This is a genomic window from Xanthomonas sp. F1, from assembly GCF_014199855.1.
Genome location: NZ_JACHOK010000002.1, coordinates 503,796 through 619,138, shown reverse-complemented (window position 1 = coordinate 619,138; position 115,343 = coordinate 503,796). Strand labels below are relative to the sequence as shown.

Annotated in this window: 88 protein-coding genes and 1 pseudogene (2 of these 89 cut by a window edge); 34 read left to right on the top strand and 55 right to left on the bottom strand. The window is 68.4% G+C overall.

Features of this window, described 5'->3' with window-relative positions; all coding sequences use genetic code 11:
- From GGR71_RS07290 to GGR71_RS07270, 5 genes are all read right to left on the bottom strand, one after another.
- Positions 1–464, bottom strand: partial view of a hypothetical protein gene (locus GGR71_RS07290; protein ID WP_160961612.1) — the 5' portion only. Its footprint begins 193 nt before the window's first position; 464 of the gene's 657 nt are visible here — the first part of the coding sequence; it begins with the start codon at positions 462–464; its stop codon lies beyond the left edge, outside the window.
- A 10-nt stretch (positions 465–474) separates the two neighbouring features.
- Positions 475–972 carry an RNA polymerase sigma factor gene (locus tag GGR71_RS07285; protein WP_160961614.1) on the bottom strand — a complete coding sequence of 166 codons (498 nt, stop codon included), beginning with the start codon at positions 970–972 and terminating at the stop codon, positions 475–477.
- Between the two features lie 111 nt (positions 973–1,083).
- Positions 1,084–2,328, bottom strand: a complete 1,245-nt coding sequence (locus GGR71_RS07280; RefSeq protein WP_048489397.1) for a DUF819 family protein — start codon at positions 2,326–2,328, stop codon at positions 1,084–1,086.
- Between the two features lie 340 nt (positions 2,329–2,668).
- A complete protein-coding gene (locus GGR71_RS07275; protein WP_160961617.1) occupies positions 2,669–4,738 on the bottom strand; it encodes a S9 family peptidase in 2,070 nt (689 codons plus the stop codon).
- Between the two features lie 472 nt (positions 4,739–5,210).
- On the bottom strand, positions 5,211–7,169 hold the full coding sequence (locus GGR71_RS07270; protein WP_160961619.1) for an OPT family oligopeptide transporter: 1,959 nt from the start codon (positions 7,167–7,169) through the stop codon (positions 5,211–5,213).
- Between the two features lie 558 nt (positions 7,170–7,727).
- On the opposite strand from GGR71_RS07270, the gene GGR71_RS07265 reads away from it, so the two are divergent.
- Positions 7,728–9,494: an oligopeptide:H+ symporter gene (locus tag GGR71_RS07265; RefSeq protein ID WP_160962747.1), complete on the top strand. Its 1,767-nt coding sequence runs from the start codon at positions 7,728–7,730 to the stop codon at positions 9,492–9,494.
- Positions 9,495–9,664: 170 nt separating this feature from the next.
- Here the strand turns inward: GGR71_RS07265 and GGR71_RS07260 are convergent, their stop codons facing one another.
- Positions 9,665–11,647 (bottom strand): alpha/beta hydrolase family protein, encoded by a 1,983-nt coding sequence (locus GGR71_RS07260; RefSeq protein WP_184451773.1) that lies wholly within the window; start codon positions 11,645–11,647, stop codon positions 9,665–9,667.
- A 208-nt stretch (positions 11,648–11,855) separates the two neighbouring features.
- Positions 11,856–12,863 carry a LacI family DNA-binding transcriptional regulator gene (locus tag GGR71_RS07255; protein ID WP_160962745.1) on the bottom strand — a complete coding sequence of 336 codons (1,008 nt, stop codon included), beginning with the start codon at positions 12,861–12,863 and terminating at the stop codon, positions 11,856–11,858.
- 94 nt (positions 12,864–12,957) lie between these two features.
- On the opposite strand from GGR71_RS07255, the gene GGR71_RS07250 reads away from it, so the two are divergent.
- The 5 genes from GGR71_RS07250 to GGR71_RS07230 are packed head-to-tail and all read left to right on the top strand — an operon-like array spanning position 12,958 to position 17,580.
- Positions 12,958–14,010 (top strand): sugar phosphate isomerase/epimerase family protein, encoded by a 1,053-nt coding sequence (locus GGR71_RS07250; RefSeq protein WP_160962743.1) that lies wholly within the window; start codon positions 12,958–12,960, stop codon positions 14,008–14,010.
- Between the two features lie 27 nt (positions 14,011–14,037).
- Positions 14,038–15,255, top strand: coding sequence for a nucleoside permease (locus tag GGR71_RS07245; protein ID WP_160962741.1), 1,218 nt, complete (start codon positions 14,038–14,040; stop codon positions 15,253–15,255).
- A gap of 11 nt (positions 15,256–15,266) precedes the next feature.
- Positions 15,267–16,391 carry a Gfo/Idh/MocA family protein gene (locus tag GGR71_RS07240; protein WP_160962739.1) on the top strand — a complete coding sequence of 375 codons (1,125 nt, stop codon included), beginning with the start codon at positions 15,267–15,269 and terminating at the stop codon, positions 16,389–16,391.
- Between the two features lie 19 nt (positions 16,392–16,410).
- Complete coding sequence (locus tag GGR71_RS07235) at positions 16,411–17,265, top strand: sugar phosphate isomerase/epimerase family protein (protein ID WP_160962737.1); 855 nt, start codon at positions 16,411–16,413, stop codon at positions 17,263–17,265.
- 36 nt (positions 17,266–17,301) lie between these two features.
- Positions 17,302–17,580: a c-type cytochrome gene (locus GGR71_RS07230; protein WP_160962755.1), complete on the top strand. Its 279-nt coding sequence runs from the start codon at positions 17,302–17,304 to the stop codon at positions 17,578–17,580.
- A 6-nt stretch (positions 17,581–17,586) separates the two neighbouring features.
- Here GGR71_RS07230 and GGR71_RS21015 read toward each other — a convergent pair whose 3' ends face one another.
- From GGR71_RS21015 to GGR71_RS07220, 3 genes are all read right to left on the bottom strand, one after another.
- Positions 17,587–17,898 (bottom strand): MipA/OmpV family protein, encoded by a 312-nt coding sequence (locus GGR71_RS21015; protein WP_369334226.1) that lies wholly within the window; start codon positions 17,896–17,898, stop codon positions 17,587–17,589.
- A complete protein-coding gene (locus tag GGR71_RS07225) occupies positions 17,825–18,244 on the bottom strand; it encodes a hypothetical protein (RefSeq protein ID WP_160962735.1) in 420 nt (139 codons plus the stop codon). Before GGR71_RS07225 ends, GGR71_RS21015 begins: the two co-directional genes overlap by 74 nt.
- 216 nt (positions 18,245–18,460) lie before the next feature.
- On the bottom strand, positions 18,461–19,123 hold the full coding sequence (locus GGR71_RS07220) for a DUF3313 domain-containing protein (RefSeq protein ID WP_160962733.1): 663 nt from the start codon (positions 19,121–19,123) through the stop codon (positions 18,461–18,463).
- Between the two features lie 215 nt (positions 19,124–19,338).
- Here GGR71_RS07220 and GGR71_RS07215 point away from each other — a divergent pair, with 215 nt between their 5' ends.
- Positions 19,339–19,965, top strand: coding sequence for a TetR/AcrR family transcriptional regulator (locus tag GGR71_RS07215; RefSeq protein ID WP_160962731.1), 627 nt, complete (start codon positions 19,339–19,341; stop codon positions 19,963–19,965).
- A gap of 22 nt (positions 19,966–19,987) precedes the next feature.
- On the opposite strand, the pseudogene GGR71_RS21010 reads toward GGR71_RS07215, so the two are convergent.
- From GGR71_RS21010 to GGR71_RS07190, 6 genes and pseudogenes are all read right to left on the bottom strand, one after another.
- Positions 19,988–20,139: pseudogene (locus tag GGR71_RS21010) on the bottom strand (substrate-binding domain-containing protein); the annotation flags it as partial.
- Positions 20,140–20,216: 77 nt separating this feature from the next.
- The gene (locus GGR71_RS07210) at positions 20,217–20,960 is read right to left on the bottom strand and encodes a 3-keto-disaccharide hydrolase (RefSeq protein ID WP_184451771.1); all 744 of its coding nucleotides are present in this window, start codon (positions 20,958–20,960) and stop codon (positions 20,217–20,219) included.
- Positions 20,961–21,003: 43 nt separating this feature from the next.
- Positions 21,004–21,576: a gluconate 2-dehydrogenase subunit 3 family protein gene (locus tag GGR71_RS07205; RefSeq protein WP_160962729.1), complete on the bottom strand. Its 573-nt coding sequence runs from the start codon at positions 21,574–21,576 to the stop codon at positions 21,004–21,006.
- Positions 21,576–23,261: a GMC oxidoreductase gene (locus GGR71_RS07200; RefSeq protein ID WP_160962727.1), complete on the bottom strand. Its 1,686-nt coding sequence runs from the start codon at positions 23,259–23,261 to the stop codon at positions 21,576–21,578. The genes GGR71_RS07205 and GGR71_RS07200 overlap by 1 nt, the downstream gene beginning before the upstream one ends.
- 30 nt (positions 23,262–23,291) lie before the next feature.
- Entirely contained in the window at positions 23,292–24,188 is an 897-nt protein-coding gene (locus tag GGR71_RS07195) for a hydroxypyruvate isomerase family protein (protein ID WP_160962725.1), read from the bottom strand.
- Positions 24,189–25,147: 959 nt separating this feature from the next.
- Positions 25,148–25,672 (bottom strand): single-stranded DNA-binding protein, encoded by a 525-nt coding sequence (locus tag GGR71_RS07190; protein ID WP_010341990.1) that lies wholly within the window; start codon positions 25,670–25,672, stop codon positions 25,148–25,150.
- Positions 25,673–25,953: 281 nt separating this feature from the next.
- Here GGR71_RS07190 and GGR71_RS07185 point away from each other — a divergent pair, with 281 nt between their 5' ends.
- Positions 25,954–26,952: a polyprenyl synthetase family protein gene (locus GGR71_RS07185; protein ID WP_160962723.1), complete on the top strand. Its 999-nt coding sequence runs from the start codon at positions 25,954–25,956 to the stop codon at positions 26,950–26,952.
- 13 nt (positions 26,953–26,965) lie between these two features.
- Positions 26,966–27,229, top strand: coding sequence for a helix-hairpin-helix domain-containing protein (locus GGR71_RS07180; RefSeq protein WP_160962721.1), 264 nt, complete (start codon positions 26,966–26,968; stop codon positions 27,227–27,229).
- Between the two features lie 456 nt (positions 27,230–27,685).
- Here GGR71_RS07180 and GGR71_RS07175 read toward each other — a convergent pair whose 3' ends face one another.
- From GGR71_RS07175 to GGR71_RS07155, 5 genes are all read right to left on the bottom strand, one after another.
- The gene (locus tag GGR71_RS07175) at positions 27,686–28,474 is read right to left on the bottom strand and encodes a dienelactone hydrolase family protein (protein WP_237474544.1); all 789 of its coding nucleotides are present in this window, start codon (positions 28,472–28,474) and stop codon (positions 27,686–27,688) included.
- A 263-nt stretch (positions 28,475–28,737) separates the two neighbouring features.
- A complete protein-coding gene (murD, locus tag GGR71_RS07170) occupies positions 28,738–30,168 on the bottom strand; it encodes a UDP-N-acetylmuramoyl-L-alanine--D-glutamate ligase (protein WP_160962717.1) in 1,431 nt (476 codons plus the stop codon).
- A complete protein-coding gene (gene murL / locus GGR71_RS07165) occupies positions 30,149–31,504 on the bottom strand; it encodes a UDP-N-acetyl-alpha-D-muramoyl-L-alanyl-L-glutamate epimerase (protein WP_160962715.1) in 1,356 nt (451 codons plus the stop codon). The genes murD and murL overlap by 20 nt, the downstream gene beginning before the upstream one ends.
- Entirely contained in the window at positions 31,501–31,953 is a 453-nt protein-coding gene (locus GGR71_RS07160; RefSeq protein ID WP_160962713.1) for a hypothetical protein, read from the bottom strand. Before GGR71_RS07160 ends, murL begins: the two co-directional genes overlap by 4 nt.
- Positions 31,937–34,546, bottom strand: a complete 2,610-nt coding sequence (locus GGR71_RS07155) for a bifunctional aspartate kinase/diaminopimelate decarboxylase (protein ID WP_160962711.1) — start codon at positions 34,544–34,546, stop codon at positions 31,937–31,939. Before GGR71_RS07155 ends, GGR71_RS07160 begins: the two co-directional genes overlap by 17 nt.
- Before the next feature lie 80 nt (positions 34,547–34,626).
- Here GGR71_RS07155 and GGR71_RS07150 point away from each other — a divergent pair, with 80 nt between their 5' ends.
- Positions 34,627–35,103 (top strand): PhzF family phenazine biosynthesis protein, encoded by a 477-nt coding sequence (locus GGR71_RS07150; RefSeq protein ID WP_343160847.1) that lies wholly within the window; start codon positions 34,627–34,629, stop codon positions 35,101–35,103.
- A 38-nt stretch (positions 35,104–35,141) separates the two neighbouring features.
- A complete protein-coding gene (locus GGR71_RS07145) occupies positions 35,142–36,020 on the top strand; it encodes a PhzF family phenazine biosynthesis protein (RefSeq protein WP_160962709.1) in 879 nt (292 codons plus the stop codon).
- A 78-nt stretch (positions 36,021–36,098) separates the two neighbouring features.
- Here the strand turns inward: GGR71_RS07145 and GGR71_RS07140 are convergent, their stop codons facing one another.
- Both GGR71_RS07140 and GGR71_RS07135 read right to left on the bottom strand, forming a co-directional pair.
- Positions 36,099–36,704: a glycine zipper 2TM domain-containing protein gene (locus GGR71_RS07140; RefSeq protein ID WP_160962706.1), complete on the bottom strand. Its 606-nt coding sequence runs from the start codon at positions 36,702–36,704 to the stop codon at positions 36,099–36,101.
- A 203-nt stretch (positions 36,705–36,907) separates the two neighbouring features.
- The gene (locus GGR71_RS07135; RefSeq protein WP_160962704.1) at positions 36,908–37,339 is read right to left on the bottom strand and encodes an OsmC family protein; all 432 of its coding nucleotides are present in this window, start codon (positions 37,337–37,339) and stop codon (positions 36,908–36,910) included.
- 267 nt (positions 37,340–37,606) lie between these two features.
- Here GGR71_RS07135 and GGR71_RS07130 point away from each other — a divergent pair, with 267 nt between their 5' ends.
- The 5 genes from GGR71_RS07130 (at position 37,607) to GGR71_RS07110 (ending at position 40,505) form a co-directional block, all read left to right on the top strand.
- Complete coding sequence (locus tag GGR71_RS07130) at positions 37,607–38,005, top strand: HU family DNA-binding protein (protein ID WP_026143706.1); 399 nt, start codon at positions 37,607–37,609, stop codon at positions 38,003–38,005.
- A 143-nt stretch (positions 38,006–38,148) separates the two neighbouring features.
- Complete coding sequence (locus GGR71_RS07125; protein ID WP_160962702.1) at positions 38,149–38,853, top strand: tellurite resistance TerB family protein; 705 nt, start codon at positions 38,149–38,151, stop codon at positions 38,851–38,853.
- Between the two features lie 4 nt (positions 38,854–38,857).
- Positions 38,858–39,424 (top strand): peptidoglycan DD-metalloendopeptidase family protein, encoded by a 567-nt coding sequence (locus tag GGR71_RS07120; RefSeq protein ID WP_160962700.1) that lies wholly within the window; start codon positions 38,858–38,860, stop codon positions 39,422–39,424.
- A gap of 94 nt (positions 39,425–39,518) precedes the next feature.
- Positions 39,519–39,818, top strand: a complete 300-nt coding sequence (locus GGR71_RS07115; RefSeq protein WP_160962698.1) for a DUF3861 family protein — start codon at positions 39,519–39,521, stop codon at positions 39,816–39,818.
- Between the two features lie 90 nt (positions 39,819–39,908).
- A complete protein-coding gene (locus tag GGR71_RS07110) occupies positions 39,909–40,505 on the top strand; it encodes a DUF1439 domain-containing protein (protein ID WP_160962696.1) in 597 nt (198 codons plus the stop codon).
- A 135-nt stretch (positions 40,506–40,640) separates the two neighbouring features.
- On the opposite strand, the gene GGR71_RS07105 is transcribed toward GGR71_RS07110, so the two are convergent.
- Together GGR71_RS07105 and GGR71_RS07100 are read right to left on the bottom strand one after the other, a co-directional pair.
- Entirely contained in the window at positions 40,641–41,186 is a 546-nt protein-coding gene (locus GGR71_RS07105) for a type 1 glutamine amidotransferase domain-containing protein (RefSeq protein ID WP_160962694.1), read from the bottom strand.
- Between the two features lie 96 nt (positions 41,187–41,282).
- Positions 41,283–41,750 (bottom strand): SET domain-containing protein, encoded by a 468-nt coding sequence (locus tag GGR71_RS07100; RefSeq protein ID WP_160962692.1) that lies wholly within the window; start codon positions 41,748–41,750, stop codon positions 41,283–41,285.
- A 196-nt stretch (positions 41,751–41,946) separates the two neighbouring features.
- On the opposite strand from GGR71_RS07100, the gene GGR71_RS07095 reads away from it, so the two are divergent.
- From GGR71_RS07095 to upp, 9 genes are all read left to right on the top strand, one after another.
- Positions 41,947–42,405 (top strand): SUF system Fe-S cluster assembly regulator, encoded by a 459-nt coding sequence (locus tag GGR71_RS07095; RefSeq protein WP_017913833.1) that lies wholly within the window; start codon positions 41,947–41,949, stop codon positions 42,403–42,405.
- 15 nt (positions 42,406–42,420) lie between these two features.
- Entirely contained in the window at positions 42,421–43,863 is a 1,443-nt protein-coding gene (sufB, locus tag GGR71_RS07090; protein ID WP_160962690.1) for a Fe-S cluster assembly protein SufB, read from the top strand.
- Positions 43,864–44,027: 164 nt separating this feature from the next.
- Positions 44,028–44,795, top strand: a complete 768-nt coding sequence (sufC, locus tag GGR71_RS07085) for a Fe-S cluster assembly ATPase SufC (RefSeq protein WP_048489551.1) — start codon at positions 44,028–44,030, stop codon at positions 44,793–44,795.
- Positions 44,792–46,054: a Fe-S cluster assembly protein SufD gene (sufD, locus tag GGR71_RS07080; RefSeq protein WP_160962688.1), complete on the top strand. Its 1,263-nt coding sequence runs from the start codon at positions 44,792–44,794 to the stop codon at positions 46,052–46,054. Before sufC ends, sufD begins: the two co-directional genes overlap by 4 nt.
- A complete protein-coding gene (locus GGR71_RS07075) occupies positions 46,051–47,301 on the top strand; it encodes a cysteine desulfurase (protein ID WP_160962686.1) in 1,251 nt (416 codons plus the stop codon). Before sufD ends, GGR71_RS07075 begins: the two co-directional genes overlap by 4 nt.
- Positions 47,302–47,446: 145 nt before the next feature.
- The gene (locus GGR71_RS07070) at positions 47,447–47,983 is read left to right on the top strand and encodes a GNAT family N-acetyltransferase (RefSeq protein WP_160962684.1); all 537 of its coding nucleotides are present in this window, start codon (positions 47,447–47,449) and stop codon (positions 47,981–47,983) included.
- Complete coding sequence (locus GGR71_RS07065) at positions 47,980–48,312, top strand: non-heme iron oxygenase ferredoxin subunit (RefSeq protein ID WP_160962682.1); 333 nt, start codon at positions 47,980–47,982, stop codon at positions 48,310–48,312. Before GGR71_RS07070 ends, GGR71_RS07065 begins: the two co-directional genes overlap by 4 nt.
- Positions 48,313–48,817: 505 nt before the next feature.
- Entirely contained in the window at positions 48,818–51,001 is a 2,184-nt protein-coding gene (locus tag GGR71_RS07060; protein ID WP_160962680.1) for a methyl-accepting chemotaxis protein, read from the top strand.
- A 124-nt stretch (positions 51,002–51,125) separates the two neighbouring features.
- On the top strand, positions 51,126–51,758 hold the full coding sequence (gene upp / locus GGR71_RS07055; protein ID WP_048489430.1) for a uracil phosphoribosyltransferase: 633 nt from the start codon (positions 51,126–51,128) through the stop codon (positions 51,756–51,758).
- A 242-nt stretch (positions 51,759–52,000) separates the two neighbouring features.
- Here the strand turns inward: upp and GGR71_RS07050 are convergent, their stop codons facing one another.
- The gene (locus GGR71_RS07050) at positions 52,001–53,731 is read right to left on the bottom strand and encodes a glycoside hydrolase family 9 protein (RefSeq protein WP_237474528.1); all 1,731 of its coding nucleotides are present in this window, start codon (positions 53,729–53,731) and stop codon (positions 52,001–52,003) included.
- A 189-nt stretch (positions 53,732–53,920) separates the two neighbouring features.
- On the opposite strand from GGR71_RS07050, the gene GGR71_RS07045 reads away from it, so the two are divergent.
- The 5 genes from GGR71_RS07045 to GGR71_RS07025 are packed head-to-tail and all read left to right on the top strand — an operon-like array spanning position 53,921 to position 61,885.
- Complete coding sequence (locus GGR71_RS07045) at positions 53,921–55,420, top strand: efflux transporter outer membrane subunit (protein ID WP_221237688.1); 1,500 nt, start codon at positions 53,921–53,923, stop codon at positions 55,418–55,420.
- Between the two features lie 3 nt (positions 55,421–55,423).
- On the top strand, positions 55,424–56,626 hold the full coding sequence (locus GGR71_RS07040) for an efflux RND transporter periplasmic adaptor subunit (protein WP_160962676.1): 1,203 nt from the start codon (positions 55,424–55,426) through the stop codon (positions 56,624–56,626).
- Complete coding sequence (locus GGR71_RS07035) at positions 56,623–59,775, top strand: efflux RND transporter permease subunit (protein ID WP_160962674.1); 3,153 nt, start codon at positions 56,623–56,625, stop codon at positions 59,773–59,775. The genes GGR71_RS07040 and GGR71_RS07035 overlap by 4 nt, the downstream gene beginning before the upstream one ends.
- Positions 59,772–60,455, top strand: coding sequence for a heavy metal response regulator transcription factor (locus tag GGR71_RS07030; RefSeq protein WP_048489433.1), 684 nt, complete (start codon positions 59,772–59,774; stop codon positions 60,453–60,455). The genes GGR71_RS07035 and GGR71_RS07030 overlap by 4 nt, the downstream gene beginning before the upstream one ends.
- Positions 60,452–61,885: a heavy metal sensor histidine kinase gene (locus GGR71_RS07025; RefSeq protein WP_160962672.1), complete on the top strand. Its 1,434-nt coding sequence runs from the start codon at positions 60,452–60,454 to the stop codon at positions 61,883–61,885. The genes GGR71_RS07030 and GGR71_RS07025 overlap by 4 nt, the downstream gene beginning before the upstream one ends.
- A 215-nt stretch (positions 61,886–62,100) precedes the next feature.
- Here GGR71_RS07025 and GGR71_RS07020 read toward each other — a convergent pair whose 3' ends face one another.
- Genes GGR71_RS07020 through GGR71_RS07010 form a run of 3 tightly spaced genes read right to left on the bottom strand, consistent with a single transcriptional unit; the run spans position 62,101 to position 65,076 of the window.
- Entirely contained in the window at positions 62,101–62,994 is an 894-nt protein-coding gene (locus GGR71_RS07020; RefSeq protein WP_160962670.1) for an MBL fold metallo-hydrolase, read from the bottom strand.
- A gap of 43 nt (positions 62,995–63,037) precedes the next feature.
- The gene (ggt, locus tag GGR71_RS07015; protein WP_160962668.1) at positions 63,038–64,795 is read right to left on the bottom strand and encodes a gamma-glutamyltransferase; all 1,758 of its coding nucleotides are present in this window, start codon (positions 64,793–64,795) and stop codon (positions 63,038–63,040) included.
- Positions 64,792–65,076: a YfhL family 4Fe-4S dicluster ferredoxin gene (locus GGR71_RS07010; RefSeq protein WP_017908325.1), complete on the bottom strand. Its 285-nt coding sequence runs from the start codon at positions 65,074–65,076 to the stop codon at positions 64,792–64,794. Before GGR71_RS07010 ends, ggt begins: the two co-directional genes overlap by 4 nt.
- A gap of 347 nt (positions 65,077–65,423) precedes the next feature.
- On the opposite strand from GGR71_RS07010, the gene GGR71_RS07005 reads away from it, so the two are divergent.
- Positions 65,424–66,368, top strand: a complete 945-nt coding sequence (locus GGR71_RS07005) for an NmrA family NAD(P)-binding protein (protein WP_184451768.1) — start codon at positions 65,424–65,426, stop codon at positions 66,366–66,368.
- On the opposite strand, the gene GGR71_RS07000 is transcribed toward GGR71_RS07005, so the two are convergent.
- From GGR71_RS07000 to rsmD, 4 genes are all read right to left on the bottom strand, one after another.
- On the bottom strand, positions 66,365–66,862 hold the full coding sequence (locus tag GGR71_RS07000; RefSeq protein WP_160962666.1) for an AAA family ATPase: 498 nt from the start codon (positions 66,860–66,862) through the stop codon (positions 66,365–66,367). The two genes, GGR71_RS07005 and GGR71_RS07000, sit on opposite strands and share 4 nt — an antisense overlap.
- Positions 66,863–66,991: 129 nt before the next feature.
- Positions 66,992–67,486: a hypothetical protein gene (locus GGR71_RS06995; protein WP_160962664.1), complete on the bottom strand. Its 495-nt coding sequence runs from the start codon at positions 67,484–67,486 to the stop codon at positions 66,992–66,994.
- A 40-nt stretch (positions 67,487–67,526) separates the two neighbouring features.
- Entirely contained in the window at positions 67,527–68,033 is a 507-nt protein-coding gene (gene coaD, locus GGR71_RS06990) for a pantetheine-phosphate adenylyltransferase (RefSeq protein WP_160962662.1), read from the bottom strand.
- Positions 68,030–68,635 (bottom strand): 16S rRNA (guanine(966)-N(2))-methyltransferase RsmD, encoded by a 606-nt coding sequence (gene rsmD / locus GGR71_RS06985; RefSeq protein WP_160962660.1) that lies wholly within the window; start codon positions 68,633–68,635, stop codon positions 68,030–68,032. Before rsmD ends, coaD begins: the two co-directional genes overlap by 4 nt.
- A 222-nt stretch (positions 68,636–68,857) precedes the next feature.
- On the opposite strand from rsmD, the gene htpG reads away from it, so the two are divergent.
- Positions 68,858–70,762 carry a molecular chaperone HtpG gene (gene htpG, locus GGR71_RS06980; protein WP_160962658.1) on the top strand — a complete coding sequence of 635 codons (1,905 nt, stop codon included), beginning with the start codon at positions 68,858–68,860 and terminating at the stop codon, positions 70,760–70,762.
- 429 nt (positions 70,763–71,191) lie between these two features.
- Here the strand turns inward: htpG and GGR71_RS06975 are convergent, their stop codons facing one another.
- The 4 genes from GGR71_RS06975 to GGR71_RS06960 form a co-directional block, all read right to left on the bottom strand.
- Positions 71,192–71,707, bottom strand: a complete 516-nt coding sequence (locus tag GGR71_RS06975) for a hypothetical protein (RefSeq protein WP_160962656.1) — start codon at positions 71,705–71,707, stop codon at positions 71,192–71,194.
- A gap of 510 nt (positions 71,708–72,217) precedes the next feature.
- Positions 72,218–72,712 (bottom strand): hypothetical protein, encoded by a 495-nt coding sequence (locus GGR71_RS06970; protein ID WP_160962654.1) that lies wholly within the window; start codon positions 72,710–72,712, stop codon positions 72,218–72,220.
- Positions 72,709–73,641, bottom strand: coding sequence for an RHS repeat domain-containing protein (locus GGR71_RS06965; protein WP_160962652.1), 933 nt, complete (start codon positions 73,639–73,641; stop codon positions 72,709–72,711). The genes GGR71_RS06970 and GGR71_RS06965 overlap by 4 nt, the downstream gene beginning before the upstream one ends.
- Positions 73,642–73,670: 29 nt before the next feature.
- Positions 73,671–78,902, bottom strand: a complete 5,232-nt coding sequence (locus GGR71_RS06960; protein ID WP_160962650.1) for an RHS repeat protein — start codon at positions 78,900–78,902, stop codon at positions 73,671–73,673.
- Positions 78,903–79,277: 375 nt separating this feature from the next.
- On the opposite strand from GGR71_RS06960, the gene GGR71_RS06955 reads away from it, so the two are divergent.
- Positions 79,278–80,300, top strand: a complete 1,023-nt coding sequence (locus GGR71_RS06955) for an Ldh family oxidoreductase (RefSeq protein ID WP_184451766.1) — start codon at positions 79,278–79,280, stop codon at positions 80,298–80,300.
- A 319-nt stretch (positions 80,301–80,619) separates the two neighbouring features.
- Here GGR71_RS06955 and GGR71_RS06950 read toward each other — a convergent pair whose 3' ends face one another.
- The 18 genes from GGR71_RS06950 to GGR71_RS06865 form a co-directional block, all read right to left on the bottom strand.
- On the bottom strand, positions 80,620–83,493 hold the full coding sequence (locus GGR71_RS06950; protein ID WP_160963896.1) for a TonB-dependent receptor: 2,874 nt from the start codon (positions 83,491–83,493) through the stop codon (positions 80,620–80,622).
- A 489-nt stretch (positions 83,494–83,982) separates the two neighbouring features.
- Positions 83,983–86,397: a glycoside hydrolase family 127 protein gene (locus GGR71_RS06945; RefSeq protein WP_160963898.1), complete on the bottom strand. Its 2,415-nt coding sequence runs from the start codon at positions 86,395–86,397 to the stop codon at positions 83,983–83,985.
- 252 nt (positions 86,398–86,649) lie between these two features.
- Positions 86,650–88,248 (bottom strand): family 43 glycosylhydrolase, encoded by a 1,599-nt coding sequence (locus GGR71_RS06940; protein WP_160963900.1) that lies wholly within the window; start codon positions 88,246–88,248, stop codon positions 86,650–86,652.
- Positions 88,245–92,474: an Ig-like domain-containing protein gene (locus GGR71_RS06935; RefSeq protein WP_160963910.1), complete on the bottom strand. Its 4,230-nt coding sequence runs from the start codon at positions 92,472–92,474 to the stop codon at positions 88,245–88,247. The genes GGR71_RS06940 and GGR71_RS06935 overlap by 4 nt, the downstream gene beginning before the upstream one ends.
- A 119-nt stretch (positions 92,475–92,593) precedes the next feature.
- Positions 92,594–95,425, bottom strand: coding sequence for a TonB-dependent receptor (locus GGR71_RS06930; protein ID WP_160963902.1), 2,832 nt, complete (start codon positions 95,423–95,425; stop codon positions 92,594–92,596).
- Between the two features lie 333 nt (positions 95,426–95,758).
- On the bottom strand, positions 95,759–98,125 hold the full coding sequence (locus tag GGR71_RS06925) for a glucosidase family protein (protein ID WP_160963904.1): 2,367 nt from the start codon (positions 98,123–98,125) through the stop codon (positions 95,759–95,761).
- Between the two features lie 150 nt (positions 98,126–98,275).
- Positions 98,276–98,584: a flagellar basal body protein gene (locus tag GGR71_RS06920; RefSeq protein ID WP_160963906.1), complete on the bottom strand. Its 309-nt coding sequence runs from the start codon at positions 98,582–98,584 to the stop codon at positions 98,276–98,278.
- A gap of 521 nt (positions 98,585–99,105) precedes the next feature.
- A complete protein-coding gene (locus tag GGR71_RS06915; RefSeq protein ID WP_160963056.1) occupies positions 99,106–101,418 on the bottom strand; it encodes a S9 family peptidase in 2,313 nt (770 codons plus the stop codon).
- Between the two features lie 141 nt (positions 101,419–101,559).
- Entirely contained in the window at positions 101,560–103,131 is a 1,572-nt protein-coding gene (locus tag GGR71_RS06910) for an APC family permease (RefSeq protein ID WP_160963054.1), read from the bottom strand.
- Positions 103,132–103,522: 391 nt separating this feature from the next.
- Positions 103,523–105,364, bottom strand: coding sequence for a DUF885 domain-containing protein (locus tag GGR71_RS06905; RefSeq protein WP_160963052.1), 1,842 nt, complete (start codon positions 105,362–105,364; stop codon positions 103,523–103,525).
- Positions 105,361–107,193, bottom strand: a complete 1,833-nt coding sequence (locus GGR71_RS06900) for a DUF885 family protein (protein ID WP_184451762.1) — start codon at positions 107,191–107,193, stop codon at positions 105,361–105,363. The genes GGR71_RS06905 and GGR71_RS06900 overlap by 4 nt, the downstream gene beginning before the upstream one ends.
- Before the next feature lie 82 nt (positions 107,194–107,275).
- The gene (locus GGR71_RS06895; protein ID WP_160963048.1) at positions 107,276–108,484 is read right to left on the bottom strand and encodes a M24 family metallopeptidase; all 1,209 of its coding nucleotides are present in this window, start codon (positions 108,482–108,484) and stop codon (positions 107,276–107,278) included.
- Positions 108,481–110,070: an aldehyde dehydrogenase family protein gene (locus GGR71_RS06890; protein ID WP_160963046.1), complete on the bottom strand. Its 1,590-nt coding sequence runs from the start codon at positions 110,068–110,070 to the stop codon at positions 108,481–108,483. The genes GGR71_RS06895 and GGR71_RS06890 overlap by 4 nt, the downstream gene beginning before the upstream one ends.
- A gap of 1 nt (position 110,071) precedes the next feature.
- Positions 110,072–110,977, bottom strand: a complete 906-nt coding sequence (locus GGR71_RS06885) for a dihydrodipicolinate synthase family protein (RefSeq protein ID WP_048489456.1) — start codon at positions 110,975–110,977, stop codon at positions 110,072–110,074.
- Positions 110,974–112,344, bottom strand: a complete 1,371-nt coding sequence (locus tag GGR71_RS06880; protein WP_160963044.1) for an NAD(P)/FAD-dependent oxidoreductase — start codon at positions 112,342–112,344, stop codon at positions 110,974–110,976. The genes GGR71_RS06885 and GGR71_RS06880 overlap by 4 nt, the downstream gene beginning before the upstream one ends.
- Positions 112,337–112,585: a (2Fe-2S)-binding protein gene (locus GGR71_RS06875; protein ID WP_184451759.1), complete on the bottom strand. Its 249-nt coding sequence runs from the start codon at positions 112,583–112,585 to the stop codon at positions 112,337–112,339. The genes GGR71_RS06880 and GGR71_RS06875 overlap by 8 nt, the downstream gene beginning before the upstream one ends.
- Entirely contained in the window at positions 112,582–113,682 is a 1,101-nt protein-coding gene (locus GGR71_RS06870) for an NAD(P)/FAD-dependent oxidoreductase (RefSeq protein WP_160963042.1), read from the bottom strand. Before GGR71_RS06870 ends, GGR71_RS06875 begins: the two co-directional genes overlap by 4 nt.
- Entirely contained in the window at positions 113,679–114,620 is a 942-nt protein-coding gene (locus GGR71_RS06865; RefSeq protein ID WP_184451757.1) for a 4-hydroxyproline epimerase, read from the bottom strand. Before GGR71_RS06865 ends, GGR71_RS06870 begins: the two co-directional genes overlap by 4 nt.
- A 172-nt stretch (positions 114,621–114,792) precedes the next feature.
- Here GGR71_RS06865 and GGR71_RS06860 point away from each other — a divergent pair, with 172 nt between their 5' ends.
- Positions 114,793–115,343, top strand: the 5' portion of a protein-coding gene (locus tag GGR71_RS06860) for an AraC family transcriptional regulator (protein ID WP_017911046.1). Its footprint extends 157 nt past the window's final position; only the first 551 of its 708 coding nucleotides appear in the window; it begins with the start codon at positions 114,793–114,795; its stop codon lies beyond the right edge, outside the window.

Here is a 115,343-nt window from a genome sequence, read left to right as displayed (position 1 = left end):
AGCACCCACACATCCACGCCCGCCGCGTACAGCAGCAAGCCCAGTGCCGGCACCCACATGACGCCGCCGCACGCGAACAGGATGCGATCGCTGCGCAGCCGCGCGCGGCGCAAGCGCACGATCGCCTGCTGGCTGTCGGCGATCGGGCCGGCGTAGTCGATCGCACCGATGCGCCGCAGCTGTACGGCCGCGGTCACTAGCAGCGCCAGGCCGTAGCCGTGCAAGGCGAGGCCGTAGGCGACCAGATGCCAACTCCCCCAATGGTCGGTCCAGGCCGCCCCGCCCCACAGACTGAACAGCAGGCCGACCGCCAACTGCAGCCACTGCGCGCCGGCGAGCAGGCGCACGCGCCGGCCGATGCCGTGCAGCCCGCGCGCGCGCTGCAACGCATCGCTCCGCGTCGCCTGCCGTTCCAGTTGCCGGCCGTAGTCGATCCAGGCCGTCTTGAGTTCATCGAGTTCCATTGCCGTCTCCTCAGTGGCCGCCGGTGGTGCGGCGCAGTTGATCCTTGATGCGGCCCAGGCGGGTCGCCACGTTGCCTTCGCTCGTGCCCAGCACCTCGGCGCATTCGCGCTGGCTGCATCCGTCCAACTGCAGCAACAGCAGCGCGCGATTGACGGGGGACAACAGGCGGATCGCCTGCTGCAGCAGCGCCACGCGCTGGCGCGCTTCGATATCGACGTCCTGAGCCCCCATCGCGTCCGGTGCGTACTCGGCTGCCACCTCACGATCGCGATGGCGGCTGCGCCGCTGGTGCGAGATCGCCACGTTCAGCGCGACGCGGTACATCCAGGTGGAAAACGGCCGCGCCGGATCGTAGGACGGCCACGCTCGCCACAGCGCGGCAGCGATCTCCTGGGCCAGATCCTCGCGGTCGTGGTAGCCCAGGCCATAGCTGGCGGCAATCTTGTAGACGATGCCGCGATGCGCGCGCAGCAGGTCAGTGAAGTCGGAGGCGGCGCGGGGCGACATAGCGGTGCCGATAGGAAGGTTGTCGAGGTGATACGCGCCAGCGGGCAAAACCTCACACTTGCCGCAGTCGCCGCCGCAGCAAGCGGCGGCTGACCATCGCACCGCCGCGGCTCAGCCGGCGCCGGCCATCGCGCGCAGCACGATGCCCACCACATAGGCCAGATAGGTACCGGTGGCATAGCCCATCGTGCCCAGCAGCACGCCGACCGGCGCCAGCGCCGGATGGAACGCGGCAGCCACCACCGGTGCCGAGGCCGGGCCACCGACGTTGCTCTGCGAGCCGATCGCAAAGTAGAAGAACGGCACCCGCAGCAGCTTGCCCAGCGCCAGCAACAGCAGGACGTGCACGATCAGCCAGATCAGGCCGAGCGCGAAGATCCAGGGCCGGTCGAACAGCGCCAGCAGATCCATCTGCATGCCGATGCAGGCGATCAGGAAGTACAGCAAGAGCGTGCCGATACGCGAGGCGCCAGCGCCCTCGAGGGTGCGCGCGCGGGTGAAACTGAGCAGCAGGCCGAAGGTGGTCGCCAGCACCACCACCCACACGAACGGCGAGCCCAGGCTGAACTGCTTGGCCCAACTGACGTTGGCGTCGAACCAGGCCGCCGCCGGCGTGGCGATCGCATGCGCCAGGCCCACCGCGCCGAAGGCGATGCCGACGATCAGCATCAGGTCGGTCAGGCTGGCCACGCGTTCGTGCTGGGCCTGGAAGTGGGCGATGCGCTGCTTGAGGTCGTCGATGCCGCGGGTGTCGGCGCCGCTGCGCGCGTCGATGGCCGGCGCACGCTGCGCCAGGAAGATCAGCAGCGCCATCCACACGTAACCGACGCCGACGTCGACCACCGCGAACTGGCCGAAGGTGGTGGCATCGACCTGGAACACTTCGCGCATCGCCAGCATGTTGGCGCCGCCGCCGATCCAGCTGCCGGCCAGCGCCGCCATGCCGGCCCAGGTATCGCCGGCCACGGTGACCGGATGCAGCCACTTCATGATCTGGAACGCCACCACTGCGCCGAGCATGATGCTGAAGGAGGCACCTAAATACATCGCCACCAGCTTCGGCCCCAGCCGCAGGATGCCCTTGAGATCGACGGTGAGGGTAAGCAGCACCAGCGCCGCCGGCAGCAGCACGTCGCGCGCGACCGGGTTGTAGAGTTTGTTGTGCTGCCCGTCGATCAGGCCGACGGTGTTGTAGATGCCCGGAATCAGGTAGCACAGCAGCAGCGCCGGCACGATGCCGTAGAAGCGCTTCCAGACTCCCGACGGCCGCGCCGCGGTCCAGAACACCGCGCCGAGGGTGGCGGCGATCAGGCCGAAGATGACGATGTCGTTGGTGATCAGGGGCGTGGAGGGCATCAGGCGGTGCGGCCGGGATTGGGGATTGGGGAATAGGGATTCGCGGTTGGAGGTTGAAGGTTGGAGGTGGAGTTGGAACAAAGATCGAAACAGCGCAGCAGCATGCGGCGACTTCGCAGGACGGCTGCAAGCACCTCGCTTTTTGTGGGAGGGGCTTCAGCCCCGACGCCTTACCGATGAAGCGTCGGGGCTGAAGCCCCTCCCACAAGGGCGATCGGATTACCGGGATCGCGGGAAAATCCCGAATCCCGAATCCCGAATCCCGAATCCGCAATCCGAATCCCGGGACCTGGGCCGTGTTCCCAGAAGGGGCCCGGGAAACCCCAGCCCCCAGGCCCCTTCACTCCCCGATATGCTGCTTCAGCCAGCCGTTGACCGTGTCGTGCCACAGGATGCTGTTCTGCGGCTTCAGCACCCAGTGGTTCTCGTCCGGGAAGTACAGGAACTTGGACTCGATGCCCTTGCGCTGCAGCGCGCCGAACGCGGCCAGGCCCTGCTCCATCGGGATGCGGAAATCCTGCTGGCCATGGATCACCAGCATCGGCACCTTCCACTTGTCCACGTGCAGGATCGGGTTGAACTTCTCGTAGCCGGCCGGGTTCTGCCACGGCGTGCCGCCGTTCTCCCACTCGCTGAACCACAGTTCCTCGGTGGCGTAGCCCATCATGCGGTTGTCGAACACGCCGTCGTGGTCGACCAGGCACTTCCACGGCTTGTTCCAGTTGCCGGCCATCCAGTAGACCATGTAGCCGCCGTAGCTGGCGCCGAGCGCGCAGGCCTTGTCGCCGTTGAGGAAGCCGTACTGCTTCTGCGCTGCGTCCCAGCCCTTCTGCAGGTCTTCCAGCGGGCGGTCGCCCCAATGCTGGCTGATCGCATCGGTGAAGGCCTGGCCGTAGCCGGTGGAACCGTGGAAGTCGATCATCACCACCGCGTAGCCCTGCCCTGCATAGGTCTGCGGATTCCAGCGGTAGCTCCAGCCATTGCCGAAGCTGCCCTGCGGGCCGCCGTGGATCAGGAACGCGACCGGATAGGTCTTGCCTTCCTGGTAGTTGTACGGCTTGACCACGTAGCCGTGCACGGTGTCGTTGTTCCAGCCCTTGAACGAGAACTGCGCGTAGTCGCCGAACTTCACGTCCGGCAGCATCTCGCCGGCGCTGGGGGTGATGGCGCGCGGCTGCTGGCCGTCGGCATCGGCGACCATGATCTGGTCGCCGCTTTTGAGGCTGTTGCGGGTGAAGGCCAGGGTGTTGCCGGCCAGCACCGGTGAGCCCACGCTGCCGTCAGCGGCCACCGTGCGGACCTTGCCGTCGGCCACGTCGACCGCGAACAGCGGATGCTGGCCCATGTCGTCGGCGGTGGTATAGACGGTCTTGCCGTCGGCCGACAGCACGATCTCGCCAGCGGAACGGTCCCACTGCGGGGCGATCTCACGGGTCTTGCCGCTGGCCACGTCCATCGCCATCAGGCCGAAGCGGTCGGCCTCGAAACCGGGGCGCCTCATCGCGCGGTAGAACAGGGTCTTGCCGTCGGCGGAGAACACCGGGCCGGCGTCCCAGGCCGGGTTGGACGCGGTCAGGTTGACCGGCGCGGCGTTGCCGGCGGCATCCAGCCGGTACAGGTCGAAGTTGGTCGACCACGGCTCTTCGCGGCCGGCCACGCGCACGCTGGCGACCAGCGACTGCCCGTCCGGCGCCCAGGTGTAGTCCTCGCTGCCGCCGAACGGCTTGGAAGGAATGTCGCCGGCCAGGGTCACGCTGACCGCCGAGGCGCCGGCGACCGGCTTGGCCTTGGCGCCGGCCGGCAGCGGCGCGACGAACAGGCTGTTGCGGCGGCCGTCGTTCCAGGTATCCCAGTGGCGCACGAACAACTGGTCGAACACCACGCCGGTGGCCTTGGACTGCTTCTTGGCGTCCAGGCGCTTCTGCGTGCAGGCCAGGTCCGAGCCGCAGTCCTGGAACACGCCGGCGCTGAAGGCCACGCGGTCGCCCTGCGGGGCGATGCGGTAGCTGTCCACGTCCAGCGCGAAATCGGTGAGCTGGCGCGGCGCGCCGCCGGCCAGCGGCAGCGCGTACAGCTGCTGGTGGCCGGACTTGGCGCTGAGGAAGTACACGGTCTTGCCGTCGGCCGACAGCTCCGGCGAATTGACGTTCCAGCCTTCCGGCGTCAGCCGCTTGGGCGGCGCCGCATCGCGGGTGCGCAGGTCGCGCAGCCACAGGCTGGTGCTGGACTTCTCCAGCGCCTTGTCCATCTGCCGCTTGGCGAAGACCACCGTGCCGCCATCGGGCGTCAGCAGCGGCGAGGACACCCGGTCCAGCGCGACCATGTCGCGGACTTCGAAACCGCGGGTGGCGGCCAGCGCGGGCAGCGCGGTCAGCAGGGCCAGGGGCAGCAAGGCGTAGCGCAGGGTCATCGGGCGTCTCCGGAACACGGCAAAACGTCGATGGTAGGGGCCGCGGCGGGCGTGGCGCAAAGGACTGAAGTCATGGAGGGGCTGGGATTGGGGAATCGGGATTGGGGATTGGGAAGAGCGAGGTGCTGCCTCGGCTGTGATTACGAAGACCCGCACTGACCCGGTTTCGGATAGCAAGCGGACCGTGGCTATACCGAGGCCGGATGAGCGTGGTGGATCGGGAGTGGCCGCGATGCACTGATACGGCGAAGCGCAGCAGGCCGGTGCCGAGGCTGGCCTTGGTAGTGAGGCGGGCCGGGGAGGCGCACGCGGCCGGGGCAAGATTCGGTCTTTGCGACACACGCGGCGCGGAGCAGCCAGCGAGAAGCTGGTGGGATTGGCACGTGCGGCGTGCGGGCCCGGCCGGCAAACGCGAAGCCCGGCGCGGGACCGGGCTTCGATGATGTTGCGTTGCGGGAGGCCGTTGCGCCGGTTACGCGTGCGGCGCGGCCGCGGCTTCGCCCTTGCGGCCGGTGCGGTACAGCAGCCAGCCGACGAAGGCTAGCAGGGCCAGGCCGTACCACTGGTTGAGGTGGAACGCGTCCGGCAGCGCCAGCACATCGGCGCGGCCCGAGGCCACGATCGGCACCGCGATGGCGATGCCCATCAGCGCCTCGCCAGTGATCAGGCCCGCGGCGAACAGCGTGCCCGGACGGTGCACGCGGTCGCGGCCCTCTTCGTCGTCGGCGCGGATCTTGTGGAAGCGCTCGACCAGATGGGTCAGCAGGCCGCCGAGGAAGATCGGCACCATCAGCTCCAGCGGCAGGTAGATGCCGATCGCCGCGGCCAGCACCGGCACGCGGAAGCGCTTGCCGGTCTTCTTCAGCCACTCGTCCAGGGCGATGATCGCCGCGCCGACGCCGGCGCCGATGCCGATCATGGTCCACGGCAGTTCGCCGCCGAACAGGCCCTTGGCCACCGACGCCATCAGCGTGGCCTGCGGCGCGGCCAGCGCATTGGGATGCTGCGGCGTGGCCGCACCGATGCCGTAGGCCTGGGCCAGCAGATTCAGCACCGGCGCCATGATCAGCGCGCACGAGAACGCACCGATCGCCAGCATCAGCTGCTGCTTCCACGGCGTGGCGCCGACCAGATAGCCGGCCTTCAGATCCTGCAGGTTGTCGCCGCCCACTGCGGCGGCGCAGCACACCACCGCGCCGATCATGATCGCGGCGACCGCGCCGATCGGCGAGTCGCGCCCGAGCAGCAGCACCAGCACCGCCGAGGCGAACAGGATGGTGGAGATGGTGATGCCGGAAACCGGGTTGTTCGACGAGCCGATCAGGCCGGCCAGGTAGCCGGACACCGACACGAACAGGAAGCCGGCGACGATCATGATAAGGGTCATCGGCACACTGACGTGCCACTGGCCGACGATGGCCTGATACAGGCCCAGCAGCGGCAGCGTGCACAGCAGCAGCGCCACCAGCATCCACTTCATCGGCAGGTCGCGGTCGGTCTCGGCCACCGCGGCGCCGCCGGTGCTCTTGCGCGCCGCGGCGAAGCCGCTCTTGACGCCCGACAGCAACGACTTGCGCAGCGAGAACAGCGTCCAGACGCCGCCGATCAGCATCGCCCCCACGCCGAGGTAGCGCACCTTGGCCGCCCAGATGCCGAACGCGGCCTCGGCCGCCGGCGCATTGGCCAGGCTCTGCGCCAGTGCCGGGTCGGAGCCCATGAAGAACTGCTGGTACAGCGGGATGGCCAGATGCCAGGACAGGATCGACCCGGACAGCACCACGATGCCCACGTTGAGCCCGACGATGTAGCCCACGCCCAGCAGCGCCGGCGACAGGTTGGTACCGACGTAGCCGACCATCTTGCTGCTGCCGATGTACGCGGCCTGCGCCCAGGTATCCGGGATCACCTTCAAGCCACTGGCCGCGCCGAGCTTGACCAGCCCGCCGATCGCCGCCGACAGGCCCAGGATCTTCAGCCCCGGTCCGGGATTTTCGCCGGCCTTGAGCACTTCCGCAGCGGCCTTGCCTTCCGGGAACGGCAGCGGATCCTCGACGATCATCGAACGCCGCAGCGGCACCGAGAACAGCACCCCGAGCAGGCCGCCCATGCCGGCGATGCCGAGCACCCACCAGTACTTGAAATCCGGCCAGTAGCCCATGATCACCAGCGCCGGGATGGTGAAGATCACCCCCGCCGCGATCGAGGAACCGGCCGAGGCGCCGGTCTGCACGATGTTGTTCTCGAGGATGGAGCCGCCGCCGAGCAGGCGCAGCACCCCCATCGACACCACTGCCGCCGGGATTGCGGTGGCGATGGTCAGGCCGGCGAACAGGCCGAGGTAGGCATTGGCGGCGGACAGCACCACGGCCAGCACGATCGCCAGCACCACGGCACGGAACGTGAGCTGGCGCGGCGCGGCAGCGTTGTTCATGGTTACCCCTGAAACGACAAAAACGCTTTGCACGCTAGCGTCTGGGGCGGGGCAAGTCCAGCCTCCCGGCGCCCAGCTTGTGGCACATGCCTGGGGGCGGGGATTGGGGATTGGGGATTGGGGATTGGGGATTCGCAAAGGCAGCGGCAGCTGGTAGCCCCTTTCCCACCGGGAGAGGGGTTGGGGTGAGGGTACGGCCGCGCGCAGTGCACTCAGCCACTCCTGGCGCGACCCGACCCTCATCCGCCCCTGCGGGGCACCTTCTCCCGGCGGGAGAAGGAACGACAGCAGCCCCTCTCCCATCGGGAGAGGGGTTGGGGTGAGGGTCCGGCCGCACGCAGTGCACTCAGCCACTCCTGGCGCGCGCCGACCCTCATCCGCCCCTGCGGGGCACCTTCTCCCGGCGGGAGAAGGAACGGCAGCAGCCCCTCTCCCACCGGGAGAGGGGTTGGGGTGAGGGTACGGCCCCGCGCCGAACCGCCCATGCCGCGCGCCGCCATTCGAGCGAGCGCTGGCGCCCCTATACTCCGCCGCTGCCTCCCTGCGCCGAGAGTCGCCGTGTCCGTGTCCTCCCTGCCGCTGCGCGACGCGCGCGACGATTTCCTCGGCCATCCCAAGGGCGTCTACGTCTGCTTCTTCACCGAGATGTGGGAGCGCTTCTCCTTCTACGGCATGAAGGCGCTGCTGTTGCTGTACCTGACCAAGTACCACCTGTTCGGCGACGACGCCGGGCTCGACCTGCTCGGCGCCTACGGTGGCCTGGTGTACTGCGTGCCGGTGCTCGGCGGCCTGCTCGCCGATCGCTGGCTGGGCATGCGCAAGGCGGTGGTGTTCGGCGGCCTGCTGCTGGTGCTCGGCCACATCGGCATGGCCTTCGAGGGTCACGCCGCCACCCGGGTCAACGGCGAGGTAGTGCGCGACACCGCATCCCTGGGCGTGACCTACCTGTCGCTGGCGCTGATCATCATGGGCGTGGGCTTCCTCAAGCCCAACATCTCCACCATCGTCGGCAAGCTGTACCCGGCCGACGACCCGCGCCGCGACGCCGGCTTCTCGCTGTTCTACGCCGGCATCAACCTCGGCGCCCTGTTCGCCTCGCTGGTCTGCGGCTTCCTCGGCGAGGCCTACGGCTGGCGCTACGGCTTCGGGGCGGCCGGCATCGGCATGCTGCTCGGCCTGGGCATGTTCCTGTGGGGCCAGAAGTACCTGCACGGCCACGCCGAACCGGCGCAGCCGGCGCTGCTGCGCGAGCGCGTGCTGGGCGTGCCGCGCGAATGGGCGATCTACCTGTGCGCCGTGCTGGGCGTGCTGCCGGTGGCCGCCTTGATGTGGGCCGCCGCCAACGGCGCCTTCAGCCTGGGTGGGGAAATCTCCCTGGCGCTGTTGTTGATGCTGCTGGTGCTTGGCGCGGTACTGCTGTGGTTCGCCTGGTTCACCGGCACCCAGTGCACCCCGGTGCAGCGCCAGCAGATGATCGCGCTGATGGTGCTGATCGCGATGGCGCTGGTGTACTTCACCCTGTACGAGCAGACCTACGGCTCGTGGGTCACCTTCACCGACCGGCTGATGACCAAGGACATCGTGCCGTCGCTGGTGATCCGCGGTGGCACGCCCCTGCCCTGGTCGATCGCCTCGCTGCTGCTGGCGCCGCTGGGTTTCGTGCTGGCGGCGGCGCTGTCCGACCGCCGTCCCGGCTCGTCGGCGCCGCGGTTGCTGTTCGTTGGGGTCAGCGCCCTGATGCTGCTGTTCCTGATCCGCGACTGCCTGGTGCTGCCGCAGACCGCCGGCTCGCTGACCTACCTGGGCGCGCTGTTCCTGGTGCTGCTGGCGCCGCTGTTCGCCGCGCTGTGGGCGTGGCTGGCGCGGCGCGGACGCGAGCCATCCAAGCCCGCCAAGTCGGCAATGGGGCTGCTGCTGGCCGGCCTGTCCTTCGTGCCGCTGGCGCTGGCCGCGCAACAGGTCGGCGCCACCGGCCAGATGGCGAGCGTGTGGTGGCTGGTGCTGGCCTACTTCGTGCTGGAAGCCGGCGAGATGTGCCTGTCGCCGGTCGGCCTGTCGGCGGTGACCCAGCTCGCGGTGCCGCGCGTGGTCAGCCTGATGATGGGCACCTGGTTCCTGGCCACCGCGTTCTCCGAAGCGCTGGCGGCGCTGTTCGGCAAGCTCGCCGCGATCGAGGTGCCGGACGGCCAGACCCTCAACGTCGCCGACGCCGCGGCCAAGTACGCGCACCTGTTCTGGCTGTTGCTGTGGATCGGCGTGGGTTGCGCGGTGCTGGCCTTCCTCGCCGCCCCGCTGCTGCGGCGGATGATGCACGGGGTGCGCTGAGCGGGTGGCCACTGCGGTCGCATGATTGCGACCGCGATGCGACAGCAACGGGCGTCGGGCCAGGCCAGCGACCAACCGAGGCAAGTGCGGTCCAGGCTTGCCCCGGACCGCACTGATGGTGTGCAACCGCGATGCGCGCCGTGCAGGCACGCATCGCCAGGCGAAACCACTTACGGCTTCGCTGCCGCCGGCGCCGCCTGCGCACCGCCCAGCGACTTGCTCAGGAACGCCAGCAGCCGGGTGTAGAACTCGCGGCGATGTTCTTCGGTGTAGAAGCCATGGCCCTCGGTCGGGACGTACAGCGTCTCCACCGGCACACCCGCTTTCTTCAGCGCGGCTTCCATCTTCTTGGAATGCTGGATGGGCGCGCGCTCGTCCTCGCCACCAGCCGCCAGGAATACCGGCACCTTGATCTTGTCGGCTAGATTGACCGGCGACACCGCAGCCAGCTCGCTGGGTGAACCAACCCATTCGCGCAAATAAGTCTTGCCCGAATCGCGCTGTTGCGTATCGCCTTTGACGTACAGCATCGGTAGATCGTAAACACCGACATAGCCGGCGGCGCAGCGATACAGCGTCGGCTCCTTGGCCACGCCCATCAACGACGCATAGGCGCCATAGCTGGCACCGAACATGCAGATGCGCTGCGGATCGGCGATCCCCTGGGCGATCGCCCAGCGTGTGGCATCGGTGACATCGTCCTGCATCGCGCCGCCCCACTGCCCCCCACCCGCCTGGGTGAAGGCGCGGCCGTAGTTGGCGGAACCACGGTAGTTGATCTGTAGCACGGCGTAGCCAGCGCTCGCCAGGATCTGCGCACTTTCGTCGAACAAGCCGCTATCGAAGATACCAATCGGCCCACCATGCGGCATCACCACCATCGGCACCTTGCCGGATGCAGCGGCAGCCGGCAAGGTCACGAAACCGTGCAGTGCGAGACCGTCGCGCGCCTGCAACGCGACAGGCCTTACTTCGGCCAGTTTGGACGGCTGCAGCGCGGCACGACGAGCGAAAGCGAAGCCCGCTTTCTTCGCCTCGGTATCGAACAGGTAGAACTCACCAGGATTGCGTCCTGACGTCACCTGCACAAGGTTGAGACGACCGTCGCGGGTGCTCGAGGTGACATAAACAGACTGTCCAGGAAACGCGGCTTCCAGCGAACGCTGGGTCTTCGCCTCGGGCGAAGCCGAATCGAAGAACAGCGTGTGCGGCTTGTCACCGAGTACCACGATCCCGATCGGAACATGGGTGCCATGGCGATAGAGCGTGTCGTACGGATCAGCCATTGGATCGCGTGCCACCACCTTGCGCTCGCCGCTGGCGGCATTCCAGGCCTCGATGGCATCGGTGCCACTAGCCTGCTCAACGCGCAGATAGGCGACCTCTCCATCTTCCGAGAAACCGAGAGGCTCCTCGACGTGATGACTTACGGTCTCGTCGTTGAGCAAACGCCAGTCGCCGCCATCCGCGCTGCGGTAGAAAAGCTTGCTGGCTCTATCCGCATCGGCGCCCAAAGCGAAGCGCACCTTGCCCTGCTCATCGGCAAAGAACTTGGCGCCACGCACCTTCGGCGAACCCACCAGTGGGCGCCGACGGCCGCTATACACATCAAGAACTTCGGTACGGCTGTACGGATCCTGGGTGACGCTGAACGGGTATACCCGGATCACGACATTGCGATCGTCGCCAGGCAACGGACCAACCCAATCCGCGGCGACCTTTTCCACCTTCTTGGTCTGGATCAACGTGCCCGGCCCATTGCCAGTCACTCGCTGCCCCACTAGCAATTCAGCCGCACTGCCATCGGCATTGATCGCAAACAACTCGCCAGTCGGTCGGGGCTCGTCCATCGCACCGATCTTGACGTCCATGCTGAACAGCACACGCGTATCGTTGACCCATTCGAAGTCGGCGACATGGGTGTTCTTCTCCATCGAAAAACTGCCGACGATCTTGTTGTCGGCGCGACGCATCACCGCCAACGCGGTGCGATCCGCCAACGGCACGGTGGCCGCGAAATACTCACCCGTCGGCGATAGCTTGACCTCTCCGAACTCTTCCTTCTTCAGATACGGCGCCAGATCCACCTGCGCCCATGCATTCCCCGCTCCCAGCAGACACAACAACGCGACTGCGCGCAGTCCCCTCTTCATTCCTTGTTCCCCTGTTCCTGTTGGCGTGACGTACGTGTGAAGTCTAATCCAGGCGCTTGCCTCGATGGAGTACCGGAGGCTGGGCCCCGACCTCCGGCGACGTCGGGGCTGGAAACCCAAAAGGGCGTGCAGCCCGGAGACCGCACGTCAGTCATCTGCCGCGGAAACGGCAGCGCGCACCGATCGAGTGCATCGCCCCTGCCGTCACCTACCCCCTCGGCGCACCGGTCGACCCGCGCACCATCAAGCTGAAATCCAGCGTCTGCTGCGGCGGTACGTCGCCCCGTTCGATGATGGCGAGCAGCAGGTTGACCGCGCGGACACCGATGTCGCGCATGGGCTGCCTGATCGTCGTCAACGGAGGCGTGAGGTAACTGGACGACGCCAGGTCGTCGAAACCGACGATGGACAGATCGTGCGGCACGCGGATACCCAGGTCGCGGCAGGCCGCCAGGGCCCCCAGTGCCATCTGATCGCTGAAACAGAAGATCGCGGTCGGCGCGGGTGTACGGCCCAATAGCGCCATCGCCGCCGCATGGCCGGATTCCACGGAGAAGTCGCCCGGTACCACCGTCAGGCTGCGCAGGCAGCGGCGCGCCTTGGCAGAGGCGCGCACGCCTTCCAGTCGTTGCTGATGCAGGGGATTGTCGGGCGGGCCGCCCACCACCGCGATCCGCGCGTGTCCCAGTCCATACAGGTGTTCCATCACCGCCTGCGCCGCGGCCGCGTTGTCGATGTGCACGCTGGGGATGCCCAGCGCCGGGTCGAACTCGCAGCCATTGACCACCGGCGCGGCGGCGCCTTGCTGCTTGACGATCTCACGCGCCGTCGGCGGAAGGCGGTGCCCCAGCACGATCAGGCCATCCGCCTCGTTGCGTGGGAGCATCTGCGCATAGCGCTCCTCGCGGTCGGGCTGGTGCTGGGTATCGCCCAGCAGCACGGCATAACCGACCGCCTGCGCGGCATCCTCCGCGCCCTGCAGGATCTGCGCAAAGAAGGGATTGGCGATGTCCGGGACGGTGACCAGGAGCTTGCCGCTGCGCTGGGTCTTGAGCGTCCTGGCCACCGTGTTGGGGACATAGCCCAGCGCGGCGGCGGCCTGCTCGATGCGCGCGCGCGTGGCGGGCAGGACTTTTTCCGGCCTGGAGAGCGCCCGCGACACCGTGCCCGCGGTGACGCCGACGTGCTTTGCGATGTCGTAGATGGTTGTCGCCATGAACTGAACTCGTGTTCTGCTGTGCAGTGCACAACGGGTCTTGCGGGAGGCCCATGCTAGGATGATTCAATCGATTGCATGAGGGCGAATCACGTTGAAGACGCTCAAGGGTCCGGCGCTGTTCCTGGCACAGTTCATCGCCGACACACCTCCCTTCAATCGCTTGGACACGCTGGCCGAATGGGCCGCGGGCCTGGGCTATTCTGGCCTACAAGTCCCGACCAGCGCGCCCCACCTGTTCGATCTGGCCCAGGCCGCGCACAGCCAGGCGTACTGCGACGACCTCGCCGGCATGCTGGCCGGGTACGGCCTGCAGATCACCGAGCTGTCCACCCACCTGCAGGGACAGCTGGTCGCCGTGCACCCCGCCTACGACAGTCTGTTCGACGGATTCGCACCGCCGGACACGCGCGGCAACCCCGCCGCCCGCCAGGCTTGGGCGGTGGAGCAGTTGCGGCTGGCCGCCAAGGCCAGCCAGCGCCTGGGGCTGACGGCGCATGCCACGTTTTCCGGCGCGCTGGCCTGGCCTTACTTTTATCCCTGGCCGCAACGCCCGCCCGGCCTGGTGGAGGAAGCCTTCGCCGAACTCGGCCGGCGCTGGCGCCCCCTCCTGGATGCCTTCGACGCCTGCGGCGTGGACCTGTGCTTCGAGATCCACCCGGGCGAGGACCTGCACGACGGCGCGACCTTCGAGCGCTTCCTCGACGTGGTCGACCAGCACCCGCGCGCCAAGATCCTGTACGACCCCAGCCACCTGCTGCTGCAGCAGATGGACTACCTGGGTTTCATCGATCGCTACCACGCGCGCATCGGCATCTTCCACGTCAAGGACGCGGAGTATCGCGCCAGCGCGCGCAGCGGCGTCTATGGCGGCTACCAGGACTGGATCGATCGTCCGGGGCGGTTCCGTTCGCTCGGCGATGGCCAGATCGATTTCAAGGCGATCTTCTCCAAGTTCGCGCAATACGATTTCCCAGGCTGGGCCGTGCTGGAGTGGGAGTGTTGCCTGAAGCATCCGGAAGACGGGGCAAGGGAGGGTGCCGCGTTCATCCGCGACCACATCATCCGCGTGACCGAACGCGCCTTCGACGACTTCGCCGGTAGCGGCGCCGATCCGGAATCGCTGCGACGCATGCTGGGAACCTGAGTCATTACCGCCCTGGGAGGGGACGCCATGACGCACACCATGTCGCGCTTGGGCGCGATGATGTTTCTGCAGTTCTTCATCTGGGGGGCATGGTTCGTGACCCTGGGCACGTACCTGGTGCAGGGGCCGCTGCACGCCAGCGCGAGCCAGGTGGCGACGGCGTTTCTCAGCCAGTCCATCGGCGCCATCGTCGCACCGTTCCTGGTCGGCCTGATCGCCGATCGCTACTTCGCGGCGCAGCGCATCCTCGGGGTACTGCATCTCGCTGGCGCGGTGCTGATGTGGCTGGCGTCCACGGCGACCAGCTTCGGCGTGTTCTTCGCCTGCGTGATGGGCTATATGCTGCTGTTCATGCCGACGCTGGCACTGGCCAACAGCGTGGCGATGCGGCACATGCAGTCGCCGGAGAAGCAGTTTCCGCCGGTGCGGGTCGCCGGCAGCGTCGGCTGGATCGTGGCCGGCGTGCTGATCGGCTGGCTGGGCTGGGAACAGGCGCATCGACTCGAGCTGACGTTCCGGATGGCGGCGCTGGCGTCGCTGGCGCTGGGCCTGTATGCCTTCACCCTGCCGCACACGCCGCCCCTGGCGCAACAGCGCGACGCCGGGCTGGGGCAGATCCTGGGGCTGGACGCGCTGCGGCTGCTGAAGTCGCGCTCCTATCTGGTGTTCTTCCTGGCCTCCATCGCCATCTGCATCCCGCTGGCGTTCTACTACAACTTCACCAACCCCTACCTCAACGACCTGGGTGTGCGCGGCGCGGCCGGCCTGCAATCGCTGGGCCAGGTCTCCGAAGTCCTGCTGATGCTGGCGATGCCGTTCCTGTTCGTGCGGCTGGGGGTCAAGACCATGCTGGCGGTGGGCATGGCGGCGTGGGTGGTGCGCTATGCGATGTTCGCCTTCGGCGATGCGGGCGGCGGCTTCTCCCTGCTGGTGATCGGCATCGTGCTGCACGGCATCTGCTACGACTTCTTCTTCGTCACCGGCCAGATCTACACTGATGCGCACGCCGGCCCGGCCGCGCGCAGCAGCGCACAGGGCTTCATCACCCTGGCCACGTACGGCGTGGGCATGCTGATCGGCACGTTCCTGTCCGGCGCGGTGGTGGAGCACTACACCACCGCGGCGGGCCCGGATTGGCGGCAGATCTGGCTGTTCCCGGCGGGCGTCGCGCTGGTCGTGCTGGTCGCCTTCCTGGTGCTGTTCCGCGACCGGCCTGTCGTCGCGGCCGCACCTTCCGCGTCGTGAGGATCCCACCGATGCCCAAGCTTGGAATCGCCATCGTCGGCACCGGCATGATCGGCGCCGTGCACCGCCGCGCGGCCCTGCTGGCCGGTGCCGCGGTCCGCGGCGTCGCCGCCTCTTCCCCGCAGCGCGCACGCGAGATGGCGCAGGCGTGGGATGTGCCGCGCGCCTATCGCGATATCGAGGAGGTGGTCGCCGATCCGCAGGTGCAGGTCGTGCACGTCTGCACGCCCAACCATCTGCACCGCGCCATGGCGCAGGCGGCGCTGGACGCCGGCAAGCACGTGATCTGCGAGAAGCCGCTGGCGACCACGCTGGAGGATGCCCAGGCATTGGCGGCCCTGGCCCGCGCGACCGGACTGGTCGCCACGGTGCCGTTCGTCTACCGCTACCACCCGGTGGTCCGCGAGGCGCGCGCCCGCATCGCCCAGGGCGAGCTGGGGCCGCTGCGCCTGATCCACGGCAGCTACCTGCAGGACTGGCTGCTGGACCCTGCCAGCAACAACTGGCGTGTGGACCCGGCACTGGGCGGCGCGTCGCGCGTGTTCGCCGACATCGGCTCGCACTGGTGCGACCTGGTGGAATGGGTGAGCGGCGAGCGCTTCACCGAGGTCAGCGCGGCGTTCGCGACGGTGATCGCCGAACGCGGCACCCAAACCGGGCAGAGCTTCACCACGCCGGCGGCGGGCGGCGCGATGCAGGCGGTCGCGAGCGAAGACGTGGCCATGGCGATGCTCAGAACCGGCGCCGGCACGCTGGCCTCATTGACGGTCAGCCAGGTCTCGGCGGGGCGCCGCAATCGCCTCTGGTTCGAAATCGACGGCGCCAGGGCCAGCGTGGCGTTCGACCAGGAGGACGCCGAACGGCTATGGATCGGCCGGCCCGACCAGCGCGAAGAAATCTTCGTGCGCGGGCCGGGCGCCGGCAGCGCCGAACAACGCCGGCTGGCGACGCTGCCGGCCGGGCACGCGCAGGGCTACGGCGATTGCTTCGAGGCGTTCGTCGCCGACACTTACCGCGCCATCGACGGCGAGCGGCCGGAAGGCCTGCCGACCTTCGATGACGGGCTGCGCTCGGCGCTGATCGTCGATCGCGTCATCGCATCGGCCAGGACACGCGGCTGGACATCCATCGATTGAATCCCGGAAGGACTTCCTGATGAACACATCGACACGCAGAACCACAACCCTCGCACTGCTGCTCCTCGTGGCCCTGCCCGCCTTCGCACGCGACGCTGCCGGCCCGCAGGCCCCCATCGCGGTGCAGATGTACACGCTGCGCAACGCCGGCTCGCTCGAGCAACAGTTGAAGATCGTCCATGACGCCGGCGTGGGCGCGGTGGAAACGGTGGGCACGCAGAACGTCGGCGCGGCGGAACTCAAGCAGTTGCTGGACAAGTATTCGATCAAGGCGGTCTCCTCGCACGTGCAACTGGCCGACCTGCGCAAGGACCTGGACGGCGTGGTGGCGTTCAACCGGTCGATCGGCAACACGGTGCTGGTGGTGCCTTACCTGGACCAGAAGGAACGGCCGACCGATGCCGCAGGCTGGACCGCACTGGGCCAGGAACTGGGCCAGATCGCGAAGCGGGTGCGCGCCAAGGGCATGCGTCTGGCGTATCACAACCACGACTTCGAACTGGTCGATTTCGATGGCAAGACCGGCCTGGAACTGCTGTTTGCCGCGGCCGGCCCCGATCTCAAGACCGAACTGGACCTGGCCTGGGTGGCGCGCGCGGGCTACGACCCGGCGACGATGCTGGGCAAGTTCAAGGGCCGCATGTTCGCGGTCCACGCCAAGGACAATGCACCGAAAGGCCAGGCCGAAGACGAAGGGGGCTTTGCCGCCGTCGGCCAGGGCGTGCTGGACTGGAGTGCGATCCTGCCGGCCGCGGCGGCGAGCGGCGTGCAGTGGTACATCATCGAGCACGACCAACCGCGCGATCCGGCCACCGTGGTGCGAACCGGGGCGGACTACCTGCGCAAGCACCTGCCCGCTGCCGCACCGCGTTAGTCCGCAAAGGAGTTCCGCTTGAACACGATCCTGACGATGGCCGTCGTGCTGCTGGGGGCGACGCTTGCGCCAACGGCCTGGTCCAAGGACGACCCGACGGCCGGCGCGCGGCTCTACGCGAACCACTGTACGGCCTGCCATGGCGCGAATCGCGCGGGCGTCCCGCCCACGTTCCCCGCGCTGACCGACGTGGGCAAGCGCCTGCAGCCGGCGCAGATCAAGGAAAAGATCCGCAACGGCGGCGGGTTGATGCCGCCCTTTTCGCAGCTGTCCCAACAGGAGATCGACGACCTCGCCAGCTTCCTGGTGCGCTAGGGCGTGTCATCCAGTCCCGAGCATGCCGCGTTGGGCGCGGCATACTGAAGGGATTGATAAGCCCCCCCAGGAGACCGGCACCGACTGACGTTGCACGACGCGGTAGGCCGCACGCAGACCAGCCTCCACGTTGACGGTGGGATCGGCGCGGTACGGCAGGCGCTGTGCACGCGCCTCCTGCGGGCGCACCCGGTAGTAGTCATCGACGTCACGGCGGTCCAGCCAGGCCGCGCAATGCGCGGAGTCAGCTCGAACAGGCCGAGGTCGAAAACGCGCTCGACGGACGCGCCGATTCGCTGCCCGCGGCGGTGGACACATCGTGCATCCACTGCAGCGCCGTGTCGGCGATGCCGGTGCGCCACTTGCCCGAGCCGCCTAGCCACAGGCGATCTTTTCGCGTGGTCAGCGAGAACGCTACCGGCCCCAGCGGCGGCAGGTTCAGACCGAGCGACGGCCCGGACACGCTCCACCACTTGCTTTCGTAGACCAGCAACGGCCGCGTGACGCGCTCCGGATCGACGCCGCGATAGGGCTTCTGGATGCTCGGTGCGGCCATGCCCAGCCCCAAGCGCGACCCGCTCGGCGGCGCATCGGCGGCGGCGCTCGTGTCCGCCCATGCGACGTAGACTGGCCACACCAGCAGCGCGACCAGCGCGATCGCCAAGACCACGCAACGCCAGAACAGCGTCGCTCGCGGCGTACGCCGCCGCGGGAGATCGGGGAGATCGAAAAGCGCCTGCAGTCCAGGACGAAGAGTGTGCGGCAGATGTGGTGGAGCGGATCGACGTGGGCGCATGGAAGCGTGTCCTGATCGCATGTGGGCGGAACGGAAACCGAGGTGAATGCCGGCGGGCCGTGCACCGTTGTGGCGAAGGCACCGTCAGTCGAGGCGTGCGACCAGATCCTGCGCACCCTTCTTGATCCCCGCCTTCGATGCGCCGAGACCGCCGATGGTGGCCTTGACGTTCAATGCGTTCGGATACTGCTTGGATACATAGGCGCTGAGCAGGTGATCGGTGGTGGCGTCGTAGATCTCCACCGCATAGCTGACCGAACCGGACAAGGCGCCTTCCTTGCCGCGGATTGACTGCACCACGTTGTACGGGCCGCCGGCGAGGTCGAACTTGGTCACAGTGCCCGCGAACTGTGTCGTCTTCTTCGCACCGGTCAGTGTCACCGCCACGCGCAACGAGCCCGGTCGTGGCCGGTTGACCACCGAGAAGCGCGCCTGCAGCGCCTGGCTGAAGGTGGCGCGCATGAATTGCGCCAGTTCGATCTTGTCCTGCTCGGAAACCTTCTCGTCGAACTGGTTGTCAGGCCCGCGATAGATCGCCACCGGCTCGACCACCACGCTGTCGTAGTCGCGCCAGTTGGCGCCGGCGGAATAGTCGTAGGGAACGCGTCCGGAGCGGTCGCTGGGATTGGGCCGCAATTGCTGCGAGGAAGCGATTCCCGAATAGGCGACAGGCTGGGTGGTGGCGCAACCGGCCACGCCCAGGCAAGCCAGCGCCGCCAAGGGAAACAGCAGGTAAGAACGTTTCATAGGAGCACCTTTCATGAAGTCGATGAGGCAGTCCGCAACACATTGGCGGCTGCATGCGCGCACCCGTGCGGTATCGCGGTAAGCGATGGCGGCCGGCCGAAACGGGCTGGACACCGCATGCCGCTAAATTAAACCGTACTGTACGGTTTATTATTAGAGGCGATTTTTCCCGCTGTCAAGAAAAATGTACAGTTGGGTTCACTTTAGGAGGCGCAATGAAGGTTCGAACCGAGGCCCGACGCGAGGCCATCGTCGAGGCGGCGACGAAACTGTTCCAGGAACTGGGCTACGAACGCGCTTCGATGAACGAGCTTGCGAAACGACTGGGCGGCTCCAAGGCCACCTTGTACGGCTATTTCGCGTCCAAGGAGGAACTATTCACTGCCGTGATCCGCGCCGCGGCGACCGCACATTTGTCCGACGCGATCTGGCGCCTGCAATCGCCCCAGGCTGGCGAAACCGACCTGCATTCGATGCTGATGCAGTTCGGCGAATGCATGCTGCAGGTGGTGAGCAACGATGCGGTCGCCATCGCGGTCTACCGCATGGTGGTAGCCGAGGCCGGCCGCTCCGATGTCGGACAGCTGTTCTACCAGGCCGGTCCCAGCGAATCGGTGGTGGCGGTGGCCGCAGTGCTGGAAGCGGCAATGGCGCGCGGCGAACTGCGCGCCAGCGACCCGATCATCGCTGCCCTGCACTTCCTGGCACTGCTGACCGCCGAAGTGGACGTACGCATCTACCAGCGCGATCCGCCGCCGCTGGCGCCAGCGCTGGTGCGCACTATGGTGCTACGCGCGGTCGAGCAGTTCCTGCTCGGCGCCGCGCCGCGACAGGCGACCTGAAAAGACGCACGCGCAGCCGGCAAGGCGGCGTGAGGCAACTGGACGACGCCAGGTCGTCGAAGCCGACGATGAACAGGTGGTCCGGCACGCGGATGTCCAAGTTCCGGCAGGCCGCGAGGCCCCCAGCGCCATCTGATCGCTGAAGCAGAAGTTCGCGGTCGTCGCGCCATTCCCGAGTGCGTCGCGTTGGGCGCGGCATAATGAGGGATTGATGACACGCCCCGGTGACCAGCACCGACGGCGCGCCGGCGCTACAGCTCGCGCACCCAGATGTTGCGGTAGCTGACCTTGGAATCGTGCTCCTGCAGGAAGATCGGCGCGCAGGCATGCGGCGCATACGACGGCGCGCCGATGTACTCGGTCTTGCCCGACAGCACGGTGTCGTTCTGCACCAGGACGCCGTTGTGCAGGACGGTGATGCGGGCGGGTGAGGTGAGTCCGCCGCCCTGCGAGAAACGGGGCGCCGTCCAGATGATGTCGTACATCTGCCATTGGCCTGGCGCACGCGAGGCATTCACCAGCGGAATGGCCTGCTTGTAGATCGCGCCGGCCTGGCCATTGGCATAGGTCGGGTTGTCGTAGCTGTCGAGCACCTGCAACTCATACAGCTCCTGCAGGAAGATGCCGCTGTTCCCCCGCTGCTGGCCGTCGAAGCCACGGGTCGCGGTGGGCGTGCGCCACTCGACATGCAACTGGATGTCGCAGAAGCGCTGCTTGGTGCGGATGCCCTTGCTGCCCGGCACCACGGTCAGCGCGCCGTCGGCGACGCGCCAGGGCACGCGTCCGCCCTGCTCCGACTCCCAGGCCGACAGATCCTTGCCATCGAACAGCACGATCGCGTCCGAGGGCGCGCCGCCCGGGGGCGTGGCCACGGTCGCGGGCACGGGCTTCCACACTTCGGTCTTGGCAGGATCGCGTGCGGGATCGCCGTCGGCCTGCGCGACCGCAGGCGCCGCGGCCAGCAGGCAGGCCGCCATCAGCAGGGATCTGGTCATCGTGTTTCCTGGGAAAGGAGGAAGGGCGAAGCGTGACGGTCCATCAGCTGGTCGCCCAGGCGGGCGTACCGGGAACGTAGGGAATGTCTTCGTAGCGGCCCGGCACGGCGACGTAGCGCAGCACCTCGTTGGCGCCGACCTCGGAGGTGAAGAAGCCGAAGATGGTCAGCTGCTTGATCATCGTAAAGGGATGCGGCATCGCGTCCGCCGCTTCGGCGGTGCCGGTGTCGGTCACGTCGATGGCCTTTGCCCTGGCCTCCGCATCCAGGGCGCGCAGCAGCTCGGTGCGCGCCTGTGGCGCGAGCGACACGAACCGACCGCCGGCACGTTTGTCGATCTCGGCCAGGCCGGCGCGGAACGCCGCCTGCTGCCGGGGGGTGTAGCAGTCGGTGACGAATTTCGCCATGAACGCGCCGGCACCGGCGTCCTTCGCCCCCGGCGTCTTGGTTCGCGGCAGGATGGTCTCGGCGATCTCGTCCAGCGTGCCGATATCGGCAGCGGTGAAGAGGGCCTTCGCCGCCGCGGCCGGCGCCTGTGCATGGGCGAGCGCGGGCAGCCCGACCATCGCCGCGCCCGTGGCGGCGAAGATCATCTTCAGCAGTTCGCGACGTTCCATCACAGGTTCCCCGCTTTCAGTTCGCGCACGGCATGATCGGCGGCACGTGCGGTCAGCGCCATGTAGGTCAGCGAGGGATTCACGCAGGCGCTGGAGGTCATGCAGGCGCCATCGGTCACGTAGACGTTCGGCGCGTCCCACACCTGGTTGTACTGGTTGAGCACGGAGTTCTTGCGGTCCCGGCCCATGCGCGCGGTGCCCATCTCGTGGATGCCCTTGCCCGGCGCATAGTCGGCATCGTGCATTGTCACGTCCTTGACGCCGGCCGCCTCCAGCATCTCGGCGGCATCGGCGGCCATGTCCTTGCGCATGGCCTTTTCGTTTTCGCGCATGGCGACGTCCATCGCCAGCACCGGCAGCCCCCATTTGTCCTTGCGCTGCGGGTCCAGGCGAATCGTGTTGTCGTGGTGCGGCAACATCTCGCCGAAGCCGGTCATGCCGATGCGCCAGTCGCCCGGCACGGTCAGCGCCTCCTTCAGGTCGGCGCCGATGTTCAGTTCGGCGATCTCGCGCGACCAGCCGGTGCGGCTCGCACCACCCTGGTAGCCGAAGCCGCGCAGGTAGCTGCGCTTGTCCGTGGCGACATTGCGGAACCGGGGAATGTAGAAGCCGCAGGGACGGCGGCCGAAGTAGTACTTGTCGTCGTAGCCCTCCACCCGGCCGGAAGCACCTGCGCCGAAATGATGGTCCATCACGTTGTGCCCCAGCTCGCCGGACGACGACCCCAGGCCACCGTCCCAGACGTCGGTGGCCGAGTTCATCAGCAGCCAGGTCGAATTGAACGAGGACGCGTTGAGGAAGATGACATTGGCCGTGTATTGGTAGGTCTGCCCGCTCTCGGCGTCGATGATCTCCACCCCGCGCGCACGCTTGCGGTCCTTGTCGTAGAGCACCTCCTTGACGATCGAGAACGGCCGCAAGGTCAGGTTGCCCGTCTTCATGGCCGCCGGCAGCGTTGCCGCCTGGGTCGAGAAGTAGGCGCCGAAGGGACAGCCCAGGATGCACTTGTTGCGATACTGGCAGTTGACGCGGCCCTGCTCGACCTTGGGCTGGGTGATGTTCGCAGTGCGCGAGTGGATCAGGTGCCTGGTGCCGCCAAAGGCCTTCTTGATCCGCGCGGCGACGTCCTTCTCGACGATGTTCAACGGGATCGGCGGCAGGAACTCGCCATCCGGCAACACGTCCAGTCCCTCGCGCGTGCCGGCGATGCCGGCGAACTTCTCCACGTGGTCGTACCAGGGCGCGATGTCGGCGTAGCGGATCGGCCAATCGGTGGCGATGCCGTCCTTGAGGTTCGCCTCGAAATCCAGGTCCGACAGGCGATAGCTCTGCCGTCCCCACATCAGCGAGCGACCTCCCACGTGATAGCCGCGAAACCAGTCGAACCGCTTGATCTCGGTGTAGGGCGATTCCTGTTCGTTGGCCCACATCCCCTGCAGGTTCTCGACCAGGGCGTAGTCGCGCATCAGCACAGGATATGCGGCCTTCATCGCCTGGGTCGGGCGGTTGCGGTGCGGGAAATCCCACGCCTCCTTCATCGCGTTGACGTAGTCCTTGACGTGCTCGATGTTGCGTCCGCGTTCCAGCATCAGGACCTTGAGTCCCTTCTCGGTCAGCTCCTTCGCCGCCCAACCGCCACTGATGCCCGAGCCAACGACGATGGCGTCGTAATGATTGTCTGCCATGGGTTCTACTTCACCTGGGTGGATAGCGTTTCAGACGTCGCAGAGGCGGATTGCCTCGCGCAGCGAGCCGACGGGATCCGGCGCCGTAGGAACGAATTCCTGCGCCAGATAGCCATCGAAACCGGTATCGCGAATCGCGCGACAGATCGCGGGATAGTGGAGCTCCTGCGCGTCCCCGATCTCGTGCCGGCCCGGGACGCCGGCGGTGTGGTAATGCTTGAAGCACGCGTGATGCTTGCCGATGGTGGCGATGATGTCGCCCTCCATGATCTGCATGTGGTAGATGTCGTACAGCAGGCCGAAATGGTCCGAGCCGATCCGCCGGCACAGCTCGACGCCCCAGGCGGAGTGGTCGCACAGGTAGTCGGGGTGATCGACCTTGGAGTTCAGCAGCTCCATCACCAGCACGACACCGCGCCTCTCGGCATGCCCGAGGATGCGCTTGAGTCCGGCTTCGGCGTGGGCCATGCCGTCCTGGGGATCCATGCCATTGCGATTGCCGGAAAAACAGATGAGGTTGCGATAGCCGGCATCGGCCACCAGGTCGATGTGCCGCGTGTAGCGCTCAACGAGTTCATCGTGGAACTGGCTGTCGGCGAAGCCCTTGTCCAGGCCGAGTTCCGCGCCGTTGCACATCGCGCTGTACACGCCATGCGCCTTCAGCGTGGGCCAATCCGCGGGGCCAACCAGATCGATGGCGGCGAACCCCATGCCCTTCACCACTTGGCAAAGCTGTGCGGTCGACAGCTGCGGAAACGTCCAGCGGGCGACGGACTGCTTCAGGTTGCCCCTGAGCGGCGTGGCGGCAGCACGCGCTGGCAGCACTGCCGCTGCCCCAAGGCCAAGGCTCCCGGCGACCGCCAGGCGCAGCGCGTCGCGCCGCGTGAACCCCGAGGCCGGCGCCGGTTCGATCGAATGGATAGACATCCACCTTCCGGCCTCCCAACCGGTGTCAAACGCTGACGAATCGCCGCGATTCAATCGATTGAACCATACGGGAGGAAATCGCGTTTGTGCAAGACGCAGTGCACGAAAGCTCATGCTGCAGGGCACAACGTTGTCGCGCCGATGGCCGCATGCCGATGGTGAAATGCCGGGAGAGGCATGGAGAGAGACAAGCCGATGTACAGCGAAAACAGGCTTGCAGCAGCGTGAACATGTCCATGCAGAGGAAGCATGGCGAGAAGCAGATGAAACAGTGGCTTGGCCTTGGAGCCAGGGCACTGGACTGCCTGCACGGTGGCTGGGATGGCGGGTTCGGATGGAAGTTCCAGTGCATCCCCGCCACGCTGCCACACGCATTCATGTGACGCGGATATTGGTGTGGAGGCGAGTGCAGCCAATGTGCTTTTTCGTAGGAGCGGCTTTTAGCCGCGACAGGCTTTCCCAGGAAAGCCGTCGCGGCTAAAAGCCGCTCCTACGGCACTTGATCCGTTCCGGTCGCGCCGGCCTGCCGGGAGCGACGACAAGGATTCGGCAAGAAAAGCCGCGCACCAAGGCATTGCGCGAGGCGGCCGCGTGGAACCACGCTTGGCAATCAATCTGATTTCGCGAAGGCGAAAACAGCACAGCACCCACCGCATGCACGCTCGCTTCGGCCGAAATTCTCCAAGCCTGGAGAAAGAGGATGTTCCATGCCCCCAATCGACCGAGCGCGCCTGGCTTCGCGTCGCCGTTGTTGGGGACAGAGCAAAAGCGCGCCGAAGCTTGGCCTCGCCTCTCAGTCGATCGATCGCCTGGCACGCGTGGCCGCGCCATCGCCCATCCTCTCCAGGCAGAAGATCGATGCCGGGCCAGCAGCAAAGAACACACCTCGTGCAAAACAAAAAGCCCCAGCAAGCACGGCGGCTGACTGGGGCTGAGTGACATCAGGCAATGACTGAAAATCAGAACGGAATATCGTCGTCCGCGAAGTCGTCCATCGGTGCGGACTGCTGCGGTGCCGGCTGCTGCCGACGCGGCGCGTAATCCTGCCCGCCACCACCGCCACCGCCGCCCATGCCGGAGCGTTCCTGGCGCGGCGGCGCCGAGCGCTGCGGACGGTCGCCGCCGCCCATGCCGCCACCGCCGCCCTCGCCGCGGCCGCCGAGCATCTGCATCTCGTCGGCGACGATGTCGGTGGAGTACTTCTCCACGCCGTCCTGGCCGGTGTACTTGTCGTACCGGATCGAGCCTTCGACGTAGACCGAGCTACCCTTGCGCAGGTACTCGCCGGCGATCTCACCCAGCTTTCCGAAGAACACGACGCGATGCCACTCGGTGCGTTCCTGCTGGTTGCCGTCGCGGTCCTTGCGCACGCTGGTGGTGGCCAGGCTGATGCGGGTGATGGCCATGCCGGCCTGGGTGTACTTGGTGTCGGGATCGTTGCCGAGGTTGCCGACGAGGATGACTTTGTTGATGCCGCGGGCCATGAGCTGCTTCCGTCTGGGGTCTCCGCGGCCGGGAGCACGCGGAGCGGTAAAGAAGATTTCGGGGGAGCAATCCTAACATCGCCGGGCTGGGCCGGCCTGCGCCAGGCGCCCGCGGGCGCCCCGGAAAACGCCGCATCGGCCTGTCGGATTCCTACCGGCACGCGCCCCGCCGGGCGTTGCAAACCCAGGCGCGGCAAGCCTTCAGGCCCCGGCCGCGCCCCACGGCGGGACGGATGTGGCCGCGCAGCCTATACTTCGCGCACGTTTCCAGTCCTGTCCGCATGAGCATCGCCGAATCCCCCAGCTCCGCCCTGGGCCTGCCCCAGATCCAGATGCTCGCCGCGCCGGACATGGCCGAGGTGGACGCCCTGATCCGCCGCCGCCTGGCCTCGGACGTCGTGCTGATCAACCAGATCGCCGACCACATCGTCTCCGCCGGCGGCAAGCGCCTGCGCCCGATGCTGGTGGTGCTGGCCGGCCGCGCCTGCGGCGCCGGCGGGCCGATGCAGCACCAGTTGGCGGCGATCATCGAATTCATCCACACCTCGACCCTGCTGCACGACGACGTGGTGGACGAGTCGGACCTGCGCCGAGGCCGCAGCACTGCCAACGCGCTGTGGGGCAACGCGCCCAGCGTGCTGGTCGGCGACTTCCTGTATTCGCGCAGTTTCCAGCTGATGGTGGAACTGGACAGCATGGCGGTGATGCGCCTGCTCGCCGACACCACCAACCGCATCGCCGAGGGCGAGGTGCTGCAACTGCTGCATGTGCACAACCCGGACACCGACGAAGCTGCCTACCTGCGCGTGATCGAGCGCAAGACGGCGGTACTGTTCGCCGCCGGCACCCGCCTGGGCGCGCTGGCCTCCGGTGCCAGCGAGGCGGTGCAGGAGCACCTGTACGACTACGGCATGCAGCTGGGCTATGCGTTCCAGATCGCCGACGACGTGCTCGACTACACCGCCGACGCCACCGACCTGGGCAAGAACCTGGGCGACGACCTGGCCGAGGGCAAGGCCACGCTGCCGCTGATCCACGCGATGGCGCATGCCGACGAGGCCACCCGCGCGCGCCTGCGCCAGATCGTCGAACAGGGCGATGCCAGCGCGATGCCCGAGGTGCTGGCCGCGATCGAAGCCAGCGGTGGCATCGACTACAGCCGCCGCCGCGCCGCCGACTACGCCGCCGCCGCCGAGCGCGCCCTGGACGGCCTGCCGGAGAACGAGGCGGTGGCCGCGCTGCGCGGCCTGGCGCGCTACGCGGTCGAGCGCAGGCACTGATCGCCGCTCGCGCATGACCACATTCACCGCCGAGGAGCGCGCCGTGCTGCTGGCGGTGAAGGGCGTCGGCCCGACCGTGGTCGCACGGCTGGAGCAACTGGGCGTGCATACCCTGGAGGCGTTGTCCGCCTGCGACGCGCAGCACCTCACCGAGCAGGCCGCCGCGCTGCTCGGCTCCACCTGCTGGCGCAACAGCCCGCAGGCGCGCGCGGCGATGAATGGTGCCGTCGCCGCTGCGCAGGCGCACTTGCTCAAGCCATCCTCCAAGACACCGTAAGGGTTCATTACGCCCGTTAGGCCGCTTATCCGGCGCGCTACCGCGCGCCGGAGGGATTGGGGAATCGGGATTGGGAATTCGTTAAAGCCGGTTGGCTGATGCCTGACGCGTTACCGGCTCACGCTGCATAGTCAGCAGCGCACACGCTTTAGGTCTGGTTACGCAGCGGAATTGGCAAAGCGCGATCCACCGCCTTTGCCAATCCACAATCCCGCCGAGCGCGCAGCGCGAGGCACCTCCCAAATCCCGGCGCGCTGTGTGCGCCGGAGAGATTGGGGAATCGGGAATGGGGATTCGTTAAAGCCGGTTGGCTGGCGCCTGACGCGTTACCGGCTCACGCTGCAAAGTCAGCGCCGCACACGCTTTAGGTCCGGTTACGCAGCGAAATTGGCAAAGCGCGATCCACCGCCTTTGCCAATCCCCAATCCCGCCGAGCGCGCAGCGCGAGGCACCTCCCTACTCCTGGCCGAAGCGCTCCTCGAAGAAGTCCTCGAGCATCCGGTAGGCGCGCTTGGCCGCACGCGGGTTGTACTGGCAGCCCGGCGGGCTGTTGGCGTCGGCTTCGGCGAAGCAGTGCACCGCGCCGCTGAAGTTGACGAACTGCCAGTCGGCGCCAGCGCCGTTCATCTCCTGCTCGAAGGCGGCGATGTCGTCGCGGCTCACGCTCTTGTCGTCGGCGCCATTGAGCACCAGCACCGGCGCCTTGGCGCTGCCCGCGGCCGCCGGCGCCGCCGTGGCCAGGCCGCCATGCAGGCTGACCACGCCGGCCAGCGGCGCACCGGCACGGACCAGCTCCAGCACCGTGGTGCCGCCGAAGCAGAAGCCGACCGCGCCGATCCGGGCCGGATCCAGCGGCGCCTTGCCGGCCTGCCCCTTCACCGCCGCCACCGCCGCCAACGCCCGTGCGCGCAGCGTGGCCGGATCCTTCTTCAGCGCACCGGCGAACTGCCCGGCCTCGGTATCGTTGGCCGGTCGCTTGCCCTTGCCGTAGACGTCGGCCACCAGCACCACGTAATCGTCTCCGGCCAGGCGCTTGGCCTTCTCCACCGCGGAGCCGTTGACGCCGCGCCAGTTCGGCACCATCACCAGGCCGGGGCGCTTGTCGTGCTCGGCATCGTCGTAGACCAGCACGCCGCTGAAGGTGTCCTTGCCGACCTGCCATTCCACCGGCTTGGCCTGCATCGCCGCCCAGGCCTGCAGCGGCAGTGCCAAGGCCAGCGCGAGCAGACCGGTCCACCGCATCATCGAACGTGTGCGCATCGTCCTTCTCCCGTGGGAACCAGGCGGCAGTCTAGAGCGTGACATGCACGCCGAGGTGAGGGCGACGGCGGCCCACGATGGCTCTGGGACAAGGCGCACAGCGCCGTCGTGTGGCGGCCCGGCGGCCGCTTCCGGTCATGCTCTTTCCGCAGCTGGCATGTCAGCCCAGAGCCACGCATCGCAACGTGCGGTAGTCGCACCGACAGCGCGACGCCAGCGCACTGCGTGCGCCGACGCCGCGCCGCCACTCAGGCGATGCCCAGCCCCGGGATGGCGCTGATCGCGTCCGGGTCGAACCCGGTCAGCGCGGCGAAATGGCGGCCGCGCGCCACGTAGTCGCGGTAGGCGCCGAAGCTGGGCGCGCCGGGCGACAGCAGCACCACGCCGCCCTGCTCGTCCAGCGCCACGCGCGCCAGCGCCACCGCTTCCGCCAGGTCGGCCGCCGCATGCAGGCCGAAGCCGGCGCCGGCGGCCAGCGGCGTCAGCAAGGCATGGATGCGTGGGCCGTTGGCCCCCATCGTGACGATCTCCAGCGGTGCGCCACCATCGCGCATGTGGTCGGCGAAGTCCTGCCAGTCCAGGCCGCGGTCGTGGCCGCCGACCAGCAGCGCGATGCGCCGCCCGCGGAAACACTCCAGCGCCGCCAGGCTGGCATGCGGCGTGGTGCTGATCGAGTCGTTCACATAGGTCACGCCGCCACGCGTGCCCAGGGTCTGCAGCCGGTTCGGCAACGGCCGGAAGCGATCGGCCGCCGGCGCCAGCGCCGCCGCGTCCAGCCCCAGCGCCTCGATCGCGGCCAGCACCGCGCACAGGTTGCCGCGGTTGTGCCGGCCCGGCAGCGGCGCCTGCGCGCTGTCGTACACCGCGGTGTCGCCGCGATAGACCACCTCGCCGCGCATGTGCCAGCCGTCCTCGCGGTTGAACCAGCGCACGTCACTGTCGGGCAGTTGCAGCGCCGCCAGTTGCGGATCGGCGGCATTGAGCAGGGCGATGCGCGGCCGCGCATGGGTGACCAGCTCGAGCTTGTCGGCGATGTAGCGCGCCTGGCTGCCGTGCCAGTCCAGATGCTCGGGAAACAGGTTCAGCACCAGCGCCAGCTGCGGCCGCGCGCCGCTGCGGGCGACATCGCCGGTCTGGTAGCTCGACAGTTCGATCGCCCAGTATTGCGGCGACGGCATCGGCGCCAGCACTTCCAGCAGCGGCACGCCGATGTTGCCGACCAGGCCGGTGCGGTGGCCGCCGGCGCGCAGCAGGTGCGCCAGCAGCGCGGTGGTGGTGCTCTTGCCCTTGGTCCCGGTGACGCAGACGCTGCCGGGCACCACGCCATCCGCGCCGGCGTGTTCGGCGAACCACAGCGCGGTGCCGCCGACGAAGCGCGTGCCGCTCGCTGCCGCGGCCTGCGCCTCGGGCCGGTACGGGCTGATCCCGGGCGACTTGATCACGACATCGAACGCGGCCAGGCGCTCGGCGCTGGCCTCGGTCTCCATTTTCAGGTGGGGATCGTGCAACGCAGCGATCTCGGCCGCCTCATCAGCCGAACAGAACACCGTCAGCGGCGACGCGCCTCTCGGGTCCCGGGTCCCGGGCCCCGGGTCCCGCAAAGCGGCATAGGCCGCGCGGCCTTCCCGCCCCCACCCCCACAGCGCGACGCGCTGCGACTCAAGCTGCGAAATTCGCACGCACGCGTTCCCACAGGTCGGCCGGGATGCGGTGTTGCGCGTCCAGTTCCAGCAGCGGCTCCACGCGCAGGTCGGCGGGATCGAGCTGCGGCTGGATCTCGTGGATGAAGCGCGCCACCAGCGCGTCCTCCTTCCACTCCGCACGCGCCGCCAGCGCCGCCATCGCCGCACGCGACTCGCGGCCCTCGCCCACGCACTCGAACGGCTTGTGGTCCTGGAACTCCAGCAGCGCGTCGAAGCCGCCGGCCTGGCCGGCATCGTCGAGCAGGTTACGGCCGAAGATCCGCACCAGGCGCGTCTTCGGCATGAACGGCGCCAGCGCCAGGAACACGAAATGGCACTTCGGGCAGACCCCGCACCAGCGGTGCGCCGGGCGCTCGCCGAGGATGTGGAAGTTGCGGTTGCAGCTGGAGAAATGCGCGTCGTAGTGGTCGGTCTTGGCGAACTGCCGCGCCACCGCCAGCTCCGACAGCGGGCGCAGCAGCGAGTAATAGCGCAGGTCCGCGGCCACGTAGCGCTGCACCTGGGCGCCGAACGCCTGCTCGAAGGCCCAGCCCTTGGACCACTGGTGGTTGACCTCGCCGGTGCCGGCGATCTGGCTGCCGTAACTGGCCGAGTGCTCGTTGGAGAACACCACCTGGCCGGCGTCGTGAAGCACCGCGGCGAACACCAGGATCGCCGAGTTCACCGCGGTCACCGGGATGTGGCCGTTCCACGCGCCCTGCCGGTTCAGCTCGAACAGTTCCGGCGCCAGCGTGCGGCCGATGTTCAAGGTCGGCAACCCGGTGCGCTCGGCGCAGGCGCGGATCAACTGCGATCCGCCGATCCAGGTCACCGTCTGCGCCACGCCGGCCGCGCGCAGGGCCTCGATGCTGACCAGCGAATCCTTGCCGCCGCCGATCGCCACCAGGGCCTGGTCGCGCAATCCCAGCGCCGCGGCATCGGCCACGACCGCGTCCGCGGCCGGGAAGCGGATGCGCCCACGCAGGTCCAGGCCGTTGCGATAGGCGAACTCGCCCAGGCCATGCAGGTACACGCTGTCCAGCAGCGCAGCGGTCTCGGCATCGATGGCGTAGTCGTCGATGACGATGCGCGGCGGCACCGCCGCCTTGTAGTAGCTGACGCCAGCGATCAGGTGCAGCAGGCGCAGGGCGCGCTGTGCCGCCTGCGCCCGCGCCGGATCGAGCACGAACGGCGCGCCGGGCACGGTGATGGTCTCCACCAGCTCCGGGCCGTCGTCGAACGCATAGACCAGGCGCGCCACGCCGCTGTCGGCATCGAAGCCGCAGCGCACGAAGCGAAAGGTGGCGATCTGCTGTTTGTCGAAAGCGGTCATGGATGTCCTGCAAGCACACGCGTGTGCCGCAGATAGCGGCGACACAGAAGAAATTCGATCATCGAAAACGGCAAGGCGGCCCACAGCAGCGGCAGGCAGCCGAACACGAAGGCCATCAGCAGCAACTGCCATGGCAATCCGGTCGGCACCGACGCGGCGGAGGCCAGGACGGCCACCAGCACATACAGCGCCAGCGCCGGCACGTAGGCCAGCCCGGTCAGCAGCAGGGCGCGCAGGGCCAGCGCGCCGGCGCTGGCAGCAGGCCTGCGGCGCGTCCAGCGCAATGCCAACCACGCGCCGGCGGCAGCGGCGGCCAGGGCCGGCAACGCCCACTTCAGGCTATCGGTCCACGGCAGCGAGGTGCCGGACTGATCCACCGCGGTGGCAGCCGCCATCGCCAACGCGCCGGCCGCGGCACTGCCCGCGACGAACTCAGTCCGCGCGCGCATCGATCGCCTCCTCGCGGGGCAACTCGCGCTGGTTGTAGGTGCTGGCCATGCTGTAACCATAGGCGCCGGCGTCGGCGATCAGCATCACGTCGTCGGGCGTGGTACCCGCCGGCAGGCGCCGACGCTTGCCGAACACGTCGCTGGACTCGCAGATCGGCCCGACCACGTCGAACACGGTTTCGGCCGGCTGCTCGAGCCGGCTCAGGTTCGCCACGTCGTGCCAGGCGTCGTACAGCGCCGGGCGGATCAGCGTGTTCATGCCGGCATCCAGGCCGACCCGGCGGATGCCGTCCTTCTCGATCACCTGGGTGGCGCGGGCCAGCAGCACACCGCACTCGGCCACCAGATAGCGGCCCGGTTCGATCGCCAGGCGGAACGCCGGATGCACGGCCTTGGCCTCGGCCAGGCCCTGCGCGAAGGTATCCAGGTCGAACGGTTCGTCGTCGGCGCTGTACGGGATCGGCAGGCCGCCGCCGATGTCGATGACCTCGACACTGCCGATGCGCCGGGCGAAGCCGGCCAGCTCGTCGCACATGCGCCGCCAGTGCTGCGCCGTCTCCACGCCGCTGCCCAGGTGCGCATGCAGGCCGACGATGCGGATGTCCAGCGCGCGCGCGGCCTCGACGAACTCGTCGACACGGGTCGCCGACAGGCCGAACTTGGAGGCCTTGCCGCCGGTGTTGACCTTCTCGTGGTGGCCGTCGCCATGGCCCAGGTCGATGCGCAGCCACAGGCTGCGGCCGCGGAACAGCTCCGGCCAGCGCTGCAGCGCCTCGACGTTGTCCACGGTCACGGTCACGCCCAGCGCGAACGCGGCTTCGTACTCGGCCCGGGGCGCGAAGCTGGGGGTGAACAGCACCCGCCGCGGCGACAGCTCCGGCACGATCTCGAACACCCGGCGCAGTTCGCCGTGCGAGACGCACTCCAGGCCGAAGCCCTCCTCGACCAAGGTCTGCAGGATCGCCGGATGCGCGTTGGCCTTGATCGCGTAGTAGCGCTGGTCCACCGCGGCGATCGCCTTGAGCGCACGCGCGCGTTCGCGCAGGGTCGGCAGGTGGTAGAGGTAGCGTGGCGTGCCGGCCTCGGCCAGGCGCAGCAGATGCGCGCGCTCGCCCTGCCACCACGGCACCGGCCGCGGCCGCACAGTGCCGGCGATCTCGCGCCAGCGCGGGCCGAACACCTCGGTCTCCTCCACCGGCATCGCGCCGCTGTCGATCAGCTCGGCGTGCAGGATCGGCAGCAGCCCGTCGGCATCGGTCTCGTCGATGACGAAGGTCAGGTTCAGGTCGTTGGACGACTGCGAGATCATGTGCACGCGCTCCTTGCCGAACGTGGCCCACACGTCCGAGAGCTTGTGCAGCAGCGAACGCATGCCGCGCCCGACCAGGGTGATCGCCGCGCACGGCACGATGATCTTGACCCGGCAGATCTCCGCCAGGTCGGCCGACAGCGCCGCCAGCACGTCGGTGTTGACCAGGTTCTCGCTCGGGTCCAGCGACACAGTGACGTTGGTCTCGGCCGAACCGATCAGGTCCACCGACAGCCCGTGCTTCTTGAACAGCGCGAACACGTCGGCCAGGAAGCCGACCTGCTGCCACATGCCGATGCCTTCCATCGACACCAGCACGATGCCGTTGCGGCGGCTGATCGCCTTGACCCCGGGCACGGTGCGGGCGTTGCCGTCGATGCTGGTGCCGGGCAGCTCCGGGCGCTCGGTGTCCAGGATCGCCATCGGCACGCCGCCGTCGCGGCACGGCTTGATCGAGCGCGGGTGCAGCACCTTGGCACCGGTGGTGGCGATTTCCTGCGCCTCGTAGTAGTCCAGGCGGGTCAGCAGGCGCGCGTCCGGCACCTCGCGCGGATTGGCGCTGAACATGCCCGGCACGTCGGTCCAGATCTCCACCCGGCTGGCGCCGAGCAGCGCGCCGAAGTACGCCGCCGAGGTATCCGAGCCGCCGCGGCCGAGAATGGCGGTGCCGCCGTCCTCGTGTCGGGCGATGAAGCCCTGGGTGATCAGCATGCGCGTGGGTTGGGCGACGAAGCGCGCGCGCCACTGTGGATCGGACTGCCACTGGCACGACACCGACAGGCGCCGCGACCAGGCGCTCTGGTTCGGCTGCGGCGGCAGCGCGTCCAGCCATTGCCGCGCGTCCATCCAGCCCATGTCCAGGCCGTTGGCGCGCAGATAGGCCGCGCCCAGGGTCGAGGACAGCAGTTCGCCCTGCCCCAGCACCTCGGCCTGCCAGTCCAGCGTGCGCTCGGCCGCGCGCGGATCGTCGAGCAGGCCGCGCAAGGCCGCCAGGCGTTCGCCCAGCACAGCCTCGGCATCCAGCTCCAGTTCGGCCAGGAACTCGCGGTGGCGCTGCTCCAGTGCGGCCACGCGTTGCACACTGTCGGCGCTGCCGTCAGCGATCGCGGTCAGTTCGTTGGTGACCCCGGACAAGGCCGACACCACCACCAGCACCCGCGCGCCGGTCTCGTCCGCGCGTTTTTTTGCCAACGTTCCAATAGTGTCCCAGCGATGACGACGCGACACCGAAGTGCCGCCGAACTTGAGGACGATCCAGCGATCGACAGGAGAGGAAGCTGACATGGAGTGGGGGTGTCTGCAGTGTGGGGAAAACGCCGGCATGCGCGGGCGCAACCCCCGATTCTACTGCCAACCGAGCGCCGGTGAGCGAGCGCCGCGACCTGCAACTGGACGTGTTTTCCGCCAGCCCGGGATTGGGCGATCCGGATGCAGCGCGCAACTCTGGACGAACGGCCCGGACTGGTGGCTGCTGGAACTGGCCGAAGAGCGCGCGCTACGCACGCTCACGCCGGAGCTGTCTGCAATCGCTACCTTGTTTTGCCCTATGCCGGCAAACTGGCCGCATCGCCTTCAGCGATGCCGCCGAACACCAGCTCGTAGTCCGAGCCTTCGCCCCTGGCATCTGCGTCGCCGAGGACCCGGTCACCAGCAGCGCCAACGCACTGATCGCCGCCATGCTCGCCGCGCAGGACCGCTGGCCGGGCCATCACGGACGCTACGTCGACAGCCAGGGACGCGAACTCGGGCGCGACGGCCGCGTCGCGCGCCTGGTGGACGGGGAAGCGGTGTGGATCGGCGGCCTGGTGCGAGCGGTGATCGCTGGCAAGATCGCTTGGTAAGCTCCGGTCTCCCCCACCGCAGTCCGGAGTTTCCCCTCATGGCCGCACGCCGCTTCTTCCAGGTCGATGTCTTCTCCGCCCGCGCCGGCAACGGCAATCCATTGGCCGTGGTGCTCGATGCCGATGGCTTGGACGCCGCCACGATGCAGGCCATCGCACGCTGGACGCGCCTGCCGGAAACCACCTTCGTGTTCGCGCCGACGCGGCCGGACGCCAGCTATGGGCTGCGCATGTTCAGCCCGCAGAAGGAGGTGCCGTTCGCCGGCCATCCCAGCGTCGGCACCGCGCACGTCGCACTGGAAGCGGGCATCGCCACGCCGCGCGATGGCGTGCTGACCCAGGACGGCATCGCAGGCCTGCTGCCGCTGCGGGTCGATGTGGATGCCGGAGTGCGCAGCATCGCCATCCGCACCCCGCGCGCGCAGGTGGCCGAGATCGCCGATGCCGCGGATGCGCGCCTGCAGGCGGCACTGCGTGGTTGGACGCTCGGCGCGCTGCCGCCGGTGCGCATGGACGGCGGCCGTTGCTGGTGGCTGGTCGAAGTGGCCAACGAAGCCGCGCTGCGTGCGCTGGCGCCGGACTGGGATGCGATCGCCGCCCTGGCCGAAAGCACCGCCAGCATGGGCGTGTTCGCCTACGCGCGCGCCAGCGGCCAGGCCTATGCGTTGGCCGTGCGCGCGTTCGTCGGCAACGGCCGGCGCTTCGAGGATGCCGCCTCCGGCGCGGCCAATGCGGTGCTGGCGGCATGGCTGGATCACAGCAAGGCCCTGCCTGGCTACGGCGGCCGCTATATCGCCAGCCAGGGCCGCGAGGTCGGCCACGATGCGCTGCTGACGCTGCGCGTGGACGAGGCCGGCGAGGTGTGGTCCGGCGGTCAGGTACAGACGGTGATCGAAGGCCGCATCGACTGGCCCTGATCGAGGTTGCAGCGTCCTGCCCAGGGGTGTGGCAGGCACGCAAAAGAAAGGGCGCCTCGCAAGGAGGCGCCCTGAAGGTCAGTCGGGCAATACGTCGACGCGGACGCGGATGCGGTCGCCCGGAGGCGAGGCGGTGCGGGTGTGGTAGTAGCGGCCGCCGTACTCGTAGGTGACGTCGTAGCCGTCGACGCGGTCATAGCGTTCGGTCCGATAGGACACCGGATCGCATTCGCGGACCACGCCGCCACCGTAACCGCCGCCATAGGCGCGGGTGTTGGTGTCGTAGATCGAGCGGCCGGCCAGGCTGCCGAGCATGGTGCCGACCGCGGTGCCGACGAAGCGGCCATTGCCGCCGCCGACGCGGCTGCCCAGCACGGCACCGGCGATGCCGCCGACCACCGACGAGGCGGTGCGGCCGCCATCGGTGCCGCGGTAGCCGTAGTCGCTGGCGTAGCTACCCGAAGCCGGGCGGTCGTAACAGCGCTCGGTGGTCTCGCGCGGGCCGTTGACCTGCACCATGATCGGATCGGCGCGCACCACGCGCGCATATTCGTAGGTGCCGGACGCGTAGCCACGGTCGCGGTAGTCGTCGTAACGGGTGTAACCGTAATCCTGCGCGGCGGCGGAGCCGATGACGCCGACAGCGAGCGCAGCGGTCAACAGACGGGTCGAGAGCTTGTTCATGGCGATGGTTCCAAGCGCGTGGATCGCGCGACTGCATGCTCGATCCGACGCGGTGAAACCAGACTGAATAGGGACGGCTGTGGCGCGCACATTTAGTGGCGCGACAGCTAGGGGCGATCAAGCCATGCGGGCCGGTGCAGCGGCGCAACGCGCCCTGGCCTGCCATGCGGCCCGGCATGCTGCCGGGCCGCGCCGGAGATTCCTCAGCCCAGTTCCGCTTCCAGGCTGATCGGCACCGCGCTCAGCGCCTTGGACACCGGGCAATTCTGCTTGGCGTCGTCGGCCAGTTCGCGGAAGCGCGCGGCCTCGATGTTCGGTACCACCGCTTTGACCTTCAGGCGGATCTGCGACAGCTGCGGACCGCCTTCCATCGACAGGTCGACGTCGGCGCGGGTGTCCAGCGCGGTCGGCGGGAAGCCGGCTTCGGTCAACTTGGCCGACAGCGCCATGGTGAAGCAGCCGGCGTGCGCGGCGGCGATCAGCTCTTCGGGATTGGTGCCTTTCTCGTCGCCGAAACGGCTGTTGAACGCATAGCGGGTGTTCTCAAGCAGGCCGCTCTGCGGCGTGTTCAACCGGCCCTGGCCGGTCTTGAGATCGCCTTCCCAATGCGCGGTGGCGTGACGCGAAATGCCCATGCGAGGCTCCTGTTGGTGAGTTGAGCGCGGACCATAGGGGAGGCGGCGTTACGGGCTTGTGCTTCTGCGCGTAGGAGGAAATGCCCTGCCGCGTCGTCGCGGATGTGCCGGCGCCGGCACCGTCATCGGCGAAAAAGACGTCAGCCGCGGCGAATATTCGCGTTTTTTTGCTTCCGGCCTATTGGCGCGGCGTAGCACATGCCCTACATTTCGCCATGCCGACGGGGTCGGCGCGACCCAAACCACCAAATACGGAATCAGGACATCATGGCAAAGACCGCAAAAAAGGCTGCCCCGAAGAAGGCAGTGAAGAAGGTAGCGACCAAGGCTGCCGCCAAGCCGGCCGCTCCCAAGCCGATCAAGGACGTGCTGAGCAAGTCCGCGCTCGTGGCGCACATCGCCGAAACCAGCGGCGTGATCGCCAAGGACGTGCGCGCCGTGATGGCCTCGCTGGAGCACGCCGTGGCCGGTTCGGTCAGCAAGAAGGGCGCTGGCTCGTTCACCCTGCCGGGCCTGCTGAAGATCACCGCCGTCAGCGTGCCGGCCAAGCCGAAGCGCAAGGGCATCAATCCGTTCACCAAGGAAGAGCAGTGGTTCGCCGCCAAGCCGGCCACCACCAAGCTCAAGGTGCGCCCGCTGAAGAAGCTCAAGGACGCCGCGCTCTGAGCAGCGTCGCCTGATCCAGGCAAGCACACCGACGAGACGGCCCCGGCCGTCTCGTTTTTTTTGCGCGGCCTACGCCCCCGGGTTGACGGTCCGCTAAGGCCGCGGCCGCTATACCGGTGCTTCCCTTCGACAGGATCGCGTGCATGAAACTACAGGGCTTTCTCGACCAACTGCTGCAATCGGCGCAGGGCGCCGCCGGCCAGGCCATGGGCAAGACCGGCAGCGCCGCTCCGACCGCACCGGCGCAGCAGACCGCCGGCGGCCTGGGCGGCCTGCTCAACGCCGACTTCGGCAAGGGAGCCCTCAGCGGCGGCGCGCTGGGCCTGCTGCTCGGCAAACACCGCACCACGCGCAAGCTGGCGACCTACGGCGGCCTGGCCGCGCTGGGGCTGATGGCCTATCGCGCCTATGGCGACTACCGACGCCAGCAACTCGGCGCCGCCGCCCCAGAACCGCAGACAGTGGACCGGCTGCCGCCACTGGAGGTGGAACAGCACAGCCAGGCGGTGTTGCGCGCACTGGTCGGTGCAGCCAAGGCCGATGGCCACCTGGACGAGCACGAACGCCGCCTGATCGAAGGCGAGTTCGCCCGCCTGCACGGCAACGATGCCGACGTGCAGCAGTGGCTGCATGCGGAACTGGAAAAGCCGCTGGATCCGGCCGAGGTGGCGCGCGCATCGACCAGTCCCGAGATGGCCGCCGAAATGTACTTGGCCAGCCTGCTTGCCGCAGACGAACAGGGCTTCATGGAGCGCAGCTACCTGGACGAACTGGCACGGCAGCTCGGCATCGACGACGCCCTGAAGCAGCGCCTGCAGGAACAGGCGGCCACCTTGCACGCGGACTGAGCGCGTGGCCGCGTCGCCCACGCCTTCGCCAGCGCGACGCCTGCGCCGGGAATTGCTGCGTGCGGCGTTGCTGGCTGCACTGGCGCTCGGCGCCGCCTGGGCGTGGCGGCATCCATGGGCGCAGCGCCTGCGCGTCGGCTGGGAGTTGGCGCGGGCGCCGGCGCCGACAGCGCTGCACATGCCGGTCGAAGGCGTGGATCCGCGGCACGTCGCCGCCACCTTCGGCGCCCCGCGCGGACGCGACCGCCAGCACGCCGGCGTGGACATCTTCGCCAAGCGCGGCACGCCGGTGGTGGCGGCGACGCGCGGCATCGTCGTCGCCATCGCCGACCGCGGCCTCGGCGGCCGCCAGGTCTGGGTGCTCGGCCCGGCCCGGCAGCGGCATTACTACGCGCACCTGGAAACATGGGCACCAGGGCTGCAGGTCGGCGACCTGGTGGAGCCCGGCGACCCGCTCGGTGCGGTGGGCGACAGCGGTAACGCGCGCGGCACGCCCCCGCATCTGCATTACGGCATCTACGCCGAAGGCGGCGCCTACGACCCCTTGCCGCTGCTGCGCGCGGCACGCTGAACGGATGCACTGGAACAGAGCGTCGCGAGCAGCAGGCTCGTGGCGCCGCCCGGCCGCGCCTATCTTGAAGGCACACCCCGCGCGCGCCACTGCCATGACTGCCTCCCAACGCTATCGCGTCACCGTCACCCCGATCCAGGACGACGGCCTGCCCTGCCAGGGCCGCTGCACCATCGAACTGGAGGCGCGCTGCCGGCAGGACTGGATGCGCCTGCTCGAAGCAGCGCAGCGCCAGCCCGGACTGCGTGGCGACGAGCGCGCCGCGCTGATCGTCGGCACGCAGTTGCTGCGCGGCCTGGGCGAGCGCAGCGACGGCGAGGCGTGCGCGCTGCTGGCGCCGCTGCAGCCGGCGCTCGACGCCCTGCTGGCACGGCTGGCGCTGCCGGCCGCCTGAGCGGCAACGGGGCGCGCCGCCGGTTCCGCTAATCGCGCATTCACCGGCCAAGGTTATGGTGAATTCCTCTCGTTCGCCCAGGGCTTCCCGATGATCTTCCGCAAGTTCACCCTGCGCGCGGCCGCGCTGCTGGCGCTCGCCGCCGCCACCCAGGCCCAGGCCGAGCCGACGATCCAGGGCCGCCAGGTCAGCGTCGGCGCCGCCGACGTGCAGCACTACCTCGACGGCAGCTTCCCGCAGACGCACAAGGCATTGGGCGGGCTGATCAAGATGACCGTCCGCGACCCGAAGCTGAGCCTGCCGCCCGGCGATCGCCTGAAGATGCAGTTCGACCTGAGCATGTCCACCGGCGGTGGCACGGCAACGCCGCTGGGCCAGGTGCTGTTGACCAGCGCGCTGCGCTACGACCAGCAGAGCCAGAGCTTCCACCTGCAATCCCCCACCATCGACGACTTCCGCCCGGCCGCCAACGGCGGCAAGCTCGATGCCAACACGCGCGAGTTGCTCAATGCCTGGCTGGAGGACTATGCGCGCAAGGAGCCGATCTACAAGCTGGATCCGCGCCTGACCGCGATGCTGGGCGACGTGCAGATCCAGTCGGCCGGCGTGGAGAACGGCGCGCTGGTGGTGCGTTTCAACCAGGACATCGGCAAGCTGGTGCCGGCGGGCATGCTTCCCGCGCAGTAATCCACGCAACGGCCAGGGTGCGGCGGCAACCGCCACCAGCAGCGCACGTGGAAACGGCGGCCTCGGCCGCCGTTTCTGTTTCTATGATTCTCCTGCGTCGCCACCATCGCGGCGGCACAGGCGAATCGCCGGGACTCAGCCCAGCGCCTTGGCCACCGCTTGCGCGAAGGCCGGGATATCGTCCGGCTTGCGGCTGGTGATCAGGTTGCCGTCCACCACCACTTCCTGATCCGCCCAGCGGCCACCGGCATTGGACAGGTCGGTCTTCAGCGACGGCCACGAGGTCACCTGGCGGTCGCGCACCAGCCCGCTCTCGGCCAGCAGCCAGGGGCCATGACAAATCGCCGCCACTGGCTTGCCGGCGCTGGCGAAGGACTGGATGAAAGCGATCGCGGCCGGCTCGGTGCGCAGGTTGTCGGGATTGATCACCCCTCCCGGCAGCACCAGCGCGTCGTAGTCGCCGGCCTGGGCCTGCTGCAGACGCTTGTCCACTGGCACGCTGTCACCCCAGTCCTTCTTGTTCCAGCCGCGGATGCTGTCGGCGTCGCCCGGCGCGATCACATCGACCTGGGCGCCCCAAGATTCGAGCAGGCGCTTGGGTTCCTGCAGTTCCGACTGTTCGAAACCGTCGGTGGCCAGGACAGCGACTTGCTTGCCGGCAAGGGAAGGCATTGCGCTCATGGGACACTCCTCGAGTAGGGGAGTCCCACCGTAGAAACGCGTCGGTGGCAGGGCTGTGAACCGCGCGTCGGCGCGGCGTGGACGGCTGGAGTGACGTCAGCGCTTGGGCTGCAGCATGGTGCCGGTGCAGTTCTTGGCGCCGCAGCGGCATTCCCAGATCTTCTTCAGCCGCGGCGTGTGCCGTTCGGCCAGGGTGATGCCGTAGTTGTAGGTGAGTTCCTCGCCGGGCTTGATGTCGCGCAGCGCCTCGATCACCACCTTGTCCTTGCGCCGGTCCTCGCCCTCGGCCTCGACGATCACCGCCTCGCAGTTCGGCGCGCAGCTGTGGTTGATCCAGCGCGCGTCGTTGCCCTCGTAGTTGGCGTCGATCACGTAGTCGTCGCTGAGGGTGAACAGGAAGGTGTGCCCGGTCTCGACGTCGCCGGCCTCGTCGCGGTCGACCTCGGCATGGGTGCGGCGGCGGCCCTTGTACTCGATGACCCGCTCGCCTTTCTTGAGCGGCAGCACGGCGAACACGCCGTTGCCATGGATGCGGGACTTGCGGGCGGCGATCTTGCGGGGCATGCGGCGATCCGGACAGGAAAGCCTAGATTCTGGCGCACATCGCCCGCGATCCCAAGCCCACGCATCCCGGTCCGCGACCGCGGCCGGTGCAATTCCCGAATCGCGGCGATCGAAAGAAAAGATGAATGGCCCGCTTGGACGCTGCGGCGCAAAAGAGTACAATTTCGGTCCGCATTGAAAAAACCACCGCGTCGCCATGCTCCGCGTCACCAAGCTCACCGATTACGCCACCGTCGTGCTGACCGTGCTCGCCGCGCGTCCGAACGAAGTGTTGAGCGCGACCGAACTGGCCGAACAGGCCGGGCTGGAGCCGCCCACGGTCAGCAAGCTGCTCAAGCCGCTGGCCCAGGCCGGCCTGGTCGAGGGCCTGCGCGGTGTGCGCGGCGGCTACCGGCTGGCACGCCCGGCCGACGCCATCACCCTGATCCAGATCGTCGAGGCGATGGAAGGTCCGCTGGCGATCACCGAGTGCAGCCACCACGGCAGCCAGTGCAGCATCGCCCAGACCTGCGGCGTGCGCTCCAACTGGCGGCTGATCAACGACGTGGTCGCCGACGCCCTGCGCGGCGTGACCCTGGCGCAGATGCTCCACCCCCTCCCCCCCTCCGGCGATCCGAAACGGCGTCCCATTGCCGTGCGGTTCGCGACCACCTGACCTGTAGGCAGCCCCATGGCCACCGAAAACGCTGAAATCCTGGAACGGCTGGGACGTCGCTACGACGCCGGCTTCGTCACCGACATCGAATCCGATTCGTTCCTGCCCGGCCTGAACGAGGACGTCGTGCGCGCCCTGTCCGTGAAGAAGGACGAGCCGGAATGGATGACCGACTGGCGCCTGGCCGCCTACCGGCACTGGCTGAAGATGCCGATGCCGCACTGGGCCAAGCTGGACATCGCGCCGATCGACTTCCAGGCGCTCAGCTACTACTCCGCGCCCAAGGGCCCGAAGTACGCCTCGCTGGACGAGGTGCCGCAGGAGCTGCTGGACACCTACGACAAGCTCGGCGTGCCGCTGCACGAGCGCGCCAAGCTGGCCGGCGTGGCGGTGGACGCGGTGTTCGACTCGGTCTCGGTCGGCACCACCTTCCGCAAGGAACTGGCCGAGAAGGGCGTGATCTTCTGCTCGATGTCCGAGGCGATCAAGGAACACCCGGAGCTGGTCAAGCAGTACCTGGGCAGCGTGGTGCCGGTCGGCGACAACTTCTTCGCCGCGCTCAACTCGGCGGTGTTCTCCGACGGCAGCTTCGTGTTCATCCCCAAGGGCGTGCGCTGCCCCATGGAGCTGAGCACCTATTTCCGCATCAACGCCGGCCATACCGGCCAGTTCGAGCGCACCCTGATCGTGTGCGAGGACAAGGCCTACGTGTCCTACCTGGAAGGCTGCACCGCGCCGATGCGCGACGAGAACCAGCTGCACGCGGCGGTGGTTGAGCTGGTGGCGCTGGAAGACGCGGAGATCAAGTACTCCACCGTGCAGAACTGGTACCCGGGCGACGAGGAAGGCCGCGGCGGCATCTACAACTTCGTGACCAAGCGCGGCGAGTGCCGCGGCGCGCGCAGCAAGATCACCTGGACCCAGGTCGAGACCGGTTCGGCGATCACCTGGAAGTACCCCTCGTGCGTGCTGCTGGGCGACGACTCGGTGGGCGAGTTCCACTCGGTGGCGCTGACCCATCACCGCCAGCAGGCCGACACCGGCACCAAGATGATCCACGTCGGCAAGCGCACCAAGAGCAAGATCGTCAGCAAGGGCATCAGCGCCGGCCGCGGGCAGAACACCTATCGTGGCCTGGTCAAGGTGGAGCGCAGCGCCGAAGGCGCGCGCAACTACACCCAGTGCGACTCGCTGCTGATCGGCAAGCAGTGCGGCGCGCATACCTTCCCGTACATCGAGGTCAAGCATCCGACCGCGACCGTCGAGCACGAGGCCACCACCTCCAAGATCAGCGACGACCAACTGTTCTACTGCCGCGCCCGCGGCATCGACCAGGAGAACGCGGTGTCGATGATCGTCGACGGCTTCTGCAAGCAGGTGTTCCGCGAACTGCCGATGGAGTTCGCGGTGGAAGCCAAGAAGCTGCTGGAAGTGTCGCTGGAAGGCAGCGTCGGCTGACAGCTTCGCCCTTCTCCCATCGGGAGAAGGTGGCGCGAAGCGCCGGATGAGGGTACGGGCGAAGCCTCGTGCACCCAACTCCAAGAGGTGCTTCGCCCGCACCCTCACCCCAACCCCTCTCCCGGTGGGAGAGGGGCTAATCAAGAATGTTGATGGACTATCCCATGCTCACCATAGAAAACCTCCACGCCTCCGTCGCCGGCAAGGACATCCTCAAGGGCCTGTCGCTGCAGGTGAAGCCCGGCGAAGTACACGCCATCATGGGGCCCAACGGCGCCGGCAAGTCCACCCTGGGCAACGTGCTGGCCGGCCGCGACGGCTACGCCGTGACCGACGGCAGCGTGCGCTTCGACGGCGCCGACCTGCTCGAGCTGGAACCGGAGGAGCGCGCCGCCGCCGGCCTGTTCCTGGCCTTCCAGTACCCGGTGGAAATCCCCGGCGTCAACAACACCTACTTCCTGCGCGCCGCACTCAATGCGCAGCGCAAGGCGCGCGGCGAGGCCGAGCTGGATTCGATGCAGTTCCTCAAGCTGGTGCGGCAGAAGCTGGCGGTGCTGCACCTGAAGGACGAGCTGCTGCATCGCGGCGTCAACGAGGGCTTCTCCGGCGGCGAGAAGAAGCGCAACGAGATCTTCCAGCTGGCGGTGCTGGAACCGAAGCTGGCGATCCTCGACGAGACCGACAGCGGCCTGGACATCGACGCGCTCAAGACCGTGGCCGAAGGCGTCAACGCGCTGCGTTCGCCGGAACGCGCGTTCGTGGTGATCACCCACTACCAGCGCCTGCTCGACTACATCAAGCCGGACGTGGTGCATGTGCTAGCCGACGGGCGCATCGTGCAGACCGGCGGCCCCGAACTGGCGCTGGAGCTGGAAGCGCACGGCTATGCCTGGCTGAAGGAGCGCGTGGCGCCCGAGGCGGCGCTGCAATGAGCGCCCTGCTCGACTCGCTGGCCGCCGCGTTCCATGGCGATGGCGCGCGCCGCGCGCCGCTGGAGCAGGCGCTGCGCGACGGCCTGCCCGGCACGCGCAGCGAAGCCTGGAAGTACACCTCGCTGCGCGCGCTGGAACGGCGCAGCTTCGTCCCGGCGCCGCAGGCCGCACCGGCGGTGGACGCCGCATTGCTCGACGGCATCCCGGCGCCGCGCCTGGTGTTCGTCAACGGCCGAGCCAGCGACGCGCTGTCGGACCTGGCCGGCCTGCCGGCCGGGGTGCAACTGCAGCGCCTGTCGACGATCCTGCGCAGCGGCGACGATGCGATGCGCTTCCTCGGCCGCCGCTTCGAGCGCAGCGACGAGGTGTTCGCCCAACTCAACGCCGCCTTGGCCGACGAAGGCTGTGTGCTGCGGGTGGACGCCGGCGTGCGCGTGGAACTGCCGCTGCACCTGGTGTTCGTGTCCACCGCGGCCGAGGCCGACCTGGCCTGGCACCATCGTCACCTGATCGAACTGCGCCAGGACGCGGCGCTGGCCGTGGTCGAGCATCACCTGCATGCCGGCGATGCCGCGCACCTGAGCAACAGCCTGGCGCACGTGCACCTGGCCGCCGGCGCGCAACTGAGCCACGCGCGCGTGCAGGACGAGGCGACCGGCGTCACCGCGCTGCTGCGCACCGATGCGGTGCTGGCGCGCGACGCACAGTACCGGCGCGTGGACCTGGAACTGGGCGGCGCGCTGGCCCGGCACGAACTCAACGTGCGCCTGGAGGGCGACAACGCCCGGCTGGTCGCCAACGGCGTGCTGCTCGGCAACGGCCGGCGCCAGCTCGACACCCGCCTGGGCATCGAGCACATCGCCCGCGACACCGCTTGCGAACTGCTGTGGCGCGGCGTCGCCACCGGGCGCAGCCGCGTGGCCTTCCATGGCGGCATCCGGATCCGCCACGGCGCCGACGGCACCGACGCGGCGCTGTCGAACAAGAACCTGCTGTTGTCCGCCGACGCCGAGATCGATACCCAGCCGGTGCTGGTGATCGATGCCGACGAGGTCAAGGCCGCGCACGGCGCCACCGTCGGCCAGCTCGACACCAATGCATTGTTCTACCTGCGCTCGCGCGGCCTGCCGCAGGAGCGCGCGCAGCAACTGCTGACCGCCGCGTTCTGCCGCGAGCCGCTGGGCGCGCTGGAGCCGGCACTGAGCGAAGGCTTGCTGGCACGGCTGGAGCGGGCGCTCAGCGCCGCAGGCGTGGCATGAACGGGCCCGCCGCGCACACCGCCACGCCGCAGGCGCCGGACTGGGACGCGGTCCGCCGCGACTTTCCGCTGCTGATGCGGGAAGTACACGGCAAGCCGCTGGTGTACTTCGACAACGCCAACACCGGGCAGAAGCCGCTGCAGGTGATCGCAGCGACCGACGCCTTCTACCGCCGCCACAACGCCAACGTCAGCCGCGCGGTGCACGCGCTCGGCAGCGAGGCCACCGAGGCCTACGAAGGTGCGCGAACCCGGCTCGCCCGCTTCCTCAACGTGCGCGCCGACGAGCTGGTGCTGTGCAGCGGCGCCACCTTCGCGCTGAACCTGGTGGCGTACTCGTGGGCGCTGCCGCGACTGCGTGCCGGCGACACCATCCTGGTGTCGCGCATGGAGCACCACGCCAACATCGTGCCCTGGCAACTGGTCGCGCAGCGCACCGGCGCCACGGTCAAGGTCGCCGAGATCACCGCCGACGGCGCACTCGACTTGGACGCGCTGCGCGCGGCGATGACCGCCGACGTCAAGCTGCTGGCCCTGGCCCATGTCTCCAACGTGCTGGGCACGGTCAACCCGGTGCGCGAGATCTGCCGCGAGGCGCGCAAGCGCGGCATCGTCAGCGTCATCGACGGCTCGCAGGCCGCCCCGCACCGGCCGCTGGACGTGGCCGCGATCGGCTGCGACTTCTACGCCATCACCGGCCACAAGATGTGCGGCCCGACCGGCACCGGCGCGCTGTGGGCGCGGCGCGAGCATCTGCAGACGATGCCGCCGTTCCTGGGCGGCGGCGAGATGATCAAGGAAGTCAGCTTCGACGGCACCGTGTTCAACGACCCGCCGCACAAGTTCGAGGCCGGTACGCCGAACATCGCCGGCTTCGTCGGCCTCGGCGCGGCGGTGGACTATCTGCAGGGGATCGGGCTGCAGCACGTGGAAGCGCGCGAGACCGAACTGCTCGCGCACCTCACCGAGGAGCTGCAGCGGATCGACGGCCTGCGCCTGTTCGGTACCGCGCCCGGCAAGGCCGCGGTGGTGTCGTTCCTGATCGAGGGCGCGCACGCCCACGACCTGGCCACCCTGCTCGACCTGGAAGGCGTGGCCGTGCGCTCCGGCCAGCACTGCGCGCATCCGTTGCTGCAGTTCTACGGCGTCGCCGCCACCTGCCGCGCCTCGCTGGCGTTCTACAACACGCACGCCGAGATCGAGCGGTTCGTGGCGGCATTGTTGAAGGTCCGCAAACTGTTGGGATGACGCGCGGGACCCGGGGCCCGGGACCGGGGACCCGGAAAAGCTAAGGCGCTTGGCTGTCGCCTTCCAATTGGAAGTGATTGCGCCTGGCTTTTGACTTTCCGGGTCCCGGGTCCCGGGTCCCGACTCCTCCGGCATAATTCCCCCCATGCACACCCTCACCTTCCGCACCGCCACGGTCGACGATCTCGACGCCATCGCCGCCCTGGTCACCTCGGCCTATCGTGGCGACAGCAGCCGCGTCGGCTGGACCACCGAAGCCGACCTGCTCGACGGCAACCGCATCGACCGCGAGGTGCTGCGCGCCGACATCCTGCGCCCGCGCAGCCTGGTGCTGCTGGCCGAACGCGATGGCGAACTGATCGCCTGCGCGCATGTCGCCGACGACGACGGCGCCGGCTATTTCGGCATGTTCTCGGTACAGCCGCAGGCGCAGGGCGGCGGCCTGGGCAAGACCGTGCTGGCCGAGGCCGAGCGCATCGCCTGGCAGGAATGGCGGTTGCCGCTGATGCGGATGACGGTGATCGACCTGCGCGAGGAACTCATCGCCTTCTACGAGCGCCGCGGCTATCGCCGCACCGGCATCAAGAAGCCGTTTCCGTACGGCGATGCGCGCTTCGGCCAGCCACGTCGCGACGACCTGCGCTTCGAGGTGCTGGAAAAGCCGCTGGGCGGTGCCGCATGAGCGAGACCTGGACCTTCGTCTGCGCCGACGGCGAACTGCTGCCCGGCGAAATGAAGACGGTGTGGGACGAGGTGACCGACACGCCGATCGTGGTGTTCAACTTCGATGGCCAGTTCTATGCGCTGGAGGACCGCTGCAGCCACGAGGATTACGAACTGTCGCCCGGCACCTTCGATCCCGCCACCGGCAGCATCGAGTGCGTGCTGCATGGTGCTCGCTTCGACGTGCGCGACGGCCGCGCGCTGTGCGCACCCGCCTACGGCCCGGTGCCGAAGTTTCCGGTGAAGTCCGAGCACGGCGGGTTGTGGACCCGCGACGACCGCGGCTGAAGGCACTTCCAATAACGCGCTTTGCCGCGGCCCAGCTGGACACGCCGTTCCCCTCGCAGGAACGGCTTCAGCCGCGACGGGCTTCCCGCGACAGCCTGTCGCGGCTGAAGGCGCCCTACAGTGGCTTCGTAGCAGTAGAGGCTCCCTGAAGTCGCGCCGCAGCACTGCACCCCTCCGCTGGCCACCTCTTTCGAAGGTCTTCCGCGACATCTTCCGCGTGCGACGGTCGTTGCCCGGGGTGATCCCAGTCACATCCAGCACGTCCCTGCCGCAGGCAACCGGGCAGCAGGACGTCCGCCGCATGCGCGGGCGCAGCGCAGCAACTGGGATGGAAAGACCATCTCGATCGATTCGATTAAAGATCCCAATCGTTCGGCCGTTAAGGGGAAACGAGGTAGACGAATATGCAATTTCGTCACGATTGCGTGAAATATTTGTTGCTTTTTTGATTTATATCAAGCTCGCGACCGTCCCTGGTACTCCCTTCCCCTGCTAGGACCAGAGCATGACCGCTCTTCTGCACCGCTATAACGTCTCCCGACGCCTCTCCTTCGCCTTCGGCCTGCTCATCCTGCTGTCCTGCGGCCTCGTGGTCGGCGGCCTGTTCACCCTGTCGCAGGCGCGCAGCCAACTGGATACCGTCGCCCGCCGCACGGTCTCCAGTATCGTCTATACCAACGAAATGCTCGATGCCAGCTCCGACATCGGCATCCAGTTGCGCAACATCGTGCTCCCCACCACGCAAGAAGAAAACATCGCCTTCGCCAAGATCATGGTGAAGGAACTGCGTCGCTATCGCGAATACTGCGACAAGCTGTTCGCCCTGCCGGCCACGAGCGCGCGTGATCGCGCCATGCGCGAACAGATCAACCGAACGTACACGGAAGCCAGCCACGTCAACCAGCAGGTGCTGGAACTGGGCCTGACCTACAAGTCCGATGACGCGATGAAGGTGCTGCTGTATCAGGCGGCACCGGCGACCCAGCGCTGGCGCGAGGCGATCGGTGCCTATGCCGGATGGCAGCGTGCCAACGGCGAACAGGCCTATGCCACCGCGACCGCAGCGATGGCGCGCGGCCGCTTCCTGCTGATCGCCGGCGGCGTGGCCGTGGTGCTGGTCAGCAGCCTGCTGGCGTGGATGATCACCCGCAGCCTCACCGTGCCGCTGGCCCGCGCCACCCGCGCCGCGGAAGCCATCGCCGACGGTCGACTGGACAACGACGTGGCCACCGACGCGCGCGACGAGCCGGGCCGCCTGTTGCAGGCGATGGGCCGCATGCAGAACCAGTTGCAGCGATTCTCCCGCGAGACCTCGCTGATGATCGAGCTGCACGCGGACAAGGACATCAGCCACCGCATGCCGCAGGACTTCCCGGGCGTCTACGGCGAGTTGAGCAAGGGCATCAACACCATGATGTTCGAGCACCTGGACGCCATCGTCGAGGCGGTCGAGGTCCTCAACGAGTACGCCCGCGGCGACCTGCGCCGCGATGCGCGCCGGCTGCCCGGCAGCCGCGCGGTGCTGCACGAGTCGATGGACGCGGCCAAGGCCAGCCTGCTGGCGATCAACACCGAGATCAAGCGCCTGGCCGCCGCGGCTGCCGCCGGCGACTTCAGCGCGCGTGGCGATGCCGAGCGCTTCCAGCACGACTTCCGGCTGATGGTGCAGGACCTCAACGCGATGATGGAGGTCAGCGACGTCAACCTGGGCAAGCTGTCCGCGTTGCTGCAGGCCATCGCCGCCGGCGACCTCACCGCACGCATGCAGGGCGACTTCCATGGCGTGTTCGCGCGAATGCGCGACGATGCCAACGCCACCACCGACCAGTTGACCGGCATTGTCGCACGCATCCAGAGCGCGGCCAGCAGCATCAGCGCCGCCGCAGGCGAAATCGCCAGCGGCAACGACGACCTGTCGCGCCGCACCGAGCAGCAGGCCGCCAGCCTGGAGGAAACCGCCGCGTCGATGGAGGAATTGACCTCGACCGTGCGCCAGAACGCCGAGCACGCGCGCCAGGCCAACCAGTTGGCGGTGGGCGCGGCCTCGGTCGCCTCGCAGGGCGGCGCGGTGGTCGGTCAGGTGGTCGAGACCATGAGCGGCATCGAGGCGTCCTCGAAGAAGATCGCCGACATCATCAGCGTCATCGACGGCATCGCCTTCCAGACCAACATCCTGGCGCTCAATGCGGCGGTGGAAGCGGCGCGGGCCGGCGACCAGGGCCGCGGCTTCGCGGTGGTCGCCAGCGAGGTGCGCACGCTCGCCCAGCGCTCGGCCGGTGCCGCGAAGGAGATCAAGACGCTGATCGACGACTCGGTCGGCCGCGTTGCCGAGGGGTCTGCCCTGGTCGACCAGGCCGGCAAGACCATGCAGGAAATCGTGGGTTCGGTGCAGCGCGTCACCGACATCATGGGCGAGATCTCGGCGGCCTCGCAGGAACAGTCCGCCGGCATCGAGCAGGTCAACCAGACCGTCACCCAGATGGACGAGGCCACCCAGCAGAACGCGGCGCTGGTGGAGGAGGCCACCGCCGCTGCGCGGTCGATGGAAGACCAGGCCGGCCAACTGACCCAGGCGGTGGCGGTATTCAAGATCGACACGCGTCATACCGCGGCACCCGGCGCGGCGCGCAGCGTGTCCGCGCCGCGCACGCAGGCGCCTGCCACCGAGGCGCTCGAACCCGCGGCCTGAGCCACTGCGATACGGCCTGTGATGCGTCTTCCCGGCGCATCACAGGCCGTTCGCCGGCCCCGACACCTGGCGGCGTCGGAGCCGGCTGCGGCACACTGTGCGCCTCCCCCTTGCGAGCGCGCCCATGAAGATCGTCGAAGTCCGCCACCCGCTGGTGCAGCACAAGATCGGCCTGTTGCGCGACGCGGCGCTGAGCACCAAGGGCTTCCGCGAGCTGGTCACCGAACTGGGCACCCTGCTCGGCTACGAGGCCACCGCCGACCTGGAGACCGAGACCCACACCATGGACGGCTGGGCCGGCCCGACCCAGGTGCAGCGCATCGCCGGCGCCAAGATCACCCTGGTACCGATCCTGCGCGCAGGGCTGGGCATGCTGCCCGGCGTGCTGGCGCTGATTCCCGCGGCGCGGGTCAGCGTGGTCGGCCTGCAACGCGACGAGGAGACGCTGCAACCGGTGCCCTACTTCGAACGGCTCACCGGCCGCCTGGAAGAGCGCGACGCGCTGATCCTGGATCCGATGCTGGCCACCGGCGGCACCCTGATCGCCACCGTGGACATGCTCAAGCGCGCCGGTGCGCGGCGGATCAAGGGCATCTTCCTGGTCGCCGCGCCGGAAGGCCTGCAAGCGCTGGAAGCAGCGCATCCGGACGTGGAGGTGTACACCGCCGCCATCGACGACCACCTCAACGAGAAGGGCTACATCCTGCCGGGCCTGGGCGACGCCGGCGACCGCATCTTCGGCACCCGCCTGGGCTAGGGCGTGTCATCAATCCCCGAGTATCCCGCGCCGCGGTGGCGCGTGCCTGTGGCAAGGAAGAACGAGGAAGTGGACGTGTGTCCACGCCCGAGTGATGACGCAGCCACGGGCGCGCGGCTTGACCTGACGGCCAGTCAGGCGCTGCGCCATGCAACGCCGGCAGCGCGCCTGCCAGACCCAACGCGGCATACTCGGGAATGGGTGACACGCCCTAAGCGGCGCCATCGCGCCGCGTCTGCGGATCAGCGCTGCAGCACCTGCAGCCCGGCGCTCACGTACACCAGCGGCGCATTCCAGTTGATCGCCACTTCGTTGGTGGCGTAGCTGCATTCCTTGTCCAGGTACGACAGCGCCGGCAGCGACGACGTGTAGGCGTGCTTGCACGCGTCGGCGTCCTGCTGCCCAGGCTGCGGGCCGCCGACCAGCCATCCCGGCACCGGCGTGGCCACGCCGTCGGCGATGGAGATGCGATGGTGGATATGCATCGGCGAGCGCGTGCCGATGCCGGTGACGAAGGACATGCCCAGCGGGTTGCGGCCGAGCACGTAGTCCAGTTGCGACTGTGCGGCCTGCAGGTATTCGGGCTTGTGCTGCAACTGGTAGGCCTGCAGCAGCATCATCGCCTGGTTCATCGCCGTGGCGTTGCTGCCCCAGTGGAAGTCGGCGTCGCGCAGCGTCACGCGCCAGGCCGAACCCTGCCACACCTGCACCAGATGATCGGCCAGCCCCTCGATCTCCTCGGCGATGCGCGCCTGGTCGGCGCGCGGGGTCAGCCGCGCGCGGTGCTGCGCCAGCGACATCCACGCCAACCCGCCGACCTGGCGCCAGTCGGGCACGCTGGCCGGCACCTTGCGCGCCATCGCCGCCTCGTAGAACGCGTCGTCGGCGGTGGCCAGGTACAGCTCGGTCGCGGCCCAGGCGAACTCGTCGTCGAACTGGGTGTCTTCGTAGGCGCCGGTATGCACGTCGGCCGGTTGCTTGTAGGCCACGTCCGGATGCGCCTGCGCCCAGGCCCAGGCGCGCCGCGCGGCCTCCAGCATGCGCGTGGAGATGCCGCCGAACTGCGCGTCGTACGGCGCGTAGATGCGGCTGGCCTGGGCCATCACCGCGGCGAAGTCGAGCGTGGCCGCGGTACTCTTCTGCACCACGTAGCGCGGCGCGCGCGCCTGGTCCGGCATCTGCATGCCGGCGAAGTCCAAGTTGGTCAGCTTGTGGTACACGCCGCCGTCGTGCGGATCCTGCATCGCCAGCAGCCACTGCAGGTTCCAGTCGACCTCGCGCAGGATGTCCGGCACGTCGCCACCACTGTTGGGAATACCTTCGGTGTGGGTGCTGAAGTAGGTGGGGAACTGCTCGTAGGCGGCCAGCAGGGTGTAGACGGTGATGCCGGAGCTGACCACGTACTTGTTGTAGTCGCCGGCGTCGTACCAGCCCTTCGGCGCGGCGATCACGCTGCCGGCCGGGCGCTCCGGCGAGGCCGCCGAGGCATGCACCAGCACGTGGTCGTCCGGATGACCGGCGGCGCGCGCGTGGCGGCCGGCGTAGGCGCCGTCCAGCGCGGTGCTGGCACGGTTGTAGTAGTAGGCCTTGAGCGCGGCGCGCGACAGGGCGTTGTAGGCGTCTTCGCCGATGGCGAAGCTGTCCGACGGCGGCAGGCCGTCGACCAGTAGGCGATAGCGGCCCGGCGTGCGCAGCGCGGAGAAATCGGCGATGCGCACGATCTGCTGCGCCGGCGGCCACGCCGCGGCGGCGCCGAGGGTGCCGCGCAGCACCACTTCGTCGCTGTCGGCGCGTGCGATCGAAAACGCGTCGCCGTGGCCGTCCGGCACCACCGCCAGCTTGCTCGCGGCAGGCAGGAAACCGACCTGGTTCAGGCGGATCGGCGACGGCACGGCGGTGTCGGCATGCGAGGTGCAACCACCCAGCAGCAGGCAGGCGAGGAACAGGCAGGACAGGACATGGGGCAGCTTCATGCGCCGATACTGGCGGGCCATGATGACGGCTGCAAGCGCCACGTTGCGGACGTAACGGGGCGCGGCCTGCGACCCGGGCAACGACGGCCGCAGGCGGCGTTCCTGACAGCGCCGTCAGCGAGGCGTCAGCGTGGGGTCGCCCTGCGGCGCCTACGGTGAAGGCCTGTTCCCGCTGCCAGCGCCGATCCCGTGACCGCCCTGCCCTCATCGCCCGCTTCCCGCCGCCTGGCGCCGCTCGCGCTACTGCCGAGCGTGGTGTTGCTGAGCGCCCTGCTCGGCGGCTGCATGGCCGGCCCGGACTACGTGCGCCCGGCGCCGCCGGCCGGCGCGCAGCAGCCGTTCGCCGAGGCCGACAGCCGCTGGACGCCCGCCACGCCGGCCACGGCCACCCAGGCGGTGGCGTGGTGGACCCGCTACGGCGATCCGCAGCTGGATGCCCTGGTCGAGCAGGCAGACCGCGCCAACCAGACCCTGCGCCAGGCCGAGGCGCACTATCGGCAGGCGCAGGCGCTGCTCGGCAGCGCGCGCGCCGCCGAGGCGCCGACGCTGGGCGTGCAGGCCGCGACCACGCGCGAACGCACCGTCACCCCCAAGCCGGGCCTGCGCGATGCCGATACGCTGGGACTCAGCGCCAGCTGGGAACCGGACTTCTGGGGCCGGGTCCGGCGCAGCGTCGAACAGGCCGGCGACAATGCCCAGGCAAGCGCCGCCGACCTGGCGCAGGCGCGGCTGTCGCTGCAGGCCGCGGTCGTGGCGGATTACCTGCAGTTGCGCTTCGACGACCAGACCCTGGAGTTGTACCAGCGCACCCTGGCCGGGTACCGGGACGCGCTGCGGCTGACCCAGGCGCGGGTGCGCGCCGGCGTCGCCAGCGACGCCGACGTGGCCGCAGCCGAGGCCACTCTGCACAGCACCGAAGCGGCGTCGACCGACCTGGCGCTGTCGCGGCGGCAACTGGACCACGCCCTGGCGGTGCTGCTCGGCCACACCCCCGCCGAATTCTCGCTGGCGGCCAGCGATGCACCGCTGCCGGCGCTGCCGCCGACCCCGCAAGCGCTGCCCTCGGTGCTGCTGCAGCGGCGCCCGGACATCGCCGGCGCCGAACGGCGCGTGGCCGCGGCCAACGCCGGCATCGGCATCGCCGTAGCGGCGTGGTTCCCGACCCTGTCGCTGAGCGCCAGTGGCGGCTACGACGGCGCCGGGCTGGCTTCGCTGCTGAGCGTGCCGAACCGGGTCTGGGCGGTGGGCGCGGCGCTGGCCGGCACGCTGTTCGACGGCGGCGCCCGCCACGCGCAACGCGCGCAGGCGCAAGCCAGCTTCGATGCGGCGGCGGCCAGCTACCGGCAAACCGTGTTGAGCGCGTTCCAGGGCGTGGAGGACCAGCTCGCCGCCACGCGCGAACTGGCGCGCGAACAGCAGCAACAGCGCAGCGCCGCCGACGCCGCGCAACAGGCCGAGCGCGTGCTGATGGACCAGTACCGCGCCGGCACCGCGCTGTACAGCGCAGTCATCACCGCCCAGGCCAACGCGCTGGACGCGCAACGCACGTTGCTGCAGGTGCAATCGCGCCAGTTCGGCGCCCAGGTCGCGCTGCTGGTCGCGCTGGGCGGCGACTGGGACAGCGCCCGTCTTCCCGCCGTGCGCAGCGCCTCGCCGGGCGCCACGCCGGCTCCTGTCGTCCCGGAGTAACCCATGTCCATCGCCGCTCCCACCCGCCCCGCCGATCCGCCAGCGCGCCATGCCGTGCCGCGGCGACGCTGGCCGTTCGTCGCCGCCGCGTTGCTGGTCGCGCTGCTGCTGGTGCTGTGGCTGCGCCCCCGCCACGCACCGGCCGCGGCCACGCCGCCGGTGCCGGTGACCAGTGCGTCGGTGCTGCGCAAGGACGTGCCGATCCGCCAGACCGGGATCGGCACCGTGCTGCCGATCGCCTCGGTGACCGTGCACTCGCGCATCGACGGGCAACTGATCGACGTGGGCTTCGGCGAAGGCCAGGACGTCAAGGCCGGGCAGGTGCTGGCGCGGCTGGATCCGCGCACCTACCAGGCGCAACTGGCCGCGGCCACCGCGCAACTGGCCAAGGACAAGGCGCAGTTGGGCAATGCGCAGGCCGACCTGCAGCGCTACACGCAACTGCTGCAGGACAACGCCACCACCCGCCAGACCCTGGACACGCAGAAGGCGCTGGTGACGCAACTGCGCGCCACCCTGCAGAGCGACCAGGCGGCGATCGACAGCGCGCGGGTGCAACTGGACTTCACCACCATCCGCGCCCCGATCAACGGCCGTGCCGGCGCAAGGCTGGTGGACCCGGGCAACATCGTCCACGCCAGCGATGCCGGCGGCCTGGTGGTGCTGAACCAGATCGACCCGATCGCGGTGCAGTTCACCCTGCCGGAAAGCGCGTTCCAGCAGATCAACCGCGCGCTGCATGCCACGCCGGCCAGCGTGGGCGTGGACGCGGTCGACCACGGCAGCGGACAGGTGCTGGCGCACGGCACGCTGGCCCTGCTCAACAACCAGATGGACACCAGCACCGGCACCATCGCGATGAAGGCGCACTTTCCCAATCCCGCGCACACGTTATGGCCGGGACAGACGGTGGACGCGCGCATCACCCTGGGCATGCGCGCCGGCGCGCTGGTGGTGCCGAGCGCGGCCGTGCAGCGCAGCCAGGACGGCGAGTTCGTGTACGTGGTCGGCAGCGACGGCAGCGTGCGCGACCAGCCGGTGCAGGTGCTGGACGAGACCGATGGCGAGACGGTAATCGGCCAGGGCCTGCAGGCCGGCCAGCGGGTGGTGGTGGATGGGCAGTACCGGCTGCATCCCGGAGCGAAGGTGGTCGAAGCCAAGCCCGCCAGGCACACCAAACCGGCCACGACGGGAGCGCACGCGTGAGCGTCTCGGCCGCCTTCATCAAGCGCCCGATCGGCACCTCGCTGCTGGCCATGGCGCTGCTGTTGCTGGGCCTGGTGGCCTGGCCGCTGCTGCCGGTGGCGCCGCTGCCGCAGGTCGACTTCCCCACCATCCAGGTCTCGGCCAGCCTGCCCGGCGCCAGCCCGCAGACCATGGCCTCGAACGTGGCGCAGCCGCTGGAGCGGCAGCTGTCGCTGATTCCCGGGCTGAGCCAGATGACCTCGACCAGCGCGCTCGGCTCGACCCAGGTGACGCTGCAGTTCGACCTGGACCGCAACATCGATGCCGCGGCGCTCGACGTGCAGACCGCGATCAACGCCGCGTCCGGGCAGTTGCCGAGTGCGCTGCCGAGCGCGCCGAGCTTCCGCAAGATCAACCCGGCCGAATCGCCGGCGCTGATCCTGGCGGTGCAGTCGCGGGTGCTGCCGCTGACCCAGGTCAACGACTACGCCGACAACGTGCTGGCGCAACAGATCTCGCGCATCTCCGGGGTCGGCCTGGTCAACCTGTACGGCGCGCAGAAGCCGGCGGTCCGCGTGCAGGTGGACCCGGCCAAGCTGGCGGCGCTGGGGCTGAGCCTGGAGGACATCCGCGCGGTGATCGCCACCACCACGGTGAACGCGGCCACCGGCTCGATCGACGGCGCACGCCAGGCCTTCACCGTCTCCACCAACGACCAGTTGCTGCAGAGCCAGGCCTGGAACGACGCCGTGCTGGCCTGGCGCAACGGCGCGCCGATCCGCGTGCGCGACGTCGGCACCGCGGTGGACGGGCCGGAGAACGCCAAGATCGCCGCCTGGGGCTTCGCCGGCGCCGCCGCGCCGGCCGACAGCGGCATCATCAACGGCCGCGCGATCATGATCGCCATCACCAAGCAGCCCGGCGCCAACGTCATCGACACGGTGGAACAGGTCAAGGCCGCACTGCCCAAACTGATGGCGTCGATCCCGCCCAGTGTCAGCGTCAAGATCCTCGCCGACCGCACGCAGAACATCCGCGCGTCGGTCAGCGACGTGGAATTCACCCTGCTGCTGTCGATCCTGCTGGTGGTGGCGGTGATCTTCGTGTTCCTGCGCAGCGCGGTGGTCACCCTGATCCCGAGCCTGACCGTGCCGCTGGCGATCCTCGGCACCGCGGCGCTGATGTACGTGCTCGGCTACAGCCTGGACAACCTGTCGCTGATGGGCCTGACCATCGCCGTCGGCTTCGTGGTGGACGATGCCATCGTGATGCTGGAGAACATCTACCGGCACATCGAGGACGGCATGGCGCCGCTGCAGGCGGCGCTGCAGGGCGCGGCCGAGATCGGCTTCACCCTGGTCTCGATCTCGGTGTCGCTGGTGGCGGTGTTCATCCCGCTGCTGCTGATGGGCGGCATCGTCGGCCGGCTGTTCCGCGAGTTCGCGGTGACGGTGAGCCTGACCATCCTGGTGTCGTTGCTGGTGTCGCTGACGCTGACCCCGATGCTGTGCGCGCGCCTGCTCAAGCCGCACGCCGAGCAAGCACAGGGGCGCCTGGCGCGCGCGTTCGAGCGCGGCTTCGACGCGCTGCTGGCGGCGTACCGGCGCGGCCTGGAGACGGTGCTGCGGCACCCGCGGCTGACCCTGGCCAGCTTCCTGCTGACCGTGGCCACCAGCGTTGCGCTGTTCGTGGTGATGCCCAAGGGCTTCTTCCCGCAGCAGGACACCGGCTTCATCTCCGGCACCGCCGATTCGGCGCAGGACTCGTCCTCGGCGGCGATGCGCACGCGCATGCTGCAACTGGCCGACATCATCCGCCGCGATCCGGACGTGCTGTCCTTCGGCATGCAGAGCGGCGCCAGCACCTTCAACTCCGGCACCTTCTCGATCGCGCTCAAGCCCAAGGACGACGGCCGTACCGCCAGCGCCGACCAGGTGATCGCGCGGCTGCGCAAGCGCCTGGCGCACGTGCAGGGCGTCACCCTGTTCATGCAGGCCGGGCAGGACATCAACGTCGGCGGCCGCCTGGCCCGCACCCAGTACCAGTACACCCTCACCGACGCCAACCTGGACGAACTCAACACCTGGGCGCCGCAGCTGCTGAAGGCGTTCCGGGCGCTGCCGCAACTGACCGACGTGGCCTCCGACCAGCAGAACGCCGCGCCGATCGCCAGCTTGACCATCGACCGCCAGCGCGCGGCCAGCTTCGGCATCACCCCGCAGCAGATCGACGCGACCATCAACGACGCCATCGGCCAGCGCCAGGTCGCGCAGTACTTCACCCAGCTCAACAGCTACCACGTGGTGCTGGAAGTGACGCCGGCGCTGCAGGGCGATCCGTCGCTGTTCCAGCGGCTGTACCTGACCTCGCCGTTGACCGGCAAGCAGGTGCCGCTATCCACCTTCGCCACGCTCGACACCAGCAAGACCGGCTACCTGTCGGTGAGCCACCAGGGCCAGTTCCCGGCGGTGACCATCTCCTTCAACCTGGCGCCAGGGGCGGCGCTGGGCGATGCGGTGGACGCGATCGGCAAGGCGCAGGCGCAACTGCGGGTGCCGGCCACGCTCAGCGGCAGCTTCCAGGGCACCGCGCAGGCGTTCAGCGCCTCGCTGCGCACCCAGCCGTATTTGATCCTGGCGGCGCTGATCGCGGTCTACATCGTGCTCGGGCTGCTCTACGAGAGCTACATCCACCCGCTGACCATCCTCTCCACCCTGCCCTCGGCCGGCGTCGGCGCACTGCTGATCCTGATGGCCGGCGGCTACGACTTGAGCGTGATCGCGATGATCGGCATCATCCTGCTGATCGGCATCGTCAAGAAGAACGGGATCATGATGGTGGACGTCGCCCTGCATGCCGAACGCGAACGCGGGCTGTCCTCGCGCGATGCGATCTTCGAGGCCTGCCTGATGCGCTTCCGGCCAATCATGATGACCACCCTGTGTGCGCTGCTCGGCGGCCTGCCGCTGATGCTCAGCCACGGCGCCGGGTCGGAGCTGCGCCGGCCGCTGGGCTATGCGATGGTCGGCGGGTTGCTGCTGTCGCAACTGCTGACCCTGTTCAGCACGCCGATCGTGTACCTGTACCTGGACCGCCTGCACGGCTGGTACCTGCAGCGGCGCCAGGCGCGCCGCGCACGCACCGCCGCGCCGGAGGCGCTGCAGCCATGAAGGTGCTGATCGTCGAGGACGAGCGCAAGACCGCCGACTACCTGCAGCAGGGGCTGAGCGAACAGGGCTGCACGGTCGACGTGGCCTACGACGGCATCGACGGCCAGCACCTGGCCCTGCACTACGACTTCGACGTGATCGTGCTCGACGCGATGCTGCCGGGCCTGGACGGCTTCGCCATCCTGCGCTCGCTGCGTTCGGTCAAGAGCACGCCGGTGATCATGCTGACCGCGCGCGACAGCGTGGAGGACCGGGTCAAGGGCCTGCGCGAGGGCGCCGACGACTATCTGATCAAGCCGTTCTCCTTCATCGAACTGCTGGCGCGGCTGCAGGTGCTGGCGCGCCGCGGCCGCGCCCAGGAAAGCACGCTGCTGCGCGTGGGCGACCTGCAGATCGACATGATCAGCCGCAAGGCCGTGCGCGGCCGGCAGCGGCTGGACCTGACCGCCAAGGAGTTCGCGCTGCTGGCGACACTGGCCCGGCACCAGGGCGAGATCCTGTCCAAGACCGCGATCGCGGAGATGGTCTGGGACATGAACTTTGACAGCAACACCAACGTGGTGGAAGTGGCGATCAAGCGCCTGCGCGCCAAGATCGACGTGCCGTTCGACGCGCCGCTGCTGCACACCGTGCGCGGCATGGGCTACGTGCTGGAAGAACGCGAGGACACGGCCGGATGAGCGCGCCGGCGCGGCCTTCGATCGCGCTGCGCCTGGCCGGCCTGTTCGCGGCCACCGCGCTGCTCGGCTTCGCCCTGATCGGGCTGGTGCTGCACCAGGTGCTGGAGCACGAGCTGCGCCGCCACCAGCGCGAGGAACTGCGCTCGCGCATGGACGCGGTGCAGTACATGCTGGTCAACAGCCGCTCGCCGGACCTGGCCGCGCATGCGCATACGCGCCTGGCCAGCGTCTCCAGCGCGCCGGACCTGCGCTTCTGGCTGTGGAGCGAGGACCCGGCGTTCCGCTACGGGCGCGGCGCCGAGGCGATGGCGGCGGCCACGCGCGGCCGCAGCGGCCTGGTGCGCATCGGCGACCCGCAGGCGCTGGGCATCGCCGATGCGCATCCGCAGGCGTGGCAGGCCATCGGCCAGGCGCTGCCGGCCACGCCGGTGCGCCCGCCGGTGCAACTGATCGCGGCGATGGACAGCGCGCCGTTCGCGCTCACCCGGCGCCGTTTCGACATCGCCCTGGCGCTGGTCACCCTGGCCGGCACCGCGCTGGTCGGCGCGTTGGGCTACTGGACCGCCAAGCTCGGCCTGCGCCCGGTGCAGCGGCTGTCGGCCGACGCGCAGCGCATCGGCCCGCACGACCGCCGGCGCCTCGATCTGCCGCGGCTGCCGCGCGAACTGGAAGACCTGGGCGCCTCGTTGAACGCCGCTTTCGACCGGCTCGACGCCGCCTACGCGCAGCAGGAAAGCTTCAATGCCGATGTCGCCCACGAACTGCGCACGCCGCTGGCTAGCCTGATCGGCCAGACCCAGGTGGCGCTGACACGGCACCGCGATGCCGAGCAACTGCGCCAGGTGCTGCAGTCGAACCTGGAGGAACTGGAGCGGCTACGCGCGATCGTCGCCGACATGCTGTTCCTGGCGCGCGCCGAACAGGGCCAGCGCGCGCGCCAGTGCGAGGACGCGTCGCTGGCCGAGGAAGTCGGCAAGACGGTCGAGTTCTTCGAGGTGCTGCTGGACGAGGCCGGCTTGCAGGTGGAGGTGCGCGGCGATGTGGTGGCGCAGGTCGAGAAGTCATTGCTGCGGCGCGCGCTGTCCAACCTGCTGCACAACGCCATCCAGCATTCGGCCGGCGCCGCGCCGATCGTGGTGGAGATCGCGCAGCGCGGCGGCGAGGCGCTGATCGCCTTCTCCAACCCCAGCGTGGCGCTGGCGCCGGAGCATCTGCAGCGCCTGTTCGATCGCTTCTACCGCGGCGACGCCGCCCGCGCCAACAGCCGCGAAAGCCACGGCCTGGGATTGGCGATCGTCAAGGCGGTGGCCAGCATGCACGGCGGGCGCGTGTTCGCGCAGCACCGCGACGGCATCACCACGATCGGTTTTTCGGTGGCGCTGGACGGCACCGCTGCCGCGCCGCCGGCGAACGCCGCACTGCGCTGGTGACGCACGCGCGGCGCGGCGCCACCACGCCGCCCGTGGATGCCGGCGATGCCGGGGAGCCTCTCATCAGCACGGAAGCCCCGCAGGAGCAGCTTCAGCCGCGACGGGCGTTACCAGGAGTGCCCCCGTCGCGGCTGAAGCCGCTCCTACGAGGGGGACGACGTGCCGCGCTGAGCCGCGGCAACACCGAGTGATGAGAGGCGCTCGTCAGCCGCCACTCAGGCCGCCAGCGCGCGCGCCTGCAGCGCCGGTAGTTCGTGCGCGGTGACGAAGCGGCCCTTGGGATCGCGCTGCAGTTGCGCCAGCGCGCAGTCCGGATCGTGGGTGAAGAACAGGTGCACGTCGCGCGCCAGCGCGTCCTCCAGGAACGCACGCTTCTCGTCGATCAGCAGTTCGGCGTTGCGGTCGTAGCCCATGGTGATCGGCACGTGCACCCAGGAGCGGCCCGGGATCAGGTCGGCGCAGAACGCCACCCCGCCGTGTGCCTGGCCGTCCTCGCCGTGCGTGGGGCCGACGATCTCGGCCAGCATCAGCCCCGGCGTGTGCCCGTCGCTGAAACGGAACCGCACCGCCTCGCCGAGCGCGCGCGAATGCTCGCCGTCGACCAGTTCCAGGCGGCCGCTGGCTTCGAGCAGGCCGGGCAACTCGGGAATGAAGCTGGCACGGTCGCGCGGATGCGGCTGCAGCGCACGCTGCCAGTGCGCCGCGCCGACCAGGAACTGCGCGTTGGGGAACAGCAGTTCCGGCGCGGCGCCCTCGCGGTACGGCGCAAGCAGCCCGCCGGCGTGATCGAAGTGCAGGTGGCTCAGCACCACCACGTCGATGTCGGTGTGGTCGAAGCCGGCGGCCTGCAGCGAATCCAGCAGCACGTGCCGCGCCTCCTGCACGCCGTAGCGCTCGCGCAGCGCCGGCGGAAAGAACGCGCCGATGCCGGTCTCGAACAACACCGTCTTGCCGGCCAGCGGGCTGGCCAGCAAGGCGCGGCAGGCCAGCGCGATGCGGTTGCCGTCGTCGGGCGCGGCCCACTGCTGCCACATCGCCTTGGGCGCGTTGCCGAACATCGCGCCGCCGTCGAGTTTCTGCGAGTTGCCTTGGATGGACCAGAGTTTCATGGGCGGGAGTCGGGAGTCGGGATTGGGGATTCGGAAAAGTGCGTCAGGGCGCCGGCGCGGTCTGCAGCACTTCGGCGCTGCCGACTTCGTTGCGCGGGTCGCTGCCGCCGCTGAGCAGGTTGCGGCGCTTGTCCCACTCCACCGTCTGCAGGTTGCCCCAGACGTGGCTGGAGCCGTGCCCCTCCTCGGCCGTGTCGCCGGGCAGCTTGAGCGTATGCCCCATCGCTTCCAGGCCCTTCGCCGTGGCCGCGTCGAAGGTGCCGGTCTCCGCTTCGATCACGTCCGGCAGCCACTGGTGGTGGTAACGCGGCAGCGCGGCGACCTGCTGCGCGCTGAGGCCGTCGTCGTAGCCGAGGATGCCGAGCAGCACCATGGTGATGATGCGGCTGCCGCCCGGGGTGCCGAGCACGATGGCCTTGTCCGCGTTCTCCATGAAGGTGGGCGACATCGAGCTGAGCGGGCGCTTGCCCGGCTTGGGTGCGTTGGCCGCGTAGCCCATCACCCCAAACGCGTTGGGCGTGCCCGGACGCAGCGCGAAATCGTCCATTTCGTTGTTGAGCAGCACACCGGTGCCCTTCGGGATCAACCCGGAGCCGTACAGCAGGTTGACCGTCTGGGTGGCGCCGACGCGGTTGCCTTCGCCATCGATGATGGAGAAATGCGTGGTCTCGTCGTCTTCCAGCGGGGTCGGCTGGCCCGACAGCAGGTCGCTGGGCGTGGCCTTGTCCGGATTGATGGTCGAGCGCAGGCCCACCGCATAGTCCTTGCTGAGCAGGATGCGCTGCGGCACGTGGGTGAAATCCGGATCGCCCAGGAAGAAGGTGCGGTCGCGATAGGCGCGGCGCATCGCTTCCACGGTCAGGTGCACGCGGTGCACCGGGTCCATGGTCTTGAGGTCGTAGCCCTCCAGGATCTGCAGCATGCTGGCCAGGGCGATGCCGCCGGAGGACGGCGGCGGCGCGGTGGTGATGGTCCAGCCCTTGTAGTCGAAGCGGATCGGCGTGCGTTCCTTGACGGTGTAGCCGGCCAGTTCCTGCGCGGTCCAGCGCCCGCCGGCCTGCTTGACCCCGGCCAGCAGCTTCTTGGCGGTGGCGCCGCGGTAGAAACCGTCGAAGCCCTTGTCGGCCAGCAATTGCAGCGTGTTGGCCAGTTCCGGTTGCTTGAACACGTCGCCCGTGGCGATCGGCCGGCCATTGCGCAGGTAGACCTCGCGGGTGCCGGGATAGCGCTCCATCACCTTGCGCCGCGACTGGTAGCCCTCGGCCATGCGCGCATACACCGGGAAGCCCTCGCGGGCGATGCGGATCGCCGGCGCCAGCGACTGCCGCAGCGGCAGCCGGCCGTGCTTGGTCGCCAGCTCCACCAGCGCCGCCGGCAGCCCGGGGATGCCGGCCGACCACGGGCCGTTGATCGAGCGGTCGCGGTCCAGTTCGCCCTTGGCGTCCAGGAACGCGGCCGGCGTCGCCGATTCCGGCGCGGTCTCGCGCGCGTCCAGCATCACGTCCTTGCCGGTCCTGGCGTCGTGCAGCAGGAAGAACCCGCCGCCGCCGAGGCCGGAACTGATCGGTTCGACCACCGACAGCGTCGAGGACACCGCCACCGCGGCGTCGAAGGCATTGCCGCCCTCGCGCAGGATCTGCAGGCCGGCCTCGGTGGCTAGGCGGTGGCCGCTGGCGATCGCGGCGCCGGGCGGATGCGCGGCCGCGGCGGTGGCGGTCGCCTCGGCGACCGGCGCCTCGGCCCACGCCGACGGCGTCAGGACCAGGGCGAGCAGCAGGACACGGCGGACGAGGCTTCTCATGCGGCGGGGGGCTCCTGTGGGTACAACTCGGGGTGGTCGCGCTGCAGGCGTTGCAGCTTGGCCAGCAATTGCGCGTGGGTCTCCGGGATGGCCGGGTCCGGGTCGATGCATTCCACCGGGCACACCACCACGCACTGCGGCTCGTCGAAATGGCCGACGCATTCGGTACAGCGGGCCGGGTCGATCACGTAGATCGTCTCGCCCATGGCGATGGCCTGGTTCGGGCAGGCCGGCTCGCAGACGTCGCAGTTGACGCAGAGCTCGTTGATCTTGAGGGACATGTGGCGCACTTCGGCACTGACCGGTGCAGTTTACCGGATCGGGGCGGGACGGCCCCGCGAAGGCGGTGCCACGGCGCGGAACGCTGTATCGCCGCCGCGCCGGAACCGGTTGCGCGACAAGCCTGTCGCGATTGACGTCGGCGTTGGCCGCGCCTAGAGTCGCCGCGTCGAAAATGGCTGGCCTGGTCTCGGTAGGCCCAGGCCCTTCTCCGCGCTGGCGGAGAGGCTCTGTTCGCGCCGTGCTGCGCGATTCCCCGACAGTCCCCGTGTCCATCGTCCCGGGGTCTGTCCGTGGGCCGCCTTCGACCGGGCTAACTGCGGCGGATCCCTCCAGCAGGAGCCAACCCATGTCCCCGATTCCGCTTTCCGGTCCCCTCCTCGTCTCTCTCGGCAACGGCGTGCAGGGCGGCGCCGTGGTCCGCGCCGCACGCCGGCACGGGCTCGCCGTCCGCGCCCTTGTCCGTGTCGGCGCTCCCTCCGCGGCGCTGCATGCGCTGGGCGCGGAGGTGGTCGAAACCGACCTGGACGATGCCGCCGCCGTGCACGCGGCCAGCCGCGGCGTCGCCCACGCTGTGCTGCAGTTTCCCGCTGGCCCCGGCGAGACGACGCTGGCCCGGGCCCGGCTTGCGCTGGAGGCCGCGCGCGCGGCGCGGCTGCATTCGGTGGTGCTGAAGCTGAGCAGCGCGCCGCTGCCGGCGCCGTGCCCCGAACCCAGCCTGCGCAGCAACGCCGCGCTCGCGGCGCTGGCGCGCGGCGCCGGCCTGCCCTGCGCGGTCCTGTGGCCGACGCTGTACCTGGACAACCTGCTGAAGCCCTCCGCGCGCACCGAGATCGCCGCGCATGGCGTGTTCGCGCCGCCGATCGCCGCCACGCAACGCATCGCCTGGACCTCGGCCGACGCCTGCGCCGAGGCCGCGCTGGCGCTGCTGCGGCACGGCGCGCACGGCGGCAGCTACCGGATCGCCGGCACCGAGAGCCTGACCGGCGCGGAACTGGTGCAGCGGCTCAGCGCCGGGCTCGGCCGCCCGGTGCGCTATCGCGCGCAATCGCTGGACGCGTTCGAGCGTGAAGTGGATGTCGCGCTGGGCGCCGGCCATGGCCGCGTGGTGGCATCGAAGTTTCGCTTCTTCGCCGAGTATCCGCAGCAGGCCGATGCGCTGCTGGCCGCGCCGCTGCAGGCACAGCCTGGACTGGAGGATTTCCAGCCTGGGTCGATCGACGACTGGATCGCTGCGCATCGGCAGGCCTTCCTGGCGTCATCCTCCGCGCCGGGCGGTCCGCCCGCCGACTAGTCCAGCGGCGGCGGCAACCGCGCGCGGCTGTGGCGGATCAGCAGGGTCTTGGCGCGAAACGGAGCCAATTTGGCCAGCAGCAGCGCGCGCTCCTGGCTGTAGTAGTCGCGGCTCCAGTCCAGCATCTGCGGCAGCCGTGCCAGGGTCGGCCGGTAGGCGGCGGCCTCCAGGCCAAGCCATTGCCGACCCAGCCGCAGCACGATCTGCAGGGTGGTGCGCCAGGGGGCCGCATCGATCACCACGATGTGGTCGGCACGCGCGATCGCCGCGTCGGCCCATTTGAACTGCACGCCTTCGACGATCCAGCGCTCGTCGTCGACGATGCGCTGCAGCAGCGGCAGCTTTTCCTCGAGCGGGCGACGCACGTCGCCCTCGGGGCGGCGGACCCAGTGCAGATCGTCCAACGCATGGCAGGCAATGCCATGGCGGCGGCCGAGCCGGCGCGCCAAGGTGGTCTTGCCGGCGCCGGTGGGGCCGGTGATGAAGATCCGCATCGCCTGTGCCTGCCTGGAACTGCGGAACTGCGCGACGGCACCCGGCACGTCCGCGCAACGCGGCCGCCCATTGCGGGCGGCGCGGGATGGCGGGACCGGCGCGCATCGGCGCGCCGGCCCGCGCGGGGCTTACTTTGCTTCGACGAAGATGTAGTCGGCGCCGGTCGGCTTGACCACGGCCTCGACGCGGGCGTTGTCGGCCGGAGCGCCGATGTAGACCACGCGCACGCCCTTCATGCTGTTCGGCTCGACCTTGGCGAACGCCGCGGCGATCAGGTCGGCCATCTTGGCCGAGGCCGAGGAGCCGAACGCCAGCATGTTGCCCGGCTGGATGCCGCGGCCGATGGCGGTGGTGGCGCTTTCGACCTGGCGCTCGTACTTGGCCTGGAACTCCGGATCCGATTCCGGCGGCAGGTAGTACAGGAACGGGCTGTTGGTGACGGTGCCCATGTTCTGGATCGCCACTTCCTGCAGGTACTTCTTCCAGCCGGCGTCGTCGTCCTTGGCCGGGGCGGTCAGCGCGGGCTGCGCGTCGGCGGCCGGCTTGGCGGCCTCTTCCTTCTTGCAGGCGGTGAAGCCCAGGGCCAGCGAAGCGATCAGCAACGCGCGTGCGGTGGTGTTCATGGAACGGCTCCCTCTGTGTCGTCAGTGAATGGTGGACGGCTCAGCGCTGCGCGGCGGCCTGGCGGGCCTGGACCAGCGCCTGCACCACCGACGGCGGCACGAAGCCGGAGACGTCCCCGCCCAGGCGCGCGATCTCGCGCACCAACGAGGACGAAATGAAGCTGTGTTGCTCGGCCGGGGTGAGGAACAGCGTCTCCACCTCCGGGATCAGATGCCGGTTCATGCTCGCCATCTGGAACTCGTATTCGAAATCGGACACCGCGCGCAGGCCGCGCAGCAGCACGCCGCCGCCGACCGAGCGCACGAAATGCGCCAGCAAGGTGTCGAAGCCCAGCACTTCCACGTTGCGGTGCCCGGCCAGCGCCTCGCGGGCCAGCGCCACCCGCAGTTCCAGCGGCAGGGTCGGCCCCTTGGACGGGCTCTGCGCCACGCCCACGATCACCTGCTCGAACAGCGGCGCGGCACGGTTGACCAGATCGATATGGCCGTTGGTGATCGGATCGAAAGTGCCGGGATAGACGGCGATGCGGCTAGGGGCCACGGTCATGCGTCGGGTACCGCGTGAAGGTCGCCGGGAAGTGTAGCAGCGGTGCGCCGGTACAGGGCAGCGCGCACCTCGCGGCTGCCGCCCTCGCGGTACAGCGCCCAGGGCGCGGGCGGCACCGGTGCCTGCCCGGCCGGCGATTCCAGGTACAGCCAGGCGTCGGCCGCCAGCCGCGCCGGTAGGCGCTGCAGCACCGCGTCCCACAGCCCGGCGGCGAACGGCGGGTCGACGAAGGCGATGTCCGCCGGGGCGTCGGCCGGCGCGTCGGCCAGCCAGCGCAGCGCATCGCCCTGCACCACATGCACCTGGTCCTGCGCCTGCAGCCGCGCGACCGTGGCACGCAATTGCGCCGCCTGGCCCGGGTCGCGCTCGACCAGCACCGCAGCGGCCGCGCCGCGCGACACCGCCTCCAGGCCCAGCGCGCCACTGCCGGCGAACAGGTCCAGCACCCGCGCCCCGGGCAGCACCGGCTGCAGCCAGTTGAACAGGGTCTCGCGGACCCGGTCGGAGGTCGGGCGCAGCCCGGCCAGGTCCGGCACCGGCAGCCGCGTGTTGCGCCAGCGCCCGCCGATGACCCGCACCTGGCCGCCGCCGGGACGGCTCATCGGCAGCCTCGCAGCGGCTGGGACAGGCGGGACGGGGAACGCAGGAACGGCATGGGCGGCGGGCAGTGGGCGGCGCGGAAACGGGGTCCGGATCATAGACCAGCGCGGTGTCGCGCGTATGCGCCGCGCAGCGCTTGAAGCCGGCCGCGACCGCCACCATGTCGGCCGGCAGAGCCGCGCCCTCCTCCGCGCGGCCGCCCATCCTTCATGGAGCACCTACCGATGAGCGTGGAAACCCAAAAAGAAACCCTGGGCTTTCAGACCGAGGTCAAGCAGCTGCTGCAGCTGATGATCCATTCGCTGTATTCCAACAAGGAGATCTTCCTGCGCGAGCTGATCTCCAATGCCTCCGACGCGGCCGACAAGCTGCGCTTCGAGGCACTGGTCAAGCCGGAGCTGCTGGACGGCGACGCGCAACTGCGCATCCGCATCGGCTTCGACAAGGACGCCGGCACCGTCACCATCGACGACAACGGCATCGGCATGAGCCGCGAGGAGATCGTGGCGCACCTGGGCACCATCGCCAAGTCCGGCACCTCCGAGTTCCTCAAGCACCTGTCCGGCGACCAGAAGAAGGACTCGCACCTGATCGGCCAGTTCGGCGTGGGCTTCTACAGCGCCTTCATCGTCGCCGACCAAGTCGACGTGTACAGCCGCCGCGCCGGCCTGCCGGCCAGCGAAGGCGTGCACTGGTCCTCGCGCGGCGAAGGCGAGTTCGAGGTCGCCACCATCGAGAAGGCCGAGCGCGGCACCCGCATCGTGCTGCACCTGAAGGACGACGAGAAGGATTTTGCCGACGGCTGGAAGCTGCGCGGCATCGTGCGCAAGTATTCCGACCACATCGCCCTGCCGATCGAACTGCCCAAGGAACATTACGGCGAGGACAAGGACAAGCCGGAAACCCCGGAATGGGAGACCGTCAACCGCGCCAGTGCGCTGTGGACGCGGCCGCGCACCGAGATCAAGGACGAGGAATACCAGGAGCTGTACAAGCACATCGCCCACGACCACGAGAACCCGGTGGCGTGGAGCCACAACAAGGTCGAGGGCAAACTGGAGTACACCTCGCTGCTGTACGTGCCCGGCCGCGCACCGTTCGACCTGTACCAGCGCGACGCCTCGCGCGGGCTCAAGCTGTATGTGCAGCGCGTCTTCATCATGGACCAGGCCGAGCAGTTCCTGCCGCTGTACCTGCGCTTCATCAAGGGCATCGTCGATTCCAGCGACCTGCCGCTGAACGTCTCCCGCGAGATTCTGCAGTCCGGCCCGGTGATCGACTCGATGAAGTCGGCGCTGACCAAGCGCGCCCTGGACATGCTGGAGAAGCTAGCCAAGGACGACGCCGAACGCTATCAGGGAGTGTGGAAGAACTTCGGCCAGGTACTGAAGGAAGGTCCGGCCGAGGACTTCGGCAACCGCGAGAAGATCGCCGGCCTGCTGCGCTTCGCCTCCACCCATGGCAGCGACGGCGCGCAGACCGTGTCGCTGGCCGACTACGTGGCGCGGATGCAGGAAGGCCAGGACAAGCTGTACTACCTGACCGGCGAGAGCTACGCGCAGATCAAGGACAGCCCGCACCTGGAAGTGTTCCGCAAGAAGGGCATCGAAGTGCTGCTGCTCACCGACCGCATCGACGAGTGGCTGATGAGCTACCTGACCGAGTTCGACGGCAAGTCCTTCGTCGACGTGGCGCGCGGCGACCTGGACCTGGGCAAGCTCGACAGCGAGGAAGAGAAGCAGGCCAAGGAAGAAGCCGCCAAGGCCAAGCAGGGCCTGGTCGAGCGCATCCAGAACGTGCTGAAGGACGAGGTCTCCGAGGTGCGCGTCTCGCACCGCCTGACCGACTCGCCGGCGATCCTGGCCATCGGCCAGGGCGACCTGGGCCTGCAGATGCGGCAGATCCTGGAAGCCAGCGGCCAGAAGCTGCCCGAGAGCAAGCCGGTGTTCGAGTTCAACCCGGCGCACCCGCTGATCGAGAAGCTGGATGCGGAAGCCGACGGCGAACGCTTCGGCGACCTGGCGAAGGTGCTGTTCGATCAGGCGGCGCTGGCGGCTGGCGACAGCCTGAAGGATCCGGCGGCGTATGTGCGTCGGCTCAACAAGTTGTTGTTGGAGTTGTCGGCGTAAGCCTGAATATGTGAAGTGGGTGTGGAAACGAAGCCGGCGATTCGCCGGCTTCGCTTTTTCTGGATCGTGCGTAAGCGAAGGGGAATCGCACGGCAGATTGTCTGGAAGAACACGTCACAGCGAAAAAACCACCATTCCGGGTTCTCCAGCCAGCGCTCGCATGTTCCTGACCGGATAGGCCTCGGGCGTGTTTGAGGTCGAGCAATCCAGCCACTAATCGCAGCGGCAACAGGAGGCACCGCGCACAGCATCAGCCGGCAACTGCAACGGCGGCGTCTGCCCTGAGGCAGGCCAAGGCTATGACGCATGTTTGGAACGTGAAAGAAAATTGCGACCTGCCTGCCCAAAACCGGCAGATTGGCTCCCGCCGACGCAAAGGCTTGCGGCACAAGGTCATACGAGTCTCTTAAGAGACAGCCAATTGACGAACTACTTCGAGCCTCTCACACCTGACAGAGATTTAACTAAACTCTCAAAATTAGGCTCCACAACCGCATTGGTCAAATATCTATCACCCTCGAAGTCGACAATTATCTGACCTTCCGGAGACCCAACGCGATACATATAAGATCCAATTTTTTCAAACGCACCATCTATATCCACAACGAGAGGACACTTACTTGAATCAGCGGTATTGAAATCACTGGCGGGTTCCAAGAACAACGTATACGCCTCACCAACCTCCAACTGAACATTGGAGCAAAATTTATTGTAGCCTGCAGCAGAGGCTTCAGGCGACTGCAACCACACAATCGTTTTCTCATCAATCGATATCATATAAATTTTATTACAATATCTTGCCTTGTCAGAACAGAAGCCATAAACCTCCAAAACTTTCCCCGCGATCACCGCAGTCGATTTTTCGAACAATTTCTCTATTGATCTGTTTGAAGGCGATGACCCGAAAACTGAAAGCGGGAAAATGATCAACACAAAAATCAACATAGATATAATTCTCACAGTCAGTCCTCTTTGATATTCTCTACTGACGCGCGTCTTAGCTCAAGCAGACAAACACCAAACCGTCAGAGCTGTTGTTCACGGTAAGCAACTGTAGGCTGGCGTTGTAGAAGTGGCTATTGTCGAGACTGCCAACATCTTTGACCATCGTCAGATCATCGAGCGCGTGTAGCTGCTACGATGCGAAAACCCGCAAAAGACGCCTGTACCTCTATAGATCAATCGCTTCAATAAGCTCCATGCCAGGATCAAATGCCGTCGAGCATCCTTAAACAGGAGGTGGAGGCCCTCGATTAAATCGCATTGGCCGACCATAAGGCTGGAGAAATTCTACGAACAGCCCAAAGAACCAAAACAAAAGATCAATAAATACAATTCCATGATGCCTCTCCAATTATTATTATTGGTGACGGAAATTCAACTCCGGAGTACTATTTCCGCAGCGAAATATTTAAGTAAGTCCTATATAATAATACCCCAACATCACGACATTCATTAGGAGGAAGCACGCTGCGCGCAAACACTCGTCTCGTGCTCCAGATCTCTTACCCAAGCATCTCTGTAAATTTTTTTAACTGCTTTATCTTCCAGCGCTTTTTTTAACCAGAAATTTGCTCGGACACAATCCGAAACCCTTAAAGCTATCGAAAGATTCTGCATGGCGATAGCATCACCATTCTCCGCGCCAATTTGATACCAATATCTTGACTCATCCGCCCTATTTAATTCAGAAAATTCTTGACCAATCATTCTGGCTATCATTCCATCTCCAGCCAAAGCCCTTTGTGCAGCAAGCCTGTCAACATTAACGAAAGATTTTCTGTCAAGATCGGAATACCTATCCTTCATATCCCGACTTTCAATTCTTTGCTCAATAATTACATATCTTTTAGAGTCAGACTCGGTTACCTCACTTGAATCGAACTGATTACAAGCAGTCAACTGAATCGCGAGTAAAGCACCAGCTATAAAACCTATATTTCTGTTCATGGATTGTTAGCCCCGGGCTTTATCTCTGATACCGGCCTAATATGTGATCCAGTAGGCGCATCCACCGCGGTAAATGAAACTGTACCATCACTTTTTTGGGTAACCGAACCAATCCGACCGCCCGAACTTCCATCTTTATTAAAAACTTCAAAATATCTGCTATAACCAGTACCATCCTTCTTGGAATTTACAGTGTAAGTTATATCACCATCTTTATTCTCCCCCCTTCTGACATAACCAGTACCCGCAAGCACCTTTGTATTAAAATCTCGAGCCAACGCTCTGGGCACAGACCCGAACCCCAAATGACAACCACCAAGGAATATATAATCGCCCTTTTTATAATTTTGAGCTATATCATTCTTTAGAGAGTTATAGCTTACTTCCGGCCCTTTTATTGCCTCCCTATCATCTCTATAGCCCCTATCCCAAGAATGCCCCATGACTGTAGTGAAGCCAGGAATGTCGAATCTTTCGGCTGCGGAGTAAAGCGGATCCGCCCCAAGCCCCATAAAATTGCCCCCATAGAAATAATTTACATCCGATCTTCCATCTGGATCAATAAATTTATATGGATTGTTAGTGGCATACTTGTATCGATTAAAGTTCACGCCATTGTTCATATTCGCTGCAACAGGATCAACCGACAAAAATTTCCCAATCACCGGATCATAGTACCGCTGCTGCATGTATGTCAGCCCGGTCGCCGCATCCTGCACATGCCCGGTGAACCCAGGCCCATCGGTCACAGGACGGTTGAGCAATTTGCCGTAAGGCTCGTACTCGCTGGTCTCGATCAGGTTGCCGCTGGCGTCGGTTACCGCGATCGGCGTGCCCAGCGCATCGGTGTGGAAGTACTCTACCGTTTCGGCCAGCGCTTGCACCGGGAGCGCAAGCAGCAGCACCCAGAGCACCCCGATCCACGACATGACGCTTCCTGCTTTCTTGTGTCGGATGCTCACTTGCCCTTCCCCCCTTCGGCCTGCGGCGTGAAGGCCGCCGACCACGCCGAACAGCCGTTGTCGTTGCAGGCGCGGACCTGCACGGTGTTGACCGACCCGGTCTTGTTCAAGGTGACGTTGGTGTTGGGGCCGGAGTAGCTGACAGCGCCCGTGATCTCGTAACGCGTCGCGCGCGCGCTGGCGGTCCAGTCGAGTTCGAATCTCACCGGCGACGTATTGAGGTAGCGGTAGCCGCTATTGAAGGATGGGGTCGCCGGTGGCGAGGTATTCACCACCGTGGTCTGGGTGTTGGAGTACGGTCCGCAGCCGGCCACGTTGCAGGCCTTGGCCCGGTAGGCATAGCTGCCGTTGCCCTTGCCGGAGAAGGCCTGGCTGGTGGCATTGGCGTTCTGCGTTACCGTCCAGCCACCGCCATTGGCGCTTTCTTCCAGCGTGTAGCTGCTGGCGGTGGCCACGCCGCTCCAGCTCACCGTGTAGCCGTTGACGCCGGCACTGGCCGGGGCGCTCAGGCTGGGTGCGCCGGAGGGGGCGAAGATGACCTGCGTGGAGGCGTTGCCCGAGTACGGCCCACAGCCGGCCGCGTTGCAGGCCTTGATCCGGTACAGGTAGGTGCCAGCGCCACGGCCACTGACGCCTGAGCTAGTCCCGCCCACCGAGGCGATCCCGCTCCAGGTGCCGCCGCCGTCGCTGCTCTCTTCCAGGTTGTAGCTGACCGTGGTGGCGACCGTGCTCCAGCTCAGCGTGTAGCTGCCGGTGGTGTTGGTCGCTGGCGCACTCAACGATGGCGCCGAGCCCGGCGCATAGACCGCCTGCACCGTGCCGGTCCCCGAGTACGGGCCGCAGCCGGCGGGATTGCAACCCCGCACGCGGTAGGCGTAGCTGCCGGCGGCCTTGCCGCTGTAGGCATTGCTCTGCGCGCTGCCGCTGTAGGACACGCTCCAGCTGCCGCCGTTGGCGCTTTCCTCCAGCGAGTAAGTGGCCGCGCCGGTGACCGTGCCCCAACTGATGGTGTAGTTGCCGACCACGCCGGTGGCGGGCACGCTGATGCTGGGCGCGTCGCTGGGCGCGAATTGCACCACGGCCGTTGCGGTCGCGCTCCACGCGCCACAGTAGCTCCCCAGGCAGGCACGGGCGCGATAGGCGTAGCTGCCGGCCGACTTGCCGGAGATCGCCTGGCTGGTCGCGGTGCCCGAGTACAGCGCCGTCCAGTTGCCGCCGCTGGCCTGCTCCTGCAGCTCGTAGTGGTTGGCCGAGGCCACCGTCGTCCACTGCACGCTGTAGCTGCCGGAGCTGCTGTAGCCGGGAACCGTCACGCTGGGCGAGGCCAGCGTCGGCAGGTTGCTGACCTTGGCCAGCAGGCTGCCGCCCAGGTAGACGTACTCGGAGATCTTGCCGACGCGCTCGTCGCGCTGATAGCGCAGCACGCCGTCTTGCCCGTACAGCGAGACGATGTCGCCTAGGCTTGGGCTGCTCGCCAGCACGCGGCGGCCTTGCGCGTCGTAGCGGTAGGTCTCCACGCCGGTGACTTCGCGCAGGCGGTTGCCCTTGTCGAACACGTAGTTGACGCCGTTCTTGTTGGACAGGTTGCCCTGCGCGTCGTAGCTCAGGCCGATCACCGCCGAGTTGTCGGAACTGTTGTTCACGCTCAGCAGTTGCCGGTTGGCGTTGTAGAAGTAGCTGTAGTCGCGGCTACCACCGACCTTGACCGCTGTCAGGTCGTCCAGCACGTTGTAGCTGTAGCGCGCGAGGTTGTCGCCACCGAACATCGCCGACTGCGTGCTGGTCAGGCGATCCAGGCCGTCGTAGCCCATGCTGCGCGTCTGCCGTCCACGCGCGTAGTCGGTGATGGCGCCGACGTTGCCGTTGGCGTCGTACGTATAGCCCAGGTCGAGCGGATTGCCGCCGCCGCTGTCGCTGCTGCGCGCCGGCAGCTGGCGCGCGTTCTGCGCCATGGTGTGCACGATGCCGTTGCCGTAGGTGAACTGCTTGATCGCCCCGTTCGGGTAGTAGCTCACACCCAGCGCATAGCCATTGGCCTGGGTCGCCTGCCCCAGCGCATTGGGCGCGTAGTTCAACACCAGTCCCGATGGATAAGTGACTCCGGCCGGATGGCCATTGGCGGTATAGGCATAACCGAGGCTCAAGGCGCTGGAACCTGGTTGCGTCATGCTCTCGCTCAGCAACAGGCGGCGCTTGCTGTAGGTATACGTATTGACTACGGCATTGCCGCCGTTGCTGTTGTTGGTGGTGACCTGCGCCGGCAGGCCATCGGCGGTGTAGACGAAGGACTGGTTGCCGACACCATCGGGGAACGCCAGGGTGGCCAGGCGGTTGCGTGCGTCGTAGCTCCTGCCAACCTTGGCGCCGGCGGCCACGTCGGTGCGGTTGCACGAGGACGTCGAGGTGTAGCCCTGCCCGCCGGCCGACCAGGCCAGGTTGCCGGCGGCATCGTAGTCCATCACCGTCGCGCCGGTCTCCGGCTCGACGGTCTTGCACAGTTGCTGGTAATCGTCATAGACGTAATTTCGGGTCACCGCCAGCGAGCTATCGCTGTTGCGGCGATGGATCGCCAATGTCTTGCCGAACACATCATGCGGAATCTCGGTAACGGCGCCCTCAGGATGCATGATCCACACCGGCCTGCTGTAGTCCGGTTGATCGAACACTTGGAAACCGGTGGTGGTCTGTTGGCCTCGAGGATTGGTCACCAGGGTCCGGACACCACTCAAGTATTCGGTCCGTGTCGTCAACAGGCCCAATTCGCTGTCCTGCGAGACCGACGTGGTACGGCCAAGGGCGTCGTACTCGGTCCAGGTCCCCGTACTGAGCGCGTCGCTGCTTCCGGGATAGGAACTGAAGGTGGTGCGGCCGTCGTAGTCGTAGGCGAACTTCTGGAAACGCTGCGTCCCGGCTTCGTTGCCGACATCGAACTCGCGGGTGAGCACGGGGCGCCATAGCGCATCGAAATAGGTCAGCTTGCGCGCGTTGCCGGTAGCCACCGTCTGCCGCCAATGGCCGGCAGCAAGCCCATACTCGCTGCCACCGACCTGCTCGAACGACTGCGTGGTGGCGTTCCAGGAAACGGTGTCGTTGGCCGGATAGGCAATGCTCGACAACCGGCCCATGGTGTCGTAGCCATAGCTGGTGGTGTAGCCGTTCTCGTCCGTGGTCGAGGTGATCCAGCCGCTGTCGTTGACCGTGGCCGACTCGGTTGTGCCGTCTGCATAACGGATCGATTGCGGGACACCGCGCTTCCAGCTGGAAAGCGTGGTGATGTTGGCGTTGCCATCCTTCGCCGTCGCCAGCGTACCGTCGCTGTTGTAGCCCAGGCTCAGGCGCAACTTGCCGAACGACCAGCGCTGCGACGGCATCGCGTTGCCGTCGAAGCTGGTCTGCGATTCGACCAGTCCTGTATCGCTGTTGGTGTTCTTTGCGCTCTGACCGAGGATCCACTTGCCCAGGTCGTCGTAGTACTCGGTCGCATCCGTCCGCGAATGCCATGGGCTGGCGCGAGTGACGCTGAGCGTACGCGCGAACGCATCGAAGCCATTCGCGGTCCAGGTATAGGAAACACCGTCCTGCACCACGGTCCTGATGCGCAGCGGCCGCAGCACATTGGTCAGCGGATTGGGAATGCCCAGCAAGGATTGGCCCATCTCGGCCGGAAACGGCTGCGCGGCCACGTCGCCGTCGGCGAAGTAGGTGTTGCTGGTCTTGGACAGCGTATTGCCGCTGGCATCCAGTGCCGTGGTGCTCAACAGGCGTCCGTCGTTGAGACCGTACATGAAGCCGAATTCGTAAGCCGTGGCTGTACCGTCCGGATTGGTGACTTTGACCGTCTTGCTCGGCACACACGTCGGGCAAGGATCGGTGGCTTGCCCCGAGGTGTAGAACTTCGTTGCAGGCGTGTCGGCAGCATAGTTCCAGGTCTGCTGCGCCAGGCCTGGTCCCGTCACCGTCTTTGACGTCAGTATGTAATTGTCGAAATAGCCAGGCACATAAGGAACAGGTGGCTGCTGTCCGGCGGGCAACGCGCAGCGGATGATGGGCGTGTGATTGCGATATTGACGCTCATAGCTGATCGCAAAAACGCCAACAGCGCCTGACGGATGCGTGACCTGCAACGATACCGCACCATTCATCGGGTCCGGCTCGGACGTGCAGTTGCTTGCACCGCCACCGGCCGGCGGCTCGCGCGTCGGCAGCATGTTGCCGCTGGCGATGCTGTAGATCCATTGCGACCCATCGGGCTGGGTGACGGTCTTCAGACGATAGGCGCCCTGCGGCGTCGGGTACGCCGTACTGAGTTCGTAGCCATAGGTCCAGGTCTGACCGTTGGCCTGGACGCTGCTGATCAGATCGCCGCTGTAGTTCAGCGCGATGGCACGACCGTCGCTGGATTGGATCGAGGACAGCTTGTCCCCGGTGTAGCTATAGGTGACCCAATTGCCGAAGCGATCTTCGATGCGACTGGCCATCAGCGCGATGCGCGCGCGCGGCGCCAGGTTCCCCGTCCCTTGAAAGGACATGGCGTAGGGCTTGATTTGCGTCGCGATGGCATAGTCGAAGTAGTACTTGACGCCCGCCGGCGAGATGGCGAGAAATCCTTCACCCGCGTAGTTGCTGACGTTGGCCAGGCAGCCTAGGCGCCAGCCATCCTTGGTGATCCAGGGACGGCTGACGCCGTCGGTGGGGCGAGGCGTCTTGGTCTGGTTGTCGACCAGCATTTCCTGCTCGCCGGCCCCCGGGACATGCAGGTAGTAACCATGCCAAACATCATCGGCAGTGCCGGGATAGGTGATGCCGTTGACCGTCATCGCCGCATCCGGCCGACTCGGCAACGAACAACGTGCGGCCGGAGAACTGCTGGTCGTCACCCAGCCCTTCCCGGCCAGGAACTCGCCATAGACGCGCGGCACATCGATTTCCCAGTCGCCGAATCCTTTGGCCACGTACTCCTGGCGACGGTTCATGACCTTGAACTCGCGTCCGAGCGCGACTGGCAATGCGTTGTTGCCAGGCACGCTGACATCGGTCGCGTGGAAGCTCACGCTACGGTCGTACAGGCTGACGCTTTCGCCGAAGATGTCGCCCTTCAACGGGCCAACCACCTGCGACGCCTTGATCTTCTTTTCGTACTCCTCATAGGGCGCCACGTCGTCTGCCGCGTACGCACGCGCGCACAGGCACAGCAACACCATGCCGATCACCAGCCTAGCCTTGAACATCGCTTGCCTCTTCCCTTTCAGCCCGATGCGGGCCGAATCCCCCTGAACGATCGCGAGGCTCCAGCGAGTATCGCGATAACCAAAATCGCAACGATACAAACCCATCGCGCCAAGGCGCGAGGCAAGCGGTCGAACGAAAATCCCCTTCGGGCCAAGCGATGGCCGTGCCGGATTATCAATCTGATTCAGGGATGGCTGTCAAGGAATTTTAGCGCCTCGCTGGCGACGCTGCCTCCCGATTCGGTAATGGCAGCTCGCCGTGAACCAATGGACCTCATTGCAATCGGGTCCAAGCCACCCGGTTCGCGCTGACGGTTCTCACCAGGCTCAGTGCGGGCGAGAATCAAACCCTCCCTCCCGCCCCCTGATTTTTCGATGACCACCAGCCACACCATCACCCTGTCCCTGGACCAGGCCACCGCCCTGGTCGAGCGCATCCTCTCCCACGCCGGCTTCAGCCCGCCGCACGTGCAGGCGCTCACCCACACCATCGTCGCGGGCGAACGCGACGGCTGCGCCTCGCATGGGCTGTACCGGACACTTGGCTGCGTGGCGACGCTGCGCAACGGCAAGGTGGCGGGCGATGCCGAGCCTGTCGTGCACGACCATGCGCCCGGCATCGTCCGGGTCGATGCGCGTGGCGGGTTTTCGCTGCTGGCGTTCGAGCGTGGGCTGCCGCTGTTGATCGAGAAGACCCGTGCCAATGGCCTGGCGGCAATGGCGATCAACCAGTGCGTGCATTTCTCCGCGCTGTGGCCGGAAGTCGAACGCATCACCGAGGCCGGTCTGGTCGCGCTGATCTGCAATCCCAGCCATGCCTGGGTCACACCGGCCGGCGGGCGCACGCCGCTGCTGGGCACCAACCCGCTGGCGTTCGGCTGGCCGCGTGTGGACGCGCCGCCCTTCGTGTTCGATTTCGCCACCAGTGCGGTGGCGCGTGGCGAGATCGAGTTGCGCCGCCGTGCCGGCCAGCCGATTCCCGAAGGCTGGGGCGTCGACGCGGCGGGCGCGCCGACCACCGATCCGGCCGCGGTCGCCGATGGCGGCGCGATGCTGACCTTCGGCGGGCACAAGGGTTCGGCGCTGTCGGCGATGATCGAGTTGATCGCCGGCCCCTTGATCGGCGACCTCACCAGCGCCGAGTCGCTGGCCCACGATGCCGGCGCTGGCGCGGCGCCCTATCACGGCGAACTCATCCTGGCGCTGGATCCGGCACGCTTTCTCGGCGCCGACCGGGCCGCGCATCTGGCACGTGCGGAAGCCTTTTTTGCGGCCTACGAGGCCACCGGGGCGCGCTTGCCGTCGCAACGCCGTTACCAGGCGCGGGAACGCAGCCAAAGCGAAGGCGTGCGGATTCCGCACGCCCTGCATCAGGATCTGCTGGCCTTGCTCGACTGAGGGGCACCGCTAGTCACCCACTTTGCCGGGAACTCGGCGGGACACGGCGTTGTCGTGTAGGAGCGGCTTCAGCCGCGACAGGCATCACCGGTAATGCCGCGTCGCGGCTGAAGCCGCTCCTACGAGTGGGCTTCCGTCTTTACCGGGTACGCGGCGCAATCGTATAACGCGCCGCGTCAGATGCAGCAGCCAACCCGCGCAATCCGCACGCCGCGCTTGCTCAACGCCGATGGCGCAGAATCGCATCAACCGAGCGTACCGCGGCGGGCTCCGCCGCCACGGCACTGTCATCCGCTCGCCTGCGCAAACAGGCGCCGGATCAGAACTTCACCGTCGCCCGCGCCCAGTAGTAGCGGCCAAGCAGATCGTAGGTGGCGACGTCGGTGTTGGCGTTGGTGACATTGTTGGCGTAGTACAGCGGCGGCTGGCGGTCGGCCAGGTTGTCCACGCCGACTTCGAAGCGCGTGTTCCACGGCTTGACCTGATAGCCCACCTGCACGCTGTGGTAGACGTAGGCGCCGATGTCGCGGACCACCGCGGGCTGGTCGGCATCGGCCGACAGGCTCTGGCGGGTGTCGGCGCTGCCGATCTCGGTGCGGCCGATGTAGCGGATGCGCCACGACGCGCTCCAGTCGCCCAGGTTCCAGTTCAACGTCCCCAGCGCGCGCCAGCGCGGGAAGTTGCCGTAGGCGTAGGTGTACTTGCCGGCATTGTGGATGGTGACGGTGCTGGGGTCGGTGGTGTCGGGGTTGATGTCGTAGCGGATCACGTAGGTGCCGTTGAGGCCGGCGCTGAAGCTGCCCCAGGCGGTGTCCGGCAGGCGGTAGTTGAGGCTGAAGTCCGCGCCGCTGGCCCACAGCTTGCCCAGGTTCACGGTGGGCTCGGCGATGTAGTTGACGGTGCCGTTGTCGTTGCGGTGGATCAGCGCGCAGAACGCGCTGGCGTCGTTGGCGTAGCACTGGTTGAGTACGGTCTGCGCAGAGACCTGGGTGATGGTGTCCTTGAGGTTGATCTTCCACAGGTCCGCGCTCATCGACAGGCCCTCGACCCAGCCCGGGTCGTAGACCACACCGAAGTCGTAGGACATGCCGGTCTCCGGCTTGAGCTGGTAGCCGGCCACTGCCGCGCCGGAGGCCTTGGCGCCGACCTGGTTGTTGGCCTGCTGGTAGCTGCCGTCGGTAGGAACGTTGGTGCAGGCCGCGGCATGGCCGCCGGTGTAGCCGTTGCACGGATCGGTGACCGACGGCGAGTCGCCGGCCACGCCGGCATACAGTTCGCTGATGTTGGGCGCGCGGAACACCTGCGAGGCGGTGCCGCGCAGCAGCAGGTTCTCGATCGGGCGGTACTCCAGCGAGACCTTGCTGTTGGTCTTGCTGCCGACGGTGTCGTAGTCGGAGAAGCGGGTGCCCACGGTCAGGTTGAGCGAGTGCACGCCGGGCAGCCCGGCCAGCAGCGGGAACAGCGCTTCGGCATAGGCCTCCTTGACGCTGAAGCTGCCGCCGAGCACGGACGCGCAGTACTCGAGCACGCCGCACATGCCGTTCTCGTCGCCGGTCCACAGCGGATCGGCAGCGGTGCTGGTGCTTTCCTTGCGATAGGAAACGCCCACTGCCAGGCTCGCGGTGCCAGCCGGCAGCGCGAACAGCTCGCCATTGGCATTGGCCTCGAACTGCTTGAGCGTGTAGACGTTGGTGACGATCGGGTTGACCACCAGCGCTTCCAGCGCGGCCTTGTTGCTGGCGGCGTTGAGGTTGAACACGTCGATCGGGGTGCAGCCGGCGATCACCGCGCCGGCGCTGCCGCACTTGACCGTGCCATCGGCAGCGAGGAACGACGGTCCCACGGCGGCATTGAAGCCGGCGTAGTCGAGGAAGCCCTGGTTGATCGACTTCTGCTTGACCTTGCCGTAGTTGAGGCTGGCATCCCACTGCCAGGAACTGTCGCCGAAGCTGCCGCGCAGGCCCGGATTGATCTGGAAATTGTAGGTGTTGTACTGGTATTGCCGGTTTCCGAGCACCGTGGCGCGCGTATTGAAGTTGTTGTACGAGGTGCCGGTGCTGCGGTCGGTGCCGAAGTTGACCCCGAACGGGTTGTAGTAGCTGGCGGAGGAGACCAGGAAGTTGTCGCCGTTGGCGAAGATCGGGATCGGCGCGATGATCGAGGACGAAGTCGTCTTGCTGAAATAGGTGTTGACGTAGCCTTCCAGGTGATCGCTGAAGCGGTAGCTGCCGAGCACGAAGGCGTTGGTGCGCTCCTGCGGAGTCTGCAGCAGGTTGAACGGCTGGTAGTTGTAGGAATCGGTCGAGGCGACGTAGCAGTGGTACTGGCTGGCGTTGGTCGGGCTGCTGCCGCCGTTGAAGGTGACCCGCGAACACCCGTTGCGCGCCGCCAGCGCCTTGGCCGCGGCCGAGCCGTCGTTGAAGCTGATGCTGCCGGTCGGCGTGGCCGAGGAGCCCTGCTTCACCCCGACGCCGTCGATCAGCGACAGCGCATCCTTGGAATAGGCGCGCTCGCCGGCCGAGACCGGGTCGATGTCGTGGTAGGACAGGCCGGCGACGATGCTGCCGCGCTCGCCGGTCTTGCCCGCGGTCAGCGAGAAGTTGCGGCGGTTGCCGTCGCTGCGCGAACTGGTGCCGAAGTCGGCGCTGGCCTCGACGCCGTCGAAGCCCTTGCGCAGGATGAAGTTGACCACGCCGCCGATCGCGTCCGAGCCGTACACCGCCGAGGCGCCGTCGCTGAGCACCTCCACCCGCTCGATCATGGTCGCCGGGATCGCGTTGACGTCGTTGCTGGCCAGGCGCGTGCCGTTGACCAGGACCAGGGTGCGCTTCTCGCCGAGGCCGCGCAGCGAGATCACCGAGGCGCCGGTGCCGCCGCCGTTGTTGGTGTTCGGGTTGGTGGCGTTGCCGGCGATCGACGGCAGCTCCTGCACCAGATCGCCCAGCGTGGCCTTGCCGGTGGCCTCGATCTGCGCGCGGCTGATGGTCACCACCGGGTTGGCGGTCTCGGTGTCGACGCGGCGCAGGCGCGAGCCGGTGACCACGATGCTGTCCAGGGTCTGCGTGGCGCTGTCTGCGCTCGCCTCCTGCGCCTGCGCCGTTGCCGCGCTGCCCAGCGACAAGACGGTGGCGACCGCCAGCGCCAGCGGCGTGGCGGCATGACGGAAAGAGGGGCGTGGCGACGAAAACGACATGAGCGGACTCCTGGGCGATGGCGAGACGGGACAGCGGGAAACGCAGGCCGAACGATGCCGCGCCGGCGCCATGCCGACGGACGGACCTGCTGGACGGTGGCGCCTGCACGGCGCCTGCGGTGGCATGCCTGCGCCAAGCCATGACGACCTGGCGCACCGCGGGGAGGCCGATGTCCTGCGCGCACGGCTTGTGCGCGGCTCCCCGCTCCTGCGATGACGTCCGACGACGATGGCGGCGCTCCGGTGGCGCGCGCCGGCGCCACGGCCGGTACGACAATGCGATCAGAATTTCATCACGCGGTCACACTGTGCCGTGGATGCGCGGCCGCGTCTTGTCGCGATTCGCGGTTTCGCGTGCGGAATCATGCATGGTCGCGCGTGGCTGCGCACTGCACGCGGCGACCGTGCCGAAGCATGGCGCTGTGTCGCGCAGATGCGACCACGACAGGCACACGCTGCAACCACACGGGGCGATGCCGATGGTTCGCATCACACCGGGATCAACCAGCCGCCGAACAGCGGGCCGGCGGTGTCGCCGTGCTGCGGTTCGATGCGCACGGTCAGCGGCTGCGCATCGCGGGTCAGCGCCGGCGGCAGCGGATAGTCGCGGTCGACGAAATCGATCACCTGGCCGCGCTCCACCGCCACTTCCACGGCCAGTTTCCCATTGACCAGGATGTTGAAGCGGCCCTTGTCGCTGCCCCAGAAGCGCAGGCGCAGCGCCAGCGGCTGCGCGCTGCCGCGCATGCGGAACTCGACGAAGCCCTTGCCGCGCACGTCGCGGCACTGCTGGCGGCGGTAGGCGCCGCCGAAGGAGGTATCGCTGCGCAACTGATGGGCCTGCTCGGAGGCCTCGTCGCCGAACTGGATCATGTCCACCGCAGTCGCGCGCAGGCTGTCCTGCTCGGCCTGGCGACGCGCCCGCCGCTGCGCCTCCTGCGCCCACTGGGCCGGGCCCATGCGCTTGAAGTACAGCGCGCTGCGGCGTTCGTATTGGGCGTAGAACGGCACGAAGGTCAGGCCCGGCGGCTGCGTGCTGTTGGACAGGAAATGGCCGGACTGCGGCAGCTCGGCGAAGCCGCGCAGCGGATCGGCCGCGGCCACCAGCGCCGGGTCCGGCGCATCGTAGGGCGTACTCACCGGCCCCAGGTCCGCGGCCAGCGCCAATGGCCCGCGCATCACCACCACCGTGTCCGCGTCGCCTGCGGCGTGCTCCAGCCGCAGTGGGGTGGCCAGGTCCAGGTCGATGACGTCGCCGGCGCGCCAGTCGCGCTCCAGCGTGAGGTAACCATCCGCCAGCGCCACGCGTGCCGGCTTGCCGTTCACGCGCAGGGTGTAGCGACCCTGGCACCAGGCCGGCACCCGCAGCAGCAGGCGCCGCGGCGTGCGCGCGCCGGCGCGCAGCACCTGCAGGCGCACCCTGCCGTTGTCGGGTACGCCGCTGTCCAGTTCCAGCGCCAGGTCGCGCTCGCTCCAATCGAGCTGCGAGGGAATGTAGAGATTCACGTACAGCGAGGTGGCGTCCTGCCAGTAGATCGCGTCGCCGAACTGCGCATGCGCTTCCATGCCACTGCCCACGCAGCACCAGAACGAATCGAACTTGTCGGAGAAGCCGCGCTCGCCGCCGCTGATCATTGGCGTCATGTAGGTGAACATACCGGTGGCCGGGTGCTGCGCGGCCATGGTGTGGTTGTGCAGCGTGCGCTCGTAATAGTCGAAGTAGCGCGCCTGCGGCGTCCACTGGTACAGGTGCCGGGTCAGCTTGAGCATGTTGTAGCTGTTGCAGTGCTCGCAGGTCTGCTCGGTCAGTAACGCGGCGATGGTGTCCGGCTCCTGGAAGTACTCGCGGTCGGCGTTGCCGCCGATCACGTAGCTGTAGTGCGCGGTCACCGTTTCCCAGAAGAAGCGTGCCGCCGCGGCCGCATCGGCATCGCCGGCGACCTCGAACTGGCGCGCTTCGCCGATGAACTTGGGCACCTGGGTGTTGGCGTGGATGTGCGGCAGTTCGTCGCGCCCGGCCGCGGCGGGGTCGATCACCTTCTCGTGGCGCAGGCGCTTGCCGATGGCGATCCAGCGCGCATCGCCGGTGCGCGCGCCCAGTTCGATGTAGGACTCGTTGAGGCCGCCGAACTCGGTGTCCAGCAGGGTCTGCATCTGCGCGTGGTCGAGCGCGTCGAACACACCGGCAAGATAGCCGGCCAGCGGCAGCAGCACCTGCAGCGCTTGTGCGTTGCCGGCCAGTGCGTGCGCGTCGAGCAGGCCGGCGAACAGCTTGTGCACCGTGTACAGCGGCGACCAACTGCCGTTGAGATTGAACTTGCTGCCCTTGATGACGCCGCGGCGCACGTCCTCGAACACCACCTTGCCGCTGTCGATGGCACCTTTGTCGTTCTTGCGGGTGAGCCCACCGACGTAGCCGTCCGGGTCCTGTGCCTGCGCGCGCGCCAGCTCGGCGACAATGTAGTCGATGCGCTCGCGCAGCACGGGATCGCGGGTCTGCGCGTGCATCTTGGACAGCGCGCTGAGGTAGTGACCCAGCGTATGGCCGGCGATGGTGTCGCCCTCCCAGCCGCCGTACACCGCGCCTTTCGGCGGCAGGCCGGCGTACTGCAGGAAGTTGTGCAGCAGGCGGTCCGGCTCCAGCTCCAGCAGGTAGCGGCGGTTGGTCTGCAGCGAATCCAGGAACAGCGACGGCTTCAGCGTGACCTGCTGCAGCGGCAGCGCCTGCACACGCCCGGGCGTGGACGCGGCGGCGTCCAGCGGGAAGCGCAGCAGCCCGGCGGCCACCGCCAGCGCACTCCATTGCAGGAAGCGGCGCCGCGAGGGATCCAGTGCGTCGCCCATCGCGTCGGCGCCGCCATGCGCACACGGGGCGCTGTGCCGATGCACGCCGTGCCCACTCATCGGCGACCCCGCGCGCGCGGCGCGGAAAGCGGGAAGGAAACGCATCGAGGCATGGCCTGCTCCTGTGTGATGTGCCGCATCGCGGCCGGCGCGTGGCGCCGGATCGGCGACCCCGCTGTCACTGTGGCATCCGGGTGACAGCGCGTCTTGTCGCCTGTGCCGCGCCGCGATGCGGATTTGCGCCGAATCGCGGCATGCGCGCCATCACCGCCGTATCGTGAATGGCGAGCCACGCGGCGCCATCCGCGCGCATCACCGCGCATCGTCGCAATGCTGCGCATCTGCCGCCGTGGCCTGCGGCAGGCGCTGCGCCTGCGGCGCCAGCATCTCCCACTCCTGTACCGCCAGCGCGGCGTGGCGCTCGCCAGCGCCGGCGGCGTCCAGCACCGCGCGCACGCAGCGCGTGGTCACCGGTGCGAAGCGCAGCGTCTGCCAGCGACCGGCAGCGGGCGGGCGCGTGCTCTCCGCCAACGGCCACCAACGCCCGTCGCGACGGTATTCCAGCCGCCAGCGCACCGGCGGCGCCACGCCGCTGTCGGCGCCCGGCGGATGATCGGCCCAGAACAGGATGCGGCTGCGCTGCAGCGTCACCGGTTGCGCCCAGCTGTACTGCAGCCATTGCTGCGGTGGGTTGTGCGGCGTCCAACTGCCCCATAGCTGCGGCGGCAAGGGATTGCGCTTGACCCGGCCATCGTTGAGCGCGGCGATCCAGTACTGGTGCGGGATGTCGGGGCCGTTGGACGCGCTGGCCTGCGCGTAGCGGGCCAGGTTGCGCTGCGGCGGCAGCGATGGTTGCGGCCGGCGTGTGGCCACCACCGGCAGGATCCGCGCCGGTTGCACGGAATCGTCCCACTGCAGCCGGTCGATCGCCACGCTGCGGCGGAAATGCCCGCCACCCTTGGCGTCGGCGGTGTGGTAGACCAGGTACCACTGGCCCTTGAATTCGACGATGCCCGAATGCGAGGTGGTCGAGGACACCGGCGGCAGGAGGACCCCGCGGTAGGTCCACGGCCCCAGCGGCGAGGGTGCGCTGCCATAGGCGATGCAGGCGTGGTACAGCGTCGGCGTGCATTCCGACGCCGGCCCGGCGCGGTTGCCGGCGTAAGCCATGTAGTAGGTGTTGCCGCGCTTGAACAGCCACGGCGCCTCGAAGTAGCCGTCCAGCGTGGTCACCGCCACCGCCTGCCCCTTCGGCGTGACCATGTCGGATTCCAGCTCGATGCCGAACAGCTTGCCGAAGGTGCCCCAGTACAGGTACACACGGCCGTCGTCGTCGACCAGCACGGTCGGGTCGATGTTCTGGATGGCGTTGGGCGCCGGCAGCGATTGCGACAGGATCGGCCCCTGCGGATGCGCATCGCGCCACGGCCCCAACGGACTGTCGGCCACCGCCACGCCGATCGCGAACGGATCGGCATTGCGCGAGTGCACTTCCTGCACCGGCGCATACAGGTAATAGCGTTTATCCGGTCCCTGCACGATCTGCGCGGCATAGGCGTGGCCGGGCGCCGCCCAGGCGAACACCTGCTGCGGACGCAGCAACGTCGGGTAGTGGGTCCAGTTGCCGCGGCCGACATCGTCGGTGACCAGCAGTTGCCAGCGGTCGATCACGAAGTCGTTTTGCTCCGGCGCCGCCTCATCGCGGCCGGCGATGATGTAGAGCTTGCCGTCGGCGACCAGCGGCGCGGGATCGGCCGAATAGTCACGGCCGTCGGCCAGGATCGGATTGCCGGGCGCATGCACCTGCCGCGACCACGGCACCGTCTGTGCTGCGGCCGCGGCCAGGCTGATGCAAGCGGTGCAGGCCGCGAGTAGGCAAGCGACCACGGCGCCTACTGGCTTCCCGCTCATGGCCCCGCCTCCGCCTCGATCACCAGGTCCAGCCGCACCGGCAGCGCGCCGCTACCCTCGCGCCCCTGCGCCTGCCCGACCACGCTCAGGCGGCCGGGCCTGGCGTAGGCGGCCGGCGCCAGCGGCGACCACTGCACCGGCACGCGCTCGCGTGAGCCGTCGTTGTACTGCACGGAGACCCGCTCCGGCAGCGTCGGCGTCCGCCCGGCGCGCACGTGCAGCGGCGGCGGTGCCTGCACCGTGGTGAGCTGTCCGGGCGCGGTCGCGCGGACCCACACGCTGGCGGTTACCGGTACGCCGCCATCGGCCAGGCCCTGCACCTGTACGCGGCCCTCGCCGGCCAGCGCAGCCGGATCAACTTGCGACCAGCGCACGCCCAGCCAAGCCCAACTGCCGTCGGCGAAGGTGCCGGCGATGCGCGCCGGCAATGTCGGCACCTGTCCGGGCGCGATGCGCACGTCCACCGCTTCGGTCGCCACCGCGCGCTCGGCGAACACCTGCCATTCGTCCAGGCCGACGGCGTAGTGGCCCTCGCCCTGTGCCGCGGTCTGCAGCACCGCGCGTAACGCGGTGGTGACTATCGGCGCGAACGCCACCCGGCTCGGCGCGCCCTCGCCATGCACCGGATAGCCGCCGCGCACGGCGATGTCGCGCCACTGCGTGCCGTCGAGGTATTGCAGCGTCCACGCGCGGGGTAGCGCGACACCGCCCTGCGGCTGGTCGTCCCATAAATACAGCGCCGCCGCGGTCAGCCGTTGCGGTTGCGGCCACTGATATTGCACCCACACTGAGGCAGGCTGCGCGCGTCCCCAGCTGCCCCAGCGGCGGTCGGCGGCCGGCACCTGGTCCGGCGCCGGCAGCAGCCCATCGTTGAGCGCCTGCAGGCGATGGTGGCCTGCAGTGAACTGCGCGCTCGGCGTGGCCTCGCCCTGCACCTGCAGCGTCTGCCCGACCGGCGTGGCCGCGGCGATCACCGCGACCTCGGCGTGCCCCTGCAACGCGCCGTCGTCGGCCTGCAACTGCAGGGTGTAGGCGCCGGGCGCGGTGAAGCGCACCTGGGTCGTGGCCGCCTGCGGCTGCTCGAACAGCGCCGCGCCATCGGGTGGCGCCTGCAGCGTGCGCCAGTGCAGTGAAAGCCTGCCGTTCGGCAGGGCATCGTCGCCGACCCGGCCGGCCAGGCGCACCACGCCACCGGCACTGCTGCCGTCTTCCTGCCAGGCCTCCACCTGCGGCGCCTGGTTGCCATGTACCGCCGGGACCGCAGCACCGCTGGCATAGACCTGGACCTCCTTGATCCCGGTGCGCAGCGCGCCGGCATGCGTGACCTGCACGCGCCAGCGCTGCGCGCGCAGCGGCGGGAAGCGGATGCGGTTGCGGTTGCCCTGTGCGATTGGCGTATCGCGCACCTGGCCGGGCACGGTCTTCCACACGCCGGCGTCGAAGTACTGCAGCACATACAGCCACGGCGGCGCGTAGCCGGCGCGCGTGCCGGACGGGAAACCATGCTGTTCGCCCGGCGGCGACGAGCTGCGATAGAAGTACACGCGCACGTCGTCGAGGGTCTGTGGGCGCTGCAGATCCAGCTCCAGCCAGTCGCTGGCGGCAGGCGAACCGGCGGTACCCCAGAACGGTTCGTTGGCAGTGCTGCCGTCGACCACCGCGGTGGCCGGGAAGCCCTCGGTCGCGTAGCTGGCGCTAACCGCCGCGCCCTGCGCCAGATTGCGCGCGCCGGGCGGCAGCGCGATGTCCAGCCCGGCATCGGCGAGCACCGCACCGATCCGCGCTGCGCCAGGAAACCGCACCTGCTGCGGCGCCTGCAGCGCGAGCCGATGCGCAGCCAGCACGCGCAGCGACGCCGCATCGGCATTGACCGCATCCGGCAAGGCCTGCACGCGGCCACTGGCCGGGTCGTACAGCACGTGTGCCAGGCGGTCGACGGTGAAGGCCAAATGCCCGTCCAGATACAGCGAATAGCCCTTCGGCGCGGCCCCGCCGTAGCGATGACCGTCGCGATCCCAGACGATGCTCAGGTCGCGATCGCGGTAGCGCAGGCGGTCGGCGGCGAAATGATCCCAGCCGATGTCGATCGGATACAGCTCGATCAAGGCGTCGCTACGCGGACGCAGGCCCATCGCATCCTCGATCACGGTGAAGTTGGTGGCGCCGAGCTGGGTGTGATGGATCCACGAGCGGTAGCCGATGTGGCCGCCATCGGCGGCGCTGCCCTGTGCCCAGAACTCGTTCTGGTCCGGGTAGCGGTTGTCGCCGTCGATGTAGTGCGCCCAGGCATTCCAGTACAGCAGCTTGCGGTAGCTGGACGCGTCCAGGTATGGGCTGGGGTAGTCGCGCAACGCGCTCCCCAGCAGGCGGAACGCCACGGTGGAATTGATCACCGAGAAATTGTTGCTGCCGCCCTCGCCGCGCGCCTGCGCATCGGCCTGGTTGGCGGTGTAGAACGGGAACAGCGGGAACTGCCGGGCGTCGGCGAACAGGCGCAGCGCACGCACGTACTTGGGATCGGCGTCGGCATCGCCTTGCCTGGGCATCAGGCCGACGCTGAAGGGGTAATAGTTGTTGGTCTCCTTCCAGTCCACCGGCAGGCGCGGCCCATCGGCCTGGCGCTGCTTGAGCAGGTCGCCGTGCAGGCCCATGCCATCGGCCTGCGCGCTGTGGTCCTGCCACAGCACGTCGAGCACGGCACGGCGGATCTTCGCAGCCAGCGCCTGCATACGCACCGCCGTGGCGGCATCGCCGGCCAGTTGCGCGGCCTGCGCGGCGGCCAGCGCATTGGCGTACACGTACGCGCTCTCGCTGCGGTCCATGCGCGGCGCGCCATGGCGCTTGGCCCAGTCGAAGGACACCGCATCGGCGTCGTTGCCGGTCATCGCCGCCCAGTCGTATTCGATCAGGCCGTTGCCGTTGCGGTCGTAGGCGCGCAGCAGCGCCTCCACGTCTTGGCTGGCGTAGCGCGCCAGTTGCCCGGCGATCGCCGGCGGCCCGCCATGCACCTGGTAGGCACGCCAGGCGGCGGCGCTGAGGTACTGGGCGTAGGAATTGGACCAGTTCTCCGGCGCGCCGGGATTGTCCACGTACTTGCCGCCACCGGCGGTCTCGCCGGCACCGAGCCAGGAGCCGTACGCGTAGAGCGGATCGCGCAGGTACTTGAGGTCGTCGATGAACATGCCGGTGGTGAGCACGATGGCGTTGTCGTAGCCGAGTACGCCTTCGATCGCCACCGGGAACTGGTAGTCGTTGCCGGGCACCGCCGCGTCCAGGAAGTTGAAGCGCAGCAGCCACCAGCGGTAGAACAGGGTCTTGTCGATGTTGTCGTCGGGCGTGTCCAGGTACGGCAGGTTGTCGGCCCACCAGCGGTTGTAGGCGACGACGTGCTCGCGATAGGCCTGCTGCGGCGACTGTGCGGCGATGCGCCGGTATTCCTGCAGCGAGGCAGGCAGTTCGCGCGCGATCAGCCCTAGTTGCACCTTCAGCGTCGGTGCCGGCCCGCGCGCCGGCACCGCCAGCGGCCGCACGATGCTCGCGCCATCGACCGCGAAGCCATCGCCGGACAACCGCGGAAACAGCGTGGTGATGGCGTTGTGGGTGACGAAGGCACCGGTCAGTTCGGTGCCTTGCGCATGCGTGGCCATCGGCGAGACCGCGCGCAACGCCAGCGTGTGCGCCACGCCATTGGTGCTGGACACGGTGGCCTCGGCCACCGCCACGTTCTGCTCGCTGATGAACTTGACCAGTTGCAGGCGCACGCCGGCACCGGTGTACACGCTGCTGAAGTAGCTCGGCGTCTGCCGCCGCTGCGCATTGTCCTCGACCAGGGCGATCGGCTTGCCGTCGCGCTCCAGTTGCAGGCGGAACAGCGCGTCGTGCCCGGTCTTATGCACATAGGCCGCGTCGCCGACGAAGCCGGGTTCCTCCGGCTTGTGCGTGTACAGGTAGGCGGCGCGACCGCGGGTGAACAGCCAGCTGTTGCTGTCGCCGAAGCCGCCGCCGGTGCCCTGCCGCGCCAGCACGCGGTCGATCCAGAAATCGCGGCCGGGCGCGCTGCCGGCACCCGCCGCCAGGTCGGCGGCGAAGACCCGCTGCAACTGGCCCTGCCCCTGCCCCGGCGCGAACGCCACGCCGCTGTCCGGCAGCGGGAGCGCATCGCCGGCGAAGCGCGGCATGCCGATCGCGGCATTGCTGGGCTGCAGGCCTTCGCCATCGCGATCCAATTGATCGCCAGCGTTAGCCGCTGCCGTCACCGCGGCAGCGACGAACAGCAGACGCCGCAGGAGGACGGTGGCGCCGCGCCGCACATGCGAGGCGGCGCTATCTGGAGCAGGCGTGGGGATCAAAACTCGGTCCTGATCCGCGCCCAGAAGTAACGTCCCAACGTGTCGTAGGTGAACGCATCGGTATTGGCCGCGCTGGCATAGCCGTAGTAGCGCGGCGGCGTACGATTACCGAGGTTGTTCACGCCCAGCGCCAGGGTGCTGTGCAGGCTCTCGAACTTCCGGCTCACGCTGGCGTCGTGGTAGGTCACCGTGCCGACCGGGAAGTACACGCAACTGCCGTCGGCGGCGGTGTTGACGCAGAAGTCCTCGTAGGCGCTGCCGACCGTGGTGCGCCCGATCAGGCGCGTGTTCCAGTTCGCGTGCCAGGGGCCGTTGTCCCAGTCGAGCGTGACGTTGGCGCGCCAGCGCGGCAGGTTGCCGTAGCTGGACTGTTCGCCCACGTAGTTGTGCGGATCGCCGCTGAACTTGTAGCTGGACAGGTAAGTGGCATCGATCCCTGCGCGGAAGCGCCCCCACGCCGTCTCCGGCAAGGCGTACTTGATGCCGATGTCGTCGCCGCGGATGTCGACCTTGCCGCTGTTGATCGCGAACGGCACGGTGACGCTGACCAGTTGCCCGGTGGGGCCGCGCTTGATCAGCGGACAGTAGGCGCTCTGGCCGTCGTAGCAGTTCTGCAGCACCTGATCCAGGCCGGTGCCGTTGATCATGTCGTCCAGGGTGACGCGCCAGCTGTCTAGGTTCAGCGACAGGCCCTCGGCCCAGCCCGGGTCGTACACCGCGCCGATGTTGTAGGAGCGGCCCTGCTCGGGCTTGATCGCGAAGCCGGCGTTGGCCGAGCCGGTGGTGAGCACGGTGAAGGAAGAGCTGTTGACGAAGCTGCCGTTGGTCGGCACGTTGGCGCAGGCTGCGGGATTGCCGCCGCCGGTGTAGCCGTTGCACGGATCGGTATAGGTACCGGCGTCGTCGACCACACCGTTGAACGGCGAGCCGTACAGATCGCCCAGCGCCGGCGCGCGGAACACCTGCGAGCCGGTGGCGCGGATCAGCAGGTTGTCGATCGGCCGCCATTCCAGCGCCACCTTGCTGTTGGTGGTGCTGCCCCAATAGTCGTAGCGCGAGTAGCGCGTGCCCAGGTTGAGATTCAGCGCCTGCGCGCCGGTCACGCCCTTGAGCAGCGGCACCAGCACTTCGGCGTAGGCCTCCTTGATGGTCTCGTCGTGGCCCTGGTTCATGATGCAGCCATCGTTGTAATCGCAGTTGCCGTCCGCATCGGCCGCCGCCACCGGGTTGCTGGTGCCCTGCGAGAAGCCGTTCTTGCGGAACGACAGGCCGAACGCGGCCTGCACCGCGCCGGCCGGCATCGCGAACAGGTCACCGTTAATGCTGGCCTCGGCGAATTTCATCGTGCTTTCGTCGATCAGGTCGACCGCGCTCTGGGTGGCCTTGATGGCGGCGATGGTGGCCGGATCGTCCGGGTTGAACACGTTGATCGGTGTACAGCCGGCGATCACGTTGCCGGGCGTGCCGCACTTGATGGTGCCGTCGCTGTCGCGGAACGAGGCGCCCACCGCGTTGTTCAGCGCCGAGGTGATGGAGAAGCCGTTGCGCACCAGGGTGTCCTTGTAGTGCGCGTAGCCGGCCGCCGCGTCCCACTGCCAGCTGCTGTCGCCGAACTTGCCGCGCAATCCGGCGACGATGTTGGTCTGGTACATCGTGGAGGTGTAGACGCGGGTGTTGGCCGGCACCGAGCGCAGCAGGTAGCGGCTGAGCTGGGCGCCGAAGGGGTTGTAGTAGTTCTGCGCCGCGTTGGGCAGTTCCAGGCCGTAGGCGGTGAGCTGCGAGGTGGTCTCGCTGCGGGTCCAGAACATGTCCAGGTAGCCCTGCACGTTCGGAGTGAAATCGAAACTGGCGTGTGCGGAGGCGTTGGTGCGCTGCACCGGGGTGATCAGGTACTGCCCGGTGTAGGAGTTGTAGCCTTCCACCGCCTGGCTGTAGGTGTGGAAGTCGCTGGCGGTGACCTGGCCTGGCGGCAGATCGGCATTGGGGGTGAGCACGCTGCCGTTGCGCAGGAAGGCGCGGGTACCGTTGCCGCGGCGCTCGACCATCTGGCCGTTGAGGTAGTTCTGCGCAGTGCGCGCGTAGTCGCGGTCGCTGTCGTACAGCGCGTTCATCGAACTGCGGCTCACGCCGAGGATCAGCCCGCCGCGGTCCCAGGTCTTGCCCCACTCCAGGCCGAGCGAGCGGCGGTTGCCGTCGCCGTGGGTGCTCAGGCCGTAGTCGGCGGTGGCGGCGAAACCGTCGTACTTGTCCTTGAGGATGATGTTGACCACGCCGGCGATGGCGTCGGAGCCGTACACCGACGAGGCGCCATCGGTGAGCACCTCGATGCGCTCGACCATCGCCGCCGGAATCGCGTTGACGTCCACGCCCGGCGCGGCCGAGACACTGCTGGCCGGGCCGGCCATGCGGTGGCCGTTGACCAGCACCAGGGTGCGCTCGGGGCCGAGGTTGCGCAGCGAGACCAGCGCCCGACCATGGCTGAAGCCGGAATTGAGCGAGACGTTGGGCATGTTGCCGGCCATCGCCGGCAGCTGCTGCAGCAACTGGCCGAGGGTGTCCTGGCCGCTGTCCTCGATGCGCTGGCGGTCGATGGTGATGACCGGGCTGGCGGTCTCCGCATCGACGCGGCGCAGGTGGCTGCCGGTGACGCTGATCCGTTCCAGGGTGGTCGCCTGGCTGTCCTGGGTCTGTGCATCCTGCGCCTGCGCTACCGGCGCGAGCAGGGCCAGGGCGGTGCAGATCGCCGCGGCCAGCGCACCGGGCTGCGGCGCGGCGGCGCGCCAGGAACACGGGAACAGCGGCGCAACGCGTTCGAGCAAAGACGGCATCGGAAATCTCCTGAGCGGCAGCCTGGCGTTCGCCGGAGCGCCGCCCTTCCCCAGGCGGCCGCCCCGTCGCCAGCGCGTGTGGCGGATACGAAAACGGACGTGTCCACGCATGCGCCGCCGGACGGGACGATCCCGACGCCGCCTGCACGGCGACGCGCACGACCCATGCGCTGCGTCCCCGGTGACGTGCGGTGAATCTCCCCCTGGACATTCACTGCACGGCCACAATGTGCGCGTAGGATGCGCGCGGCGTCTTGTCGTATTTATCGGGAAAACGTGCGGAATACCGCACTGCCCCGCACGCTAGCGGGACGTTTCCGACTTTTTCGCCACTCAGCCGTAGACGGCCGAAATCGCCACCGTCGCGGCGCTGCCGGCCGGGACCAGCACGCGCTCGTTGCGCGGCCCGGACAGCGCCGCCGGCTGCCCGTCCAGCCGCACCTCCTGCAGGCGGGTGCCGGCCGGCACGCGCAGGGTCAGCCAGGTCCGTGCCGGCCGCTGCGCCGGCAGCGTCACGCTGCCGTCGATGCGCTTGCGCGCCGGATCCCCGTGCAACGCCAGCGACACCCTGCCCCAGCGCGTCGGCGCCGCATCGATCGCGATCGTCTCGCCGCTGCCCAGCCAGTCGCGCGGCAGCGCCCGCGCCAGGAACAGTTCCTCGCCGGCGCTGTCCTCGAACACCAGCATCCAGCGCAGCAGCAGCGGGATGGTCAACTGCGCGGGGATGCAGAACAGCGGCATGCCACCGGTGATGCCGCTGACCTCGCCCGCCGTCCAGCTGCCGCGGGTGTGCACGTGGTAGCGGTGCGCGTACAGGAACAGCAGGTATTCCTCGATACGATCCAGGCGCAGCAACTGCTGCGCGTAGCCGTAGGAGATGAAGCCGAGCAGGTCGCGCGCCTCCGGCGTCGGCGCGGTGATGTTGCCGACCACGCCGAGGCTGGTGCCGCCGTGGCCGCGCACGCAGTCGATGACCAGGTGCGCCAGGTCGTCGGGCAGCACGTCGGCCTGCAGCAGTTCGGCATAGGCGCGGTGCGGCCAGCCCTGCTCGCTGGGATGTTCCTGCTGCAAGGACTGGCGGAAGGTGAGCTTCACCCCGGGCAATGGGCCGATGTAGGGCGGCTGCAGGTCGCGGCGGACATTGCCGCGCAGGGTGCGCAGCAGTTGCGCGGACAGTTGCTGCGCGCGGCGCTGCCACTGCGCTGCGGCGGCCTGCCCGCCCGGCCCGGCGATGCCGCTCCACACCGCGGCCAGGTCCTGCCAGCCGCGCACCGCCAGCGCGCTGTTGGCGTAGTACGGCTTCCACCACACCTGCGGATCGGGGAACAGGCAGGCGTCGGATTCGTTCCAGCCATGGATCAGGCCGTGCCCCGCTGCCGATGCCGGCAGGCGCAGGCTGGCGTCGTGCAGTTCGATCAGCACCTGCGCGGTGGCGGCGATCTTGTCGCGGTGCTTGCGCAGCAGCGCGGCATCGCCGGTGTAGCGCAGGTAGCGCGCCAGCAGCGACAGGGTCAGGCCGAACTGGCCGGTCTCCGGGCCGCGCATGTTGACCATGCCGTCGGCCTGCACGAAATCGCTGAAGTAGCCGTCCAGCACCGCCGCGGCCTGGGCGAAGCGGCCCCACTCCAGGTTGGCGTACAACGAACTGGTGAAGGTGTCCTGGAAGCCGTCGTATTCGTTGCCGTAGTAGTCGCGATCCACCGCGCCGTACTTGGGATAGGTGCCGCCCGGGCGCACCACCAGTTCGCGGGCGAAGGCGAATCGTGCCATGTCGCGCCAGCTCGGGTCCGGGGTCTGCGCCTGCACGGTATCGGCAAGTTGCGCCTGCCAGTAGCCGGCGAAGGCGAGCAGGCCGCGGTAGAAGTCCTCGGCGCTGCGCGGGCCGCGCCGTGGCGGGTAGTCGGGATAGCTGTAGCCGTACACCACCTTGCTGACCTTGCCGTGCTCGACCAGCGCGCTGCGGTGCCAGGTCTGTACCACGAAACGGTCCTCGGCCAGCACGTCGGCGAACAGCAGGATGTCGTAGTAGCGGCCCTCGCCGGCCGGCACCACCTTGCGCACCGCCGGCATCCAGCCGCCGAGCAGGCCTTCGCTGCGGTTCCGCACCAGTTCGTCCTTGCCCAGCTCAGGAAACGACTGGATGGCGCGATAGCAACGGGTGCGCCCGTCCGGGTACACCGGCATGGTGTCGGCACATTCGCGGGTGCCGACGAAGGTGGTCCACGGCAGGCGCCCGTTGTAGTCCTTGGGATCCAGCTGCGAGGCCGGCGGCGGCGCGACGTCGCGCACCTCCTCGGCGCGCGGGTCGCCGTCGCGCAGCAGGCGATCGGCGAGCAGGTCGGCATCGGCCATGGCCACCTCGGCCAAGGCCATGCCGAAGTACGGCGCTTGCGCAGACGGATACACCGCTTCGGTGCGCTTGCCCAGCACCAGCGCGCCGCCCGGCCCGCGCAGGGTCAGATCGCCGTCGGGCTGGCGCAGGTCTTCGTACACCTCCCAGGTCGCACCGGCCTCGACGAAACGGCATTGCAGGGTGTGCCCGGCAAGTGCGTCGGCCGCCAGCGGCTGCAGTTGTGGCGGTGCAGGCGCACGCGCGACGCTAGACGCCGCCGGTGCCGCGGCGGCACGCCCGGCCAGCGCTTCCACGCCGGCGACCGCACCGACCGCTAGGCCCTGACGCAGGAAATCTCTCCGATCCATTTACCGTCCCCGATGCAATGCGATCGTCGCATCGTGCGCCGCGCGCGCCGCAACGTCTTGTGCGCTGTGCCGAGGATCGGTGCGGAAAATCGCATAGCCGCGTGGTCGCGGCGGTGCTGCGCTGCGGGATCGCAACGCGTCGGTGGCCGCCTACGCGAGCACGTCGAGCAGGCTGCCGATGCTGTCGTCGGCCGCGCGCAGCACGCGCGCATTGGCCTGGAACGCGGTGCGCTCGGTCAGGGTGCCGACCATGTCGTCGACCAGATCGCTACCCTGCCCGTCGGCCTGCTGCACCTGCCCGACCACACCGCCGCCGGCACTCGCCTGGTTCACCGGCACGGAGCGCTGGAAGCCCTCGGTGGCGAGATTGGCGATGTTGTTGGCGCGCACCTGCAACCCGGACCCCGCCGCACGCATGCCGGACAGCGCGATCGAGGAGGTGGGAGCAATGGCGGTCATGGCGGGCCGGGATGTGGGGAGACGTGCCGGGATATCGGCTGGTTTGGCGATGTCTTTAGTTTGGGGATTTGGGAGTGGGGATTTGGGATTCGCAAGAGCGGGGGCGTCGGCGCCGATCGCCAAAGCCCCTCTCCCACCGGGGCGACAGGGCACGGCTTGCGCGCCACTGGCGCGCGTGCCCTGGAGCGCCCGCGCCGCAAGCGCGGGCCGGGGCGCGGAGCGGGGGTTGGGGTGAGGGTCCGGACGCCGCAATGCCTCCGAAACGCCAGTGCACCACCCGTACCCTCATCCGCCCCTGCGGGGCACCTTCTCCCGATGGGAGAAGGAATCATCGCGGGAGACCAAAGCCCCTCTCCCGCCGGGAGAGGGGTTGGGGTGAGGGTACGGTAGCACCGCGCGGCTTCCGGACCAATTGCAGCACCCGTACCCTCATCCGCCCCTGCGGGGCACCTTCTCCCGATGGGAGAAGGGAATCATCGCGCCTTTACGAATCCCCACTCCCAATCCCCAATCCCGGCTCACTACAGCCGATTCCACGCCGGCGTCGGCTCCCCAAGCAGATGCCGCACGAAGAAGTCGTACTGGCGACGCTGCACATAGTCGATGGGACCGGTGGAACGGCCGACAGTGTGTTCGCCACCGGGCACGGCGAGCAGATCGAAATCCTTGCCGGCCTTGATCAGGGCGTCCACCACCTGCGCGGTCGAGGCCGGGTCGACATTGCTGTCCTGCTCGCCGACGATCAGCAACAGGTCGCCGCGCAGCTTGGCCGCGTTGTCCACGCCGGACGCGCGCGCGTAGCTGGCGTCCACCGGCCAACCCATCCACTGTTCGTTCCAACTGATCTTGTCCATGCGGTTGTCGTAACACCCCGCATAGGCCACGCCCACCTTGTAGAAGTCCGGGTGCCGCTCCAGCGCGCCCAGCGTGCTCTGCCCGCCGGCCGACGCGCCGTAGATGCCGACGCGGCCGATGTCGTAGGACGGATCCTGCGCCGCCAGCGCCTTGTGCCAGGCGATGCGGTCGGGGAAGCCGGAATCGCCGAGGTTCTTCCAGGCCACGTCGTGGAAGGCCTTGGAGCGGTTGGCGGTGCCCATGCCGTCGATCATCACCACGATGAAGCCCAGGTCGGCCTGCGCCTGCATGCCGATCTGCTTGTCGCCGCCGGAGTGGTAGCCGAACGGCCAGAAGGTCTTGGGCACGAAGGAATCGTGCGGGCCGGCGTAGATGTTCTCGATCACCGGGTACCTCTTGTGCGGGTCGTAGTCGCGCGGCCGCACCACCATGCCCCAGATGTCGGTCTTGCCGTCGCGGCCCTTGGCGACGAAGATCTGCGGCGCGCGCCAGCCGGCGGCCTGCAGCTTGCCGATGTCGCCGCGCTCCACCACCTGCAGGAGCTTGCCGTCGATGGCGTGCAGCTCCATCACCGGCGCCATGTCCGGACGCGAGTACACGTCCACGTAATGGCGGCCGTCGTCGGCGATGGCCACGTCGTGGTCGGCATCGACCTCGGTCAGCCGGGTCAGGTGGCCGCCGTCGAAATCCACCGCAAACAGTTGCCGATAGTACGGATCCTTGCCCGCATCCATGCCGCTGGCGGTGAACCAGATGCGCCGCTGCGCATCGTCCACGCGCAGCACGTCGCGCACGATCCACTCACCCTTGGTGATCTGCGTCTTGATCCGGCCACTGGTGCCGTCGAACAGGTACAGATGGCGCCAGCCGTCGCGTTCGGAGATCCACAGGATCTCCTGGCCCAGGCCATCGACATCGTGGTGGTAGCTGCGATCGGCATAGACGAAGGTCTTGGCGTCCTCGCCCACCGCCACGTGCGCCTTGCCGGTGGCCGCGTCCACCGCGATCGCGCGCATGCGCTGGAAACCGCGCTGCACGTAGTCGAACACGAAACTGGCGCTGTCGCGGCGCCACTGGATCGGCGAGAGCTGGTAGGGGTTGGCGAACAGGGCATCGTCGATGGCCAACTGCTTTGGCGTACCGCCGTGTGCGAGCGCACTCAGGTCGAACAGCACCGGCCGCTCGATGTCCACCGCATCGCCGGGCTTGGGATACAACTGGGTGCGCACCACCGGCTGGCCACCGCCGGGCGGCGCCGCCTCGACCCGGGTGACGCGGCGGGGAAAGCCGGGCTTCACCCGGTACAGCGCCAGCCGCTGCGAATCCGGCGACCAGGCGATGGTTTCCGGATCGTAGAAATCATCGCTGCGGCCATCATCGGCCAGGCGCAGCGTGCGCCCGTCGGCCACCACGCGCAGCATCACCGCGTTGCCGTCGACATAGGCCTCCCAGCGCCCGTCCGGCGAGCGCCGCGGGGTCGCGTCGGCCGGCACGCTCAGGTCACGCACCACGCCGAAACCGCGCGGCCGCGGCTGCGGGCCGCTGTCGGCGCGCGCGCAGACGTAGCTGGTGAGCGTGCAGCGCCACGGCATTTCATCCATCTCGAAGGCGATCGCGGCCTGCGACTTGCCACCCTCGGCAACGTAGGCGAAGCGCGTAAACGGCAGGCGCAGCGCAGGATAGGCGGTGCCGGTCGCCGCGCTCAGCGCGCTTGCCAGCCGGTCCTGGTCGAACGCCGGCTGCTTGCGCTGGCTGGCCACGTCCTCGACCACGAAGGCGAAGCCGCCCGGCACGGTCTTGCGGTAGTAGAACGCGCCGTCGTCGCGCCACTGCGCCGGCCAGGTCACGTTCTCGGTCAGACCGATCCAGGCCTCGCGCAGGCCCAGCGACCGTTGGTAGTCGGCGACGCTGGGCGCGGCCTGGGCGGCGCCGGCGCAGCACGCCAGGGCAACGACGATCGATGCAACGAACTTGTTCATGCGGTTTCCGAGAGTTTCGATGGCACGCTTATTTCTCGTAGGAGCGGCTTCAGCCGCGACGGGCTTTCCCGATAACGTCTGTCGCAGCTAGTCCCACAAAAGGGACAAGCGCTGCCCCTACGCACACACACACGCACCGGGCTATTCCCCGTCATCCTCTTCCAGCGCCAGTTCCTCAGGACGCAGGCCGCTGCGCGCACCCCAGTGGTAGCAACCCAAGGCGATCGCCGCCACGCACAGCGTGTCCCAGGGATGCGCGATCCAGCCGCTGCCGCCGAAGGTGCCCAGGCGCGACACCACCAGCACCAGCGCGAAGAACACGATCAGCCACAGCACGCCGCGCACCTGCCGCCACAGCCGCGCGCGGCCGGCGGCGTTGGGCAGGCGGTACAGCACGTACAGCGCGAACATCGCGATCTGCAGGCCGAGCAGCCACGACAGCGTGTTCCAGGTCGACCAATACACGATCAGCCCGGCGACGATGAACGACAGCGGCCCGAGCAGCGCCATGCCGCGCAAGCGGAACGGCCGCGGCAGCTCCGGCACGCTGCGCCGCAGCGCGGCCACGGTCACCGGCGCCACCGCATAGCTCAGCACCAGCGCCGCGGACACCACGTTGATCAGCGCCTCCCACGACGGGAACGGCAGGGTCCAGAACACCGACAGGCCCAGGCTCAGCCACAGCGCCGGACGCGGGATGCCGGAGGCGGCGTCGACGCGGGTCAGCACCGGCAGGAAACCGCCGCTGCGCGCCCAGCCGTAGACCACCCGCGGCGTGGCGTTCATGTAGATGTTGCCGGTGCCGCTGGGCGAGATCATCGCGTCGCAGATCACCAGCGCCGCCAGCCAGCCCATGCCCAGCGCCAGGGCGATGTCGTGGTACGGCAGCGAAAACGCCTTGTCGATGCCACCCCAGCCGTTGGCCAGATGCTGCGCCGGCACCCCGCCGAGGAAGGCGAGCTGCAGCAGCACATAGATCACCGTGGACAGCGCCACCGACAGGATCAGCGCGATCGGGATGTTGCGCTGCGGATCGCGCACCTCGCTGGCCACCGACACGATCGGGGTCAGCCCGAGGTAGGCGAAGATGATGCCGCCGGCGGAGATCGCCGCCTCCACCCCGGCCGCGCCGAACGGCGCGAAGCCCTGCACGTGCAGGTTGCGCGCATCGAAGTGCGCCATCAGCAGCACGATCACCAGCACCGGCACCAGGAACTTGAACACGCTGACGATGTTGTTGGCGGTGGCGAAGGTCTTGACGCTGTAGTAGTTGAGCAGGAAGAACGCCACCAGCAGCGCCAGTTGCAGCAGCCAGCCGGCGACGCTGGGATGGGTGCTGCCGGCCTGGTTGAGCCAGGGGAACCACGCCGCCGCGTATTGCCGCGCTGCTTCCACCTCGATCGCGATCAGGCTGGAGAAAGCGATCAGGGTGATGAAGCCCATCAGCCAGCCGAGCAGCACGCCATGCGAGTACTCCGGGTAGCGCACCACGCCGCCGGCGCGCGGCAGCGCCGCACCCAGTTCGCAGTACACCAGGCCCAGCAGCAGCACCGCCACGCCGCCGGCGATCCACGACACGATGCCGGCCGGCCCGGCGATCGCCGAGACGTGGCTAGCGGAGAACAGCCAACCGGAACCGAAGATCGAGCCCAGACCGATGAAGGTCAGATCGGTCAGGCTCAAGCGCTTGTGGAACTTGCCTTGTGCGGCCATGGCGTCTCCCGCTGGATTGGTGTCACTGGCGATTCACAACAACCTGCAGTTGCCCCTTCTCCCTTCGGGAGAAGGTGCCCCGCAGGGGCGGATGAGGGTACGGGCGCAGCCTCGTGCAGCTGAAACAGCGCATGCGCTTCGCGCCCCTACCCTCACCCCAACCCCTCTCCCAAAGGGAGAGGGGCTAAAAAGCCGGCTCTCCCTTCTCCCACCGGGAGAAGGTGCCCCGAAGGGGCGGATGAGGGTACGGACGCAGTCTCTGCCAGTTCCATGGCTCAAGACTGCACCACGTCCGCTCACTCGCATCCCCTCACTCGCATCTCCGCCCTGCCCCATGGCCTCGAACGGCGGCGAGAACCGTTCGCCATCCCGGCGCGTGGCGACGCGTTCGTCATGGAGCCGCCGGTGCGTTCGTTGCGGCGCCCCAAGGCGATTTCCCACCCTCGGCAATGAACCGATCGATGCGCTGCTCCAGCACCGGCAGCGGCACCGAGCCGGTTTCTAGCACCGCATCGTGAAACGCGCGCAGGTCGAACTTCTCGCCCAGCGCCTGTTCCGCCTTGCGCCGCAGCTCCAGGATCTTCAGCTCACCGAGGTAGTACGACAGCGCCTGTCCGGGCCAGGCGATATAGCGGTCGACTTCGGTGGTCACTTCGTGCTCGCTGAGCGCGGTGTTGTCGCGCAGGAACGCCTGCGCCTGCTCGCGCGTCCAGCCGTCATGGTGGATGCCGGTGTCGATCACCAGCCGGCACGCGCGCCACATCTGGTAGGTCAGGTAGCCGAAGCGGTCGTAGGGGGTGTCGTACATCCCCATCTCCTGCCCCAGGTATTCCGAGTACACCGCCCAGCCCTCGCCGTAGGCGGAAATGAAGGTGTAGCGGCGGAAATCCGGCAGATCGCCCTGCTCGGCGGCCAGCGGCATCTGCAGCGCATGGCCAGGCGAGGATTCGTGCAGGGTCAGCGCGGTGAGGTTGTACAGCGGCCGCGACGGCAGGTCGTAAGTGTTGACCAGGTAGATACCCGGGCCGCCACGGCCGCCGGTGTAGAACGGCGCCAGGTCCGCCGGCACCGGCTCGATCGCGAAGCGCTGCCGCGGCAACCGGCCGATGTAGTCGCCGATCTTGCCGTCCACGCGCTTGGCGATCCACGCCGCGTCCTTGAGCAGCTCTTCGGGAGTCTTGGCGTAGAACTTCGGATCGGTGCGCAGGTAATGCAGGAACGCCGGGAAGGTCTGCTGCCCGGGCGGGGTCTTGAAGCCGCTGTCGACGATCGCCTGGTCCATCTCCTTGCGCAGCCGCGCCACTTCCTTCAGGCCCACCGCGTGGATCTGCTCAGGGCTGAGATCGAGCGTGGTGTATTCGCGGATCTGCGCGCGGTAGTACGCGGAGCCATCGGGCAGCGATTCGGCAGCCAGCGCCGGACGCGCCTTGGGCAGGTACTCCTCGCGCATGAACCGCAGCAGCTTGGCGTAGGCCGGCACCACCTGCTGGGCGATCGCCGTGCGCGCCTGCGCGCGCAACTGCGCCTGCAGCGGCGCGGGGATCGTCGCCGGCATCTGCTTGAACGGGGTGTAGAACAGATTGGTCTCGCCCGGCGCCTGCGCGACCTCGGCGATCGACTGATCGCGGCCCTGCAGGGTCACCGCCGGCTGCGCGAAACCACGCGCCAGGCCGGCGCGCATGTTGGCGATCTGCTCGTCGAAGTAGCGCGGGATGTCGGCGAGCTGCCCCAGGTAGCGCTGGTAGTCCTCGCGGTTGCGCAAGGTGGCGCGTGCGGTGAACCCCAGGTCGCTCCAGAACGCGGTGTCGCTGTTGAACGGCATCTCCCAGGCGCGGAACCGCTGCTGGTCGAGCAGCACCTGCAGCTGCTGGCGATAGACCTGATAGTTCACTTGGTCCTGCGCCGACAACTGCGCCGGGTCGATCGCGTCCAGGTCGTGCAGCGCCTGTTGCCAGTACGCGGTGCGCTGCGCCTGGGTGTCTGGATCGACCTTGGGCAGGTGATCGGCGGCCTGGCCCTGCGCGTCCTCGTCGTCGGCGCCGGCGAACTGCGCCTGGCGCCATGTCCATTCACGCTGATACAGCGCCTTGAAGCGCGCGCCAGCATCACCGGCGGGCGCAGCGGAGGCCGGCGCGGACGTCTTTGCCGGCGCGGCGGCGGCAGCGCCCTGCCAGGCCAGGGTGCAGGCGATGGCCAGGGCCAGCGCCGTGCGCAGTCGGGAACGGGAGGTCATCGCGAAGTCTCCGGAGTGGCGGGGGCGCCGGCCTGGACCTGGGCGATCCAGGCGTCGATGCGCGCGTCCAGCAGGTCCAGCGGCATCGCGCCGCCGCCGAGGATGGCATCGTGGAAGGCGCGGATGTCGAAGCGCTCGCCCAGCGCGCGCCTGGCCTTCTCGCGCAGTGCCAGGATGTCCAGTTCGCCGAGTTTGTAACCCAGCGCCTGGCCCGGCCAGACGATGTAGCGGTCGGTCTCGGACTGGATGCTGGGCTCGTCGTCGGACGGATGCGCGTGGAAGAAATCGACCATCTGTTGCCGGGTCCAGCGCTTGTAGTGCACGCCGGTATCCAGCACCAGCCGGTTGGCGCGCAGCAGTTCGCCGGCCAGGCGGCCGTAGTCGCTGTACGGATCGCGGTAGAAGCCCACTTCCTTGCCCAGCCGCTCGGCGTACAGCGCCCAACCTTCCACGTAGGCGTTGTAGCCGGATTGCTGGCGGAACGGCGGCAGCGGCAGGGTCTGCGCAAGCGAGATCTGCAGGTGATGGCCGGGCACGCCTTCGTGATACGCGGTGGCCTCGATGTTGACCAGGGTGCGGTGTGCGTAGTCGCTGGTGTTGACCATCACCAGCCCCGGCTTGCTGCCCTGCGCATCGCTCTGCCAGTACTCGGCACCGGGCGCGGTGGCGCGGAACGCGGGCATCGCGCGCACCTCCAGCGGCGTCTTCGGCAGCGTGCCGAACAACGTCGGCAGCTTCGGCTGCATCTGCGCGATGTCGTCGCGGTAGCGCTGCAGGATCTGCTCGGACGAGGTGGCGAAGAACTTGCGGTCATGGGCCACCGCCTTGCGTAGCGCAGCCAGGTCGGCATAGCCAAGCTGCTTGGCGATGACGCCCATCTCGCCTTCGATGCGCGCGACCTCGGCCAGGCCGGTCTTGTGGATCTGCTCGGGCGGCTGATCGGTAGTGGTCTGGGTGTGGATCGCAAAGCGGTAGCGGCGCTCGCCATCGGGCAGCGACCACAGGCCTTCGTGGGCGCGGCCCTGCGGCGCGTATTCGTTGGCGACGAAATCGGCCAGCTTGCGATAGGCCGGGCGCACCTGCTGGTCGATCGCCGCGATCATCGCCGCGCGCAGGCGCGGCCGCTCCGCCTCGGGCACGGCCGCGGGGAACTGCTGCAGCGGGGCGGCGAACGGGCTGTCGGCGCCGGCCGGCGCGGCGATCTCGCGCACCTGTGCGGGAATGCGCTCGAGCAGGTACTTCGGCTGCACCAGTCCGTCCTTGGCGCCGGCACGCGACAGCGCCACCACTTGGTCGAGCAGCGCCGGGATCGCCTGCAGGCGCTTGATGTAGTCCTCGTAGTCCTTGACGCTGGCGAACGGAAACGCCTGAGCGTAGCCCGGCAGCGCGACCTGGATGCCGCCCACCGGCTCCAGCGGCATCTCGTCGTTCTTCAGCGCGATCGCCTCCAGCCGGTCGCGCAACTGCCGCTGCATCATCTGCAGGCTCAACTGCTCCTGCGCTGACAGCGCCCTGGCATCGATCGCATCGAAGCGTGCCAGGAACCCGGCGGTGGCCTGGCGTTCGGCCTCCAGGGCGGCAAGCGAATAGTCGCTCCAGCGATCGTTGTAGCGGCTGTCGCCGATGATGCTGGCGAACTCGGGATGGTGGGCGAGCTGGTACTGCCACTGCGCATCGAGCAGCGCGGCGAAAGCCTGCGCTGGCGGCACCGCGGCCTTGGCCGGTGCCGCCGCAGCCGGCGCCGCGGACGTTGGCGCCGCGGACGGCTGGCAGGCCGCCAGCAGGCTCAGCAGCAGCACACCGGCGGCGGGCAGAGGCATGCGTTTCATCGAGGGACTCCGCAGGGCGGCACGCGCCCGTGGCACGCCGCGGCGGCCGCCGGGCAAAGGGTGGAAGCGGCCGCCCTGCGCATCAGGCGAACGGCCGGTCGATCGCTGGCGACGGCGGCGTGAACCACTGCGCACCGTCTTCGGTGACGTAGAAATGATCCTCCAGGCGCACGCCGAATTCGCCCGGCACCACGATCATCGGCTCGTTGCTGCAGCACATGCCCGGGGCCAGCGCCAGCGCATTGCCGCGCACCAGGTACGGCGCCTCGTGGATGCTCATGCCACAGCCGTGGCCGGTGCGGTGCGGCAGCCCCGGCAACTGGTAGTCCGGGCCGAGCCCGGCGCGCTGCAGCACCTTGCGCGCCGCCTCGTCCACCACCGCGCAAGCCACGCCCGGCCGCACCGCGGCGAACGCCGCCGCCTGCGCGTCGTGCTCCAGTTGCCAGATGCGCCGCTGCTTCTCGCTGGGCTCGCCGAAGATGTAGGTGCGGGTGATGTCGGAGTGGTAGCCCTGCACGGTGCAGCCGGTATCGATCAGCACCAGTTCGCCCGGGCGCAGCGCCTGCACGCCGGGAATGCCGTGCGGATACGCGGTGGCGTGGCCGAACTGCACGATGCAGAAGGTCGAGCCGTTGTCGGCGCCGAGCGCACGATGCGCCTGGTCGATGAAGCGGGTCAGCTCCGCGGTGGTGATGCCTTCGCGGATCAGTCCGGCGGCCAGACGCTGCACGTGCAGGGTCATGTCGCAGGCCTGCTGCATCAGCGCCAGTTCCGCCGGCGACTTGCGCATGCGGCAGCCGTCGACGATGGTCGTCGCATCGCGGATCGCGATCCGGCCCAGTACCGCCGCCAGTCCGGTGTGCACCGCGAAGGCCACGCCCGGGTCCAGCGCCAGGCTCTGCGCGTCCAGTTCCAGCAAGGCCTCGGCGACCAGCGCGTGCGGATCCTCGTGTTCCTGCCACAGGCGCTTGCGCACGGGCAGGCACAGCACGGCGTCCAGCGAGCCTTCCTCGAACGCCGGGCAGATCAGCAGCGGATCGCCTTCGGCGGTCAGCAGCATCGCCACCAGCCGCTCGCTGGCGCCCCACGGCACGCCGGTGAAGTAGCGCAGCGAGGCGCCGGCACCGATCAGCAGCGCGTCGGCGCCGTGCGCGCGCATCAGTGCACGCGCGTTGGCCAGGCGTTGCCGGTACTCCTGCTCCTGGATCGCCGGCGTCCGCTGCGGCCACGGCGCCAGTTGCGCGTGCGCCTGCTCCAGGGTCAGTCCGCCGATCTGGGATTGCTCGCTCATGCGCGCGGCTCCACGTCGGCGGTGCTCCAGCAGCCGTCGATCAGCCGCTGCACGCCGCCGGGATTGCGGTCGCGCAGCAGCGCCGGCAGCAGCGCGTCGGGCACGCCGTCGTAGCTGTGCAGCGCGGCGAAGCGGCGGATCGCCGCCGGCATGCCGACGGCCGTGAAGCCGGGATGGCCGGTGCTCGGGTACGGGCCGCCATGGTTCATCGCCGGGCTCACTGCCACGCCGGTCGGCATCTTGTTGCAGATCAGGCGCCCCACCCGCGGGCGCAACGCCGCGGCCAGCGCGGCGAAGGCCGGATCGTCGCTGCCGTCGGCGGCGCGATAGAGCGTGCCGGTGAGATTGCCCTCGAAGCTGCGCGCCAGGGCGGTCAACTGCCCCAGCCCGCCGCGCACGATCAGGCTGACCGGGCCGAACGCCTCGGTCTGCAGCGCTTCGGGCTGCTGCAGGAACGCCTCGGCCGACACCTCCAGCAGGGTCGGCGCATGCCGATAGCCAGGGCCGGCATCGGCCTGGCCGCCGGCCAGCACCGCGGCGCCGGCATCGCGCAGCGTGGCCACGCTGCGCTGCAGGTGCTCCAGCACGCCGCGCGAGAACAGCAGAGACGGCGCGGCCGCGGCGAAATGCGCAGTGGCCGCGGCGACGAAGGCATCGCCGGCCTCGCCCTCGGGCACCACCACGATGCCGGGATTGGTGCAGAACTGGCCGCTGCCCATGGTGCAGGAAGCGAAGAACTCCTGCGCCAGCGCCGCGCCGCGTTCGGCCAGCGCGCCCGGCAGCAGGAACACCGGATTGACGCTGGACAGCTCGACGTACGCAGGCACCCCTGCACGGTCGGCGGCGGCCTTCAGCGCCAGGCCGCCGGCGCGGCTGCCGGTGAAGCCGATCGCGCCCAGCCGCGGATCGCCGGCCAGTTCCAGGCCCAGCGTGTTGTCGAAGTGATAGAGCAACTGCACCGTCGCCGCCGGCAGGTCGTTGGCCAGCAACGCCTGGTGCGCGAGCTGCGCCAGACGCTGGCTGGTGGCCGGATGCGACGGATGCGCCTTGGCGATGACCGGATTGCGCGCGGCGATGGCCGAGGCGAAATCGCTGCCGGCCACCGCGTTGAACGCGAACGGGAAATTGTTCGGGCCGAACACCAGCACCGGCTTGTGCAGCGGCCCCAGCTGCGCGCGCAGGCCGGCCGCGGTGTCGATCACCGGCTGCGCCCAGCTATGGCTGCGCGCCGCCTGCGCGGCCTGGCGCAACTGCCCGCTGGCGCGCGGCAGCTCCACCTTGGCCAGGCGCGGCTCCACCGGCAGGCCGGTCTCGGCATGCGCCAGCGCCACCAGGCGCTCGACGTCGGCGTCGATCGCGTCCGCATACGCGTCCAGGAACGCGGCGATGCGTTCCGGCGCGGCCGCCGCCAGCGCATCGGCGCTCAGCGCCGCCGCGCTCAGCGCCGCTTCCAGGTCGGCGGCGCCGCTGATCGGAAACGACGGACCGAACGCGCTCCCGTCGCGCGGATCCTCGGCGCGGAAGCTGCCGCGCTCTTCCAGCGAGGCCTGCCAATGGCCGGCCAGCAACAGCGGTTGCATGCTCATCTCAGTGCCCGGGATGAGTGGCGATGGCGTGGTCGATGACCTTCAGCGCGGCCTCGCGCTCGGCGCCTTCCAGCACCAGCCGCGGCGCGCGCACGCGCTCGCTGCCCAGGCCGACCTTCTCCTGCACCAGCTTGATCAGCTGCACGAACTTGGGCACGGTGTCCAGGCGCAGCAGCGGCAGGAACCAGTCGTACAGCGCCTTGGCCGCCGGGTAGCCGCCGTCGCGGGCCAGCTCGAACAGCTTCACCGACTCCTTCGGGTAGGCATTGACCAGGCCGGCGATCCAGCCCTTGGCGCCCATGCTCAGGCCTTCGACGATCGCATCGTCCATGCCCACCAGCAGCACTAGGCGGTCGCCAAGCAGTTCGCCCAGCGCGGCGAAGCGGCGCACATCGCCGGAGGATTCCTTGACCGCCTGCAGGTTCGGGAACTCGGCCGCCAGCTCGGCGATCTGCGCCGGGCTGAAATCGGTCTTGTAGGCGATCGGGTTGTTGTACAGGATCGCCGGCAGGTCGGTGGCGGCGATCACCGCGCGCATGTGCGCCCCCATCTCGCGCCAGTCGGTGGAATACACGTACGGCGGCAGCACCATGAGGCCACCGCAGCCGACCTGCTTGGCCGCCTGCGCCAGGCGCACCGCCTCGTCGGTGGACAGCGCGGCGATGCCCGGCACCACCGGGATGCGGCCGTCGACCGCCTGCACCAGGGTCTTCAGGATCGCCAGCTTGTCGTCGAAGCTCAGCGTGGCCGCCTCGCCCAGCGAGCCCAGCGGCACGATCGCGGTGCAGCCGGCGTCGACCATCACCTGCGCATGCTTGGCCAGGAACGCGTGGTCGATGCTGCCGTCGGCGTTGAACGGAGTGGTGATGGCCGGCAGCACGCCGTACCAGAAGGAAGCCTTGCTCATGGATGTACACCTTGTGGAGAGTTGCGAAGGGATGCCGCGCGCAACGGCGCGGCGCAAGCGGTGTCCGGACCGGGGTCCGGACAGGGATGGGCCAGCGCGTCCAGCCGCGCCGGGAACAGCGGCGGCCGGCGGCCGTCGTCGGAGAAATCGGAAGCGCGCGCGGCCAGGCCCAGTTCGGTCAGCGCGCTGCCGCAGATGCGGCCCTGGCAGGCGCCCATGCCGCAGCGCGAGGCCAGCTTGGCGTCGCGCAGGTCGGCATGGCCCTGCAGCGCGGCCAGCGGCACGTCCTCGCAGCGGCACACCAGCGTGTCCGGCGCGGCCAAGGCATGGATCCGCGGGTCCAGCGCGAACTGCCGCTGCAGCAGCGCGGCGAAGGCGCGCGCGCGGCGTCGCTGCGGCTGCAGCGCCTGCGCATCGGCGTCCTGGCCAGCGGCCAGGTGGCCGGCGATGGCGCCTTCCACCCGTGCGCAATCGCGCCCGCCGATGCCCAGCGCCTCGCCGGCGGCGTACACGCCGTCCACGCTGGTACGCAGTTGCGCATCCACCGCCACGCACGGATGCGCGCCGCTGCGGCCCAGGCGGCAGCCCAGCAGTTGCGCCAGTTCCACGTTCGGCACCAGGCCGTAGCCCACCGACAGTTGATCGCAGGCGAGACGGCGGCGGCCGCGCGGCCCGTCGATCTCCACCTCCTGCACGCGGCCCTCGCCGTGCGCGGCGATCACCACGCTGCCAGCGTGGTAACCGACCCCGGCCAGTTGCGTGCGCAGCGCCAACGCCTGCAGCGCCTTGTCCGGCCAACGCAGCGGCAGCTGCGCAGCGAAGGCCGCCAGCGCGCGCCAAGGCGCCTGTTCAACGATGCCCAGCACCTGCGCGCCATGGCGATGCAGCGTCGCCGCCGAGGCCAGCAGCAGCGGTCCGCTGCCGGCGACCAGCGCGCGCCGCCCGCGCAACGGCCAGCCCTGCTTGGCCAGCGCCTGGGCGCCGCCCGCGCCGGTCACCCCCGGCAGGGTCCAGCCCGGGAACGGCAACAGCAATTCGCGTGAACCGGTGGCCAGCACCAGCGCGTCGTAGCCCAGCCAGCGCGGGCCATCGGGACCATCGGTGAGCAACTGCCGGTCCTGCGCCAGCAACACCTGGTTCTGCGGCAGGAACGTCACCGCGCTGGCTGCCAGCTGCGCCAGCGCGCGCGCGGCCAAGCGCGGCGGCGCGTGGGCGACATCGTGGCGCCAGATCTGGCCACCGGCACGCGCCTGCAGATCGACCAGGCCGACGCGGCGGCCATGCCCGGCCGCGGCCAGCGCCGCCGCCAGCCCGGCCGGGCCGGCGCCGATCACCAGCACCTCGTAGTGGACGCGCGACTCAGCCATCTGTCCACACCTGCATGCCCTCGCGCGCCGGGGTGATACAGGCGCGCAACTGACCGACGCGGTCGATGCGTACCCGGCACTCGGCGCACACGCCCATGCCGCACAGCGGCGCACGCGGCTGGCCGCTGCGCGAGCGGCGGAAATGCATGGCGACCTGCGCCACCGCCGCGGCCACGCTGCTGCCGTCGACCACTTCCACGTCGCGGCCGTCCACCTGCAGGCGCAGCATCCGCGCGCTCATGCCAGCGCCCGCGCCGGCGCGTACGGCGCCGCGTCGATGGCCGTGGGCCGCTGCAGCAACTGGTCCAGCAACAGCCGCGCACTGCCCAACGCCGTGGTCACGCCCAGGCCTTCGTGGCCGGCCGCGACCCACACGTCGCGCCGCTCCGGCACCGCGCCCAGGTACGGACGCCCGTCCGGCGTGGCCGGGCGCAGGCCGGTCCACACCCGGATCGCCTGCAGTTGCCGCAGGCCGGGCAGGAACGCGAAGGCGCGCTCCAGCATCCGCTGCAGCATCGGCATCGACACTGCGCGGTCGGTCGCGTCGAATTCGCGCGAGGAGCCGATCAGGATCTGCCCGGTCGGCCGCGGCTGCACGTTGAACGCCACGCTGCTGCCGTCGCTGCCGTGCGCGCTGTCGGCATAGCCCAGCTCCAGCAATTGATGGGCGACGAAACCCGGATAGCGGTCGGTGATCACCAACTGCCCCTTGCGCGCGCGCATCGGCAGTTCCGGCAACAACTCCGGCAGGGCGCAACCGGTGGCGACCAGCACCGGGCCATGCAGCGCGCTGCCGTCGTCCAGGCGCACGCTCGCATCGGCCAACGCGATGACGCGGCGCCCGGCGTACAGCTGCGCGCCGGCGGCGCAGGCGCGCTCGACCAGGTAGCGCGCCATCCGCGGCGGATACACCACCGCCTCGGCGGCCACGCGCATGCCGCCGGCCAGGCCCGGCACCAGCGCCGGCTCCAGTTGATACAACCGCTGCGCATCGAGCGCTTCGGCGTGCACCCCGGCCGCGGCCAGGCGCTGGATCTTGGCCGGAATCCCCTCCAGCTCGCGCGCCTGCCGCGCCACCCACAGCGTGCCGCAGCGGCTGAACTCCGCCTCCGGCAGCGGCGCGAATTCCTCCCACAGGCGCAGCGAATAGGCCGACAACGCCAGTTCCGCCGGATCGTCGTCCATCGCCACCAGGTGGCCCATCGCCGCGGCGGTGGAACCGCCGCCGATGCTGCCCGACTCGACGATCGCCACGCGCAGGCCGGCGGCCGCCGCCGCATCGGCGCAGGCCGCGCCGACGATGCCGGCGCCGACGACGATCAGGTCGAAACCGCTCATGCGGCGCCGATGCCCCAGGCGAACGGATCCTGCGGATCGATCAGCAACTGCGTGCGCGCGGTGAGGAAGGCCTGCCCGGTGATGCGCGGCAGCACGCCGCGGGTGCCGGCCGCATAGCTGCCCTCGAACACGCTGCCGAGGATGCCTTGCTGGCGCCACACCTGGCCCGGCGCCAGCTTGCCGTCGGCAGCCAAACACGCCAGCTTGGCGCTGGTGCCGGTGCCGCACGGCGACCGGTCGTAGGCCAGGCCCGGGCACAGCACGAAGTTGCGCGCATCGGCGCTGGCGTCCGGCGCCGGCCCGTTGATCTCGATGTGGTCGATCTCGCCACCATCGGCGCCGCGGATGCCGGCCGCCTCCAGCGCCAGCCGCACCGCCTCGGTGTAGGCGGTCAGCGCGCGCTGGTGGCGCAATTCCAGCGCGCACGGCGTCTGTTCGGTGATGAAGAACCAGTTGCCCCCCCAGGCCACGTCGCCGCGCACGCGCCCGTACTCGGGCACCTGCACGTCGATGCCGGCGGCATGGCGGTAGCTCTCGACGTTGTCGACCGACACGCGGCCGTCGGCGTGCAGTTCCACGCCGACCGTGCCCACCGGCGTCTCGATGCGGTGCGTGCCCGCGCTCAGCCGGCCCAGTTCGGCCAGCGTGCGCACCAGGCCGATGGTGCCGTGGCCGCACATGCCCAGGTAGCCGACGTTGTTGAAGAAGATCACCGCCGCGCAGGCATCGGCGGCCACCGGCGGCAGCAGCAGCGCGCCGACCATGGTGTCCGAGCCGCGCGGCTCGCAGGCGATGGCGCTGCGCCAGGCGTCGAAGCGCGTGCGGAACAGTTCGCGGCGCTCGGCCAGGGAACCGGTTCCCAGATCGGGGAATCCGGAGACGACGACACGGGTCGGTTCGCCGGCGCTGTGCGAGTCGATGACATCGAGTGTATGCATGGGGCCATGCTCACATTCGGCATCGCTGCCGGCTAGCAGCGTTTGCCTGTCGCGAATGCGGAAGTTCGCACAACCCGGCCACGCCCGAAGGCGCCGACTTGAGCTAGCATCGGCATTCAGGGGACGCGCGGCGGCGCGCCCGCACCGCCGCCCACTTCCGCAGGTGAACGCCATGGACACTCTGATTTCGGCACTGGAACTGCAGACGCTGTTCGACGCCCTGCCGGACGTGGTGTTCTTCGTGAAGGACCGCGACGGCCGCTACACCCACGTCAACCTGACCCTGGTGCGGCGGCTGGGCAAGAAGTACCGCGCCGACCTGATCGGCAAGTCGGCCGCGGACGTGTTCCCGCTGCCGCTAGGCGGCAGCTACCTGATGCAGGACCGGCGCGTGCTGTGCGGCGAGGTGATCGAGAACCAGTTGGAAGTGCACCTGTTCCCCAACCGCACCCCGGGCTGGTGCCTGACCTTCAAGCGCCCGCTGTGCGAGGGCGAGGAGGTGATCGGCGTGGTCGGCATCTCCCGCGACCTGGGCCAGCCGGACAGCCGCCATTCCGCCTACGAGCGCATCAGCCGCGCCATGGAGCACATGCAGGCACACTACGGCGACAACCTGCGCGTGCAGACCCTCGCCGACCTGGCCGAGCTGTCGGTGGCGCAACTGGAGCGGCACTTCCGCCGCGTGTTCCAGCTGACCCCGCAGCAACTGCTGACCAAGATGCG

Bases quoted from the DNA above. Each gene is read 5' to 3' on its own strand.
- GGR71_RS07285 (WP_160961614.1), bottom strand. From the start codon at position 972: ATGTCGCCCCGCGCCGCCTCCGACTTCACTGACCTGCTGCGCGCGCAT.
- GGR71_RS07280 (WP_048489397.1), bottom strand. From the start codon at position 2,328: ATGCCCTCCACGCCCCTGATCACCAACGACATCGTCATCTTCGGCCTG.
- GGR71_RS07275 (WP_160961617.1), bottom strand. From the start codon at position 4,738: ATGACCCTGCGCTACGCCTTGCTGCCCCTGGCCCTGCTGACCGCGCTG.
- GGR71_RS07270 (WP_160961619.1), bottom strand. From the start codon at position 7,169: ATGAACAACGCTGCCGCGCCGCGCCAGCTCACGTTCCGTGCCGTGGTG.
- GGR71_RS07260 (WP_184451773.1), bottom strand. From the start codon at position 11,647: ATGAAGAGGGGACTGCGCGCAGTCGCGTTGTTGTGTCTGCTGGGAGCG.
- GGR71_RS07255 (WP_160962745.1), bottom strand. From the start codon at position 12,863: ATGGCGACAACCATCTACGACATCGCAAAGCACGTCGGCGTCACCGCG.
- GGR71_RS07245 (WP_160962741.1), top strand. From the start codon at position 14,038: ATGACGCACACCATGTCGCGCTTGGGCGCGATGATGTTTCTGCAGTTC.
- GGR71_RS07240 (WP_160962739.1), top strand. From the start codon at position 15,267: ATGCCCAAGCTTGGAATCGCCATCGTCGGCACCGGCATGATCGGCGCC.
- GGR71_RS07235 (WP_160962737.1), top strand. From the start codon at position 16,411: ATGAACACATCGACACGCAGAACCACAACCCTCGCACTGCTGCTCCTC.
- GGR71_RS07230 (WP_160962755.1), top strand. From the start codon at position 17,302: ATGGCCGTCGTGCTGCTGGGGGCGACGCTTGCGCCAACGGCCTGGTCC.
- GGR71_RS21015 (WP_369334226.1), bottom strand. From the start codon at position 17,898: ATGTGTCCACCGCCGCGGGCAGCGAATCGGCGCGTCCGTCGAGCGCGT.
- GGR71_RS07220 (WP_160962733.1), bottom strand. From the start codon at position 19,123: ATGAAACGTTCTTACCTGCTGTTTCCCTTGGCGGCGCTGGCTTGCCTG.
- GGR71_RS07215 (WP_160962731.1), top strand. From the start codon at position 19,339: ATGAAGGTTCGAACCGAGGCCCGACGCGAGGCCATCGTCGAGGCGGCG.
- GGR71_RS07210 (WP_184451771.1), bottom strand. From the start codon at position 20,960: ATGACCAGATCCCTGCTGATGGCGGCCTGCCTGCTGGCCGCGGCGCCT.
- GGR71_RS07205 (WP_160962729.1), bottom strand. From the start codon at position 21,576: ATGGAACGTCGCGAACTGCTGAAGATGATCTTCGCCGCCACGGGCGCG.
- GGR71_RS07200 (WP_160962727.1), bottom strand. From the start codon at position 23,261: ATGGCAGACAATCATTACGACGCCATCGTCGTTGGCTCGGGCATCAGT.
- GGR71_RS07195 (WP_160962725.1), bottom strand. From the start codon at position 24,188: ATGTCTATCCATTCGATCGAACCGGCGCCGGCCTCGGGGTTCACGCGG.
- GGR71_RS07190 (WP_010341990.1), bottom strand. From the start codon at position 25,672: ATGGCCCGCGGCATCAACAAAGTCATCCTCGTCGGCAACCTCGGCAAC.
- GGR71_RS07185 (WP_160962723.1), top strand. From the start codon at position 25,954: ATGAGCATCGCCGAATCCCCCAGCTCCGCCCTGGGCCTGCCCCAGATC.
- GGR71_RS07180 (WP_160962721.1), top strand. From the start codon at position 26,966: ATGACCACATTCACCGCCGAGGAGCGCGCCGTGCTGCTGGCGGTGAAG.
- GGR71_RS07175 (WP_237474544.1), bottom strand. From the start codon at position 28,474: ATGATGCGGTGGACCGGTCTGCTCGCGCTGGCCTTGGCACTGCCGCTG.
- murL (WP_160962715.1), bottom strand. From the start codon at position 31,504: ATGACCGCTTTCGACAAACAGCAGATCGCCACCTTTCGCTTCGTGCGC.
- GGR71_RS07160 (WP_160962713.1), bottom strand. From the start codon at position 31,953: ATGCGCGCGCGGACTGAGTTCGTCGCGGGCAGTGCCGCGGCCGGCGCG.
- GGR71_RS07155 (WP_160962711.1), bottom strand. From the start codon at position 34,546: ATGTCAGCTTCCTCTCCTGTCGATCGCTGGATCGTCCTCAAGTTCGGC.
- GGR71_RS07145 (WP_160962709.1), top strand. From the start codon at position 35,142: ATGGCCGCACGCCGCTTCTTCCAGGTCGATGTCTTCTCCGCCCGCGCC.
- GGR71_RS07140 (WP_160962706.1), bottom strand. From the start codon at position 36,704: ATGAACAAGCTCTCGACCCGTCTGTTGACCGCTGCGCTCGCTGTCGGC.
- GGR71_RS07135 (WP_160962704.1), bottom strand. From the start codon at position 37,339: ATGGGCATTTCGCGTCACGCCACCGCGCATTGGGAAGGCGATCTCAAG.
- GGR71_RS07130 (WP_026143706.1), top strand. From the start codon at position 37,607: ATGGCAAAGACCGCAAAAAAGGCTGCCCCGAAGAAGGCAGTGAAGAAG.
- GGR71_RS07125 (WP_160962702.1), top strand. From the start codon at position 38,149: ATGAAACTACAGGGCTTTCTCGACCAACTGCTGCAATCGGCGCAGGGC.
- GGR71_RS07115 (WP_160962698.1), top strand. From the start codon at position 39,519: ATGACTGCCTCCCAACGCTATCGCGTCACCGTCACCCCGATCCAGGAC.
- GGR71_RS07110 (WP_160962696.1), top strand. From the start codon at position 39,909: ATGATCTTCCGCAAGTTCACCCTGCGCGCGGCCGCGCTGCTGGCGCTC.
- GGR71_RS07105 (WP_160962694.1), bottom strand. From the start codon at position 41,186: ATGAGCGCAATGCCTTCCCTTGCCGGCAAGCAAGTCGCTGTCCTGGCC.
- GGR71_RS07100 (WP_160962692.1), bottom strand. From the start codon at position 41,750: ATGCCCCGCAAGATCGCCGCCCGCAAGTCCCGCATCCATGGCAACGGC.
- GGR71_RS07095 (WP_017913833.1), top strand. From the start codon at position 41,947: ATGCTCCGCGTCACCAAGCTCACCGATTACGCCACCGTCGTGCTGACC.
- sufB (WP_160962690.1), top strand. From the start codon at position 42,421: ATGGCCACCGAAAACGCTGAAATCCTGGAACGGCTGGGACGTCGCTAC.
- sufC (WP_048489551.1), top strand. From the start codon at position 44,028: ATGCTCACCATAGAAAACCTCCACGCCTCCGTCGCCGGCAAGGACATC.
- sufD (WP_160962688.1), top strand. From the start codon at position 44,792: ATGAGCGCCCTGCTCGACTCGCTGGCCGCCGCGTTCCATGGCGATGGC.
- GGR71_RS07075 (WP_160962686.1), top strand. From the start codon at position 46,051: ATGAACGGGCCCGCCGCGCACACCGCCACGCCGCAGGCGCCGGACTGG.
- GGR71_RS07070 (WP_160962684.1), top strand. From the start codon at position 47,447: ATGCACACCCTCACCTTCCGCACCGCCACGGTCGACGATCTCGACGCC.
- GGR71_RS07065 (WP_160962682.1), top strand. From the start codon at position 47,980: ATGAGCGAGACCTGGACCTTCGTCTGCGCCGACGGCGAACTGCTGCCC.
- GGR71_RS07060 (WP_160962680.1), top strand. From the start codon at position 48,818: ATGACCGCTCTTCTGCACCGCTATAACGTCTCCCGACGCCTCTCCTTC.
- upp (WP_048489430.1), top strand. From the start codon at position 51,126: ATGAAGATCGTCGAAGTCCGCCACCCGCTGGTGCAGCACAAGATCGGC.
- GGR71_RS07050 (WP_237474528.1), bottom strand. From the start codon at position 53,731: ATGAAGCTGCCCCATGTCCTGTCCTGCCTGTTCCTCGCCTGCCTGCTG.
- GGR71_RS07040 (WP_160962676.1), top strand. From the start codon at position 55,424: ATGTCCATCGCCGCTCCCACCCGCCCCGCCGATCCGCCAGCGCGCCAT.
- GGR71_RS07030 (WP_048489433.1), top strand. From the start codon at position 59,772: ATGAAGGTGCTGATCGTCGAGGACGAGCGCAAGACCGCCGACTACCTG.
- GGR71_RS07025 (WP_160962672.1), top strand. From the start codon at position 60,452: ATGAGCGCGCCGGCGCGGCCTTCGATCGCGCTGCGCCTGGCCGGCCTG.
- GGR71_RS07020 (WP_160962670.1), bottom strand. From the start codon at position 62,994: ATGAAACTCTGGTCCATCCAAGGCAACTCGCAGAAACTCGACGGCGGC.
- ggt (WP_160962668.1), bottom strand. From the start codon at position 64,795: ATGAGAAGCCTCGTCCGCCGTGTCCTGCTGCTCGCCCTGGTCCTGACG.
- GGR71_RS07010 (WP_017908325.1), bottom strand. From the start codon at position 65,076: ATGTCCCTCAAGATCAACGAGCTCTGCGTCAACTGCGACGTCTGCGAG.
- GGR71_RS07005 (WP_184451768.1), top strand. From the start codon at position 65,424: ATGTCCCCGATTCCGCTTTCCGGTCCCCTCCTCGTCTCTCTCGGCAAC.
- GGR71_RS07000 (WP_160962666.1), bottom strand. From the start codon at position 66,862: ATGCGGATCTTCATCACCGGCCCCACCGGCGCCGGCAAGACCACCTTG.
- GGR71_RS06995 (WP_160962664.1), bottom strand. From the start codon at position 67,486: ATGAACACCACCGCACGCGCGTTGCTGATCGCTTCGCTGGCCCTGGGC.
- coaD (WP_160962662.1), bottom strand. From the start codon at position 68,033: ATGACCGTGGCCCCTAGCCGCATCGCCGTCTATCCCGGCACTTTCGAT.
- rsmD (WP_160962660.1), bottom strand. From the start codon at position 68,635: ATGAGCCGTCCCGGCGGCGGCCAGGTGCGGGTCATCGGCGGGCGCTGG.
- htpG (WP_160962658.1), top strand. From the start codon at position 68,858: ATGAGCGTGGAAACCCAAAAAGAAACCCTGGGCTTTCAGACCGAGGTC.
- GGR71_RS06975 (WP_160962656.1), bottom strand. From the start codon at position 71,707: ATGTTGATTTTTGTGTTGATCATTTTCCCGCTTTCAGTTTTCGGGTCA.
- GGR71_RS06970 (WP_160962654.1), bottom strand. From the start codon at position 72,712: ATGAACAGAAATATAGGTTTTATAGCTGGTGCTTTACTCGCGATTCAG.
- GGR71_RS06965 (WP_160962652.1), bottom strand. From the start codon at position 73,641: ATGTCGTGGATCGGGGTGCTCTGGGTGCTGCTGCTTGCGCTCCCGGTG.
- GGR71_RS06960 (WP_160962650.1), bottom strand. From the start codon at position 78,902: ATGTTCAAGGCTAGGCTGGTGATCGGCATGGTGTTGCTGTGCCTGTGC.
- GGR71_RS06955 (WP_184451766.1), top strand. From the start codon at position 79,278: ATGACCACCAGCCACACCATCACCCTGTCCCTGGACCAGGCCACCGCC.
- GGR71_RS06950 (WP_160963896.1), bottom strand. From the start codon at position 83,493: ATGTCGTTTTCGTCGCCACGCCCCTCTTTCCGTCATGCCGCCACGCCG.
- GGR71_RS06945 (WP_160963898.1), bottom strand. From the start codon at position 86,397: ATGAGTGGGCACGGCGTGCATCGGCACAGCGCCCCGTGTGCGCATGGC.
- GGR71_RS06940 (WP_160963900.1), bottom strand. From the start codon at position 88,248: ATGAGCGGGAAGCCAGTAGGCGCCGTGGTCGCTTGCCTACTCGCGGCC.
- GGR71_RS06930 (WP_160963902.1), bottom strand. From the start codon at position 95,425: ATGCCGTCTTTGCTCGAACGCGTTGCGCCGCTGTTCCCGTGTTCCTGG.
- GGR71_RS06925 (WP_160963904.1), bottom strand. From the start codon at position 98,125: ATGGATCGGAGAGATTTCCTGCGTCAGGGCCTAGCGGTCGGTGCGGTC.
- GGR71_RS06920 (WP_160963906.1), bottom strand. From the start codon at position 98,584: ATGACCGCCATTGCTCCCACCTCCTCGATCGCGCTGTCCGGCATGCGT.
- GGR71_RS06915 (WP_160963056.1), bottom strand. From the start codon at position 101,418: ATGAACAAGTTCGTTGCATCGATCGTCGTTGCCCTGGCGTGCTGCGCC.
- GGR71_RS06910 (WP_160963054.1), bottom strand. From the start codon at position 103,131: ATGGCCGCACAAGGCAAGTTCCACAAGCGCTTGAGCCTGACCGATCTG.
- GGR71_RS06905 (WP_160963052.1), bottom strand. From the start codon at position 105,364: ATGACCTCCCGTTCCCGACTGCGCACGGCGCTGGCCCTGGCCATCGCC.
- GGR71_RS06900 (WP_184451762.1), bottom strand. From the start codon at position 107,193: ATGAAACGCATGCCTCTGCCCGCCGCCGGTGTGCTGCTGCTGAGCCTG.
- GGR71_RS06895 (WP_160963048.1), bottom strand. From the start codon at position 108,484: ATGAGCGAGCAATCCCAGATCGGCGGACTGACCCTGGAGCAGGCGCAC.
- GGR71_RS06890 (WP_160963046.1), bottom strand. From the start codon at position 110,070: ATGAGCATGCAACCGCTGTTGCTGGCCGGCCATTGGCAGGCCTCGCTG.
- GGR71_RS06885 (WP_048489456.1), bottom strand. From the start codon at position 110,977: ATGAGCAAGGCTTCCTTCTGGTACGGCGTGCTGCCGGCCATCACCACT.
- GGR71_RS06880 (WP_160963044.1), bottom strand. From the start codon at position 112,344: ATGGCTGAGTCGCGCGTCCACTACGAGGTGCTGGTGATCGGCGCCGGC.
- GGR71_RS06875 (WP_184451759.1), bottom strand. From the start codon at position 112,585: ATGAGCGCGCGGATGCTGCGCCTGCAGGTGGACGGCCGCGACGTGGAA.
- GGR71_RS06870 (WP_160963042.1), bottom strand. From the start codon at position 113,682: ATGAGCGGTTTCGACCTGATCGTCGTCGGCGCCGGCATCGTCGGCGCG.
- GGR71_RS06865 (WP_184451757.1), bottom strand. From the start codon at position 114,620: ATGCATACACTCGATGTCATCGACTCGCACAGCGCCGGCGAACCGACC.